At 47.3% G+C, this 115343-nt stretch carries 96 protein-coding genes (1 of these 96 running past the window's edge); 59 read left to right on the top strand and 37 right to left on the bottom strand.

Annotated features, from left to right (window positions below; all coding sequences use genetic code 11):
• Positions 1–10: 10 nt before the first annotated feature.
• On the bottom strand, positions 11–448 hold the full coding sequence (locus ACOCLE_RS18455) for a hypothetical protein (protein WP_419533698.1): 438 nt from the start codon (positions 446–448) through the stop codon (positions 11–13).
• Between the two features lie 332 nt (positions 449–780).
• Between ACOCLE_RS18455 and ACOCLE_RS18450 the strand changes: the two genes are divergently transcribed.
• Together ACOCLE_RS18450 and ACOCLE_RS18445 are read left to right on the top strand one after the other, a co-directional pair.
• On the top strand, positions 781–1758 hold the full coding sequence (locus ACOCLE_RS18450) for a helix-turn-helix transcriptional regulator (protein WP_419533697.1): 978 nt from the start codon (positions 781–783) through the stop codon (positions 1756–1758).
• Between the two features lie 114 nt (positions 1759–1872).
• Positions 1873–2217 carry a hypothetical protein gene (locus ACOCLE_RS18445; protein WP_419533696.1) on the top strand — a complete coding sequence of 115 codons (345 nt, stop codon included), beginning with the start codon at positions 1873–1875 and terminating at the stop codon, positions 2215–2217.
• Between the two features lie 200 nt (positions 2218–2417).
• Here the strand turns inward: ACOCLE_RS18445 and ACOCLE_RS18440 are convergent, their stop codons facing one another.
• A complete protein-coding gene (locus tag ACOCLE_RS18440) occupies positions 2418–2774 on the bottom strand; it encodes a cupin domain-containing protein (RefSeq protein ID WP_419533695.1) in 357 nt (118 codons plus the stop codon).
• 320 nt (positions 2775–3094) lie between these two features.
• Between ACOCLE_RS18440 and ACOCLE_RS18435 the strand changes: the two genes are divergently transcribed.
• Genes ACOCLE_RS18435 through ACOCLE_RS18425 form a run of 3 tightly spaced genes read left to right on the top strand, consistent with a single transcriptional unit; the run spans position 3095 to position 7016 of the window.
• Positions 3095–5524, top strand: a complete 2430-nt coding sequence (locus ACOCLE_RS18435) for a DMSO/selenate family reductase complex A subunit (protein WP_419533694.1) — start codon at positions 3095–3097, stop codon at positions 5522–5524.
• Between the two features lie 20 nt (positions 5525–5544).
• Positions 5545–6165 carry a DMSO/selenate family reductase complex B subunit gene (locus ACOCLE_RS18430; protein ID WP_419533693.1) on the top strand — a complete coding sequence of 207 codons (621 nt, stop codon included), beginning with the start codon at positions 5545–5547 and terminating at the stop codon, positions 6163–6165.
• Positions 6166–6167: 2 nt separating this feature from the next.
• A complete protein-coding gene (locus ACOCLE_RS18425; RefSeq protein WP_419533692.1) occupies positions 6168–7016 on the top strand; it encodes a dimethyl sulfoxide reductase anchor subunit family protein in 849 nt (282 codons plus the stop codon).
• 28 nt (positions 7017–7044) lie between these two features.
• Here the strand turns inward: ACOCLE_RS18425 and ACOCLE_RS18420 are convergent, their stop codons facing one another.
• The 4 genes from ACOCLE_RS18420 to ACOCLE_RS18405 form a co-directional block, all read right to left on the bottom strand.
• Positions 7045–9252 (bottom strand): hypothetical protein, encoded by a 2208-nt coding sequence (locus ACOCLE_RS18420; RefSeq protein WP_419533691.1) that lies wholly within the window; start codon positions 9250–9252, stop codon positions 7045–7047.
• A gap of 126 nt (positions 9253–9378) precedes the next feature.
• Positions 9379–10884 carry an IS66 family transposase gene (tnpC, locus tag ACOCLE_RS18415; RefSeq protein WP_419532963.1) on the bottom strand — a complete coding sequence of 502 codons (1506 nt, stop codon included), beginning with the start codon at positions 10882–10884 and terminating at the stop codon, positions 9379–9381.
• 199 nt (positions 10885–11083) lie between these two features.
• Positions 11084–12442 carry an MBL fold metallo-hydrolase RNA specificity domain-containing protein gene (locus tag ACOCLE_RS18410; protein ID WP_419533690.1) on the bottom strand — a complete coding sequence of 453 codons (1359 nt, stop codon included), beginning with the start codon at positions 12440–12442 and terminating at the stop codon, positions 11084–11086.
• A gap of 142 nt (positions 12443–12584) precedes the next feature.
• Positions 12585–13169: a hypothetical protein gene (locus tag ACOCLE_RS18405; RefSeq protein ID WP_419533689.1), complete on the bottom strand. Its 585-nt coding sequence runs from the start codon at positions 13167–13169 to the stop codon at positions 12585–12587.
• Positions 13170–13618: 449 nt separating this feature from the next.
• Here ACOCLE_RS18405 and ACOCLE_RS18400 point away from each other — a divergent pair, with 449 nt between their 5' ends.
• Together ACOCLE_RS18400 and ACOCLE_RS18395 are read left to right on the top strand one after the other, a co-directional pair.
• Positions 13619–14308 (top strand): DedA family protein, encoded by a 690-nt coding sequence (locus ACOCLE_RS18400; protein WP_419533688.1) that lies wholly within the window; start codon positions 13619–13621, stop codon positions 14306–14308.
• A gap of 105 nt (positions 14309–14413) precedes the next feature.
• On the top strand, positions 14414–14953 hold the full coding sequence (locus ACOCLE_RS18395) for a ferredoxin-type protein NapF (RefSeq protein WP_419533687.1): 540 nt from the start codon (positions 14414–14416) through the stop codon (positions 14951–14953).
• A gap of 42 nt (positions 14954–14995) precedes the next feature.
• Here the strand turns inward: ACOCLE_RS18395 and ACOCLE_RS18390 are convergent, their stop codons facing one another.
• The 6 genes from ACOCLE_RS18390 to dksA all read right to left on the bottom strand — a co-directional run bounded on the left by ACOCLE_RS18390 (position 14996) and on the right by dksA (position 22810).
• A complete protein-coding gene (locus tag ACOCLE_RS18390) occupies positions 14996–16381 on the bottom strand; it encodes a sigma-54-dependent transcriptional regulator (RefSeq protein WP_419533686.1) in 1386 nt (461 codons plus the stop codon).
• Entirely contained in the window at positions 16378–19455 is a 3078-nt protein-coding gene (locus tag ACOCLE_RS18385) for an ATP-binding protein (RefSeq protein WP_419533685.1), read from the bottom strand. The genes ACOCLE_RS18390 and ACOCLE_RS18385 overlap by 4 nt, the downstream gene beginning before the upstream one ends.
• Positions 19456–19708: 253 nt before the next feature.
• The gene (locus ACOCLE_RS18380) at positions 19709–20197 is read right to left on the bottom strand and encodes an alpha-ketoglutarate-dependent dioxygenase AlkB family protein (RefSeq protein ID WP_419533684.1); all 489 of its coding nucleotides are present in this window, start codon (positions 20195–20197) and stop codon (positions 19709–19711) included.
• Positions 20198–20432: 235 nt separating this feature from the next.
• Positions 20433–21188, bottom strand: a complete 756-nt coding sequence (locus ACOCLE_RS18375; RefSeq protein ID WP_419533683.1) for a hypothetical protein — start codon at positions 21186–21188, stop codon at positions 20433–20435.
• Positions 21189–21299: 111 nt separating this feature from the next.
• Positions 21300–22196, bottom strand: a complete 897-nt coding sequence (gluQRS, locus tag ACOCLE_RS18370; protein ID WP_419533682.1) for a tRNA glutamyl-Q(34) synthetase GluQRS — start codon at positions 22194–22196, stop codon at positions 21300–21302.
• 170 nt (positions 22197–22366) lie between these two features.
• Entirely contained in the window at positions 22367–22810 is a 444-nt protein-coding gene (gene dksA / locus ACOCLE_RS18365) for an RNA polymerase-binding protein DksA (protein ID WP_419533681.1), read from the bottom strand.
• Between the two features lie 504 nt (positions 22811–23314).
• On the opposite strand from dksA, the gene sfsA reads away from it, so the two are divergent.
• A complete protein-coding gene (gene sfsA, locus ACOCLE_RS18360) occupies positions 23315–23986 on the top strand; it encodes a DNA/RNA nuclease SfsA (protein WP_419533680.1) in 672 nt (223 codons plus the stop codon).
• Between the two features lie 116 nt (positions 23987–24102).
• On the opposite strand, the gene preA is transcribed toward sfsA, so the two are convergent.
• From preA to ACOCLE_RS18345, 3 genes are read right to left on the bottom strand one after another with little or no spacing between them, the layout of a single operon-like run.
• Positions 24103–25377, bottom strand: a complete 1275-nt coding sequence (gene preA, locus ACOCLE_RS18355; RefSeq protein ID WP_419533679.1) for an NAD-dependent dihydropyrimidine dehydrogenase subunit PreA — start codon at positions 25375–25377, stop codon at positions 24103–24105.
• A complete protein-coding gene (locus ACOCLE_RS18350) occupies positions 25370–26728 on the bottom strand; it encodes an NAD(P)-dependent oxidoreductase (protein WP_419533678.1) in 1359 nt (452 codons plus the stop codon). Before ACOCLE_RS18350 ends, preA begins: the two co-directional genes overlap by 8 nt.
• A 57-nt stretch (positions 26729–26785) precedes the next feature.
• Positions 26786–27538 (bottom strand): 5'-methylthioadenosine/adenosylhomocysteine nucleosidase, encoded by a 753-nt coding sequence (locus tag ACOCLE_RS18345; RefSeq protein WP_419533677.1) that lies wholly within the window; start codon positions 27536–27538, stop codon positions 26786–26788.
• Between the two features lie 194 nt (positions 27539–27732).
• Between ACOCLE_RS18345 and ACOCLE_RS18340 the strand changes: the two genes are divergently transcribed.
• The 3 genes from ACOCLE_RS18340 to ACOCLE_RS18330 all read left to right on the top strand — a co-directional run bounded on the left by ACOCLE_RS18340 (position 27733) and on the right by ACOCLE_RS18330 (position 30022).
• Positions 27733–28341: a trimeric intracellular cation channel family protein gene (locus ACOCLE_RS18340; protein WP_419533676.1), complete on the top strand. Its 609-nt coding sequence runs from the start codon at positions 27733–27735 to the stop codon at positions 28339–28341.
• 398 nt (positions 28342–28739) lie between these two features.
• Positions 28740–28901, top strand: coding sequence for a hypothetical protein (locus ACOCLE_RS18335; protein WP_419533675.1), 162 nt, complete (start codon positions 28740–28742; stop codon positions 28899–28901).
• Between the two features lie 230 nt (positions 28902–29131).
• Positions 29132–30022 carry an IS982 family transposase gene (locus tag ACOCLE_RS18330; protein WP_419533099.1) on the top strand — a complete coding sequence of 297 codons (891 nt, stop codon included), beginning with the start codon at positions 29132–29134 and terminating at the stop codon, positions 30020–30022.
• A gap of 598 nt (positions 30023–30620) precedes the next feature.
• Here ACOCLE_RS18330 and tnpC (ACOCLE_RS18325) read toward each other — a convergent pair.
• Positions 30621–32126: an IS66 family transposase gene (gene tnpC, locus ACOCLE_RS18325; RefSeq protein ID WP_419533096.1), complete on the bottom strand. Its 1506-nt coding sequence runs from the start codon at positions 32124–32126 to the stop codon at positions 30621–30623.
• A 217-nt stretch (positions 32127–32343) separates the two neighbouring features.
• Here tnpC (ACOCLE_RS18325) and ACOCLE_RS18320 point away from each other — a divergent pair, with 217 nt between their 5' ends.
• From ACOCLE_RS18320 to ACOCLE_RS18305, 4 genes are read left to right on the top strand one after another with little or no spacing between them, the layout of a single operon-like run.
• A complete protein-coding gene (locus tag ACOCLE_RS18320) occupies positions 32344–35427 on the top strand; it encodes a hypothetical protein (RefSeq protein ID WP_419533674.1) in 3084 nt (1027 codons plus the stop codon).
• Positions 35424–36092 (top strand): hypothetical protein, encoded by a 669-nt coding sequence (locus tag ACOCLE_RS18315; protein ID WP_419533673.1) that lies wholly within the window; start codon positions 35424–35426, stop codon positions 36090–36092. Before ACOCLE_RS18320 ends, ACOCLE_RS18315 begins: the two co-directional genes overlap by 4 nt.
• Before the next feature lie 47 nt (positions 36093–36139).
• Positions 36140–37645 (top strand): IS66 family transposase, encoded by a 1506-nt coding sequence (gene tnpC / locus ACOCLE_RS18310; protein ID WP_419532963.1) that lies wholly within the window; start codon positions 36140–36142, stop codon positions 37643–37645.
• 24 nt (positions 37646–37669) lie between these two features.
• Positions 37670–38686: a hypothetical protein gene (locus ACOCLE_RS18305; protein WP_419533672.1), complete on the top strand. Its 1017-nt coding sequence runs from the start codon at positions 37670–37672 to the stop codon at positions 38684–38686.
• Here the strand turns inward: ACOCLE_RS18305 and tnpC (ACOCLE_RS18300) are convergent.
• Complete coding sequence (gene tnpC / locus ACOCLE_RS18300; protein WP_419532963.1) at positions 38637–40142, bottom strand: IS66 family transposase; 1506 nt, start codon at positions 40140–40142, stop codon at positions 38637–38639. The genes ACOCLE_RS18305 and tnpC (ACOCLE_RS18300) overlap by 50 nt on opposite strands.
• Before the next feature lie 271 nt (positions 40143–40413).
• Between tnpC (ACOCLE_RS18300) and ACOCLE_RS18295 the strand changes: the two genes are divergently transcribed.
• Positions 40414–40680 carry a hypothetical protein gene (locus ACOCLE_RS18295; RefSeq protein ID WP_419533671.1) on the top strand — a complete coding sequence of 89 codons (267 nt, stop codon included), beginning with the start codon at positions 40414–40416 and terminating at the stop codon, positions 40678–40680.
• Positions 40681–40829: 149 nt separating this feature from the next.
• Here the strand turns inward: ACOCLE_RS18295 and ACOCLE_RS18290 are convergent, their stop codons facing one another.
• The gene (locus ACOCLE_RS18290; protein ID WP_419533670.1) at positions 40830–41609 is read right to left on the bottom strand and encodes a gamma-glutamylcyclotransferase family protein; all 780 of its coding nucleotides are present in this window, start codon (positions 41607–41609) and stop codon (positions 40830–40832) included.
• A 100-nt stretch (positions 41610–41709) separates the two neighbouring features.
• The gene (gene queG, locus ACOCLE_RS18285; RefSeq protein WP_419533669.1) at positions 41710–42762 is read right to left on the bottom strand and encodes a tRNA epoxyqueuosine(34) reductase QueG; all 1053 of its coding nucleotides are present in this window, start codon (positions 42760–42762) and stop codon (positions 41710–41712) included.
• A 139-nt stretch (positions 42763–42901) separates the two neighbouring features.
• Between queG and ACOCLE_RS18280 the strand changes: the two genes are divergently transcribed.
• From ACOCLE_RS18280 to rnr, 14 genes are all read left to right on the top strand, one after another.
• The gene (locus ACOCLE_RS18280) at positions 42902–44446 is read left to right on the top strand and encodes an NAD(P)H-hydrate dehydratase (protein WP_419533668.1); all 1545 of its coding nucleotides are present in this window, start codon (positions 42902–42904) and stop codon (positions 44444–44446) included.
• Between the two features lie 30 nt (positions 44447–44476).
• Complete coding sequence (gene tsaE / locus ACOCLE_RS18275) at positions 44477–44956, top strand: tRNA (adenosine(37)-N6)-threonylcarbamoyltransferase complex ATPase subunit type 1 TsaE (RefSeq protein ID WP_066017109.1); 480 nt, start codon at positions 44477–44479, stop codon at positions 44954–44956.
• Positions 44953–46407, top strand: a complete 1455-nt coding sequence (locus ACOCLE_RS18270; protein ID WP_419533667.1) for an N-acetylmuramoyl-L-alanine amidase — start codon at positions 44953–44955, stop codon at positions 46405–46407. Before tsaE ends, ACOCLE_RS18270 begins: the two co-directional genes overlap by 4 nt.
• A gap of 56 nt (positions 46408–46463) precedes the next feature.
• The gene (mutL, locus tag ACOCLE_RS18265) at positions 46464–48425 is read left to right on the top strand and encodes a DNA mismatch repair endonuclease MutL (protein ID WP_419533666.1); all 1962 of its coding nucleotides are present in this window, start codon (positions 46464–46466) and stop codon (positions 48423–48425) included.
• 231 nt (positions 48426–48656) lie between these two features.
• Positions 48657–49607: a tRNA (adenosine(37)-N6)-dimethylallyltransferase MiaA gene (gene miaA, locus ACOCLE_RS18260; RefSeq protein ID WP_419533665.1), complete on the top strand. Its 951-nt coding sequence runs from the start codon at positions 48657–48659 to the stop codon at positions 49605–49607.
• Positions 49608–49946: 339 nt separating this feature from the next.
• Positions 49947–50192 carry an RNA chaperone Hfq gene (hfq, locus tag ACOCLE_RS18255; RefSeq protein WP_066018284.1) on the top strand — a complete coding sequence of 82 codons (246 nt, stop codon included), beginning with the start codon at positions 49947–49949 and terminating at the stop codon, positions 50190–50192.
• A gap of 153 nt (positions 50193–50345) precedes the next feature.
• Positions 50346–51638 carry a ribosome rescue GTPase HflX gene (hflX, locus tag ACOCLE_RS18250; RefSeq protein WP_419533664.1) on the top strand — a complete coding sequence of 431 codons (1293 nt, stop codon included), beginning with the start codon at positions 50346–50348 and terminating at the stop codon, positions 51636–51638.
• 206 nt (positions 51639–51844) lie between these two features.
• The gene (locus ACOCLE_RS18245) at positions 51845–52336 is read left to right on the top strand and encodes a bacteriohemerythrin (RefSeq protein ID WP_066018282.1); all 492 of its coding nucleotides are present in this window, start codon (positions 51845–51847) and stop codon (positions 52334–52336) included.
• A gap of 407 nt (positions 52337–52743) precedes the next feature.
• The gene (gene hflK / locus ACOCLE_RS18240) at positions 52744–53910 is read left to right on the top strand and encodes an FtsH protease activity modulator HflK (RefSeq protein ID WP_066017453.1); all 1167 of its coding nucleotides are present in this window, start codon (positions 52744–52746) and stop codon (positions 53908–53910) included.
• Positions 53907–54782, top strand: coding sequence for a protease modulator HflC (gene hflC, locus ACOCLE_RS18235; RefSeq protein ID WP_066017447.1), 876 nt, complete (start codon positions 53907–53909; stop codon positions 54780–54782). Before hflK ends, hflC begins: the two co-directional genes overlap by 4 nt.
• A gap of 260 nt (positions 54783–55042) precedes the next feature.
• Positions 55043–55237: a DUF2065 domain-containing protein gene (locus ACOCLE_RS18230; RefSeq protein WP_066017448.1), complete on the top strand. Its 195-nt coding sequence runs from the start codon at positions 55043–55045 to the stop codon at positions 55235–55237.
• Positions 55238–55331: 94 nt separating this feature from the next.
• Entirely contained in the window at positions 55332–56513 is a 1182-nt protein-coding gene (locus tag ACOCLE_RS18225) for an ATP phosphoribosyltransferase regulatory subunit (RefSeq protein ID WP_419533663.1), read from the top strand.
• 159 nt (positions 56514–56672) lie between these two features.
• The gene (locus ACOCLE_RS18220; protein WP_419533662.1) at positions 56673–57965 is read left to right on the top strand and encodes an adenylosuccinate synthase; all 1293 of its coding nucleotides are present in this window, start codon (positions 56673–56675) and stop codon (positions 57963–57965) included.
• 306 nt (positions 57966–58271) lie between these two features.
• Entirely contained in the window at positions 58272–60884 is a 2613-nt protein-coding gene (rnr, locus tag ACOCLE_RS18215; RefSeq protein ID WP_419533661.1) for a ribonuclease R, read from the top strand.
• Between the two features lie 108 nt (positions 60885–60992).
• Here the strand turns inward: rnr and ACOCLE_RS18210 are convergent, their stop codons facing one another.
• The 3 genes from ACOCLE_RS18210 to ACOCLE_RS18200 form a co-directional block, all read right to left on the bottom strand.
• Positions 60993–61415, bottom strand: a complete 423-nt coding sequence (locus tag ACOCLE_RS18210; protein ID WP_419533660.1) for a DUF6691 family protein — start codon at positions 61413–61415, stop codon at positions 60993–60995.
• A 25-nt stretch (positions 61416–61440) separates the two neighbouring features.
• A complete protein-coding gene (locus ACOCLE_RS18205) occupies positions 61441–61860 on the bottom strand; it encodes a YeeE/YedE family protein (RefSeq protein WP_419533659.1) in 420 nt (139 codons plus the stop codon).
• Positions 61861–61921: 61 nt separating this feature from the next.
• Entirely contained in the window at positions 61922–62218 is a 297-nt protein-coding gene (locus tag ACOCLE_RS18200) for an ArsR/SmtB family transcription factor (protein WP_066017408.1), read from the bottom strand.
• A gap of 170 nt (positions 62219–62388) precedes the next feature.
• Between ACOCLE_RS18200 and ACOCLE_RS18195 the strand changes: the two genes are divergently transcribed.
• The 4 genes from ACOCLE_RS18195 to rlmB all read left to right on the top strand — a co-directional run bounded on the left by ACOCLE_RS18195 (position 62389) and on the right by rlmB (position 65895).
• On the top strand, positions 62389–64062 hold the full coding sequence (locus tag ACOCLE_RS18195; RefSeq protein ID WP_419533658.1) for an FAD-dependent oxidoreductase: 1674 nt from the start codon (positions 62389–62391) through the stop codon (positions 64060–64062).
• Between the two features lie 165 nt (positions 64063–64227).
• On the top strand, positions 64228–64560 hold the full coding sequence (locus ACOCLE_RS18190) for a hypothetical protein (RefSeq protein WP_419533657.1): 333 nt from the start codon (positions 64228–64230) through the stop codon (positions 64558–64560).
• A 150-nt stretch (positions 64561–64710) separates the two neighbouring features.
• The gene (locus ACOCLE_RS18185) at positions 64711–65052 is read left to right on the top strand and encodes a hypothetical protein (RefSeq protein ID WP_419533656.1); all 342 of its coding nucleotides are present in this window, start codon (positions 64711–64713) and stop codon (positions 65050–65052) included.
• A gap of 108 nt (positions 65053–65160) precedes the next feature.
• Positions 65161–65895, top strand: a complete 735-nt coding sequence (rlmB, locus tag ACOCLE_RS18180) for a 23S rRNA (guanosine(2251)-2'-O)-methyltransferase RlmB (RefSeq protein ID WP_419533655.1) — start codon at positions 65161–65163, stop codon at positions 65893–65895.
• A gap of 120 nt (positions 65896–66015) precedes the next feature.
• Here rlmB and ACOCLE_RS18175 read toward each other — a convergent pair whose 3' ends face one another.
• A complete protein-coding gene (locus ACOCLE_RS18175) occupies positions 66016–67059 on the bottom strand; it encodes a transposase (RefSeq protein ID WP_419533005.1) in 1044 nt (347 codons plus the stop codon).
• A 265-nt stretch (positions 67060–67324) separates the two neighbouring features.
• Between ACOCLE_RS18175 and ACOCLE_RS18170 the strand changes: the two genes are divergently transcribed.
• A complete protein-coding gene (locus ACOCLE_RS18170) occupies positions 67325–67879 on the top strand; it encodes a hypothetical protein (RefSeq protein WP_419533654.1) in 555 nt (184 codons plus the stop codon).
• A 54-nt stretch (positions 67880–67933) separates the two neighbouring features.
• On the opposite strand, the gene ACOCLE_RS18165 is transcribed toward ACOCLE_RS18170, so the two are convergent.
• Entirely contained in the window at positions 67934–70879 is a 2946-nt protein-coding gene (locus tag ACOCLE_RS18165; RefSeq protein ID WP_419533653.1) for a ricin-type beta-trefoil lectin domain protein, read from the bottom strand.
• Between the two features lie 264 nt (positions 70880–71143).
• Entirely contained in the window at positions 71144–72640 is a 1497-nt protein-coding gene (locus ACOCLE_RS18160) for an MATE family efflux transporter (RefSeq protein ID WP_419533652.1), read from the bottom strand.
• Between the two features lie 767 nt (positions 72641–73407).
• Here ACOCLE_RS18160 and ACOCLE_RS18155 point away from each other — a divergent pair.
• Both ACOCLE_RS18155 and ACOCLE_RS18150 read left to right on the top strand, forming a co-directional pair.
• Positions 73408–73860 (top strand): hypothetical protein, encoded by a 453-nt coding sequence (locus tag ACOCLE_RS18155; RefSeq protein WP_419533651.1) that lies wholly within the window; start codon positions 73408–73410, stop codon positions 73858–73860.
• The gene (locus ACOCLE_RS18150) at positions 73853–74953 is read left to right on the top strand and encodes a WD40 repeat domain-containing protein (protein WP_419533650.1); all 1101 of its coding nucleotides are present in this window, start codon (positions 73853–73855) and stop codon (positions 74951–74953) included. The genes ACOCLE_RS18155 and ACOCLE_RS18150 overlap by 8 nt, the downstream gene beginning before the upstream one ends.
• A gap of 16 nt (positions 74954–74969) precedes the next feature.
• Here the strand turns inward: ACOCLE_RS18150 and ACOCLE_RS18145 are convergent, their stop codons facing one another.
• Both ACOCLE_RS18145 and ACOCLE_RS18140 read right to left on the bottom strand, forming a co-directional pair.
• Complete coding sequence (locus ACOCLE_RS18145; protein WP_419533649.1) at positions 74970–78605, bottom strand: translocation/assembly module TamB domain-containing protein; 3636 nt, start codon at positions 78603–78605, stop codon at positions 74970–74972.
• A 239-nt stretch (positions 78606–78844) separates the two neighbouring features.
• Entirely contained in the window at positions 78845–80617 is a 1773-nt protein-coding gene (locus ACOCLE_RS18140) for an autotransporter assembly complex protein TamA (protein WP_419533648.1), read from the bottom strand.
• Between the two features lie 603 nt (positions 80618–81220).
• Here ACOCLE_RS18140 and rpsF point away from each other — a divergent pair.
• From rpsF to ACOCLE_RS18100, 8 genes are all read left to right on the top strand, one after another.
• Positions 81221–81646, top strand: a complete 426-nt coding sequence (rpsF, locus tag ACOCLE_RS18135) for a 30S ribosomal protein S6 (RefSeq protein WP_419533647.1) — start codon at positions 81221–81223, stop codon at positions 81644–81646.
• Between the two features lie 89 nt (positions 81647–81735).
• Entirely contained in the window at positions 81736–81960 is a 225-nt protein-coding gene (rpsR, locus tag ACOCLE_RS18130) for a 30S ribosomal protein S18 (protein ID WP_020584246.1), read from the top strand.
• 21 nt (positions 81961–81981) lie between these two features.
• A complete protein-coding gene (locus ACOCLE_RS18125) occupies positions 81982–82854 on the top strand; it encodes a hypothetical protein (protein WP_419533646.1) in 873 nt (290 codons plus the stop codon).
• Between the two features lie 25 nt (positions 82855–82879).
• On the top strand, positions 82880–83326 hold the full coding sequence (rplI, locus tag ACOCLE_RS18120; protein ID WP_066017519.1) for a 50S ribosomal protein L9: 447 nt from the start codon (positions 82880–82882) through the stop codon (positions 83324–83326).
• A gap of 267 nt (positions 83327–83593) precedes the next feature.
• Complete coding sequence (gene dnaB, locus ACOCLE_RS18115; RefSeq protein WP_419533645.1) at positions 83594–84997, top strand: replicative DNA helicase; 1404 nt, start codon at positions 83594–83596, stop codon at positions 84995–84997.
• A gap of 321 nt (positions 84998–85318) precedes the next feature.
• Positions 85319–86599 carry an ISKra4 family transposase gene (locus tag ACOCLE_RS18110; protein ID WP_419532972.1) on the top strand — a complete coding sequence of 427 codons (1281 nt, stop codon included), beginning with the start codon at positions 85319–85321 and terminating at the stop codon, positions 86597–86599.
• Between the two features lie 348 nt (positions 86600–86947).
• Positions 86948–87790, top strand: a complete 843-nt coding sequence (locus ACOCLE_RS18105) for a hypothetical protein (protein ID WP_419533644.1) — start codon at positions 86948–86950, stop codon at positions 87788–87790.
• Positions 87791–87856: 66 nt separating this feature from the next.
• Positions 87857–88531 carry a hypothetical protein gene (locus tag ACOCLE_RS18100; RefSeq protein WP_419533643.1) on the top strand — a complete coding sequence of 225 codons (675 nt, stop codon included), beginning with the start codon at positions 87857–87859 and terminating at the stop codon, positions 88529–88531.
• A 60-nt stretch (positions 88532–88591) separates the two neighbouring features.
• Here ACOCLE_RS18100 and ACOCLE_RS18095 read toward each other — a convergent pair whose 3' ends face one another.
• Positions 88592–89590: a serine/threonine protein kinase gene (locus ACOCLE_RS18095; protein WP_419533642.1), complete on the bottom strand. Its 999-nt coding sequence runs from the start codon at positions 89588–89590 to the stop codon at positions 88592–88594.
• Positions 89591–89731: 141 nt separating this feature from the next.
• On the opposite strand from ACOCLE_RS18095, the gene ACOCLE_RS18090 reads away from it, so the two are divergent.
• From ACOCLE_RS18090 to ACOCLE_RS18080, 3 genes are read left to right on the top strand one after another with little or no spacing between them, the layout of a single operon-like run.
• On the top strand, positions 89732–91078 hold the full coding sequence (locus tag ACOCLE_RS18090) for a PqiA/YebS family transporter subunit (RefSeq protein ID WP_419533641.1): 1347 nt from the start codon (positions 89732–89734) through the stop codon (positions 91076–91078).
• Positions 91078–92736 carry an intermembrane transport protein PqiB gene (gene pqiB, locus ACOCLE_RS18085; RefSeq protein WP_419533640.1) on the top strand — a complete coding sequence of 553 codons (1659 nt, stop codon included), beginning with the start codon at positions 91078–91080 and terminating at the stop codon, positions 92734–92736. Before ACOCLE_RS18090 ends, pqiB begins: the two co-directional genes overlap by 1 nt.
• Positions 92733–93332, top strand: coding sequence for a PqiC family protein (locus ACOCLE_RS18080; RefSeq protein WP_419533639.1), 600 nt, complete (start codon positions 92733–92735; stop codon positions 93330–93332). The genes pqiB and ACOCLE_RS18080 overlap by 4 nt, the downstream gene beginning before the upstream one ends.
• Before the next feature lie 3 nt (positions 93333–93335).
• Here ACOCLE_RS18080 and ACOCLE_RS18075 read toward each other — a convergent pair whose 3' ends face one another.
• Positions 93336–93791 carry a ComF family protein gene (locus ACOCLE_RS18075; protein WP_419533638.1) on the bottom strand — a complete coding sequence of 152 codons (456 nt, stop codon included), beginning with the start codon at positions 93789–93791 and terminating at the stop codon, positions 93336–93338.
• Between the two features lie 460 nt (positions 93792–94251).
• Between ACOCLE_RS18075 and bioB the strand changes: the two genes are divergently transcribed.
• The 6 genes from bioB to ACOCLE_RS18045 all read left to right on the top strand — a co-directional run bounded on the left by bioB (position 94252) and on the right by ACOCLE_RS18045 (position 101097).
• Positions 94252–95367 carry a biotin synthase BioB gene (gene bioB / locus ACOCLE_RS18070; protein ID WP_419533637.1) on the top strand — a complete coding sequence of 372 codons (1116 nt, stop codon included), beginning with the start codon at positions 94252–94254 and terminating at the stop codon, positions 95365–95367.
• The gene (gene bioF / locus ACOCLE_RS18065; RefSeq protein WP_419533636.1) at positions 95367–96596 is read left to right on the top strand and encodes an 8-amino-7-oxononanoate synthase; all 1230 of its coding nucleotides are present in this window, start codon (positions 95367–95369) and stop codon (positions 96594–96596) included. Before bioB ends, bioF begins: the two co-directional genes overlap by 1 nt.
• Positions 96596–97372, top strand: coding sequence for an alpha/beta fold hydrolase (locus ACOCLE_RS18060; protein ID WP_419533635.1), 777 nt, complete (start codon positions 96596–96598; stop codon positions 97370–97372). The genes bioF and ACOCLE_RS18060 overlap by 1 nt, the downstream gene beginning before the upstream one ends.
• On the top strand, positions 97369–98274 hold the full coding sequence (bioC, locus tag ACOCLE_RS18055) for a malonyl-ACP O-methyltransferase BioC (RefSeq protein ID WP_419533634.1): 906 nt from the start codon (positions 97369–97371) through the stop codon (positions 98272–98274). Before ACOCLE_RS18060 ends, bioC begins: the two co-directional genes overlap by 4 nt.
• A gap of 12 nt (positions 98275–98286) precedes the next feature.
• A complete protein-coding gene (bioD, locus tag ACOCLE_RS18050) occupies positions 98287–98967 on the top strand; it encodes a dethiobiotin synthase (RefSeq protein WP_419533633.1) in 681 nt (226 codons plus the stop codon).
• A 339-nt stretch (positions 98968–99306) separates the two neighbouring features.
• On the top strand, positions 99307–101097 hold the full coding sequence (locus tag ACOCLE_RS18045) for an acyl-CoA dehydrogenase C-terminal domain-containing protein (RefSeq protein WP_419533632.1): 1791 nt from the start codon (positions 99307–99309) through the stop codon (positions 101095–101097).
• Between the two features lie 122 nt (positions 101098–101219).
• Here the strand turns inward: ACOCLE_RS18045 and ACOCLE_RS18040 are convergent, their stop codons facing one another.
• The gene (locus tag ACOCLE_RS18040; RefSeq protein WP_419533631.1) at positions 101220–101477 is read right to left on the bottom strand and encodes a hypothetical protein; all 258 of its coding nucleotides are present in this window, start codon (positions 101475–101477) and stop codon (positions 101220–101222) included.
• A 340-nt stretch (positions 101478–101817) separates the two neighbouring features.
• Here ACOCLE_RS18040 and ACOCLE_RS18035 point away from each other — a divergent pair, with 340 nt between their 5' ends.
• Together ACOCLE_RS18035 and ACOCLE_RS18030 are read left to right on the top strand one after the other, a co-directional pair.
• Positions 101818–102786 carry a DUF3943 domain-containing protein gene (locus ACOCLE_RS18035; RefSeq protein ID WP_419533630.1) on the top strand — a complete coding sequence of 323 codons (969 nt, stop codon included), beginning with the start codon at positions 101818–101820 and terminating at the stop codon, positions 102784–102786.
• Positions 102787–102883: 97 nt separating this feature from the next.
• A complete protein-coding gene (locus ACOCLE_RS18030; protein WP_419532972.1) occupies positions 102884–104164 on the top strand; it encodes an ISKra4 family transposase in 1281 nt (426 codons plus the stop codon).
• Between the two features lie 8 nt (positions 104165–104172).
• Here the strand turns inward: ACOCLE_RS18030 and ACOCLE_RS18025 are convergent, their stop codons facing one another.
• Complete coding sequence (locus ACOCLE_RS18025) at positions 104173–104400, bottom strand: hypothetical protein (protein ID WP_419533629.1); 228 nt, start codon at positions 104398–104400, stop codon at positions 104173–104175.
• Between the two features lie 126 nt (positions 104401–104526).
• Here ACOCLE_RS18025 and ACOCLE_RS18020 point away from each other — a divergent pair, with 126 nt between their 5' ends.
• The 3 genes from ACOCLE_RS18020 (at position 104527) to ACOCLE_RS18010 (ending at position 109112) form a co-directional block, all read left to right on the top strand.
• Entirely contained in the window at positions 104527–106305 is a 1779-nt protein-coding gene (locus ACOCLE_RS18020; RefSeq protein WP_419533628.1) for an acyl-CoA dehydrogenase C-terminal domain-containing protein, read from the top strand.
• Between the two features lie 180 nt (positions 106306–106485).
• On the top strand, positions 106486–107637 hold the full coding sequence (locus ACOCLE_RS18015) for a hypothetical protein (RefSeq protein ID WP_419533627.1): 1152 nt from the start codon (positions 106486–106488) through the stop codon (positions 107635–107637).
• A gap of 566 nt (positions 107638–108203) precedes the next feature.
• A complete protein-coding gene (locus tag ACOCLE_RS18010; protein WP_419533626.1) occupies positions 108204–109112 on the top strand; it encodes a phosphatase PAP2 family protein in 909 nt (302 codons plus the stop codon).
• A 62-nt stretch (positions 109113–109174) separates the two neighbouring features.
• On the opposite strand, the gene ACOCLE_RS18005 is transcribed toward ACOCLE_RS18010, so the two are convergent.
• The 6 genes from ACOCLE_RS18005 to ACOCLE_RS17980 all read right to left on the bottom strand — a co-directional run.
• Entirely contained in the window at positions 109175–110212 is a 1038-nt protein-coding gene (locus tag ACOCLE_RS18005; RefSeq protein ID WP_419533625.1) for an OmpA family protein, read from the bottom strand.
• 188 nt (positions 110213–110400) lie between these two features.
• Entirely contained in the window at positions 110401–110940 is a 540-nt protein-coding gene (locus tag ACOCLE_RS18000; protein WP_419533624.1) for a hypothetical protein, read from the bottom strand.
• A gap of 92 nt (positions 110941–111032) precedes the next feature.
• On the bottom strand, positions 111033–112772 hold the full coding sequence (locus tag ACOCLE_RS17995; RefSeq protein ID WP_419537228.1) for a GspE/PulE family protein: 1740 nt from the start codon (positions 112770–112772) through the stop codon (positions 111033–111035).
• A gap of 396 nt (positions 112773–113168) precedes the next feature.
• Positions 113169–113510 carry an alpha/beta fold hydrolase gene (locus ACOCLE_RS17990; protein WP_419533623.1) on the bottom strand — a complete coding sequence of 114 codons (342 nt, stop codon included), beginning with the start codon at positions 113508–113510 and terminating at the stop codon, positions 113169–113171.
• Between the two features lie 272 nt (positions 113511–113782).
• Entirely contained in the window at positions 113783–114397 is a 615-nt protein-coding gene (locus ACOCLE_RS17985) for an inorganic triphosphatase (RefSeq protein WP_419533622.1), read from the bottom strand.
• Between the two features lie 316 nt (positions 114398–114713).
• Positions 114714–115343: the 3' portion of an IS982 family transposase gene (locus tag ACOCLE_RS17980; protein WP_419533099.1), read on the bottom strand. It continues 261 nt past the right edge of the window; 630 of the gene's 891 nt are visible here — the last part of the coding sequence; its start codon lies beyond the right edge, outside the window — the gene reads right to left on this strand; the stop codon is at positions 114714–114716.

Genomic DNA, 115343 nt, shown 5'->3' with positions numbered 1-115343 from the left:
TCAGTAGTGATTAGTAGGTGTATCCATCGTATTCACAAAAGCTATCAAGATAAGCAGTAATACGGTGGTTTGACCAGTTCATGGCTTTGGCATAGACATAGTTTCTGGCGATATAACTGGCGAGATCATCATGAGACAAGGCCACCCATTCAGGCTCGTCTTCGTAGTCAATTTCATCAGTCTGCAAGGAGATTGCCACCAGTTCATATTGCTGTAGTTCTTCAAGGTAGCCCTCAATCAAGCTGCAGACTGTATGATCGTATGCACCCCAATAGTAGGACTCATCCCCCTGAACCTGGACACAAATTTCATCCCATGTGGTCTTGAGGGTCGATTGATCGCCAGACAGCAGGTCTTTTCTTTTTTGTAATAGCCTGATGACTTTTTGACTAATCTTTTCGCAGAGGTAATTAGCCAGTTCACTGGTAACCCGTTCACTAATATTCATGGTGTGGTACTAAAAGAAAGACCAGCATTGATTCGCAAAGACGCTACCGCCCGTGGATTTTACCGTTACCTGCGATTGAGGCCGGGGAGCATGGGTCCAGATAGCTCGAAAAGAAATTTTTGGAAGTCAATCATTGTACGCATCTAAGGTGAAAGGGGGTAGTCGTGTATTTGCGAAGTACTGATTAGAAAAAATTTCACTTTTTGGTTTGCATGCGACACAACTCGTCGCAGGGGTGTTTTATGATGGGTTTCTGAGCTGAGAAAGCGATGCGGGAGAGCATTGAGGTGTGCTTTCTATCGTACATCCATGTTATGGAGCCTGACAATAAGATGAATAAGCGGCAAACCTCGCTGGAGACCACCATTCTCATTATTGAGCTGCTGAAGCGAATCCCCAAAAGCTGGTGGATAACTGCCCTGGAGCTTAAGCAGCAGTTGGCTGAGATCGGGTTGGATCGGGATATCCACACTATTCAGCGGCATATGAAGTCTCTGGTAGAGAGCAATCACTTCCCTATTGATATGGATGATCGCAGTAAGCCTTATGGTTACCGGTGGAACCAGCAGGCGGTAGGCTTTACAGTGAACTCTTTGAGTATTCAGGAGTCGCTGATCCTGCAAATGGCGCACAAGACCTTGAAGAATCTGCTGCCCAGCAGCCTGATGGATTCCATGTCTGGCTTTTTTGAAGAGGCCAACCGAAATATCAGCCATACCCAGGATCCAACGAAAGAGGTTCAGTGGTTATCAAAAGTGGTTGTGGCACCAGAGACGCAACCATTATTGCCACCAGAGCTTAATTCAGGAGTGTTTAACCAGGTTAGCTGTGCTCTTTATAACAACTGCTGGTTGGAACTTACCTACAGGAATGCGGGTGGTGATGTAAAAGAGAAATCGATCATGCCACTTGGGTTGGCTCAACAAGGGCCACGGTTGTATTTGGTCTGTCGTTTCAAGGGGTATGAGGATGATCGAATTCTCGCTTTGCACAGGATGATCTCAGCCCGCTCTACATCGCTGTCGTTTGAGCGCCCCGTTGACTTCGATCTGAAGCAATACAGCGATGATGCCAGGTTCACCTTCGGGGAAGGTCGAAAAGTGAAGCTGTCTTTTCGCATCAAAAAAGACGCAGGGCTCCATATTCTGGAATCCCGCCTATCAGAGGATCAAACCTACAGGGAGCATGAGGACTGTTATGAGATCAGTGCCAGCGTTGTGGATTCACGGCAGCTCGAATGGTGGCTGAACGGCTTTGGTGAGGATGCCTGGGGTATCTCTTACCAGGCAGTTGATGAAGAAGCGGCTTAATTTCGGGCTTAAACACATAACAACACGGACGACGTTATGATGGTGGAAAATATCCAGAAGTACTTTCAACACTTTGGAGTAAACCCTGAGGTTCAGCAGGTAAACCTGGCCCCTATGCCCATCGCAATTCAGCGGTTGGATATTCCGGTAGATCGAGATAACAGCTACAAAACTTCTGCTGATTATCTTCTCAATCTTCATGAGCAGGATTTTGATGATTTGCACTATGTGCTTGGCATCGTGTCCAGCCACTGCTTCTTTGGCAAAGCGGTGATCCGTGTCGGCAGTAAATACTATGATCCAACCGATACCAATAGAAGCTTTACTCTCCCGAAAGCCCCATTCGTCAGTATTTACGAAATGCCAGTGAATGACCTGAAGGACTTTATGGTGGACAACAATAATGAGCTGCCAACGGTACTGAACTTGAAGGTAGTGGAGATGCTGAGCCAAAAGTAAGGCTATTATACAGTCAGGGTTTGGTTTTTGAGAGAGCATCTGAAGCAAGTTCAAACCCTGCTGTACTCTAGTTTTTAAAATATTTTCAATAGATCAATGGGTTATAAGTAATTTTATTGTTGCTTGTATCTTTGCCAGCGGGATGTAATTCAATATATTTCCCTCCGCTATTTCCTGGCGGAGGCCTGAGCCTCTGGAAGTTAACTTTGTTTGATCGCCAGGGGCTTACCTTTAAGTCCAGCATGAAATATCAAAATAACTGTTGGTCTGTGTCCCGGGTTAAACCCTTTATGCCATTGGTTTACCACATCGGCATATGCCTCTCCTTCCAGTAAGTGCACTTCTTTTCTTCCATCCTCACTTTGAAATACCAGCTCACCGCTCAATATAACCCCCGCATTGATAACAGGGTGGGTATGTAATGAGACCTGACCAGAAGGGGGAACCACAATTTTTACGACTTCAACTTCAGGCTGGCCTGAGCCATATTCCGGTAACAGGGAACCGTCCCAACTTGTACTGGTTAACAGCAATTCTTTCGCCTGAATGTCATTCATAACCAGCACCCTATTAAGTGATATCAGGCTTAATCATAGCTAGGGGTGTTTAGGTATGTTGGGTACTCAATAAAGAATCATTCTCAATTGTCGGTGCGCCGTGCTCTGTAGCGTGCTCGATAAGTTCCTACCCCTTTCAGTAATTGCCTCAAACCCGGCAAAAAATTGATCTGTGTCAATCGGTTATTGATTGACCTGCTCGTATTATCAGCGCCATTTCACCAGTTCATTATTTAAACAGAGATGCATTTTGTAAGGGTGCATTTCAACACTACTTGGTTATGTGCTGGTTCCCGGTTTTAGTGATAACGGTAAAATAAATGAAGAAACTTCTCGATAGTGCGCTGTCGTCTGTCATCAAACGAAGAACCTTTATGAAGTGGGGCACTGCTGCGGGCAGTGCCGCTGTTGTCGCTGGCAATGCTCTTCCTCTGAAAGCCATGGCATCTGATTCAGTGCAGGAAAAAACCGCTGAAGAAAAGGTGACCTGGTCTGCCTGTATGGTGAACTGTGGCAGCCGCTGTCCTGTTCAGGTTCATACCAAAGATGGCGTTATCACCCATGTTGAGTCTGATAACCGAGGCGATGACGTATACGGTGATCATCAGATCCGTGCCTGTCTTCGTGGCCGCTCCATCAAACAGCGGGTATACAATCCTGATCGTCTGAAATACCCAATGAAGCGAGTTGGCAAGCGTGGTGAAGGCCGCTTTGAGCGCATCAGTTGGGATGAGGCGCTGGATACCATAGCTAAACAGTTAAAGTACACCATCGACACTTACGGTAACGATGCGATCTATTACCAGTATGGTTCCGGTACTCAGGGCTATAAAACTGATGGTCCTTTTGCCTCCAAGCGCCTGCTGAATATGCTGGGTGGCTTTTTGCCTTACTACGGTAACTACAGCTGGGGACAGATTCAATTTGCTCTGCCATTTACTTACGGCGGTGGACGTCCAGCAGCATTCGGTAGTTTCACCAGCGAAATTGCTAACGCAGAACTGCTGGTCATGTTTGGTTACAACCCTGCAGAAACCCGCATGAGTGGTGGTGGTGAAATCTACGAGCACATTAACTCTGTGAACAGCAAGAATGTTCGCACCATCATCATTGACCCTCGTTATACCGACACCATGCTGGGCAAAGAATCCGAGTGGATTCCAATCCGCCCGGGAACTGATGCCGCCCTGGTAGAAGCGATGGCGTGGGTACTGATCAACGAGAAGATGGTGGATGAAGCGTTCCTCGAGAAATTCTGCGTTGGTTATGATGAAAAAACACTGCCAGCCAGTGCGCCGAAGAATGGCCACTACAAAGCGCATATTCTGGGTCAGGGTGCTGATGGCGTTGAGAAAACGCCAGAGTGGGCTGCAAAAATCACCGGCATCCCAGCGAAGAAAATCATTCAGCTGGCTCGTGAAATTGGTAATGCCAAGCCGGCTTACATCATTCAGGGTACCGGTATTCAGCGTCAGGCCAACGGTGAGCAGGCAAGCCGTGCCATCTGTATGCTGCCAATTCTGACCGGTAATATCGGCCTTGCTGGTACCAATACGGGCGAAATGCCTGGGAACTTCGGCTTCCCTGTGAAAACTCTGCCGGTTGGTACCAACCCGATCAAGACGACGATTCCATTCTTCAAATGGAGTGATGCGATTTGGCGGCACGCTGAGATGACTGATAAGACGGATGGCCTGCAGGGCGGAACTTCACTGAAGAACCCGATCAAGTTTATCTGGCAATATGCGGGCAATATCACGGTTAACCAGCACTCTGATATCAACCGGACAAAAGAGATCCTGTCCGATGAGAGTCTGTGCGAGTTCATTCTGGTGTTCGAAAACCATATGACGCCGACCGCACGGTTTGCTGACATTCTGCTGCCGGACATCACCACCATCGAAAATTATGAAGTGGCAAGCAACGGTTATGCATCAGGAAGTCTGGGTGCAGTGATTCCTCTGGTACCAGCGATTGCTCCGATGTATGAGTGCCGCAGTGCATATGACATCTGTGCAGGTATTGCCAAACGCTTTGGTCTGGAAGAGCAGTACACAGAAGGCAAAACCCATGAACAGTGGGTAGCAGAACTCTATGAGCAGATGCGTGAAGAGCAGCCTCAGGTTCCAATACTGGAAGATCTGCGTCGCGATGGCCCATACAAGCAGCTGGCACCAAAGAACATTCGCATTGCTCTGGAAGGTTTCCGCAAGGACCCAGTGAAGAACCCTCTGGGTACGCCATCCGGAAAAATCGAGATCTACTCCGAACAACTGGCGACCATCGCTGCAGAATGGGAACTGCCAGAAGGTGATGTAGTGACACCACTGCCTCAGTATGTCACGACCTGGGAGAGCCATCTGGATCCGCTGACTGAGAAGTACCCGCTGCAGCTGATTGGTTATCACACTAAGGGCCGTGTGCATTCCACATATCATAACGTAGCTTTCCTGCGCGAAGCAGTAACCGATGCCGTGTGGATGAACCCTGCCGATGCAGAAGCACGTGGAATCAAAGATGGTGACATGCTGAAAGTCTGGAATGACCGTGGTGAGACCCGAGTCCCGGCTAAAGTCAGCCCTCGTATTATGCCGGGCGTTGCCGCTCTGGCGGAAGGTGCCTGGTACACACCGGGTAAAGACGGGGTTGATCGCGGTGGCTCATTCAACGTACTGACGACTCAGCGTAATACGCCGCTGTCCAAAGGTAACCCGATGCACACCAATCTGGTTGAAATTGCCAAGGCATAACAGGATAGGAATAAAGTTCGATGACTCAACTTGGATTTTATGTCGACACGGCCAAGTGTACGGGCTGCAAAACCTGTCAGCTGTCGTGCAAAGATGAAAACGATCTTAAGGTCGGTGTGAACTGGCGCCGGGTCTATGAGTACGGTGGCGGTAGCTGGATTCAGAACGAAGACGGTACTTACGCTCAGGACGTGTTTGCTTATTACACGTCCATCAGCTGTAACCACTGCGCCAAGCCTGCCTGTACCAAGGCCTGCCCAACCGGTGCCATGCACAAGCGTGACAAGGATGGTCTGGTGGTTGTGGACGCCGATGTCTGTGTTGGCTGCCGTTACTGCGAAATGGCCTGCCCATACGGCGCACCTCAGTTTGATGCAGAGAAGAAAGTCATGACCAAGTGTGATGGCTGCTTCGATCGCGTTGAGCAGGGTAAGATGCCGATCTGTATCGAATCCTGCCCGCTGCGTGCCCTGGATTTTGGTCCCATCGAAGAACTGCGTGCCAAGTACGGAACGGAAGCGGACATCGCGCCACTGCCAGACTCTTCACTGACCGAGCCATCGCTGGTGATGAAGGCGAGCCGTCATGCCAAACCTTCCGGTGATAAGACCGGACGCATCATGAACACACGGGAGGTGTAACCATGCACGAGTTGCCACTGGTATTTTTTACGGTTCTGGCACAGGGAACCGTTGGCCTGTTCCTGGTACTGGCCTGCCTGTTGATGGCGAACAGCGATGCGAATCGTCAGCAGCTGTTGAATAAACTGCTGATGGTGGTTCTGGTGCTGCTGGGCATCTCCGGTGCTGCGGCCATGACCCACCTGGGTCAGCCACTGCGTGCCATAAATGTGATCTTTGGTCTGGAGCACCTCTCTGCACTGAGTGTTGAGATCATGACCACCTCCCTGTTCGGTGGTGCTGTTTTCACCTATGTGGCCATGGTGCACTTCGGTATCCTGCCAAAGCTTCAGAAGCTGGTACTGGTTGGCGCCATGGGTCTGGGCGTTCTGTTACTGCTGGCCATTGCCAATGTGTACACGCTGGCGACAGTGCCGGCCTGGAACAGCGGCTGGACCATCTTCCAGTTTGTGATGACCGCTTTCGTGGTGGGTATCCCTGCAGCAGCACTGATGCTGAGAAGTCAGTCGGCTACTCTGGGTGCGTTCCAGAAAAACACAGATCGTGCGCTGGCTACCCTGGGCTTCATCACCCTGGGTCTGGTACTGGTGGGTTACCCACTGTACCTGTTCTGGCTGGGTCAGGTTGACCTGCCTGCCAACCCGCTGGGTCTATTTGACTACCACGGTAGTCTGATGCTGGCCCGCCTTGGCCTGCTGTTTGCCGGCCTGGGGATCTGGGTGGTTGCTGCTACTCGTGGCAATAACTCAGCGGTTGGCCTGGCGGCCGTGAGCACAGTCCTGGTACTGACGGCTGAACTGTGTGGTCGTATTTTCTTCTACGACCTGCATATGTTTGCCAGCGGAATGTGAGAATTTATATTCCATGGCCTAACTACTTTTAGGGCCATGGAATAAAACCTTCCTTCCAATAATCACTACGCTTTCCTGCATTTTCTCGAGGTGTTGTTCGTTTTCTTGGGCTCGCTTCTGGATCTATGTCTTGCCTATCTTCTTCTGGTTGACTCATTGATTGTTCAAGTAAAAGCTTTTTTACCTGTGTCATAAACTCTGTGATATCGGAAGAAGCAGATTCATTGGATTCATTCTCAATAAATTTTGTATTAAGGATTTTCGTCAATCTTTCACACTGCACTTTCAGTTTTTCTTTTAGCTTATGCGATTTTTCTCTGTTTTTATCCAAGTGTGATTGATGATCCAAGTATTGATTCTTAGACTTTTTTCTTTTCTTCGTATCGAGAGTAGGTGAAGTGTATACAAGATCAGAAGTTTTTACTCCACTACATAATTGAGCTAAAACTGATAAGTACACTTCTTTGCTGTAAACTTTTGGAAATGATATACCAAAAGAATTCTGCAATGTAGCATCCAGGCTTTGCATCACTTCTGTTGATCGGGATAGAGCCATAAAGGCATCAGAAAGTGTTTTCTCTTTTTCTATGGACTCTACCTGTGATGTATCCTCAGACTCATCGATAGTAAATCGTGATTCTTCCGTTTGAGCTGGTTTAGCAGGTAAGCATCTTTTCTTCCTAGCTGGCTCTTCTGAATCTTCTACGCGGGAAGATATTGGGTGGCTGATTCCAGGATGCAACTCAGGTATTTCTTGAGGAGCAGTTGTTTGTACCTGGGTTGTATCTGTTTGAGTTTCTTGAGAAACAGTGGTTTGTGCTTGGGCTGTATCTGTTTGAGTTTCTTGAGAAACCGTTGTTTGTACTTGGGCTGTATCTGTTTGAGTTTCTTGAGAAGCAGTGGTTTGTGTCTGGGCTGTATCTGTTTGGTTTTTTTGATCAGTCATATCAGTAGGGTGATTACTTTTTATCAGATTATCCTTTAGTTCTGATAAAACCTTTTTAATTTCTTCTAAGTTAGTACTGTTTGACTGCTGTTTGTATTTGATGTCGGATATTTCAGAGATGATTCTATTTAATTCCTGCTGGGTAGGCGGGTATGGGGTTTCCGATCTTATTCCACCAATAGCTTCAGTATTTTGTTCTTCAAATGAAAAGGGATCCGGTGTGGATAAGCCTGGTTCAGGTTCATGAGATAATCCTTCCGTTCTACTTTTCATGGTTTCTAGAACGGTTGCGAATTGTTTTTCAATTTTATCGAAACGTTCCTCAATACTTCCTTTGGTACTTGGGTTTGCTGATGTAATTGCCGTTTGGCTGGTAATGTTGATTGCTGGAGATCTAACGGTTTCAGGTAATGTCGTTTGTAGCGAATGATGGTGGGATGAACTTGAAATGGGAAGACCATGTTGAAAGGTTGAAGTTCTGCTAGGCATACATGATGATGCTGTTTGCCAAGCTTGATTTTGATGAGTTTCAGTGCTGGTTGAACTTTCTGATGCTGATACTCTGGGTTGGTACATAACTTCCGGAAGTGCCTGGTCAATCGGCGGATGCGATGGAAAACCGAGATTTGACACGGTAGAAGGCTTGTCAGGTATTATTGGGGCAGACTGTAATGTTGCTGGTTTTAATCCAACCGGTAGCCCCCAAGATGATGCTGCATTGCTGGTGTATAAATCTGTAAGCTCCGAGGAAGTTGATTCCTGAGCAGGAGGGTAGTACTGCATAAGATTGGAAGGTGTACCGGTACTACTTTCATGACAACTACCGGAAGTGATTTTTCTGGATAGGGCGCTTTGCATTTGACAGGGCTGACCAGCCGTTCCTGCTGAGTGGGTAACAACCCTTAAATGACCTTGTGCATTATGCCAATAAGATTGGTTGTTAGTTTGAGGGGGCTGTAAGGCCAGTGAGGACTTTGAGAGGGGGGGGGGATTTTGATGTGCATCGTAAAGTTTTACAGCGCTATCTTGAGGGGTGGTTCTGAATTGCTGATTCATACTTTGAGGTGGAATTCTTTGAGGAATTAATGCACCAAAATGTTGTAAGCCTTGATTTGAAAAGCATGTTTGCGAGTCAAATTGGTTTTGAAGTTGAATGACTTCTTCTACTTGCTGACACCTGCGAGTAAAAACGACAGGATTTCCTTGACTTGGTTCAGTAGTAAATGTATTGGGTTGGGTGAGTTGGGGCTGTGAAGGTGGATTTGGATTATAAATCGATGAATTAAACATGCTTTATAAAACCTGCTTTTAATAAATCTGTCATTAGAAGACCATTTAAATAACCATAAGTTCAAAATCCTATTTGAATAGACTGTTCCTATTAGAAATAGTTTGATGTCTATGTATTTTTTGTAACTATTCAGCACCCAGCAAAGGCGTATTGTTGTAATTTCGAACCGCTTTAAGAAGCGCCTGAAATATGTTCAACCCCTGCTTTTTAGCAGATGATAAATAGCTTCGGATTCGGGTAAACATGGTACCTCCGTCTTCGCTTCTGAAGCAGCCTGAGATCTTCTGCTTAAGTTTGGCCATCCTGGCATCACGTTCACTGCCATTGTTATCGAAGGGAATTGAAAAGTCCGACATGAAGCGCAACGTTTCAACCTTAAACTCAATAAGCCTTTTGAACAGGTTGTAGGCCTTGGTATTCCTGACCTTCTTACGTCCAAGCACCTGTCGTTGTTTTTCCATATAAGCGGTTTCCTTCGTGAGAGCCCTTTGAAGGATTTGGTCGTATATCGTCTCAATGCGAAGCTGTATTGCACCAGGCATTTGAGTCAGACCGGCTGCTTTGTATTTCTTGCAGAAGTGCCAGGAGAGCGTAAGCAATTTCATCAGCCGCAGAGCCAGCTTATTCGCATCCCTATCGACAACTCCCTGAAGCTCTCTCAGATGATGGGCATTACAAAGCACATGCACTGCCGCATAGGCAAAGTAGGACTTCCAATGATCGTGAACCAGAATGCCTGCAAAAGTCAGCAGGATGCCCATTGCATCCATTGCTTCACAACCTCGCCTTTCTGAGAGGTAGTAAAGCGTCCATTGGTCATCTCGCATAATGTGTAACCACCACAGTGAACCGTCAACCCGCATGCCAGTTTCATCCGCTCCTGCAACCGGACTTTCTTGTAAAGCATCGCGGATACTCTGCTCAGTAGAGGCCAGGTTCTCATGGGTATAGGCAACAAAATTGGCAACAGAGCCTGCGCTGACACTCATGCAATAAATAGTATTGAAATACTCAGACACCCGGTGATATGGGATGAAGTGATACTGGTTTAAATGAACAGCCATTGCCTGAGTCACTTCTCCGTATTGAGCAGCGGCTTTCACTCCTTGGGGAAACTCAGCGGTGTTCCGTTTACCACAAGGACATACTTTAACGTCTGCCCAGTACGCGGTAACTTCAAATTCTCCGGGTCTACCTGGATCAAAAACCTGTCGCTCAATGTATTTGGTGGGTTTAATATCGATAAGCGAAGACTGGCAACAGCAACATTTTTCAACCTTCAGATGCCTGACATAATCGGGTAAGGCGACACGTCTCAAACAAGAGCCTTGATGACCTTTCTGGCCACCTGGTTTATTGCCTGAAGATGGTCTAAGGCTTTTGGGGTTCGGTGTTTCCTGTGAGGAGCAGGGGGCTTCTTTGGAAGATGTATCACCTTTATCACTCCCTTTTTTACTGGGCTTTTGATAACCATCTGACGATGGTGGCTTACTACTGTTTTGACTGTTTTTATTAACCCTTTCTTCCAGTTCGCTGCAACGTTCCCGTAAAAGCGCATTCTCGGTCCGAAGCTCTTCATTCTCTTTAAGGAGAGCTTCGGTAAACGGAGTAGCTGGGAAGTCTGGTTCCATACTGGAGATTTGTTAGAAAAATTGAGTATAAGATGATGGTCGAAAAATCAGAAAATTCCAGATTTATATGAAGGGTGCTGAATAGTTACTATTTTTTAACTCTTCTTAAACTACGAAAAGATAGTAACTCTGGTTGAGGCCAAACATTATTTTATTCTAATTTACTGTCTGGCCTTTTTTAAGAGTATCAATTAGAAGTTTACTGTAATTCTGCTTTATCAGTCAGTTTTGGTATACATGTTTTCCACCCTAATTCTATCTGTATTTTTTCAGCCATTGCCTGTGCTGCTTCTGTTTCACCATGAGTAACAAATACCTGTTTAGGTGGTGTTTTGATACTGCCTAACCACTGAATGATCTGACTACTGTCAGCATGGGCGGAAAAAGCATCAAAATGTTTGATCCGGGCTTTTACCGGAATATTCTGACCGTGGATTTTAATGCTGGTTGCACCACTCACCAGTTTTTCTCCGCGAGTTCCCATGGCCTGATAGCCCACAAACATAACCGTGTTGCGATGATTGGGCAGAATGTGTTTCAAATGATGCAGAACACGTCCTCCACTGGCCATTCCACTGGCTGACACAATAATTCCGGGGAAGGTTTGGTTAGCCAGAGCCATGGACTCTTCAACGGTACGAACGTAGTGCGTCATGCTGTCTATTTTACGACAATCGTCTTTAGTGAGGCGATGCTTCTCATGGAAGCGGTGAAAGACTTCAGTGGCTTTTATGGCCATCGGGCTGTTGAGATAGACCGGTAGTTTAGGAATCCTGTTCTCTGCTCTCAGGCGCTCCAGAAGGTGAAGAATCATCTGGGCGCGACCCACGGCAAATGCAGGGATCAGCACTGTCCCTCCCGCCGCTGCCGTTTCATTAATGGCTTTTGCCATCGCCTCGGCTGCATCCATCTCTTCATGGATCCGGTCACCATAAGTGGATTCGACCACCAGGTAGTCTGCCCGTTTTAAGGATTCCGGTGGATACATGATGAGATCGTCCGGCCTGCCTACATCGCCACTGAAGGCCAGCATATGACTGCCATCAAATACTTCAATAGAGGCAGCCCCCAGAATATGGCCTGCGGGTCGGAAGCGTATGCTCAGATCGGGCAGGATTTTATGTATCTGGCCAAATGAACAGGGTTTCAGCTGTTTGAGTGCCCTCAAGGCATCCTGCTCGGTATAAAGGGGGTGTGGAGGGTTATGTTTGGAGTATCCGTGTTTTGCAGCATGCCGGGCATCCTCTTCCTGCAGAAAGCCAGAATCAGGCAGGAGAATCTTGCATAGCTCACAGGTTCCGGGCGTGGCATAGACTGGCCCGGTGAATCCCTCTTTAACCAGCAGGGGCAGGTAACCACTGTGATCCAGGTGCGCATGGGTGAGTACAATGGCATCCAGCTCATCGTACGAGACAGGCAGGGGCTGGCGGTTCATCAGACGGTAATGCTTTACGCCCTGGTAGAGGCCGCAGTCGACCAGTATCTTCCGGTTATCCGTCTCTACCAGATATTTTGAGCCAGTGACCGTGCCGGCTGCACCCAGAAATTGAAGCTTCATGACTTCTCTCCCCTATCCACAGACTCATTACTATCGGAGCAGATTTTTATTATGTTGACGATGTCCTGTATCAATAAGTTATCGGAAAAGATCTTAATTTCTACGCTTTTTGTATGATGGATAAGCGTGCTTGATTCTGGGCTTAAAAATGGAAGTCCAATCCAAAGAATAAGGTTGTGCCTTGATATCTGTGGGGTAAATTGTCATAGCGTAAATCGACAGTGAATCCGAGAGAAGTGAAGGGGTGGATCTCTGTACCAATACCAATGTATGGGCGCAGGCCGGAGTAGTTATGAGCTTTTTGGTAGTGACGATCACCACTGGACTGAATTTCAGGTGAGTACTCTGTCAGTTTCGCATAACCCAGGCCTCCATGCAGGTATGTAGTCCATGATGGCAGCAGCTCATAGTCTGCTCTGGCTCCCAGGTAGTAGCTGTTGAAGTCTGCAATAGTGATCGAAGGGCTAGCATCGATTGGTGTTAAAATGGCTTCAGACAGAAGGGTCGCAAAGGGAAGGGAGCCTGTTGTAAGAATACCGCCTTCAAGGGAGTAATGAGATGAGAGTGTGTGGGTGTAGTCAAATTGTAATCCCACAAGAAAGTCGCTTCCGCTATCTGCATAACCACCTCTTATCGCCCCCATACCATAACGCATCCCGACAGTCTGAGGTTGTGCATCTGCAGGTAGTAAGGTCAACGCGAGCAGTAGGTAGAGTGTTACTCTCATGGTATTTCTTATTATCCTTTCTAATTAATTTTTTCTTAGTTAGAACCTCTTTTGACCAGAGAAAGAGGAAATAGTTTTATCGAGGAAGGCAGGCTATATATGAGTTGCTAAAGGTTCCTGTTAATCACACCCAATCGATTGCTTATCCATTGCCAGTACTTGATGGGTTGCTGGTTGCAAAGAGGGTGTAAATTGCTTGATGTTACTGTGTAAGAACCGTAATCTCGCATTTGGTTGGGTGCTGATATCCTTTTAAAGGTGTCAACTATGGTAAGGGTACTTTCGGTTTGCACCCATTCAGATTACCGCCAACAGACGCTAGCCTATACACTCTTTAATTCCTCAATTGCATGTGGCTCTGAGCGTTTCTACTCCAGTTACAGTTATCTCCCTTCATTATTGATGGAAACGGTGTGTGCAGAACTGCTTTTACTGCAAGGACAACATAGATGCTTGATGCTTTTGTATCTATTCTCGAGGCGCTTTGGCACCAGGATTTTGTGGCACTGCAGAATCTGGAAAGTGTATTCATGATCTACTTTTGTGTGACTTTCCTGATCTGGCTGGAGAGTGCATTCCTTCCTGCTGCACCATTGCCCTGTGACAGCATTGTTATTCTATCCGGTACTCTTGGTGCCATGGGTGTTATTGAATTTGAAGTTGTTGTCGTTCTGCTGATTCTTGCAGCTGCCATTGGTAGTTGGTTTGCTTATCTTCAAGGTCGTTGGCTTGAGCATTTGCCTAGGGTTAGAGTCTGGGTTGACAAGGTTCCTCCCAACAAGATTCAAGTGGTTGACAGGTTGCTGATTCAGCATGGTGTTGTTGCACTGTTTGTCGCTAGATTTATTCCGGTAGTGCGCTCATTGTTGCCACTGATGATGGGTTTCAGAATCAAAAATCACGCTCACTTTTTTCGCTTTGCAGGACTGAGTGCAGTGGCCTGGGTTGGCTTTTTAACGGGTATTGGTTATTTGTTGACGCTTCTACCAGAAAGTATTTCCAGAGTTGTTACCATAATTCTGATGGTCGCACCGTTTGTTACTCTGGGGGTGGCAATCATCAGTTTTGCTGTTAGTTGGTTTATTAAGCGTAATAAAAAAGTGCCCGTGATTGCAGTGACCAAATCACAAGGTGTTTAAGGTGACAGTCTCTACGGTAGTTCAGGTATAAATACCGCTTTCATCATTATATGAACAAGGTATTTTTGAGCTTATTTTTTAAGCAAATGGGCTTCTGGTTAAGTAGTGAAAGATACACAGAGAGCAGAAGACGATCAGCTGGTATCACCATCAAGGCAGGCTTTTTTCAGGCGTTTCGCTCCTGAGCCAGAGCAGGTTGTTCCGGATAGCCGTTATCCACGTCCTCCATGGGCTGTAGATAACAAGCTGTTTCTGGCGCTGTGTACACAGTGTGATCAGTGCATTGATCAATGCCCAATGCGAGTGCTGGGACGATCTGATGAGAGAGAAGAGATTCTTGCTGGCCGACCCGTACTGGATCTCTCTTATGGAAGCTGTGACTTTTGTGGACAGTGCGTTGAAGCTTGCCCATCGGGAGCTCTTAGCCGTGAGAAAGGGAAAAAGAGGCAGGTTGTTCCCCAGCTTTCTGGCAGTTGCCAGGTAGAACTGGGGCTGTACTGTAATCTTTGTGAGGAAACCTGCTCTGAACAGGCAATCCGCTTTGGGGCGGATAAAAAGCCGGTTATAGATCTCTGTCTCTGCAGTGGCTGTGGCGAATGCGCCATGGACTGCTACAGCCGAGTATTGGTCATGGCTAAAGCCTAGGCTCTGGTTTGAGCTGAGTCTGCAACCTGGTGTCAACAGATCCTAAGTTGCGGTTGTTTTTTTCCGTGGAATACCCAGACGCTGGCGCCGTTCCCAGAGCGTTTTTCTGCTGATACCCAGTTTTTGCGCAAGTTCGGTTTCTGTCATCTGGTCCTGATGCTCAAGAACAAAGCGCTGGAAGTAGTCTTCCAGTGTCAGGCCATCCTGAAGCTCTTCTGCATCCTGGCGGAACAGGGTCTGTTTCACACGAACTTCAATATCCAGGTTTTCCGGAGTGATGATGTTGTCCTCGGAAAGAATGACAGCCCGTTCGATGGCATGCTCCATTTCGCGGACATTCCCAGGCCACTGGTATTGTGAAATGGCAGCCATGGTTTCGGGGGCCAGTGAAAAGACCTCCAGGCCCATTTTTTCACAGGTTTTGGCCAGCAGTTTTTCTGCCAGCATCAGGATATCATTGCCTCTTTCTCTGAGCGGTGGAATGCGCAGTTCAACCACTTTCAGTCGATAGTACAGGTCTTCACGAAACTCATTCTGTGAAGAAAGCTGGCGGAGGTTCCGGTGAGTAGCTGCAATCAATCGAACATCAACGGATTGGGACTGCACTGAGCCTACACGACGAATCTCACCTTCCTGAAGCACCCGAAGTAGTCTTGCCTGGGCTTCCAGTGGAAGCTCACCTATTTCATCAAGAAACAGTGTGCCACCATTGGCCGCTTCGATCAGACCCGTTCTGGCTGCCGTTGCGCCGGTAAATGATCCTTTTTCATGCCCAAAAAGCTCTGACTCAATCAGAGTTTCAGGAATAGCAGCGCAGTTGACGGAAATCATCGGACCATTGATGCGCTTACTGTTTTCATGGATAGCTCTGGCAACCAGCTCTTTACCGGTTCCTGATTCACCTTGAATCAATACCGTTGCATCGGTTGGAGCCACCTTCTGTATTTGCCGGAACAATAGCTGCATGGCGTCACACTGCCCCAGAATGCCATTAAAGCCATCGCCAGTGAATGTCTCTTGAATCTGACTTTCCTTATCATCCTGGTCAGTATTGGTCTCGGTGCTCTGTGCTGTCTGCTTTTCAATAGCTTCAGCCACTCGCTGGATCATCTCCGCATGATCAAAGGGTTTGGCAATATAATCAACAGCACCCTGCTTCATGGTTGAGACCGCCGAGTTCAAACTGGCATAGCTGGTCATGATCAGTACTGGAATACCATTTGCAAGGTTAATCATTTCAGTACCGGGCTTGCCGGGAAGCCTTAGATCACTGATGATCAGTGAAAATGACTGTTGTTTGAGGAAGTCTTCGGCTTCATGAACAGAGCCGGCCTCGGTAATACTATATCCCTGTCGTTCAAGAAGACGACGCAGTGATGACCGGATAATTTCTTCATCTTCGACAATCAGTATCTGGTCCTGACTCATGCCATATCCCCCTGAAATTCCAACGGCTGCTCCACTGGCGCTGACTCGGACTCGTAGCGTGGAAGCGAAATGATGAAGCAGGATCCTCGCCCTGTTAATGGATCCAGCGGACTCACAACCTGAATACTGCCAAAATGTTCTTCGATAATGTTCCAGGTTAGAGCCAGACCCAGGCCAGTACCTTTACCAGCCTCTTTTGTGGTGAAAAATGGCTCAAACAGCCTTTCCTGAATGGTTTTGGGGATTCCGTGCCCCTGGTCTTCAAAACGAATGGTTACTGTGTGCTGGTTTGCTGTGGTGCTGACGGAAACAACACTCTCAGTGTCAATGCCTTCGTCTGATGCATCGGCAGCATTCTTCAGCAGATTGATAAACACTTGTTGTAATTTTTGGCTATTGCCGCTGACGCAGAGGCCATCGATACATAAATTGCGGAATACGATATTGCTGTTCTTATGGCTCAATTGCAACAGACTAATTGCCTCCTGAATAGTACTGAAAACTTCTACAGGCTCTGCTACGGATGGGGAGCCACTGTTGTGTCCGATTTGCTTTCCCCCTTTCTGGCCGGAGTGAGCATAAGACACCAGTGTTTGAACAATACGACTGACCCTTTTGGTTTGCTCCAGTATCTGCCGGGAACTCTGCTGGATATCTGGGTCGGATGAAAGCGCACCCATTTCCTGGGCAAGGCAGTCAATCCCGGTAATCGGGTTGCCAATCTCGTGGGCTACACCTGCTGCCAACTGCCCGATAGATGCCAGTCGCTCACTGTGAAAGAGCTGCTCTTCCAGCATTTGAGTTTCCGTCTGGTCTTCCAACAACATAACCTGATTGCCACCAGTACCGGAAACAGGTGCCTCTACAGCGGCTTTGTGGAGGCTGAAATAGCGGGTACCTTCATCCATTTCAACACTGTGTTTGTTCAGGTGATTGTCGGGAAGTTGAATGAAATCACTGAGAATCTGATTCCAGGGAGCAGGAATGGTTTTCAACGGCATCCCCAGAACATCTTCAGCAGGAATACCGGTTAGTTCTGCCATTGCCTGATTCCAGAGCATTACTTCACCAGTGTTGTTTGATAGCAGAGACTCCGGGTTGTCAGCAGAAGGGTTCTCAATGGAAGAATCAATAGAGCATACGGCCATGGGCAGGCTATTCAACGTATCCCGGTGATAACGTCTCAAGCTATCAAGCTCACCAGCCAGACCGGTCAGTTTTGAGTGATACGCCTCCAGCCGTGACTCCATAAAATGGATGTCTTTCGGGACGTAATCATTTTCGACATCCAGGGGTAAAAAGGAATCGACGATTTCATGGGCAATGGTGGGTCCCATGAGCCCGGATAGATTGTTCTCAATACGATCCCTGAGCCGCCTCAGGGAGTGTGGCCGGTTGTCATCTGGCCTCATATTCAGGTCGGTCAGAGCTTTATTAATTTCCGTCTGAGCGGCTACAGGGCCAAGAGGCGCGCTGAGCATCTCCTGAAATTCGTATGAAGAGCGGGCCTTGGGGATTTTGTATGGCTGCTGGCTTACCTCACGGACCAGACAGGCTGCAGCAGCACTGCTCTCTTCATCCGACATTCTGGTAAAGCTGGATACCAGGTAGAACACCAGCACATTCACGACCAGTGATGAGGCGGCGGCAATATACCAGCCATCGTTAGTGATGGTGCCGAAGTTGACACTGCGGATTGGGAAAATCTCAAGTCCCATGGTCAAAGGCAGCATCAGGGTAAAAAACCAGACAGTGGTTCCAGATAGAATCCCGAGAATCAGTCCCTTATGGTTTGCTTTGCCCCAATAGAGAGTAGACAGAGTACCGGGGAGCAGTTGCAGAGCCCCAACATAGGCAACGATACTCAGGCTGTACATGTCCACTTCGTTGTGCAATAGCCGGTAAAACCCGTAGCAGCCGAGGATTAGTGTAGCAATGATCAGACGTTTTACATTGGTCAGCCAGCGGTAGATATTCATCTGGACCTGGGCAGGCTCTTTCGTCTGATAGATAGGCAGGATGACGTGGTTGAGCAGCATGGAGGACAGTGACAGCGATGTCACAATAAACAGGCCACTGGCCGCAGAAAGTCCTCCTATATAGGCGATGATGGTTAGCCATCGACTATCCAGCGCATTGCCAATAGCCAGTGGAAAGTACTCGGGTGGATAAGAGCTCCCGATTTTGAGACCAGCCCAGAGAATCAGGGGGGTCGAAATACTCAACAGTAATAAAAAGAAAGGCAGGCCCCAGCTGGCTGTGAATAACATTTTTATGTCGCGGTTTTCAGCAAACGTCATATGAAACATATGAGGCATAACGACAGCTGAAGCAAAAAACATCAACAGAGTTGTCCGCCAGGGGCCATCCTCCAGGTGAGAGTTCATTCCGATAATGACTTCAGAGTTGGCTTCAAGCCAGCTGTTTAATCCGGAAAAACCACCAAAGACCTCGAAGATTACTACACCTCCAAGCAGTGCCATGATGAGCAGTTTCAGAAGAGACTCAAAGGCAATAGCAACCACAAGACCGTCATGCTGGTGGCGGCTGGCCAGGTGCCGGGTACCAAACATCATGGTCAGTAACGTGACCATAATACAAAAACCAAAGGCCAGTTTCTCAGGAGATGTCTCATCACTCAGCAGGTAAACACTGTCAGCCACGGCCTGTATCTGCAGGGCAAGCAGAGGAAAGGTGATAAACAGTAGCAGCAGTGTACTTAACGTACCAGCTACCGGGCTCCGGAAACGAAAGGCCAGTACATCGGCCAGAGAGCTGAGTTGATAGGTGGAGGTTATTCTTAATATTGGAACCAGCAGGACAGGTGCTAACAAGAATGCACCGCTCAATCCAAAGTAGAAGCCGAGAAAAACATACCCATCGTCGTGAGCAACCCCGATACTGCCATAATAGGCCCAGCTGCTGGCATATATGCCCAGAGACAGTACATAGGTTGCCGGGTGATGAACTATCTTACGCGGGATAATGCCGCGATCGGTCGCCCAGGCACAGAGAAAAAGAATGGCCAGATAGGCAACACTGAGAAGAACAATATATTCCAGTTCAAAGCTCATCGCTGTTACCCCTGACTTGAAGGGTAAAGCCCGCGACAATCAGAATGAACCAGAGTATCCAGGGTTGATACCACTGTTCACCAAACGTAATCCACCAGCCCATGATGGCAGGAGAAAAAAGGTAAATACCGATCACCAGAAGCAGAACTAGACGGTAGATATACATATTACGTCGGTGCAGTTTCGCAGTTGGACAGACATGGTAATGGTTATATGGATAAACCGCAAAAGGGTTGTGGTTTTTTCTTTCTCTTCAGGTGGTTGCCACCTTCCTGAAGGTCAGGTTGATCCTGGGCTCTACTGGCCTTGCTGTTTTTGTCAGACAGTGTTGCCAGTATTTCTGGGTAGCTCCGGACATTAATAGCAGGGAGCCAGATATCAGGTCAAAAGTGTACGGAAGGATATCTTTTCGGTATTTATGGCGCAGGCGAAATCGTCTTGTCGCTCCCAGGCTGAAGGATGCAATTACCGGGTTTTCACCCAGCTCTGGTTCATTGTCACTGTGCCAACCATTACTGTCCTGCCCACTGCGATAAAGGTTAATTAATACAGAGTTAAATTGATGGTCAGATATCTTTTCGATCTGTCGCTTAATGGTGGCGACGGTTTGGTTCCAGGGGTGCGGAGATAGTGCCAAACCTGAGTATTGATAGTGTGCGCCAGGATCTCCCATCCATACCTGAAGCCTTGGAACAGGAAGGGTCTTACCGTAAATGGTTATATGATCCTGTTGCCAGGGCAATGCGGAGTATAGCTCTGAGTATAACTGCTGGCATATGGATTCTGAGGCAATCTGAGACCAGAAAAAAAAGTGAGCATCGGGAGGTGTGTATGTTTCCGGAGGTACTGATACAGAGATAAATGTATTCAATATTATCGGGCTCCTGACAACTTGTTGAGCACCATAGGTAGTCTTAGGTCCGCCGACAGCCAGTAAGAAGGTTTGTACTAACAGAGCCTAAGACTATTTTGTAAAATTACAGCCCTGGAGAGTCGTAAGTTACCCAGTAGATCATTTCTCCGGGGCAATCGCTACCCAGAACATCTGCCATAATATTATCAAGCTTTAACTTTCCTATCTGTTCAAGCCATTCGTCATCGTCCAGTTTTTCTTCCAGCAACCAACTTGGTACCGATTGACTGTCGGCGTTATACCATGCGACGGGGAAACGCATATTTTTAGGAAGCCGACTGCGCTTTACACTGAGAGAGGCATCACACCTGACGACCAGGCTATCTGCCACTTGCTGGCGTTTCCGAAGGTATTTTGTGGACTCCTTAGTGTATTTTTCCTCATAGGGGCTCATCAACTCTTCATGTCGGCTTTCCAAACAATGGTCATAGGCTCGACTGACATCGCTATTTTCATAACCCATAATGCTACAAGCTTCGGTGACTCTATTTTTTATATCTCTACTGAGATCTTCGTACCAAGGAGCATTAGGGCCAAGCACTCTCTGTGCCTCAAGGGTTGCAACAAATATCAGGTTCTCATCTGGTGAAAAGCAGGATGATGCATTTTGAGTGTGTATTGGGGCTTTGCTATTAATAGAAGGCTCTTGACGGATAAGTTGCTCTCGAGTACGCCTGGCTGCATTACAGAAATCAGAGTTCTCTGCTGCGGGGCTATCTGGCGAAGCGCCGGGAGAGACAAAGGCCAGTGTTTTGGCAGTCAGGTTGAGAGATAAAAAAGAAAGAGCAGCAACAAACGCTGTTTTAAACACTATCGACATATTCACTCCTTGAACACATCTTTCCCATATTTATAACCAGAAATCATTAGATTCTGGGTATTATCGATCTAACCATATATAACATGTTCAGCGAAATAGCGGTAGGTTTGTTCAAAGAGAGTCTTGTATGATCTCTTTTTTTCCGCTCATATTTCTTATCGACCAGTTTTTAACTCCCCAGGACAAGATCTCTTCAACAGAGCTCATTAACAGGTCCGCTTCTGGTTGTAAGCCAAATGCAGTCAGTGCTTTGATAATGAGTGGCCGTGGGTTGTTCAGTGGTATGGCTGGAGCATGATTCTGCTTACTGAGTTTATTGCCATTGTTTTGTGTAATGACCGGAACATGGGCATAGACAGGATTTGGATAATTTAACTGGCTTTGCAGATAGAGCTGTCTTGGGGTTGAATCCAGGATGTCTACGCCCCTGACAATATGACTAATCCCTTGAAAGTTATCATCGATGCAAACGGCCAGTTGATAAGCGTACAGTCCATCCTTGCGCTTGAGAATAAAATCGCCAAGCGTGCTTAAGTCAAACGACTGATCACCCTGAATACGATCCTGAAATTGAATGATACTGCTACTGCATAACAGCCTGAGGCTGTGGGGCTGGTTTGGGATCTTACGCTGGTTTCGACAATAACCGGGATACACACCATCCAGACCGGCAAGTTTTTTACGGGTGCAGGTACATGGGTAAAGTTTCTCTTCACGGAGCAGGGTGTTCAGGGTTTCATCATAGGCTTCACTGCGATCACTCTGAAAAAGCACGCTGTCATCCCAATGCAGACCATAAACTTCCAAAGCCTTGAGAATACGTTCTGCAGCCTGGGGTTGCTCTCTTGGAGGGTCAATGTCTTCCATGCGAACGAGCCATTTTCCATGATGGGCTCGTGCATCCAGGTAACTGGCCAGAGCGGCAACCAGAGAGCCAAAGTGCAGTGGGCCGGAAGGGGAAGGCGCGAAACGTCCAATGTAGGGGGGAGTGCTTAGTGTGTCGCCCATATGGAGTGATTATAAATCAGGCAATGGTATTTAGTGAGAGTCGTAGCAGATTCAGTTTGCAGAAGTCTGTCAGTATCTACAGTGCTGTTAACTATAAAAAATGAACCAGACGAGAATGAATCAGTCTGTGAAACTCACTGAGCCACAGCCTGACCCATTATCCGGGTAAATCAGTTACCCAGTTGTCTTTCCTTGATCTCGGCCAGTGTCTTACAGTCGATACAAAGCGTTGCAGTGGGGCGAGCTTCCAAACGACGAATGCCTATTTCTACGCCACAGCTGTCACAGTATCCGTAATCGTCTTCCTCGATCCGAGTCAGCGTATCGTTGATTTTCTTAATCAGTTTACGCTCACGATCACGGGTTCTCAGCTCAAGGCTGAACTCTTCTTCCTGACTGGCGCGGTCAGCAGGGTCAGGAAAGTTCGCGGCCTCATCCTGCATATGATTCACTGTACGATCCACTTCTTCCATAAGTTCCTGCTTCCAGCTTTGCAGGATCTTAGTGAAGTGAGCGACTTGTTGCTCATTCATGTACTCTTCCCCATCCTTTTCCTGGTAGGGGGTATACGATTTGAGCAGATTGCCTGTATCCGCGTTTTTCTGTGCTGACATGATTACAGCCTCACCACCTTCTATTCATGAGCCAGGGGAACAACAATCCTGGATCTCTCCATTTAGAGGCGCTCGCGTTCTGCCTGTTGAAAGCAGCCTCTGCGATCCCTCTGTTTCTGCCGGTAAGCCGGCTCCCTGAAAGCCAAGGTCAACACCACGGGTGCCTGGCGAGAACAAAAGCTCCTGGCACTTGCCTCTTGCCTTCCTTAAAGAAGCGGAGAAACTACCAAAACACATGGCAAGACGCCATAAAAAAATGTCATCCGCTTTCTGACATTGACCAAAACCTGTCCTCAGGTCAACTGATATTATTCTCTGAATCTGTTATCCAACTGATTCAGAGAGCCTATCAGCTCTACAGACGCAGGAATGATCAACAGTCATCTTAAAATTCTAGTTTAGAATATCAATAAGTAAATTAATGAAATTAAGTAATGAGTATATGTAATGAAATACGATAGCCGTCTCTCTGAAGCCAGTCTGATAAAAAGATACAAACGTTTCATGGCAGATGTCGAGCTGGCCGATGGCTCACAGATAACCCTTCATTGCCCTAATACCGGCTCCATGAAAAACTGTCTCTACCCGGGTTACCGCGTATGGTATTCAGACTCAGGAAACCCCAAGCGCAAATATCCCTGTACCTGGGAGCAGGCTGAAATCCCAGTGGTGTTTAACGGCGAAGAACGAATAACGCTGGCAGGGCTGAATACCGGGCGAGCCAATACCCTTGTAGAGGAGCTTTTGTTATCCGGTCAGGTGTCAGAACTTTCTAACTATCAGACTATCCGTCGTGAGGTTCGTTATGGTGAAGAAAATAGCCGTATTGATCTACTGTTGCAGCAGGAAGGTCTGCCCGACTGTTATGTTGAAGTGAAAAGTGTCACCTTGGCGATGGGGGAGGGACTGGGTCTGTTCCCGGATGCAATAACCAGCCGGGGTACAAAGCACCTCAGGGAGCTGACCCAGATGGTTGCTGATGGTCACCGGTCTGTACTGTTTTTCTGTGTCCAGCATACTGGTATTGACCATGTAACCGCTGCAAAAGAGATTGATCCAGTTTATGCGGAAGAACTGCAAAAGGCGGTTGAGGCTGGAGTGGAGGTGATGGCCTGGGGGGCAGACATTTCTCCAGAAACAATAGAGCTGGTAAGACCGTTGCCGGTCACTTTATAAATCGATTACTCATTAAAAAGGCTGGAAAGGCTCACAATCGTCCATTCAGTTAATCATTCAGAAGCCCACGGCTCCATGGCAAGTCCGGCAGGCTTCTGGCTCATTTTATTTGATGCTTAGCTTTCCCTTATCGGATTGTTCGGGTGTTGTGTCCAGTTCAGGTAGGGCTTGCCGGTCTGCTGCCTGATCATGGATATACAGTTTTCGACGGGGCAGGTGATCTGGCAGAGGTTGCACCCTACGCAGGCCTCATCGATGACATCAAATTGGCGCTGAGCTGCGTTGTTATCCGGTGTCATGGTTATTGCCTGGTGCGCAGTGTCTTCACAGGCCGCGTAGCAGCGACCGCATTGAATGCAGCTGTTCTGATCAATGCTGGCAATGGTCTTGTAATTCAGGTCAAGGTATTTCCAGTCCGTCAGACTGGGAACTGCGGCGCCTTGAAAGCTATCCAGTGATGGGTAGCCTTTGCTGTCCATCCATCGTGACAGGCCATCAATCATGTCTTGTACAATTTTAAAGCCATTCAGCATGGCGGCAGTGCAAACCTGCACTGTTCCTGCGCCAAGGGCCATAAATTCCGCAGCATCCCGCCAGGTACTGATACCGCCAATAGCGGAGATGGGCAGGTCAGCAGTATCCGGGCTTCGGGCTATCTGCCCTACCATGTTCAGTGCGATAGGTTTTACTGCTGTTCCACAATAGCCGCCACTGGTGAACTGATCGTTAACAGCGTGGTATCCCACCATCTGATCCAGATTGATTCCGGTAATCGAGTTGATGGTATTGATCAGTGATACGGCATCTGCACCACCGGCCTGAGCCGCTTCGGCAGCAATCACTATATTGGTGATATTGGGTGTGAGTTTAACGACAACGGGCAGGTTACAGTGTTGTTTGCACCAGTGGGTAACCATTTCAATATATTCCGGCACCTGACCAACTGCAGAGCCCATACCCCGTTCAGGCATTCCGTGGGGGCAGCCAAAATTCAGTTCGACACCGTCACATCCTGTCTCTTCTACCTGCCTGAGGATCGTTTTCCAGCTCTCTTCTTTGCAGGGCACCATCAGCGAGACCAGCAGTGCCCGGTCTGGCCAGTCTTTTTTGGTCTGGCGTATTTCATCCAGGTTGATCTGGAGTGGGCGATCAGTGATCAGTTCGATATTGTTAATCCCGATCACGTCACCCCGGGTATTTTTATGGCAGGAGTAACGGGAACAGACATTGACCGGTGCCGGGTCTTCCCCCAGGGTTTTCCAGACGACACCACCCCAGCCTGCCTCAAATGCCCGATAGACATTGTGGGCTTTATCAGTCGGTGGAGCAGAAGCCAGCCAGAATGGGTTAGGGGAGTGAATACCCAGAAAATTACTGCTTAAATCAGCCATTATCGCTACCTCCCTGCAGGTAATGATGGATGGCATAAGCAGCCCGCTTGCCATGCTCAACAGCGTGAACAGTCAGGTCTTCACCTTTATCAATGCAGTCTCCACCGGCCCAAACGTTTACCAGTGAAGTGCGAAAGTTGTCATCCGTTACTATGCGATTGCCGTTTAACTCAGGGCTTTCATTGGTGTTGGCAAATGAATCCACCAGGAAATGCTGACCAATGGCTTTATAGAGCGTGTCTACCGGTAAAGACGTCAGCTCACCCGTTCCCTGTAACTTGCCATTCGCATCCAGCGCGGTTTTTTCCAGCTGCACGGCTGTGATGTAACCACTTTCAGTAACCAGAGATGAGGGCTGAAGCCAGGTAAGGATTCGAACGCCATTCTCGCGGGCGAAAGCCTGCTCATGATCCGTTGCTGACATCTGTTCACTACCACGACGGTAGACAATGGTGACGTCTTCTGCCCCCAGCCGTTTGCATTGACAGGCGACGTCAATAGCGGTGTTGCCACCGCCGATCACCACGATCCTTCTGCCAATGGGCAGTTGGCTCAGATCATTGCACTGTCGAAGTGAAGATATGGCCGGGAGGGCATCTTCAACACCTTTTGCTTCTTCGCCTTGAAATCCCAGCGAGCGGGAACCTCCAAGCCCAAGACCGAGAAAGACTGCATCAAACTGCTTCCGCAGTTGATCCAGGCTGAGATTATGCCCCAGTTGCAAACCATACTCTGGACAAATACCACCAATGTCCATGACGAAGTCCACTTCTTGCCGGGCATAGCTATCAACCAGTTTGTAGGAGGCGATACCGTATTCATTCAGGCCTCCGGGCTTTTCCCGTGCATCAAACAAGGTAATGTTGTGACCTTTTCGAGCCAGATGGTGGGCACAGGCCAGTCCAGCCGGGCCTGCACCTACAACCGCGATGGTTTTTCCTGTTTCAGGCAAACGGATGAATGGGTGCTCACCTGACTGGCGATTATCGACGGCATAACGCTGCAGGCGACCGATCTTGACTGGACTGAACTCGGGCTCATGATTTCTGACGCAGGCCTGCTCGCAAAGGATTTCAGTTGGACAGACCCGGGCACAGCTTCCTCCCAGGATATTGGCATCCAGAATAGCCTGTGCTGCACCGTCAATATTGTCAGTGGTGATCCGGTTGATAAAGGATGGAATATTGATGCCAGTGGGGCAGGCAGGGATGCAGGGTGCTGCTTCGCAGTAGAGGCATCGGCTGGCTTCAATATGAGCTTCGTAATCACTGAGTGCAGGCTTAATATCAGCAAAGTTGCGTTGGTACTCTTCCGCTGTCAGCCTGCCACTGTATATATCGGGTTTATTCATGGCTGTTAATCCTCATCAGGAGTAAGAAGACTAGCAGCCATTGAATGGGTAGAGCGCTTACATACCCTCCAGCATCAGTAGGGTGATGCCGGAAGAGTTATGGGCAGTAATTGCCTTCATGTGATTGTAATCAGAGTGGGCGGAACCATCGGCTTTATCGGAGATAGTACGAATAACCACTAGAGGTTTGTTGTAGAGCAACGCCACCTGAGCAACAGCAGCGCCTTCCATCTCGACGGCCATGGCGTTGAACTCATCGTAGATCTCTTTTACTTCGTCCTTATCAGCAATAAACTGGTCGCCCGTGGCAATAATCCCGCTGTGTACTCGATCCCTGCCGACCACGCTGTTGGCCGCTACTTTTGCCTGATCAATCAGTTTCAAGTCAGCATGGAACTGACGACTTTTAAAGCCACTCATATGACCTTCGTCCATACCAAAAGCGGTTAAATCCACATCGTGTTGAACCAGCGATGTAGAAATCACCACGTCTGAGGGCTCTAACTCTGGATGCACCGCGCCAGCAATACCGGTAAAGATCAGGCTATCCGCATCAAACTCGGTTATGAACTCTGATGTTGTGACCGCAGCATTAACTTTACCGATGCCAGAGCGTGTTACCACGACATTCTGTCCCCGCAGGATACCGGTGTAATACGCATGCCCCCGTAGCGTGATCTCTTTGCGATGCTCTATCTCAGGTAATAACTTCTCGATTTCTACCTCCATTGCTCCGATGATGGCAATGGTGGGCTTTGTTTGTGAAGCAGGAAGGCAGGTACTGAAAATGAGAAGTATCAGAGCTGTCAATAATTTGCTTTGTTTGATCATTGTTGACGTATTTCTACAGACTAATTTCGGGAAAGGTGGATACCGGGGATTGTAGGGCTGGCCTTTCCTGCATCCAATAATCACAAACCGAATACCCGCACATATGACTATATATTTTTTTACACGACAATTTGATAATAAAAAGCTTTCAACCCTGACCTGTAGATCTGTTAATGCTGCTTTATATTCTTGACCTTTTTGGTACTGCGGTGTTTGCCATCAGTGGTGTCTGGCTGGCCTGCCGGAAAGACATGGATTTGTTCGGTGCAATGGTGCTTGCCTTTGTGACTGCCGTTGGGGGCGGAACTATTAGAGATGTTCTACTCTCCTCTACCCCCGTATTCTGGATAAAAGATACGCTCTACCTGCTGGTTATTCTTGCTACGACTCTGTTTGCAATTGTTGTTCGTCAATGGCATGAGCGTAGCAAGTGGATTCTTCAGGTGTCTGATGCATTGGGGCTGGCTGTCTTTGTCGTCATTGGGGTTACCAAGTCATTGTCATTTGGTGTGGAACCCATGGTCGCTATTATGATGGGTGTGCTGACTGGCTGTGGTGGAGGTGCTATTCGGGATATGCTGGCCGGAGAAGTTCCCATGGTGCTGAGGAAGGAGATTTATGCATCGGCTGCCATGGTAGGAGGAGCCGTATTTGTATTTCTGGAACCAGTGATTCATAACAGTGATGTAGCCACCGTTATTGCAGTGCTTACTGTGCTTCTCTTGAGACTGCTGGCACTTTATAAAGACCTGTCACTGCCTCGTTTCAGTTTGCCTATATAATTTGAGGTTAGTTTCTGACCGGCTCTTTTTTGGCCGGTCATATTCTGCCCTTTTGGGTAAACCTACGCTGTACATGGCTGGCAATTACTTTTCATATTCATATTAGATTGAAAAAATCACAAAATATTATTGAACTATTATTAGCGGCAATTGTCCTTTAATGGAAAATTTTTTATGGTCATCCTTTAAAAGGATTGAATCGTGGAAAAAGTAACCGCTGGAATTACTTCATTATCTTTAGCATCAACTTTTACAACATTAGCCTCATCTACCGAAGCTGGTGTAGTGGGAGCAAAGAAAGTAATGGCTTCATCTGAGGCAAAGTCACTTATACCTCCTCCAGTCCCAGCACGGCCGCCTAACTGGGATGAACTAGTTGTAAAAGCCAGGTACGACAATTGGAAGCTAACAGAATCACTAGTTTAAAAGAAGCAAAAACTCTGGTAGAAGAACGGAAATCCGCTGCTAAAAACCCTTCGCTGGCGTTGATGCAGGTATCTGAAGATGAATCAAGTGATGAGGTTTGTAGTCGTGATTTCGGATCTGATTCAGATGATTAAATAATGAAGTTTTTAAAAATGTTTGAGAAAGGGAATGTCTAATAAAGTGTTATGCATTTTTTGCAGTCGATACTCTAATAAGTTTTCTGTTTATCTTGTTATTATAAAACCATTCTAAGTGGTCAATTAATAACTCTACGCCATGTGCGACTTTTAGGTTTGCATAAGGAGACATGACTGATCCTGCTTTCTGCTATTAAAAGCAGTAGAAAGCAAAGAAGGTTTCAGTCATGCCCGTTGAAGAGTTTATCACTACAGTCTACTGCTTGATCGACGATTTGGTAAAAGAGCTTTTTCCTGTACCACTGCGACTTCGAGGGTTTCCACCAAAGCTCACTGATAGTGAAGCGATCACCATGGAAGTTGTCGGTGAATGGCTTGGGCATCATAAGGACACTGAGATTTGGAAGTATTTTACCCGACACTGGCGACACCTGTTTCCTGACATTCCTTCACGCTCGGCATTTGTCAAACAGGCCGCCAACTTATGGCATGTGAAACAACGACTGCAAATTCGTATAGTCCAGATGATGCATGCAGATAATGCAGATATCCATTTAATCGATGGTTTTCCGATTGATGTTGTCGTCAGAACCCGTGCACCACAGAGCCGTATCTTTAAAGCTGAGGCTGGTTATGGTTACTGCGCTTCCAAGGACAAGAAGTTCTATGGCTTTCAGGGGCATTTGCTGGTTGAAGCACGAGGGATTCCTGTGGGTTTTACTCTGACCGCAGCGAACGTAGATGAGCGTGATGCAGCCTATGACATGCTCGAGACCATTTCTGGCCTCTTGCTTGGCGATAAGGGCTATATAAGGCCTGAGTTTAAAGCTGATTGTCAGGAATTAGGTATTGATCTTCAGACGCCACTGAGAAAAAACATGCAAGATGAACGTCCGAAGTCGTTTGTAAAGCTGGTATTACGGGTACGACGGAGAATAGAAACAGTGATAGGTCAATTGACAGAGCGCTTTGAAATAGAAAAGTGCCATTGTCGAGATAGATGGCATATGACATCACGTATCGCTCGGAAGTTACTGGCACATAATATTGGTTCTTATCTGAATATAATTGCTGGTCGTCCTGCAATACAGTTTGAGAACCTTATTTCCGAAGATTAAAAAACGGAAAGCAAATAATTGCGTGATTTTGAAGATACAACTTGGACTTACCATCATGCTAGCCCGGATATTTCATAAACGTGCTCCCGTTCTCGCTTGTCCTTTGCCGCCCTAAGGGAGTTTTGCTCGGTCGACCGTACTCCCCGGTACGGCACTCCCTCACAAAATCCCTTAGGGCGACAAAGTCCTGCCCGAGATTCGGGGCAGTTTATGAAATATCCGGGCTAGTAATTTGAGATAGTTTCAGACAAAGTCGCACATCGCGTTAACTCTTGGTTTATTAATGGTTATATTTAAGATGATTTTTATTTGTAAAATTCGATAGAGTGATTCTACTCATGACTACAGATTGGCGCTTAAATTCTTCTTAATTTGGTAAATCATTAGCAATGGTTCCATATGTCGCTCCTGTTGTGTTCTCGAATCAAGAAGAGCTATCTGATCCAGATTTCTTAATCAATCCGGTCAGTCTGTTTTTGATAATAATCGCGGGGTACAGCCTTTTTCAAACAGTTCAGAAGGAATAGATAGGGGGGGGGAGATTGTTTATTCAAATCTCTCTCGAGCTGTCAGGAATTATGCTAAAGAAAATCTGTAACTATTCAGCACCCAGCAAAGGCGTATTGTTGTAATTTCGAACCGCTTTAAGAAGCGCCTGAAATATGTTCAACCCCTGCTTTTTAGCAGATGATAAATAGCTTCGGATTCGGGTAAACATGGTACCTCCGTCTTCGCTTCTGAAGCAGCCTGAGATCTTCTGCTTAAGTTTGGCCATCCTGGCATCACGTTCACTGCCATTGTTATCGAAGGGAATTGAAAAGTCCGACATGAAGCGCAACGTTTCAACCTTAAACTCAATAAGCCTTTTGAACAGGTTGTAGGCCTTGGTATTCCTGACCTTCTTACGTCCAAGCACCTGTCGTTGTTTTTCCATATAAGCGGTTTCCTTCGTGAGAGCCCTTTGAAGGATTTGGTCGTATATCGTCTCAATGCGAAGCTGTATTGCACCAGGCATTTGAGTCAGACCGGCTGCTTTGTATTTCTTGCAGAAGTGCCAGGAGAGCGTAAGCAATTTCATCAGCCGCAGAGCCAGCTTATTCGCATCCCTATCGACAACTCCCTGAAGCTCTCTCAGATGATGGGCATTACAAAGCACATGCACTGCCGCATAGGCAAAGTAGGACTTCCAATGATCGTGAACCAGAATGCCTGCAAAAGTCAGCAGGATGCCCATTGCATCCATTGCTTCACAACCTCGCCTTTCTGAGAGGTAGTAAAGCGTCCATTGGTCATCTCGCATAATGTGTAACCACCACAGTGAACCGTCAACCCGCATGCCAGTTTCATCCGCTCCTGCAACCGGACTTTCTTGTAAAGCATCGCGGATACTCTGCTCAGTAGAGGCCAGGTTCTCATGGGTATAGGCAACAAAATTGGCAACAGAGCCTGCGCTGACACTCATGCAATAAATAGTATTGAAATACTCAGACACCCGGTGATATGGGATGAAGTGATACTGGTTTAAATGAACAGCCATTGCCTGAGTCACTTCTCCGTATTGAGCAGCGGCTTTCACTCCTTGGGGAAACTCAGCGGTGTTCCGTTTACCACAAGGACATACTTTAACGTCTGCCCAGTACGCGGTAACTTCAAATTCTCCGGGTCTACCTGGATCAAAAACCTGTCGCTCAATGTATTTGGTGGGTTTAATATCGATAAGCGAAGACTGGCAACAGCAACATTTTTCAACCTTCAGATGCCTGACATAATCGGGTAAGGCGACACGTCTCAAACAAGAGCCTTGATGACCTTTCTGGCCACCTGGTTTATTGCCTGAAGATGGTCTAGGGCTTTTGGGGTTCGGTGTTTCCTGTGAGGAGCAGGGGGCTTCTTTGGAAGATGTATCACCTTTATCACTCCCTTTTTTACTGGGCTTTTGATAACCATCTGACGATGGTGGCTTACTACTGTTTTGACTGTTTTTATTAACCCTTTCTTCCAGTTCGCTGCAACGTTCCCGTAAAAGCGCATTCTCGGTCCGAAGCTCTTCATTCTCTTTAAGGAGAGCTTCGGTAAACGGAGTAGCTGGGAAGTCTGGTTCCATACTGGAGATTTGTTAGAAAAATTGAGTATAAGATGATGGTCGAAAAATCAGAAAATTCCAGATTTATATGAAGGGTGCTGAATAGTTACGAAAATCTTATAAATTATCTTAGTGAAAATAACCTTAGGCTTCCATCAAAAATATATCGAATAAATGTATTTCGTGAAAAAGTAAGACAATATTTTCAATAATAGTGACTCGTTTATAATGGTTTTATATGATGTTAACCAATAAGCTTGTTAGTGATGCTTTTTTGTGTAAACAGGATATTGAAACGGTCATAAATAGGCAGGATGACTCGAGTTCTGGCTGTTTTAAATCAAGAAACCTGGAAGGAATACACTGTGATAATCAAGTTCAACGCTGTAACATAGATAATAATGTCAAAGTGCCTTTTGATAATTGTTTGTCCAGTCATTTGATCCAGTGCTGGGGGCCTCAGTATCTGGATGAAGATGATGAGATGGATAATGACCCGCTGATAGAAAATAAAGTAAGTAAGTTGCCAGTAGATGAAGCCTTAAATGCACAAATATGGCAGGAAATACTCGAAGCGGCCGAAGAAGAACCGTTTTTTTTGCCAGCTCATTTTGACATTATTGAGATGCCATCAGCGAATTCATCAAGCCCATTGGTCAGTTCAGAAAGCTTCCGTCATGCATGTTTAATGATGGGCTTGAATTTGATTTCTGGTGGTTTTCAGAAAGTGGCTGGATGGCAGGGTATTAGTAATGGCAGCATTAATCAATCTCATGCTCTATCGCCTGACTTTTCATATAATAGACCGCTACCTGCTCATTCGGGCTACTTGCCTTTTCCCTCTATGGCAGCGGGTATTTCCGAAAATCAATCCCATAGAACAGTTGGTAATAAAGATCTTTTGGGAAAAAGTTTTTCTGCTGAGCCAGAGGATGCTTTAGATAAAGGAATAGCTTCATTTCATGGGGCTCAAGCCGTTCAACGTTCCTGGTTGCAAACATCGTTAGGCCTATTAAATAAAGCTCTGACTGCAGTCCCCTTCGCATTTCTGGAAAGGCCATTGGCGATGTTCAGTGCACTGACGATCACAGTATTGGATTCTGCACCGGCTCTAGCAGGGGCTGAACCTATTGCAGTGTCTTTCCAAAATGACCAGTCTCAACATTCAAACAATGTCACAACATGTCAGAGTTCTCCAACCTGTACAGAGGTGTTGCACAGGTTGGGTTTCTCATCAGCTGAATTGCTCTGGCTTGCAGATGAAAAATTTTCCAGCGACGAAAAGCAGACAGTAGCTCACCAGTTAAAAAGGCTATTAACCGAATCTGAAAACCACAGGCACAAGCGCCATCATAAAGTTGACAGTCACACGAATGATGCGAACCTCAAAAAAATATTAAAGTACTTGAATCGCCATGGAATACCTAAAACCCCGGAACAACATGAAAAATACAGAGCTTTTATTGAAAAAATGCACTTAAACAAGCTGGAAAAAGCAACGGAAGCAGCACTGAGAACCACGGTGGGTAATACAGGTATGAGCGTGCACGAACTTAAAAGTCTTTTTAAAGACCATAAGCCATTACCTGACAGTGTTGATGAAATGCTTCAACGTCATTTCCCAAAAACTATTTTCTCTGAAACTAAAAAGCATGCTGATCTGGCGGATAAGTGTGGCATTTTGGAAGCTATCAGCCCAATTTTGCAATTGGATGGAGCAATTGAAAGCCTTGGGCATCATATTGAGCATTTGCTGCAGGCAGATCACATGAGTGATGCGGAGCAGAAAAGGTTCAGGCAGCACTTTCTAAGAACATTTAATGATCGTATTCGAGGGCTTTCCGAAAAACAGGTGGCAGCTCTGGCTTTCAAAGAAGGTTTCTCTGGCAGTTTTGCAGCGGCACATTTGTGGCGTAAAAATCTGTGGGATAGAAAAAATGGTGAACCTTATTCCACCATGTCAGTAAAAGAAATTGAAGGAGTGCAGATAGCGGTTGAACTTACTGAAATTTTTTCTGGCCTGGTTCCTGGCATGGCAGCGGTAACCGCTTTGGTGGATCTGGTAACTGCGATTCAGCTGGGTCAGGACGATATCTGTACCTGGTTAAGGGATGGATTATTTATTGGTTTGGGTGTCGCTGCCTTTGGTGAAGGCGGAGGGGTTGAGGAGCCTGGTGTTTTGCCGGAAGAAGCTGAAGAAGCCGGTGTAGATGGGATCGAAAAAGACGGTATTGATAAAAGTCAGAAGGAAGCTGGTGTGCCGTTGAAATCAGCATCGCTTGGTAATGGCTCTCCAGGGGCAGCAATACCTGATATGAACCAGGACCCAACAATGATCAATTTGCAGGCGAAACAGAGGCATTTATTAGAACGCCTGAAGGCTACTGGGGTCGGTTCACCAGACTCTATGCCTATTCTAGCGCAGCTGGATGCAACGGTAATTTCAATCGGCGAGCGTATGCAGGCACTATCAGGGGAGAAGCCTGCGGGGCATCCACGACATGTACCCCCAATGGTTCAGGAGTTTGTAAATAAGCATCTGGATAAAATCAGGGAGATCTTTTATCAGCAGGGCATGAATGAGGCACTCCATCGTGCACATAACCGGCTAAAAGGTGTGAAAGAAGAGCACAGACTGCCCATAGTGGATAGAGGGGGTGAACGTTTTGTCCACTTGGATGTGGGCCATCGGGATGGTCTTTATAAGCTGGTTCCCGACGAGCATGGCAACTACCGTCTTCAGCATAATGACCATGGATATTTCCACAAAGATCGTTTTAGCGAGGTTGATGCCGGGAAAGATGGAGTATCCGAAAAAGTATTGATTCGATGTCGCCGTGCTGGTGAAGGGTGTGTTCTTCTTTCCAATAAAAAAACAGTAGGTCATGAGGAGAAGAAAACAGCATTAGTTAACTCTTTTGAAGCAGAAAGAAGGTATGACATTCGTCGTACAGTTGACGCGATACAAGATTTAGCTCTTGGCTCCATGGGGCGTAAGGGGTTCGTTACCGGCAGCGGCCTTCTGGTTTCGGATAAGCCGACAGGATTAAGACGTGCATTAATAGCAGAGGGCTTTGACGTAGGGTCCGGATTGACAGTTAAGTTGCCAAGAGATGGTCATCATGGCTTATGGCCTCACACGGTTGCCACTGCATTTGTAGGCGGAAAAGAAATTGTTATTGATACTTCGGTAAAACAGATCTTTCCAACATCAGATTCAGGGCTTGTCATTATGGAGGCTGGAGGCTGGAGGCTGGAGACTGGTGGGACTGGATTCGCCAAGAGACAGGAATACAGGAACCACCGATTGCTCGTGAAATGATGGACTCCGAATCCCTAGAAGGCCACTTATCCTGGACAACCACCTTTGAGCCTATGTCAGAGGAGCGCTATCGTCAGTCGCTGTATGAAGAAAGAGCCGCAGCGACACCTCATTATAGCCAGCTTAGTCAGTTGATGGATTTTTTACTGGGTTTCTCTGAAAGAGAGTGGACCGCTGCAGAAGCTTTCTATACGGATCTTCAGGCTAAGGCTCAGAGGGCTTTTGATAAGATTCAACAGGGGGGGGCGGTTTCTGGAGAGCAGTTTGCTCGTGAGATGGAAAAGTTTCGAAGCCGTCTTGGGTTGGGAGAAGGATCCACTATACGCCTTATAAAAGATCAGGTTGAACATCATTTTACAGTATCTGAATTTACCTACAGAGGTCGGGAGTTTGTACTTGATGTCAATGGCAGAAATACGGTTGGCCGATCGTTTGATATTGTCGTGATGCCCAGAGATGAATGGCTTGTAGAAGCAATAAAATATTCAGACTCAGGCTCAATTGGAATTAGAAAAGGTATTCATGGTAGAGATTATTTTGAAAAAACAGGATATACCCAGTTTCAAATTGATGGGGAAGAATTAAAACAAGTAGGAAAAGCCAAGGGTAAAGCAAAAAATATTGTAACTATTCAGCACCCTTCATATAAATCTGGAATTTTCTGATTTTTCGACCATCATCTTATACTCAATTTTTCTAACAAATCTCCAGTATGGAACCAGACTTCCCAGCTACTCCGTTTACCGAAGCTCTCCTTAAAGAGAATGAAGAGCTTCGGACCGAGAATGCGCTTTTACGGGAACGTTGCAGCGAACTGGAAGAAAGGGTTAATAAAAACAGTCAAAACAGTAGTAAGCCACCATCGTCAGATGGTTATCAAAAGCCCAGTAAAAAAGGGAGTGATAAAGGTGATACATCTTCCAAAGAAGCCCCCTGCTCCTCACAGGAAACACCGAACCCCAAAAGCCTTAGACCATCTTCAGGCAATAAACCAGGTGGCCAGAAAGGTCATCAAGGCTCTTGTTTGAGACGTGTCGCCTTACCCGATTATGTCAGGCATCTGAAGGTTGAAAAATGTTGCTGTTGCCAGTCTTCGCTTATCGATATTAAACCCACCAAATACATTGAGCGACAGGTTTTTGATCCAGGTAGACCCGGAGAATTTGAAGTTACCGCGTACTGGGCAGACGTTAAAGTATGTCCTTGTGGTAAACGGAACACCGCTGAGTTTCCCCAAGGAGTGAAAGCCGCTGCTCAATACGGAGAAGTGACTCAGGCAATGGCTGTTCATTTAAACCAGTATCACTTCATCCCATATCACCGGGTGTCTGAGTATTTCAATACTATTTATTGCATGAGTGTCAGCGCAGGCTCTGTTGCCAATTTTGTTGCCTATACCCATGAGAACCTGGCCTCTACTGAGCAGAGTATCCGCGATGCTTTACAAGAAAGTCCGGTTGCAGGAGCGGATGAAACTGGCATGCGGGTTGACGGTTCACTGTGGTGGTTACACATTATGCGAGATGACCAATGGACGCTTTACTACCTCTCAGAAAGGCGAGGTTGTGAAGCAATGGATGCAATGGGCATCCTGCTGACTTTTGCAGGCATTCTGGTTCACGATCATTGGAAGTCCTACTTTGCCTATGCGGCAGTGCATGTGCTTTGTAATGCCCATCATCTGAGAGAGCTTCAGGGAGTTGTCGATAGGGATGCGAATAAGCTGGCTCTGCGGCTGATGAAATTGCTTACGCTCTCCTGGCACTTCTGCAAGAAATACAAAGCAGCCGGTCTGACTCAAATGCCTGGTGCAATACAGCTTCGCATTGAGACGATATACGACCAAATCCTTCAAAGGGCTCTCACGAAGGAAACCGCTTATATGGAAAAACAACGACAGGTGCTTGGACGTAAGAAGGTCAGGAATACCAAGGCCTACAACCTGTTCAAAAGGCTTATTGAGTTTAAGGTTGAAACGTTGCGCTTCATGTCGGACTTTTCAATTCCCTTCGATAACAATGGCAGTGAACGTGATGCCAGGATGGCCAAACTTAAGCAGAAGATCTCAGGCTGCTTCAGAAGCGAAGACGGAGGTACCATGTTTACCCGAATCCGAAGCTATTTATCATCTGCTAAAAAGCAGGGGTTGAACATATTTCAGGCGCTTCTTAAAGCGGTTCGAAATTACAACAATACGCCTTTGCTGGGTGCTGAATAGTTACAAAATATTAATAGAGCAAATGTGATCAATTTAAAACAACGTATTAATTTCAATCGAATGAAAATATGTATTATGGCGGTTCTTTCTTCAGTGGCAGAGGGTAAGGACGCCATAGAACAGGTGATTTCATTTATTGAAAGGTCAGAAGGAAAAAGAATCGGGCGCGGGAAAGCAAGAGAGGTCAGAGCTAGAGCATTTGAACTTTGGCGTTTGAGGAAGCCAACAATGATTCAAGAGCTTCGTTTAACGCCTGATAGAGTTAAGCTTGTTGATAATATGTATAAACGATGGTTTAGCAAGAGTCTAAAAGCTCAGCGAATGAATAATAATGCTTTGTCGATACGCCAGCAAATAGTTTTAAAAGCTGTGTTTTCTGCTTCAAAAGATGGTGTTAATTCATTAGATGTAATTCGTAGGAAAGTTTATGATAAGCAATATATCGCTCTGGATCGACATGCGGCAAATGACAGTCTTAATAGCCTTTTAGCGAGATGGAAAGCGAATCGTCAAAGGGTTGTCAGGGAAAATGAAATTACTCCTCCTCAGGAGAAAATATTAGATGAGCTGGTTCAGAGTAAAATGAAAAACGTGCCACGTTTTTATACGGTTGGTAGAATCATGGAATTATTTGATCACGTTGAAGAGAAACTGAAGTCCAGAGGGTTTTCGGTTAAGTTGTTTTTAAAAGACAGACTTTCAGTAATTTTTCCTGATATTAACGAAAACTTATTCAATGAGTTTGCGAGGAATCTTGAAAGGGTAGATAAGTCTAATGTGTTTGGTAGAAATAATGCGAGAATTAAAGCTCTGATAAGAGAGATGAATAATAAGAAGCTTCAGCTATCAAGATCATGGAATAGAATAACAAAGCTTGATGAGAAGATACAATCTACTGATTTAGTACAGGTTGATAGAATTGAGGAGCTTACAAAAAGAAAGCATCAAATGCTTGCAGGTACCTACCAGCAAAATTTGATTAAATTAGTAACTATTCAGCACCCAGCAAAGGCGTATTGTTGTAATTTCGAACCGCTTTAAGAAGCGCCTGAAATATGTTCAACCCCTGCTTTTTAGCAGATGATAAATAGCTTCGGATTCGGGTAAACATGGTACCTCCGTCTTCGCTTCTGAAGCAGCCTGAGATCTTCTGCTTAAGTTTGGCCATCCTGGCATCACGTTCACTGCCATTGTTATCGAAGGGAATTGAAAAGTCCGACATGAAGCGCAACGTTTCAACCTTAAACTCAATAAGCCTTTTGAACAGGTTGTAGGCCTTGGTATTCCTGACCTTCTTACGTCCAAGCACCTGTCGTTGTTTTTCCATATAAGCGGTTTCCTTCGTGAGAGCCCTTTGAAGGATTTGGTCGTATATCGTCTCAATGCGAAGCTGTATTGCACCAGGCATTTGAGTCAGACCGGCTGCTTTGTATTTCTTGCAGAAGTGCCAGGAGAGCGTAAGCAATTTCATCAGCCGCAGAGCCAGCTTATTCGCATCCCTATCGACAACTCCCTGAAGCTCTCTCAGATGATGGGCATTACAAAGCACATGCACTGCCGCATAGGCAAAGTAGGACTTCCAATGATCGTGAACCAGAATGCCTGCAAAAGTCAGCAGGATGCCCATTGCATCCATTGCTTCACAACCTCGCCTTTCTGAGAGGTAGTAAAGCGTCCATTGGTCATCTCGCATAATGTGTAACCACCACAGTGAACCGTCAACCCGCATGCCAGTTTCATCCGCTCCTGCAACCGGACTTTCTTGTAAAGCATCGCGGATACTCTGCTCAGTAGAGGCCAGGTTCTCATGGGTATAGGCAACAAAATTGGCAACAGAGCCTGCGCTGACACTCATGCAATAAATAGTATTGAAATACTCAGACACCCGGTGATATGGGATGAAGTGATACTGGTTTAAATGAACAGCCATTGCCTGAGTCACTTCTCCGTATTGAGCAGCGGCTTTCACTCCTTGGGGAAACTCAGCGGTGTTCCGTTTACCACAAGGACATACTTTAACGTCTGCCCAGTACGCGGTAACTTCAAATTCTCCGGGTCTACCTGGATCAAAAACCTGTCGCTCAATGTATTTGGTGGGTTTAATATCGATAAGCGAAGACTGGCAACAGCAACATTTTTCAACCTTCAGATGCCTGACATAATCGGGTAAGGCGACACGTCTCAAACAAGAGCCTTGATGACCTTTCTGGCCACCTGGTTTATTGCCTGAAGATGGTCTAAGGCTTTTGGGGTTCGGTGTTTCCTGTGAGGAGCAGGGGGCTTCTTTGGAAGATGTATCACCTTTATCACTCCCTTTTTTACTGGGCTTTTGATAACCATCTGACGATGGTGGCTTACTACTGTTTTGACTGTTTTTATTAACCCTTTCTTCCAGTTCGCTGCAACGTTCCCGTAAAAGCGCATTCTCGGTCCGAAGCTCTTCATTCTCTTTAAGGAGAGCTTCGGTAAACGGAGTAGCTGGGAAGTCTGGTTCCATACTGGAGATTTGTTAGAAAAATTGAGTATAAGATGATGGTCGAAAAATCAGAAAATTCCAGATTTATATGAAGGGTGCTGAATAGTTACTTAAATTATTTACATGTTATATTGAAATGTTGTTTCGAGAGGTGATGTCCGATGAGCAGGTCCGAGAGTCGGAGGGACTCGGGTCACCCCTCACGGAAACTGATGTTCAATCTCCCGCGGATGTTGATCAACCAATCATTGTTATTGATTCACCTCCTGCAGCTGATCCTGAGGAGGTTCCAATGGATTTGTCTGCTGGTGCTGGGCAGGGCGTTGATCTACAGGATATACCTATCCCCATGGACATCGATGTTCCTGAAGATGAAACTCCCGAAAAATCTCCTGAGGCTGGCCCTTCGAGGGATGGAGTACAAAGTCCCGCCAGTGTTGCTGGCTCTGATGTGAGTAGTCTTCTTGAGACCTTTATTACAGAAGATGACCCAGAGTGGCTAATGGCTGAATTGATCGGTATGGACTTCAGTGACCTACTTCCAGAGTTAGAACAGTAATCTGGTGTAGAGTTTACTATTTTCAATCACCTGAAACACGGTGCATTAGACAAGGGGCTTATTAAGCGGAGGGAGGCTGGGCCTATTCAATTCGCCTTACTTTACGCTTAAGCCCGTCATTATTGCAGACTCAGTACGTTCGATTGAAATTACTTTTCTTCCCACTTTTCAGAAATAGTGTTCAGGTAATTTTTCCACTCGACTTGAATAAATCTCTGAAGTTCCTCTGTCTTCTCTGTATTGCCTGACTCTATCGCTTTTTTTAGGAGTGTGGCTGGGTATCTCGGATATCGTGGTGCTCGTCTGTCATCATCAACAAGATACCCTTCAAGCCCCATTGTCTGAACGCAGTCATTGACAAAAAGCCCATTTAGCTGGTGCGTTTTATCTATTTCGACGCAACCTGCGCGAACAACGTTGAGATAGGACATGGCTATTTTCTTTTGATCATGACTTTTATCAAAGTAGAAGCTTGATTCTTTGCGGGGCGAATACACATAAATATCAGTGACCCGTTTACTCTGAGCGACGATCTCCTGGTGGTTATCCAGATAAAAGGTAACGTTCTCTATGGGGATTTGAACTCTCTGGTAGGCAGGTCCTTCGCGCTCGTCGAAAGCGGCCAGTTGATCTTTTTTTGCAGCAAAGATGAGTCCACTGACGAAAGCATCGGGCGCTTTATTTTGTTCAACACCAAGTGTCCGCTGTTGACCGTATTCTGACCATAAGTTCCATAGCCGCTCTATTCCTCGGATTTTGACGGGAATATAAACTGCGCCTTCTGGATCCGGTGAAGTAGCTGTTCTGGCAGGAGTCAGCATCAGGCTGCCATAACCAAAGATAAAGACGTAGTCGTCACTCGCTTTTGCTGCGTTGGTAAATAACATGATCAATACAAGTATTAGGGAAGTTTTGAAGGGCATAGCCATCAATCCATTAATTATTGTAAATAATGGGTGCTTCTTTGCCAGTGAGCAAACTTATGAGATCCAAAGTGGTTTGGGTTAGACAATTGACTCTAAACGAATGTTAATACGTGTCATTGGAGTGTTGTCTTAGTGCCCATTGGATATGTTCCTGAACCAGTTCTGATGGATAATCCAGACGGCCTTTCAGGGCTGTAATAATAGCTTCATTAGTCGTTGCATTGCCCAGTGCCACGGCAATATTGCGCAGCCAGCTCTCATAACCCGCTCGGCGGATGGGAGAACCGGTTGTTCGTTCCAGAAACTGCTCTTCACTCCAGTTGAAAAGATCCACCAGGTCACTGGCATCCAGGTGATGACGAGGCTGGAAGTCTTTCTCTTGGGTAGGTTTGGCAAAACGGTTCCAGGGGCAGGCCAGCTGACAGTCATCACAACCGTAGATTCGATTTCCCATCAGGGGGCGCAGTTCTTCAGGAATGGAACCTTTGTTTTCGATGGTCAGATAAGAGATACAACGGCGGGCATCCACCTGATAGGGGGCAACAATGGCCTGGGTTGGGCACTTATCCATACAGGAGGTGCAACGCCCGCAGTGACTGCTCTCGTAAGGCTTATCCACAGGCAGAGGGAGGTTGGTAAACAGTTCACCCAGGAAGAAAAAGGAACCTGCCTTTCGGTTCAGTATCAGGGAGTGCTTTCCCATCCAGCCCAGTCCTGCCTGCTTAGCTAACGGGCGCTCCATTACCGGCGCACTGTCCACAAAAGCACGATAGCCATGATCACCAGCGGCGGCTTCAATCTGCTTGCCCAGCTGGGTGAGCCGTTTACGGATTAATTTATGATAATCCCGGCCCAGTGCATAGCGGGAAACGTAGGCTTTTTCCGGTTCATTGAGCAGTTTGACGGTTTCCGTATCCGCAGGTAGGTAATCCATGCGTGCAGAAATCACTCTTAATGACCCGGGGTGCAGTTGATCCGGGTGTGCCCGCAGCTCCCTGTGCTGGCTCATATAGGCCATATCGCCGTGATATCCTTTATCCAGCCAGGCTTCAAGATGCTGAAGGTCGCTGTCAGGTATTTTGGCTTCGGTGATGCCGATCTCCTGAAAGCCAAGCTCTCTGGCCCAGGTGCGAATTTTTTCAACGAGTTTTTCCATATCCGGTGCTGGCGATGAGTCCGTCAATGTGGTTAAAGTGGATTGTAAAGATAACGGCTCAGACACTGAATTGGATTAACTCTTTTGGCATAGTTTGAATGCAGAATACAATCTGCATTGTAACATCGCGGGCACGCTTATGAATAAGAGCTTACCAGAGTCTCTCTACACTGCAGATCAGATTCGACAGCTGGATCATGTGGCTATCCACCAGGAAGGCATTCCGGGTTTTGAGTTAATGACAAGAGCGGCCCGAACCGTTCTGTCCACTATTGGCCGCTACTGGCCAGAGGCCGGCACGCTTTTGGTTTTGTGTGGGGCAGGAAACAACGGCGGTGATGGGTATCTGGTTGCCAAGCTGGCGAAAGAGAAGGGGCTGAGGGCTTCTGTACTTAGCTTTAAAAATCCTGCGGAGCTTAAAGGCGATGCCTTGGCTGCCTGGCAGGCATGCTCTGATGCGGGTGTTGTTATTCGACCTTACGACAGCAAACAGTCTCTGTGCGCGGATGTGATTGTGGATGCCATGCTCGGTACCGGGCTTTCTGGTGATGTGCGAGGTGACTATCTGGATGCCATAAAGCGCCTTAATCACCTTGAAAACCCGGTGTGTGCTGTGGATATTCCGTCCGGCCTTTGTGCTAACACAGGCGTTCCGCTGGGAGAAGCCGTCAAGGCAATGCTTACGGTCTCTTTTATAGGCCTGAAGCAGGGACTCATGACAGGGCAGGGGCCGGAGTATTGTGGCGATCTGGTATTTAATAGCCTGAGAATTCCAGAATCGGTTTATCAAGCCGCTCCCTCTTCCTGTCGACGAATTTCTCCCGGGCAGTTTCGTGGTTGGCTTTCACCCAGAAGCCGTGCAGCCCATAAAGGTGATTTTGGACATGTGTTGCTCATCGGTGGAAACAAAGGGATGCCAGGAGCCATCATCATGGCCGCTGAGTCTGCCATTCATTGCGGCGTTGGTCGTGTTACTGTCGTTACACGCAAGAGACACCTTTCCGCGCTGGCAGTTCGCTGTCCTGAGGTGATGGGTACCTCGGTCAAGAGTCGCTCAGGTCTTGGTCCTCTTACTGATGGAAAGAACGTCATTGTTGTTGGTCCTGGCCTGGGTAGGGATGACTGGGGGTTGAAGCTGCTTAAGGATGCCCTGGCTGCAGAGTGCCCGGTGGTACTGGATGCAGATGCCCTGAACCTTTTATCGGATCATCCACAATTGCTAAAGGGACGAAAGTCTCCGATGATTTTCACCCCTCATCCGGGTGAGCTGGCCCGTTTATCGGGTCTGGATGTTCCAACGATTCAGAAAAATCGATTTGCAGCGCTGGTCGACAGTCATAGACAATTAACCGCTCTTACTGGCGAGAGTGGAGCGGAGTGCCAGCAAGATATAGCCCTGCTGTTAAAAGGGGCGGGAACTCTGATTTTTGACGGCCAAAGTACAGCGCTGTGCTCTGATGGAAACCCGGGTATGGCAGTAGCAGGTATGGGGGATGTGCTCAGTGGCGTTATTGGCGCACTGCTTGCCCAGGGGCTGGAACCTTTCAAGGCGGCTCAAATGGCGGCCTGGCTGCACGCATCTGCAGCGGATGAGGTGGTTGCCGGTCAGGGCGAAACTGGCTTGAGGGCAACTGAGTTGATTCCGGTTATTCGACAACGAATGAATTTTATAATTGGTCATTAGGCTCTGGTAGCTGACTGTTTGGAAACGCTTATGCAAGGCAGATATGAACTGCTGATAGAAAATGAAGACGCCATGGTGGCACTGGGGGGGCATCTGGCAGAAGCTCTGGGTGACCAGGGAATTGTCTTTCTGCATGGTGATCTTGGCGCGGGCAAAACCACGTTCTGCCGAGGTGTCCTTCGGCATCTTGGTCATCAGGGCGCCGTAAAAAGCCCAACGTATACGCTGGTAGAACCTTACGAGGTAAATAACCATAAGGTTTACCACTTTGACCTATATCGCCTTGCTGACCCTGAGGAGTTGGAGTTTATTGGCGGTCGGGACTATTTCAGTGAAGCAGCGCTTTGCCTGGTCGAGTGGCCATCTCGCGGGCAGGGGGAGCTGCCAGAGGCAGATCTGGAAATTACTTTTGATTATGACCTGCCTGGCAGGAAAGCGACGATTGTCGCAGGTACTGATACAGGGAAGAGAGCGCTGGAAACCATAAGAGCGCTTCAGGGGGGCGGATGAGTCAGAGAACAGGGATTGTTCGCCGGGTTCTGGATCTATTATCAGCAGCATTTACCCGTAAAAAATCTTCCTCCTCCAATGAGGTTGATCCGGTATTTTCTGTTGGCAGAAGGCGCGTCGTAAAGCAGCTAAGTATCCTGGCAGTGGGTATAGCTTCCCTGAAGGCTCAGGTAGCTGAGGCAGTCTATAAGCTGATTAAAAACGTCAGGCTCTGGCGGTCGCCGGATAAAACACGTCTGGTGTTTGATGTTTCTGATGCGGTTGAACACAACAAATTCCACCTGAGTAACCCTAGCCGACTGGTGATTGATGTTGATGGTGCCCGTCTCAGTGGTTCATTCAACAGTCTGCAGCTGAAAGGCACGCCGATTCAGAAAATCCGGCATGGTGCCCGTAATCAGAATGACCTCCGTATTGTGCTGGACCTCAGTGAAAAAGTATCCAGCGAAAGCTTTCTGCTGAAACCCAATGCGACATACGGTCACCGTCTGGTGGTGGACCTGTTTGATGATGAGGACAGAAAACCAAAGCCAGTGGTAAAACAGAAGCCTGTTGGCTATCGGGATATTGTGGTCGCGATTGATGCCGGTCATGGTGGAGAAGACCCGGGTGCTATTGGCTACGGTGGAGGCTATGAGAAGCATGTAACTCTGGCGATTGCGAAAGAGCTGGCCGCGCTGTTGGGCAGGGAAAAGGGGTTCCGGCCCGTTCTGGTCCGCACTGGCGATTACTATATTGATCTTCGCCGAAGAACCCAGATTGCCCGTGATAATAAAGCCGATCTGTTTATCTCAATACATGCGGATGGCTTTAAGGATCGTCGAGCGAAGGGGGCTTCTGTTTTCGCTCTTTCACGCAGTGGTGCTACCTCGGAAACTGCTCGCTGGTTAGCTCAGAAAGAGAACGCGTCGGACCAGATTGGTGGTGAAGGCGGTATTTCCCTTGTAGATAAGGACGATGTTCTGGCGGGCGTTCTGCTGGATCTGTCCATGACCTCAACGCTATCGTCCAGCCTCGAAGTGGGTAATAAAGTTCTGGCCAATATGGGTGGCATTAACCAGCTTCATAAAAAACAGGTCGAGCAGGCGGGCTTTGTGGTGCTCAAATCTCCGGATATTCCATCCATTCTGGTAGAAACCGGGTTTATCACCAACCCTGAAGAGGCCAGAAAACTGAAGAGCCGCAGCCACCAGAAAGCGATGGCGAAAGCGATTTTCAATGGTACAAAAAGCTGGTTCTACAAGAAGCCGCCACCGGACACACTGGTTGCCAAGTGGAAACAGGATGGTACCCTTAAAACCCGGCCATCACGGTATGTGATCAAGCCTGGGGATACGTTGTCAGAAATTGCTGATCAGTTTGACATCAGTATGAATGACCTGAAGCGTGCTAACCGGCTATCCAGCGCCAATAATATTCGTGTTGGTCAGGTGCTGGTGATTCCAAACTGAACTTGGTTCTTTAACGCCCAACTTAAAGAACCCTTGCTGCAGAGTAACAAGACGTTATGAAACCCATCCGCCTCCTTGATAATCGACTGGCTAACCAGATTGCTGCCGGTGAGGTGGTGGAACGTCCTGCGTCCGTGGTGAAAGAACTGCTGGAAAACAGCATTGATGCCGGGGCAAAGCGCCTGACGGTTGAAGTTGAAAGCGGTGGCGTCAAGTTGATTCGTATCCGAGATGATGGTCACGGCATACCTCAGGCCGAGTTAGCCCTGGCGCTTTCCCGCCACGCTACCAGCAAGATCTCTGAGCTGGAAGATTTGGAAGGTGTTGCTACCCTCGGGTTTCGTGGAGAAGCGCTTGCGTCCATCAGCTCCGTTTCCAGGCTTACCCTGACGTCTAATATTGAAGAGCAGGAGTCAGGGTGGCAGGCCAGGGTCGAAGGTCGGGATATGGAAGCGCAGGTTATGCCTGCACCGCACCCGGTGGGAACAACCATAGAAGTTAAAGACCTGTTCTTTAATACGCCGGCTCGCCGCAAGTTTCTCCGTACCGAAAAGACCGAGTTTTCACACCTTGAAGAGGTGGTTAAGCGCCTGGCGTTGTCCCGCTTTGATGTGGGTTTTACCCTTCGCCACAACCAGCGCAGTGTTCATCAGTTACGGCCAGCAGCGACTCAGGCGGAAAAGGATCGTCGAGTCGCCGCGCTTTGCGGTCCTAAATTTATTGAAAACGCGGTCATTATTGATGTTGAAGCCTCTGGTCTGAAACTGTATGGCTGGGTCGGGCTGCCAACTTTCTCCAGGGCCAGTGCAGACCTTCAGTATTTCTTTGTAAATGGTCGTGTTATTCGGGATAAGCTGGTGGCTCACGCGGTTCGTCAGGCCTACCGTGATGTGCTGTACAGTGGGCGTCATCCGACATTTGTCCTTTATCTGGAGCTGGATCCGGCCATGGTGGATGTCAATGTTCATCCTACCAAGCATGAAGTCCGTTTTCGTGATGGCAGAACCGTCCATAACTTTCTGTTCAGTACCCTGAATCGTGCCCTGGGAGAAGTTCGCCCGGAAGATCAGTTGCCTCCCACGGTATTGAGCAATCCACCCCAGCCCCAGGCATCTGGTATTGATGCTGGTGAGTTTCAGGGGCAGGAAACCATTCGACTCTCAGCTGTTCCTGCATCTTCCAGTACCGGTCACTATGCTAATGAAAACTCAGGCGGAGGGGGTAGCTATGATCGCCGCCCTGCGTTATCAGAAGCGCCATCTCCTGGTCAGGTTAAGCGACAGATAGAAGCCTATAGCCAGCTATATGCCAGCTCTGCGGAGCCGGTTAGTTCAAGCCAGGCTAAGGCGGTGGGTGATGATGCTGTACAGGAATCTGCCGTAACATTTTCAGCTCAGGTACCTGTTCAGCCTCTGCCGGAAAACGATTCTCTGACACCGCCGCTGGGGTATGCCGTTGCTCAGCTGAAAGGGGTTTATATTCTTTCTGAAAATGACCAGGGAATGATTCTGGTGGATATGCACGCCGCTCATGAACGGATTACTTATGAGCGGATGAAACAGTCCTATCAGGAGCAGGGGATTCGTGCTCAGCCGCTGCTGGTACCTAAATCCGTTTCGGTCAGTGAACGTGATGCAGACTGTGCAGAAGAAAACAGTGAGTACTTTTCCCGTCTGGGGCTGACTCTGGAGCGGATGGGGCCGGAAACGCTGCTGGTGCGCCAGATACCCGTGATGCTACAGAATGCCGATGTTGAGAAGCTGCTGAGAGACGTACTCTCAGACTTGATGCAGCACGGTACCAGCGACCGCATTGAGGCTCATATCAATGAAATTCTGGCCACCATGGCCTGTCATGGGTCAGTGCGGGCGAACAGGAAGCTGTCCATTGAAGAGATGAATGCCCTGCTTCGGGATATGGAGCAGACAGAGCGCAGTGGGCAATGTAACCATGGTCGTCCAACCTGGACCATGCTCACTATGGATCAATTGGACAAGTTGTTTCTGAGGGGACGTTAGGTGTGGTAGTAGATCCAACTTGTAATCTGACAAGCCATCCAGGGGTTTGTCTCAGCGTCTTTTAAAAGGATTTCAGCAAGTACTTTGTTTGTGGCAGTTCTTTTTTGCCCATTCATCCATTAAATATGGAAACTTTTTGATATTACCATGATCAATACATTGGACTATCGAAAGGTCAGTGCATAATCCGCTAGAATCGCGTTTCTATTATTTTCAGGTACTCATTCTTTTATGTCCGCGCATGAGGAAAAGCGGCTCCCTCCCGCTGTATTTTTGATGGGGCCTACAGCATCAGGAAAAACTGATCTTGCTGTAGCACTCAGCAACGATCTGCCTTTCGAGATCATCAGTGTGGACTCGGCACTCATCTACAAAGGGATGGATATTGGCACTGCCAAGCCTGAGCCTGAAGTCCTGAAAGAGGCACCTCATCACCTGATTGATATTCTTGATCCAGCAGAATCGTATTCTGCTGCTGACTTTCGCCAGGATGCTCTGGCGTTGATGGCAGATATCACTGCCCGCGGGAGAATACCTCTGCTGGTTGGAGGGACGATGATGTACTTTAAGGTGCTCAGGGATGGTATGGCGACCATGCCCTCTGCAGATGCCGAGGTTCGTCAACGGTTGCTGGAAAGTGCACAGGTGCACGGTTGGGCATTTCTTCATCAGCAACTCTCGGAAGTGGACCCAGAAGCTGCGCTGAGAATCAAACCATCGGATACCCAGCGATTGCAGAGGGCTCTGGAAGTTTATGAGCTGACAGGGAAACCGCTTTCCCAATGGCACAGGGAGCAGGAAGAGCAATGTTTGCCTTATGGTGTTATCAGCCTGGCGCTGGCTCCGAAAGATCGTTCCGTGCTCCATGACCGTATCGCGATGCGTTTCAGAATGATGCTTGAGAATGGCTTTCTGGAAGAAGCGAGAAGCCTTTATCAGCGTGGAGATCTTGATGTTTCCATGCCATCTGTTCGATCTGTTGGTTATCGTCAGGCCTGGTCCTACTTGGATGGGGAACTAAGCTACGATGAGATGGTCGAAAGAGGTATTATTGCAACCCGGCAACTGGCGAAAAGGCAGCTAACCTGGCTGAGAAGCTGGCCTGATATTCATTGGCTTGACACGTTTTCCAATAACCTGCTGGGTGATGCCTTGAAAGTCTTGGGGAATGCCCTTAAATAGAACGGACGTATTTAAAGCCATGGGGCAGAGTGCTGAACCTTGAGGCACTTGATAGCAATGATGTCACTTTCTCCTAAGTGACGGTAATTAACAGATGACTGTTCATGCCTATTGCTATACAAAGTAGTACTTTAGAACCTGTAATTGTTCCTGCAGGACTGGCGGGAGTAGCTAGTATTACTTATTGAGTGCGGTGTGGGGTTAGCTTAATGTGAGCCGGCATTTCGTAGGCTGTACATATATTGAACAACGAGTACTGGCACAGCCGGTCTAGCGGATAGTCCTCCCCAAAGTGAAACATGGCTATTCAAAAACCCGAGAATTAAAAGGAGTACAGAAATGTCAAAAGGGCATTCTCTACAAGACCCTTACCTGAATGTGCTGCGTAAAGAACGCGTGCCAGTTTCTATCTACCTGGTTAATGGTATTAAGCTTCAGGGGCAGATTGAGTCTTTCGATCAGTTCGTTATTCTTCTTAAGAACACAGTGAGTCAGATGGTCTACAAGCACGCTGTTTCTACTGTTGTCCCAAGCCGTCCAGTTCGTCTGCCAATGCAGGGTACTGATCAGCCTGAGCATGAGTAATCTTGCATGATGCATCTTGAGGGCGCATAGGCGCCTTTAGGTGTTTCCTGTTTATTTTAATAATGAGCCATGTGGCGCTGTCTTATTTTCAGGTTTCTCTGAGCTGGTTCCCAGCTGTTATGCGCGCGGTTCGTGGCTTTTTAGGAGATCTATTTGTTTTTTGACCGCCATGAGGGTGGTGAAGCCGCAGTTCTCGTTCATCTGGAATTGAACGATGATCGTGAGCGGGAAGACCCCCAGGAATTCATGGAGCTGGTGCGCTCCGCTGGCGTTGAGTCTGCCGCATTTATTACCGCAGGCTGCAAACATCCCAATCCCCGTTTCTTTGTCGGTCCCGGCAAAGTTGAAGAAATCCGTCAGCTGGTTGTACTGCACGATGTCGATGTTGTGCTGTTTAATCATGCCCTCTCACCAAGCCAGGAACGTAACCTTGAAAAAGAGTTGCAGTGCAGGGTTATTGATCGTACTGGACTGATTCTGGATATATTTGCCCAGCGTGCCAGAACCTTTGAAGGTAAGCTGCAGGTTGAGCTGGCTCAGTTGCAACACATGAGTACACGACTGGTTCGTGGCTGGACCCACCTTGAGCGGCAGAAGGGTGGTATTGGCCTCAGAGGACCGGGTGAAACCCAGCTGGAAACTGACCGTCGTCTTCTCAGAGCGCGTATCAAAAGCATAAGCCGTCGTCTGGAAAAGGTACGTAAGCAGCGTGAGCAGGGGCGACGTTCCAGGCAGAGAGCAGAAGTTCCTCAGGTTTCACTGGTTGGATATACAAATGCCGGTAAGTCGACACTTTTTAACCGCGTGACGGAATCTGTGGTTTACGCAGCTGACCAATTGTTTGCCACCCTTGACCCAACACTGCGCAGAATTGATTTACCGGATATTGGACCAGTAGTACTTGCAGATACTGTAGGCTTCATCCGTCATCTTCCTCATAAACTGGTTGAGGCATTTCGAGCAACACTTGAAGAAACCCGCCAGGCTGATCTTCTACTGCATGTGATTGACAGTCATGATCCAGAACGTCTGGAAAACATGGATCAGGTTCATTCGGTATTAAAAGAGATCAATGCCGATGAAGTGCCGCAACTGGAGGTCTATAACAAGATTGACCTTTTGCAGGGTGTAGAACCGAAAATTCAGCGAAATGATGAAGGGCGGCCTGTTCGGGTCTGGGTATCGGCGGTTACCGGTGATGGTGTTGACCTTCTTCAGGAAGCCATCAAAGAGTTGCTTTCGGATGATATGCTGCAGGGACAGTTAACCCTGAAGCCAGCCCAGGGGCGTATTCGAGCCCGTCTCTACAAGCTGGGGGCTATTCAGTCAGAAGCCTACTCTGAGAGTGGTGATATCGTTCTGGATATTCGTTTGCCAAAACCCGATTTTGAACGCATTTCCAAGCAGGAAGGCCTTGGCGACAGTTGTTTTCATTCCACGCTCTAATAACGATGCGGTTTGTACGTATTGATCCAGATCAATACGTGCAGATCCCTTTCTCTTCAATATTACCTTTCTGTTGTTTCTGCTGACTGTTTACCAGTAAAAAATATTGGGTTCCTCATTTGTTGGGCCCAGGTAAACAGCAATAACTGGATATTGGTAAGTTTTCTGACAGCAGGGAAAACTCACTTACAAAATGGATTGCAGTGATGCTGAATGCTGAAAGTGCGGTATTGGATAATAATTCAGAAGAGTTATTCCCCTGGTCGGATAAACTCTGTGTGGGTATAGAAGAGATTGATGCCCAGCATCGGGTTCTGGTGGATCTGCTCAATGAGCTGCACCGTGCTATTCATGAAAGGCATGGATCAGAAGTTGCTCATGAAATTCTGGGGCGTTTGGTAGAATACACCCGGATTCATTTTACGGTAGAAGAGTCATTGATGCGGGTACTCGGATACCCGGATTATGAAGAGCATAAAAAACATCACACTCAACTGATTGATCAGGTGAATGGCCTGCATGAGAAGGTGGGGCAGGGGCAGCAGGTCAGCTTTGAACTGCTTCATTTTTTAAGAGTCTGGCTGACCAAGCACATTATGGAAGAGGATCGGGAATATGTTCCCTTTATGCTTTCAAAAGGTGTAGCTGCAAATTATAAAAAGCGTTCCTGGCTGGACCGAATATTTCATCACGAATGATGGATGAAATTTGGGCGAAACAGCTCTAATTCGGTGTTTGTAAAGAAAATCCGTTGCGGTCTTTACCAATTCGGCTTGCGCTATTCGCTATCCAAACTCTACAATCTGGCTCAGGAACTATCTTTACGGTGCACGTCATATCGAGTGCCCGTAAAGGTGTGACAGGATCCCGGACAGCAAGGATACGTTGCATTTTTTACTCCCCTGTGGTGGAGTGAAAGTTGATGGCTGCTCTGGAAATTTATCCTGCGACGTCATGTCATACCTGGCAGGCTCTCAAGGTCTGAAGGTGACTATGGTATGCACATCCTCTGATGGACCGGCAATTGATTTAATAGCATGTCGTCCCCAGTAACAGGGATGCTCAAACCAAAATTCAATTTGATGCTGACTCTACGGAGACATATATGGCCTGGAACGAGCCGGGTGGAAATAACCAGGATCCATGGGGCGGTGGTAACAAAGGCGATAAGCAAGGACCACCGGACCTGGATGATGCTTTTCGCAAATTTCAGGAAAAACTGAATTCCATGTTTGGGGGAGGTCGTAAAGGCGGTTCCGGGGGTGGTGCCCAGGCAGGCTCTTCTTCCGGAATGTTTATTGGCATCCTTATTCTGGCTGTTGCTGCTTATATCTGGAATGCGGTCTATACCGTTGATGAAAAGGAGCAGGCCGTCATTCTTCGGTTTGGTGAGTATGCAGAGACTGTTGGCCCTGGTCTGCATATGTACTTTCCTCCTATTGAAACCAAGTTTCAGGAGCGGGTTACTGAACTTCGGACGTACAACCTTCTGCAGCAAATGCTGACTGAAGACGAGAATATCGTCGAAGTGGCCATGTCGGTTCAGTACAACATTGAAGACATCAAAGACTATGTGCTCAACGTTGCCAAGCCTCTGGTGAGTCTGGAAGAAGCGACACAAAGTGCTCTGCGCCATGTTGTTGGTGGTTCCGAGATGTATCAGGTGTTGACTGAAGGCCGTGAAGTGATGGGTATTGAAGTGCGCGATCGCCTTCAGGCCTATCTGGACAGCTACGGTACCGGCCTGAATGTTGCCAAGGTCAACATTGAGAGTGCTCATCCTCCAAAAGAAGTGCAGGCAGCGTTTGATGACGTTATCCGCGCCCGTGAGGACGAAGAAAGAGCTAAGAACAAGGCTCAGGTGTATGCCAACAAGATCGTTCCTGAAGCCCGTGGTCAGGCTCAACGTATCATCGAGAATGCCAACGGTTACCGTGATGAGGTTGTCGCTAAGGCAGAGGGTGAAGCGGATCGTTTCGTGAAGCTGATGGGCGAATATAAGCGGGCTCCGGACGTCACCCGTGAGCGTCTGTACATTGAAACCATTGAAGAAGTGTTCAGTAAGTCCAACAAGGTCCTGGTGGATGTTGAAGGTGGCAATAACATGATGTATCTGCCGCTGGATAAACTGACACAGTCTCATGGCAGCAGCAATATGCCTTCCAGACAGCTGTCAGCACAGGAATTAAACGAGATTACCACCCGGGTGACAGAAGAATTGAATAAGCGCGTCAATAGCTCGCGAGTCAGTGGAGGGAGGGTAAGTCGATGAGTCAGAAAGCCTTCACTGGACTGATTATTTCCCTGGTTGTTGTGATACTGGCATGGGGGAGTTTGTTTGTTATCTCCGAGCGGGAGAGAGCGGTTCAACTTCGTTTTGGTCAGGTGGTTCGCGACAGCATTCCTCCGGGCCTGCATGTGAAAATCCCGCTGATTGACAAGGTAAAGGTGTTCGATGGTCGTCTGCAGACGCTTGATGTTCCATCCGAGCGTTTCCTGACGCTTGAGCAGAAAGCGGTTATTGTGGATTCCTACATCAAGTGGCGAATTCATAATGTCTACGACTTCTACCGTGCAACGGCGGGGGATGTATTCCGTGCCAGCAACCTGCTTGCCCAGCGTGCTGAGTCCAGTATGCGGAACCAGTTTGGTAGCCTCACTCTGAACGAAGTGGTCTCTGGCCAGCGTGACGAGATGATGGATGAACTGACTAAAACGCTGAATGAAGTTGCCCAGAAGGAGCTTGGTGTCAGCGTTATGGATGTTCGTATCAAGCGGATTGACCTGCCTCCACAGGTCAGTGACTCCGTATTCGAGCGGATGTCATCCGAGCGTGAGAAAGAGGCTCAGGACTATCGTTCCCGTGGTCAGGAGATGGCAGAAGGTATCATGGCGAATGCCGACCGTGAAAAGCGGGTGGTTCTGGCCGATGCCTATCGTCAGTCTGAAATGGTTCGTGGTGATGGGGATGCCAAATCCGCTGAGATTTATGCCAAAGCTTATCAGCAGGATCCGGAGTTCTATGCTTTCTATCGTAGCCTTCAGGCCTACAAAGAGAGCTTTGGAGAGTCTGGTGACATCATGCTGATTGAGCCGAAAGGTGATTTCTTCCGCTACTTTAACCACGATAAGCAAGGCAAATAATGAACTCTTGCTAATAGAGTGGTAATATTATCAAAACCGGGCCTCGCCCGGTTTTTTCGTGTGTGGGTTCATTGAACGTGTGGCTATGAACTCATGGCCATGCTGGGATCTAATACCGGTTGTGCTTCCTGACTCTCGTTATGAGCATGAAAGCTTGAGCTTTAGTTATGGCGATGATTGCCAACGCAGGATAAAGCTCAAATCTTCAGCACAACAGGGAGTTAGAAAGTTCGATTGGTATCATCAGCGGAGAATGGACAATGGACTTTGGGCAGCAATTGTTGATTGCTTTCAGCTTGATGCTGGTGCTTGAGGGGGTTGTGCCATTTCTTTACCCACAACGCTGGCGACAATTAGTAAGCCGGCTGGCTGAAATTGATGATCGGCAACTCAGAATTGCCGGTTTGATCAGCATGCTGGTGGGTGTGGCTTTACTGTATCTGATCAATGGTTAGCCACTTCGCTCTGGAAACTTTCCAATAACCAGGCATGGCTCGGTGGGAAAGGAGCGAAGAAAAAAATTCCACAGTAACAATAAGAGAGGCTGTTATGACCGTCGCTGATCGCTGGCTGCTGCCTGATGGAATTGAGGAAATTCTTCCCGGCAGGGCCCGTTGTGCCGAAAAGTTAAGGCGCGACATGCTCGACCTGTTTGACCGCTGGGGTTACCAGCTGGTGATTCCTCCCCATCTGGAGTTTATGGAATCGCTGACGGCAGGTGTCGGTCATGACCTTGATCTGCAAACCTTCAAGGTAACCGATCAATTGACCGGTAGAACCATGGGGTTAAGGGCAGATACAACACCTGCGGTGGCAAGGATTGATGCGCACACCCTGAAAGTGGATGGACCAGTAAGACTCTGTTATGCAGGCAGTGTCTTTCACGCCCGCCCGGCTTCTCTAGGGGCTTCAAGATCGCCGATCCAGATCGGTGCAGAGCTGTATGGTCACTCTGGTGTTGAAAGTGACCTGGAAGTGATTTCCCTGATGCTGGAAACCCTGGCTCAGGTGGATGCCGATTCCGTCAGCCTGGATCTCGGGCATGTGCAGATATATCGGCTACTGGCATCTCAGGCCGGACTGTCGGGTGATCAGGAGCTGGAGCTCTTTGATGCCCTACAGCGAAAAGCGATCTCTGAGGTTGAACAGCTGGTAAGCCGTTGGGATATCAGTGAGGTGTCCGCGAGGATGTTGAAAAGCCTGCCCAATCTGGCAGGTGGCCCGGAAATACTTGAACGGGCCAGAGGGGAGCTGGCTGATGCCCCTGAGGGCGTTACCACGGCTCTGGATGAGCTTGGGTTGATTGCAAAAGAGATTACCAGCCTTTACCCAGGTGCTGGTTTTTATTTCGACCTGGGAGAGCTCAGGGGTTACAACTATCATACGGGTGTCGTTTTTGCGGCCTATCTGCCCGGTCAGGGCCAGGCTGTCGCTAAAGGCGGACGCTATGATGGGATCGGTGAAGCCTTTGGCCGATCACGTCCAGCGACAGGTTTCAGTACTGACCTCAAGGCGTTGCTGGAACTGAAAGCAGAAAGTACAGATGACTGTACAGAAGGCACAACCATTTTTGCACCTGTTGATGCGGATGCTGCCATTGTGCAGTCCCTGCGTCGGCAGGGGGAACGGGTAGTTCGCCAATTGCCCGGGCAAGGGACAGAAGCAGCGGGCATGGGTTGCAACCATCAGCTGATCTGCCGTGACGGCGAATGGTTGGTTGAACCTTTATAAAATGGCATCAAGGTCTGCTCCGCCAGGAAGTATCGGTGGAACAGTATGCCGTTCGGGGTGGCAACCGATTGCCGTGTTTTTCCGCAGGTGTTCTGCGGATTTGTAAAGTTACTGATGCAGCGTCAGGCTGCATTGCATTGAAACTAAGAGACCGATTCCATGGGTAAGACTGTTGTCGTACTTGGCACCCAGTGGGGTGATGAAGGTAAAGGCAAGATTGTCGACCTGCTGACGGAGCAGGCTGAAGCCGTTGTTCGCTTCCAGGGCGGCCATAATGCCGGACACACCCTTGTTATTAATGGTGAGAAAACCGTTCTGCACCTGATTCCTTCCGGAATCCTGCGGGAAGATGTGGTTTGCTACATCGGTAACGGTGTTGTGCTGTCTCCTGAAGCGCTGCTGAAAGAGATGAAGCAGCTGGAAGAAACCGGTGTTCCTGTTCGTGAGCGCCTGAAACTCAGCCCGGCCTGTCCTCTGATTCTGCCTTATCATGTGGCACTGGATCAGGCGCGTGAGCTGGCCCGTGGTGAAGCAAAAATCGGTACTACAGGTCGTGGTATCGGTCCTGCTTATGAAGATAAGGTGGCCCGCAGAGGTCTGCGCGTTGCTGATCTGCTGCACCCTGAGCGTTTTGCCAGAAAGCTGAAAGAAGTGATGGATTATCACAACTTTGCCCTGCAACACTACTACAAGGCAGAAGCCGTAGATTACCAGACCGTTCTGGACGACACGCTGGCCATGGCCAAGGAACTGATTCCGATGATTGATCGTGTATCAGACCGTCTGCATGAGCATCATGGGCGTGGCGACCATATTCTGTTTGAAGGTGCCCAGGGTTCTCTGTTGGACATCGACCACGGTACTTACCCGTTTGTAACCTCATCCAACACCACCGCTGGTGGTACCTCTACTGGTACTGGTTTTGGCCCGCTGTACCTGGATTACGTACTGGGTATTACCAAGGCTTACACTACCCGTGTTGGTTCAGGCCCCTTCCCAACAGAGCTGGATGATGAAAATGGACGCCATCTTGCCAAAGTAGGTAATGAGTTTGGCGCTACTACCGGCCGTCCACGTCGTTGTGGCTGGTTTGATGCCGTCGCCCTGAGACAGGCTATTCAGATCAACTCTGTCAGTGGTCTTTGCCTGACCAAGTTAGACGTGCTTGATGGTCTTGAAACGATCCGCATCTGCGTGGATTACAAGAATGCTGATGGTGAGTCCATTACTACGCCTGTTGATGTTGAAGAGTACGAGTCTGTTCAGCCTGTTTATGAAGAGATGCCAGGCTGGAGCGAGTCTACGTTTGGTGTGAAGAGTCTTGATGAGCTGCCTGCCAATGCACTGGCTTACATCAAGCGTCTTGAAGAAGTAACCGGTGCGCCGATTGATATTATTTCTACCGGACCTGATCGTGTAGAAACTATTGTCCTGCGTCAGCCGTTTGCCTGATTGCTCCGATCAGGGACTTGAGACTAAACGTCAATAGCCCCTGATTTCTCTTAAAAAGAAATAGCCGGTTTATCATGGGATGGATCGGCTATTCTTTTATTGGCATTTTATTTTAGCCACCCTCTTTGCATTGACTCGCCGATACATGTACTAATACAGAATGGATTCAATGTTTTCCTTCCACCACGACCCGAGCTGAAGGCAGCCATGAGCTAGCGAAAGCCCTGAGCTAAAAGAAAACGGTATGACAATGCATTTTTATTTCCCTAAAGCAGCCATGAGCTGGTAAAGAGGTGCAATAACCACATGTCAAAAGGGTGGAAAAGCCAGGATAGTCAGGCATCTCTCGAAGCAGAGCGCTATGAAAACCCCATCCCCAGTCGTCTGTTCATCATGGAATACCTTGAGCAAATGGGTGCGCCAGTCAGTCATCGGGCGTTATGCCGTGAACTGGGTATAAACGACGAAGAGCAAAAAGAAGCGCTGATGTTTCGCCTGAAGGCGATGATCCGTGATGGTCAGCTGCTGCAAAATCGAAAGAATGCTTTTGCCCTGATCAGTAAGCTGAATCTTATCAAAGGTGTTGTTCAGGGAAATAAAGAAGGATTTGGCTTTTTAATTCCGGATGGTGGTGGCGATGACCTCTACCTGTCCCCCCGTGAGATGAGGCAATTGTTTGATGGCGATCGTGCGGTAGTACGTGGATCAGGCGTTGATCATCGGGGGCGCAGGGAAGGTCAGCTGGTTGAGGTGCTTGAGAGAAATACGACACAAGTTGTTGGTCGCTACTATACCGAGTCCGGTGCAGCCTTTATGGTGCCTGAGAACCCCCGCATCAGCCGGGAAATTATTGTTCAACCGGGCCCGCTGATGCCAACGGAGGGACAATATATTCTGTTGGAAATTACCCAGCAGCCCGGGCGTCGCAACATGCCTATGGGGATCGTTAAGGAAATTCTGGGTGGCAGAGCCGATGCCGGAATGGAGGTTGAGGTTGCTGTTCGCACCCATAATATCCCTCATGACTGGCCGGAAGAGGTAGAAAAACAGTGCAAGAGTTTTACTACCGAGGTTGCAGAATCCGATAAAGAATTCAGGGTCGATTTGCGGGAAACGCCGTTTGTCACTATTGACGGTGAAGATGCCCGTGATTTTGATGATGCGGTTTATTGTGAGCCGAAAAAAGGTGGAGGCTGGCGACTTTTTGTTGCAATTGCGGACGTCTCTAATTATGTGAAACCAGGCTCGGCTCTGGATAAGGAAGCGGTTAACCGGGGGACATCGGTTTACTTCCCGGGGCATGTTATTCCCATGTTGCCTGAAGTCCTGTCCAATGGCTTGTGTTCTCTGAATCCCGAAGTAGATCGACTTGCAATGGTCTGTGAAATGACCATCAGTGGCAAAGGCAAGATTTCCGGTTATAAATTCTATGAAAGTGTTATCCGCTCCCATGCCCGTCTGACGTATACCAAGGTCTGGGATATGTTGTCCCTCAGTGATGAGGGCCGGGAGCTACGGAAAGAGTACAAGCCGCTAGTGCCTCACCTTGAGCACCTGTACTCACTGTATAAAACATTGGTATCCGTGCGGGCAGAGCGGGGTACGATTGATTTTGATACGGTAGAAACACAGATTATTTTTGGTCGCCACCGTAAGATTGAGCAGATTGTGCCAAGGGAGCGTAATGACGCTCACAAGCTCATTGAAGAATGTATGCTGTGTGCCAATGTGTGCGCGGCAAAGTTTCTTGAGAAGCATAATCTCCCGGGGCTCTACCGGGTGCACGAAGGGCCGACGCTGGAGAAGAAGCTGAACCTGAACAGCTTTCTTGGCAGCCTGGGTTTGGCACTTCCCTCAGGGAAAATTACCCCTCGTGATATTCAGGCATTGTTGCTTAAGGTAAAAGATCGCCCTGATTACCATGTGATTCAGACCGTGGTACTGCGCTCGATGAGTCAGGCGGTCTACAGTGGTGATAATCAGGGGCACTTTGGTCTGGCCTTTAAGGCTTATGCGCACTTTACCTCGCCTATCCGGCGTTACCCTGATCTACTGGTGCACAGGGCGATTCGTCACATTATTCGCTCAGAGATTCCTTCCCGGCATGTGGTTCGTGTGGGGGCCAGCCCAATACCGGAAAAGCGCATCTACCCTTATAAAACGGGTGATATTCAATCACTGGGAGAGCACTGCTCTGCGACAGAACGACGGGCTGATCTGGCAACCCGTGATGCGATGGACTGGTTGAAGTGTGACTATATGCAGCAACATATTGGTCAAACCTTCAGCGGTATCGTCTCTTCAGTCACCGGCTTTGGGTTGTTTGTTGAGCTGAAAGATGTATTTGTCGAGGGCTTGGTTCACGTGACCAGTCTGCCAGATGATTATTACATTTACGACAATGTGCATCACTGTATGCGCGGTGAGCGGACCGGACGTCGGTTTGGTCTGGGTGATGAACTGGAAGTGATGGTCAGTAAGGTTGATCTGGATGATAAGAAGATTGACTTTGAACTGCTGTCAGCGCTTAGTAAGCCTGGAAGAAGAAAGTCATCCAGTAAGTCCGGTTCTGCTAAAAAATCCCGCTCATCAGGAAGTGCTGCGTTAGGCAGTCGATTTAAGTCTGCAGCGGCCAAGGCGAAACTGCTCAGAGAAGCTAAGGCAGCTGAAGAAGCGGCTAAAAAAGGGAAGGGCTCTTCATCATCTGCTAAAGGTGCTTCCGAGGATGGTCAACCGTCGGGTCGTAAGCCGAAAGGCAGAAAACCTTCCAAAACGACGGGTAAAAAGGGCAAGCCAGCCGCTTCCAGCAAAAAGAAGGTTGCGGGTAAGAAGAAAAAGAGCAGTGCCAAGAAGCCTGATTCAGCCAAGGCCTCAAAGCCAGCAGGCAGACAGCCTCGTAAACGGAAGGTCAGCGAGTAAGCTTTTTTTTAACCACAAAGAGCACGAAGTTCACCAAGGAGGAGATAATTTTCTTCCTTTGTGTACCTCGTGATCTTCGTGGTTATATAAACATCTTTCAGAAGTGACTCATCTCAATATTTTGGTTTTTAGTTGATGGCTGATGAACAACCCCGCCATCATGGCCGCAATGAACATCCACACGGCGCTGTTGCCAGAAAATGCTGACGTTACAGCCGGGCCCGGACAAACACCCAGTAAACCCCATCCGATTCCAAAAAGGCTGGCACCCACCACAAGTGGCGCATCAATGACCTTGCTTTTGTTCAGGCTCCAATCATTACCGAGCACTGGCTTGGCTCTTGCTTTGATCAGTAATTGATACCCGGGAATAAACACTGCCAGGGCTCCCCCCATTACAAACATCAGGGTTGGGTTCCACTGACCGCTGACGTCAAGAAATGCAGTCACCAGCTCGGGGTTTATCATGCCCGACAGTGCCATTCCAATACCGAACAGCACGCCGGTCAGCAATGTAATCGCATAATTCATAACGCTCTCCTTTAAACACGGACCCTTAAACCATATGCAGCCGGATGAACACGGTAATGCCTGCTATTGCCATGAAGACACAGGTAGCAACAATAGAGCGGATAGAAAGACGCCCGATACCGCATATTCCATGACCGCTGGTACAGCCGTTACCAACCCCGGCACCGATACCAACAAGCAGTCCCGCCAACAGGATAATGAGGGTTGATGCGTTATAAGTTTCTGGAAAGGTGATTCCCAGGATCTGCATGGATAACCAGCCGCCACCGATCATCCCGATGATGAACAAAAGTCTCCACAGGAAGTCATTCCGCCCTGGAGAGATCAACCCTCCCAGGATACCGCTGATGCCAGCAATTTTTCCATTAAAGAGCAGCAGCAGTAGGCCAGCGCTGCCCATTAGCATGCCGCCCAGTAAAGACGACCATGGAATTGTGAACTCCATAAAGCTTCCTTTGTGTTGTTGTGGTTATGGAGATTGCTCTGGGTAAATAGAGTCCGGTGAATCAGGGATCACAGAATACGCTGTAAAGCGCTTTGAGAATCTCTTCAACCCGTGGATCTGCCAGCGAATAAAATACCTGCTGTGATTCCTTGCGGGACTTCACCAGCTCATGTTTTCTCAATACCGTGAGGTGTTGAGAAAATGCTGATTGGCTCAGTGCTGAGCATTCCTGCAGCTGACCTGCACCCATCTCTCCCTGAACCAATTGGCAAAGCACCATAAGGCGCTCGGGGTGGGACATGATTTTCAGAATACCGGCAGCTTCTGAGGCTCTGGTTTGCATCTCTTCAAGCATCATGGGAAGTAGGCCTCATTATTAGCCGTCGTCAAAATAATCCCAATCCTACCAACTGACTTAGTTCAGTCAATACTATATTAGATTTTTTTTTTCTAATTAAGTGTAGACTATATTAGTTTATTCTAATAAATTGTCCGACACTTGTTGCTGAAGAGAAGGGAGAAAAGCCGGTGTCTACCGAAAAGATTGTTATCGTTGGCGGTGTGGCGGGCGGGGCTTCTGCTGCGGCACGGGCTCGTCGTTTGAGCGAAAGTGCTGAAATCGTTCTGTTCGAGCGTGGGCCTTATGTCTCATTTGCTAACTGTGGTCTGCCTTATCATATTGGCGGAGAGATTGAAGAAAGGGATGCTTTGTTGCTCCAGACCCCAGACAGCTTTCTCAATCGCTTTAATGTAGATGTGCGGGTTCATTCAGAAGTTGTTCGTATTAATCGACAGGATAAGACAGTCACGGTCAGAAACTGTTTGAATCTTTCAGAGTCCGTAGAGTCCTATGACAGGCTGCTATTGAGCCCGGGAGCGGCCCCTGTGATTCCCCCCATTGATGGGATTGAGAATCCGCTGACGTTTTCTCTTCGCAATGTTCCTGATATGGACAACATTCTCAATGCTATTGCTGAAAATAAGCCTGAACATGCAACTGTGATTGGTGGGGGGTTTATAGGTCTGGAAATGATGGAGGCATTCCATCACCGTGGGACTAAGACATCACTGATCGAGTTATCGAATCAGGTCATGGCGCCTGTAGATCCGGAAATGGCTGCTTTTCTGCATCAGGAAATAGCGGGCAAAGGCATTGATTTGAAGTTGGGTGTAGCTTTGGAAAGTATCCAGTTTCACCCTTCAACAGCGGAAGGTAAAACCGGTCATTTGTCGTTAATGCTGAGTAATGGTGACATCATTAAAACTGAACTGCTGGTCATGGCGGTAGGTGTGAGGCCTGAGACCAGGCTTGCTCATGAGGCAGGATTAGCCTTAGGCCCGCTGGGAGGCATAGCGACCAATGCTTACATGCAGACCAGTGACCCGGATATTTATGCCGTGGGAGATGCCATAGAAGACAGTGACTTTATGACCGGAAAACCTGCACTGGTACCTCTGGCCGGCCCGGCCAATCGTCAGGGACGTATCGCAGCCGACAATATGCTGGGACGACATGAGACGTACCAGGGAACTCAGGGAACTGCTATTTGTAAAGTCTTTGACCTTGCCGTAGCGGCCACCGGTAAAAATGAAAAAGCGCTTAAACGGGAAGAGATCGATTATGAAAAGGTCTATGTGCATGGAGCCAGTCACGCCAGCTATTACCCTGGATCAGAGACGGTCTCACTGAAACTGATCTTTGATCGTGCTACTGGCAAGGTGCTAGGAGCGCAGGCACTGGGTAAAGAGGGTATTGATAAACGTATTGATGTCATTGCTGTTGCTATCAGGGCAGGCATGACCGTTGAACAGTTGCAGCACCTGGAACTTACCTACGCACCACCTTTTGGCAGTGCCAAGGATGTTATTAATCAGGCTGCGTTTGTGGCAACTAATATCCTGAAAGATGATTTAACCATTATTCATTACGATGCGATTGATAGCCTGCCTGAATACTGTCTTTTGCTGGATGTCCGAAATCCTGGGGAATTAGCTGAACTAGGCGCCATTCCCGGGGCAGTCAATATTCCATTGGATCAGCTACGCGGACGTCACAAAGAGCTTCCCAGAGACAAAAGGATTATTGTTTATTGCCAGGTTGGCTTGCGGGGCTACGTAGCCTTCAGGCAGCTGGTTAATAATGGATTTAAAGCAGCAAATTTAGCCGGTGGCTATAAGACCTGGCTAATGGCGGATAAGTAGAGACCAATCATTAAGTAATACCTTTGTCTAATCGACTCCAGCGCATAGTACTGATGGTCAATGATTCTGCTTTTTATGCCGATTTTTCTAACCGCATTGTTAGTGCAGGTTGTGGTTTCTTGATGCACCTTGATAGCTAAATAGTCATATGAAAAGGATTTCAATATGCTTAGCATGAGAGCAGGTCAAGCAGCTAATGGGGGAAACCATTCTTTAAGCCCGAAGTCTGGAAATAGTCGCTCATCAGGCATCTTTTCCGGCTTTCGGAAGGTTTGCCGAAGTGTTGGTAAAACAGTTAAAGGTCTTCGTGACTGGGTAACTAAGGCTCGGAATAAAAAATTAAAAGCATTTCGGATTGCAGTTCTTGTAGGTATGGTTGCGGGTGGTGTTTGTCTCGGGGTTGCTGCTGCAAAAGTAACACCTTGGGTTATTGCTGGTGGAGTGTTATTGGGAGGTGGTTGTCTTATCTATCGCTGTACTCGTCAAAAACAGTCCTGACAGAGTCATTATTGAATACATAAGAAATTAGCCCTTATTGATAAATTAAAAAATGAGGGCTTTTCAGAAGGAGCTGATGACAACTGAATCAATTTTTTTATTGCTGCATTCTGAATAAGAATAACTTCTAATAAACAACGGACTGTGACTATGCCATTCATCAATGTGAACAACCATGCTTCTTTGAACCGCGCTAAAGTTAAAGCGCCTTCTTATAAAAGTACGGCTTCGAGCTGGGGAAGGTCCGTAAAAAAATGGGTTTCAAAAAAAGCTATAGCTATTGATGGTTGGCTTAAGCCTGATGGTAGGTCTATTAGCAAGAGAAGAGTGATTGCGCTTACGGCTATGTGTCTGGGTGGAGGCCTTATCCTAGGTGCTGGAATTACAGCGTTGGCTACTTTCTCTGGAGGAACACCACTTGTCGTACCTGTCGTGATAGCTGTTGGTGGAGGGCTTATTTTGGGCGGTTATGGTGTTGGTCGTCGTTCTTAGCACCTCCGATATGTGGATAAGGTTATCAACAATAGCCCGTTCCTTGCTGATTTTGCTAAAATCCCGTTTTAACTCCCTGGCCTGTTAGGGCTTTCAGATGAGAAATCAATGAGCAATGACGTAGTATTTGGCCTGCATGCGGTGCAGAGCCTGTTTGAACGGTCGCCCGAAAGAGTGTTGGAACTTCAGGTTCAGAAAGGGCGAACGGATAAGCGAATCAATGCACTGGTTGATCAGGCCAGAGATCAGGGAGTTTCCGTCCGGTTTGTTGAGCGCGGCCGTCTTGATGCCAAAGCGGATGGTGTTCATCAGGGTATTATGGCCAGAGTATCTGCTGCCCGGGTGTACCGGGAAGAAGACCTGGAGGATATCCTGGATGGGTTGGATCAACCACCATTTCTTCTGATTCTGGACGGCGTTACTGACCCGCACAATCTGGGAGCCTGCCTGCGGACAGCGGATGCGGCAGGAGTGCATGCAGTTATTGTACCCAGAGATAAGTCTGCCAGCCTGAACGCTACTGCAACCAAAGTGGCCTGCGGAGCTGCAGACAATGTACCTCTGATTCAGGTGACCAACCTTGCACGAAGTATGGAATGGCTCAAAGAGCGGGGGATCTGGATGATCGGTACGGCAGGGGAGAGTTCCGGCAATATCTATCAGTCAGATTTAAAAGGTTCTCTTGCTTTGGTAATGGGCGCAGAAGGTAAAGGTATGCGCCGTTTGACACGCGACCTGTGTGACTCGTTAGTTTTTATACCAATGGCAGGTTCTGTCAGTAGTTTGAACGTTTCAGTGGCTACAGGCGTATGTTTGTTTGAAGCGGTTCGTCAGAGACAGTAACAATAAACTGAAACATTCTTCGTTTTTTCCTGCATGCTGACTATCTCAAATTGTTCTCACAAAAATAGTCAGTCATTTCTATTCTTAGTGTTCTCACTTTCATAACCACTCTAGTAGAACTTACGCATTGACAGCTCTGATAAAAGATGGTCTCAGCCAGTCTTTACCATCAGAGAAGCTCTTAATGAAGTCCCAAATAGCATCCTTGAGCGCATCATTCTTAACGCGATAGATGCTACTGAGAGATTCAGATACTTTCTTGGCCTGAAGGCAGGCATACCCAAAGATAGAGGCAAAAATATGGTTCCTGACCTGCTGCTTTCCTCTCACCTGAAAGCGCTCAATACTGCAGAGTTGTTTCAGCGCCCGGTGATACTCTTCGATCGCCCAATGGTGCAGGTGAAGTTCATTAAAGCCTACCTGTGGTGATACCTCTGATCCAGCATGGGGTGTGTAGACGACGTAATGGCGCAGCTCGTTTTTTAGCCGCGTCCGGTACAAACGCACAGAACCAAAATTACGTAGCCAAACGGTTATTCCCTCTTCAGGAATCTCCAGGCTCTGCACTTGTTGGTAGTCACCCTTTTGGATAGAAACAGTACGGTTGCTTTTAACGGCAAACATAAAACCCAGACCGTTGTTTTTCACAGTCTTCAGGTTTGCGGCACTGCTATACCAGGAATCCCCCGTAACAAATGCAGGTCGTAAGCCCCATACAAGTACTTCTTTCAGCATCTCGAGAAAATAATCATTTTTGGACTTTCCGTCCGCAGAGTCATAGATACGGAAATTGACAGGAAGGCTATAGCCTTTGATATCGGTGTAATAGAGCGTTATGAGATTAATGCCCTTGACGGCTTTATGATGCTTGCCCGAGTAATGATAGCCGATGAATGCCGTGTAGTTACTGTACGGCTTATCCAGCACCGTATCATCAACCGATAGCGTGCCCCCATCAAGAATCAGCCTTGCGGCTACTTCCATGAAAAGGTCATTGGGAGCAAAGTCTTCACGTTGTAGAAAACGGTTAACGCTGTGGTGTGACATATCTCCGATCTCACTAAGGCGAGTACAGGTTGCTGATTTCGGCTCACACAATAGAAACCCTGTATATTTCGGCAAATCACACCCAGCTGTTGTAGGTCTTGTTATCTTTCTACGCACGACGACATCCGCTATTTTTTGCTGATCTAGCAATTTTTACAGCTGCCTGTCAATGCGAAAGTCCTATCTAGTTAAGAGTGGTTGTCTTCGTTGTCTGTCAAAAACAGGCTTCACAATGATTGCTACCTTGCGAGGGCTCCAACCTATGAAGTCTCGGGTACTTTTTTTTCTTCTGTTATCCAGCTTATGCACGTTAGTTCACTCAGGTGTTGAGAGGCCTGCTGTCGGACCGTTGATAATGGAAATGGAGGGGAGAGGGATATATATGATCTCACCTGCTGTCACTCTGACGGGTGATGACATGCTCACACTGACAGCCCCGGAGGTTGATTGGTTGGATGGCATGAAACAGGAACATCTAGATCAGCTGGCAGGAATTGATCTGTCTAAGCTTGATGAGCTGTCTGGCTATCTGGATAAAGGAATCAAGAATACGCAGGTGATTTCTTCTATGGAATTGAAGTATAAGACCGAAGATGGCTGGAGAATTGTACAAATCCATGATCGGGTTGAATCCATAAGCACCTCAGGTGGAAATTTAAACATTAAGTTTAAGGAACCTTTGCAGTTGCAGTTGGAACAGAAGATGGAACAGGTGTCTCTGGTATTGCAAACCTGGCCTTCCCCTACAGACAGATGGTTAATGGAGTCGGGGCGTTTTCCAATGCACTCAGTTTGTTGTGATTGCAGTGGCTGGTGTGCCTTTCTCTGGATCTTGTTTGCCTACTGCAATAATTGTCTTCAGCCACAGGGAGGTGAGTATTGCTGCATAAATTGTGACCCTCCAGTTCCGGCTGCACCCGGGGGGGGCTGCGATTAGTCAATAAAAAAGCCAGCTCAGGTGAGCTGGCTTTTATCCGGATTTAAGGGGGGACTAATTCAAGCCAGCCCTCCACTTCTGGTTATCGCCACCGTTGTGCTCCCACAAGACGATAGGGTCACCACTGTTGGTGCCTGCAGCATCAATCAACATATTACCGTTCAGGCGGGTGCTGAACTTTCCACCATCTTTATTGAACTGCTGGTTGATACTGTTTTCATCACAGTCGGCAATTTCCAACTGCAGACCATTACTGATATTGCCTGCTGGTACAGCCATGCACTTATTGCCCGGTAGCTGGCTTTTGATGGTGCCTTTAACTGGGTCAAAGTACCACTGCTGCTCAGGAGATGCATTACAGCTCTTCAGCTGGATCTTGGTGCCGCTGGCTGTGTTGCCACCGGTTACATCCCAGCACTTGCCCTTACGCTTATCACGGAAGTCTACCCAGCGGTGAATGGCGGATTCGGGTCGAAGCTCCCACTCCTGCCATCTGCGGCCGTGATACTCCCATTGGCCAACATTATCACCATTATCGTAGCCGTAAGCATCAGCAACAATGTTTGGGTTATGCTTGCTGGCCAGTGTGTTCATATTGTAAGTCCAGCGAAGGTTGTCGCTGTCAACACAATCCCAGATCACGACTTCACCATTATTGTAAGCCTGTCCCCGGTTATCCAGACACTTGCTACGGTCAGCACGGTTTTCAAACATCTCGGTTGCTTTATTGAAAATCCAGTGCTGATCAAAGGACTCATCATCACAATCCCACAGCTGGACATTGGCGCCATTGACCAGATTGTTGTCATGGCCATTGATATCCATACAGCGATTGGCTTTGCGATTGAAGATCTTCACAAATGGCTCGAGAGGATCAATATAAGCGACACTGGTATTGCCTTCAGCGCGTTCCCACATCTGCAGATAGGCTTCAGCTGAGTTCATGACGGCTTCATAGATACGGCTGGAAGCCTGCTCACGTATATCCTGAATCTCGTCTGCCAGCATACCATAGTGCGCCATGCCTTCCTGGTTGTAGTCAAATACCCGGTTGCCCGACTTCTGCTTATTAAAGACCAGACCAAATTCAGAGGTGAATGGATACTCCAGGGGATCGGTATCAGCATTGCTGCGAGGTCCATGCTGTCCACCCAGGCCACTCATATCGGTGCCAAGGCCAATACCCTGGAGGTAAGGTGTCTGCTCGACGTGGTCCAGATAACGGGAAACCCGATGTTCCACCCCATTGGCATCAGCGTTGTAGGGAGCGGCAAAGCCACCGGCTTCAATTAATCGCTTGGCATTCTTGTGGATATTACCGTCACTACCTGAGTTCATCCAGCTATGGGATGTGACAACACCGCTGTATTGACGGGCTTCCACAATATCCATTACCGCATCAGCGGTATCCGGACTCATGTGATCCATCTCAATCAGCATGTTCTTATCGATCATGCGGTTGATCAGATAAACCCCTAGTTGAGATAGACCGTACTTATTACAGTGTTCAATCGTCTCATCGTATTCCGGGTTCAAGTTGGCGGTATCAAGAATGTCTTTAATAAACGGCACATCACCAATTAATGGGAAGCCAGAAGTGAAAGCAGCTCCTTTGGTGTCAACGTCACACTCTTTGGTTTCAAAGAAGCGGTTGCCAGCCAGCCATTGGCCAATATTAATAAAGCCATTTTCTACCCTGGAACCCGCTATTTGATTGTCAAATTTGTGGGTCGGGTAAATACTGCGAACGCCAAGGTCATACAGTTCGTTAAGTGCGTTCTCAACGGTATTACGGTTGCATTTGTCCTTTTGTCCACAGTTGAACGTTTCAGATGCTTCTACTCCCATCAGAACCGCCATCTGACCATTGGCCATTACCTGACGTGCTTCCTGCGGGGATGTCACTATCTGGAAAAACCCTTTTCCGGGGCCTCCAGCCTGAGCATCAATGTAATCCTGCATATCATTCAGGCTCTGGATCTGCAGGCGAATGCTGTCCATAGTGTCACAGCTGTTTGGGTTCACCCAGCTGCCGGGGTTGACTGTGGACTGAACTTTACAGAGTACTTCATTTTCCACAAGGTGGGTGACCATGAGTTTCAGACCGGACAGGTAAGCTCGTTCGATCCACTTGTAGTAATACCCCATATGGCTTAACGACTTATGGTTTGGCCAGAAGGGGAATTCTGGCCAGCCACGGGTGTCGTAGCGGAAATTGACATCATTAAACGCATAGAGGTTACCTATGATGTCCAGGGAACCGTCCGGGCCATGGATGTCCTTACTGTCTTTCAGAGCCTCTTCGACCCCCCAGCGATGGAAAGGCTCACCATGCATCATCTTACCGCCCATAAATTCATAGGAAGTAATATGGGTGTGTGGATCCACATAACCACGAACGGGAGCTGCCGGATCCCCTTTTAGCCCATCGATACTGCCAGCAACGTTGACTTCTATTTCCGGGAAAGGAGTACAGTCACTTTGTGCAACCAGCTTAAATTGCGCTTCGCTGGTGTAGTCGTGTGGGTTCAGCAGGTCAAAAAAGTAGAGGCCTCCATCCGTCCAGTTATGCCGGAGTTGCCTGTCCAGACCATTGCCGTGGAAGCTGTACAGATAGTCGCCATTTGAGGAAGGCTCTGCACTGATACGCCATTCAGCGTATTCACCGGCATAGCGCCCGGCACTGACTTCTGCTGGCAGGTGAGAGGCCAGATACCGACCGTCTACATCGGTCAGCATGTAGTTGAAAAACGACGTTGGTTTCATAAAGAAGCGGGCTGCATCGTCTGCGCTGATGCTTTCGAAACGGTAGCTGAGCCCGTTATCGATGGCACCACCTTTATGAAATTTTTTCAGATAATTACCGTTTTCCGGCGATTGGATGGAGTAACACCCCTGGGCAAGGCCATGAACGGCCTCTTCTGCCGTGTTTGCCTGAATGTCTGCCGATAGAAAGGCAGCACAGGCTAACAGGCCGTGACTTATACGCTTTGTTATCATGGAGATCTCTTGAATGTTATTTTTATTATTAGCCAGGTTCTGGAGACAACCTCAACTCAACAGATCCTTGGTCAACAATTCATCAGTGCTCTAATGAATTCATTTCCCAAAAATTACTATACAAACGTTCGTTTAATAGCGCAAAAAAACATGAAAAAAATTCACAAAAAATAGCGATCATCGATTGTGTGTATTTGTATTGCTGAATATTTCTACGACGGGTTGCTACCCGGTAACGCCCCCTAGGTCGCTCATGAAAGCCGCTCAGTTTGTATCCTTCGCTGATTCTTCCTCCGCAATTTCCTGACATTCTGCTTCCTGGGCGAGTTGTCCCAAATGTGCAGAATCGGATGCCAGAGGGCTTAGAGGGCAGGGGATGGATATTTCTTCTTCAACATGGATGTGCTCTAGTGGTTGGTCTGCCTGTTCACTGGCAACCTTTTGCCCAATCTGATTGACCAACCTGAATGAGAAAAAGACAGCCAATACGGAAAACACAATGCCACCAATGGCCTGTCCTGATAACACACCAAAGGCACCATCCATTTTTCCTCCCACCATGATAAAAGGCACGGTACCAATAGTGGCTTTACCCCAGTTAAATAATGTCGACCAGCCAGGCTTATCCAGATTATTAAACGAGGCATTTGCAACGAATAATGCACCGTTAAAGACAAAGCTGATGGCGATCCAGGTACAGAAAAAGTGAATAATCTGATTAGCTTCCCCCTTCGTGCGGAAAAGCAGCACAAGATAGTCCTGTATGAGGAAAACAATGATCGAAACAACGGTTATATAGACTGTTGAAAACAGATAGGCATTTTTAAGGCTCTGTTTGACACGGTCAATCAACCGGGCTCCATGGTTCTGTCCGATAATTGGGCCAATAGCCCCAGATAATGCAAATACGACGCCGAAAGCAACAGGGGTGATACGGCCAATAATGGCATAGCCAGCCACAACCCCATTGCCAAAATCAGCAAGCTCCCGCATGACCAGTACAGAGCTGATGGGCATGGCCAAATTAGTGAGAATGGCGGGTATCGCAATACGGAGGATATCGCCTATATCACGGTAAAACTGTTGCAGGTTTACCTTGCACAGCAACTTATGGACTTTAATGGCTCCGTATGCCGATGTGCAGAAAATGGTGGTTCGGGCAAAGACGGAAGCGATAGCGGCCCCTTCTATGTCCATATTCAGCATAAAAATAAACACGGGGTCTAATACCGCATTAACCGCACCTCCAGACAGTGTGGATCCCATTGACCGCTTTGCATCCCCAACAGAACGCAGTGCAGCACCAAAGCACATGGCAATCGCCAGTACTGGCATGGAGGGAATCATAATCTTAAGGTACTGGGTTGCCAGTGAATGAACTTCACCGCGGGCACCAACCAAGTCTAAAAGCTCTGGAATATACATCCAGACCACCAAAGCAATCACGCTGGTGGACAGCCCACCAAGGATCACCGTGTTCGCCAGAAACTGACAGGCTCGATCCCGCTCCCTTGCACCGATCGCTTTTGATAATAATGCCCCCGTAGCAATGGAGAGCCCGATGCCAATGGATGTGGTGACAAATAAGACGGTGCTCGCATACCCTACGGCTGCAGCAAGAAACTTTTCCCCCAGAAGGCTGAGGAAAAACAAATCCAGCATATCAACCACAAAAAGCGCGGTAATACCCACCGCATTACTCAGGCTCATTACGGTGATATGACGCATCGTTGAGCCATGGATAAAACGGGCGTGTGGCATAACTGGCCTTACGATTGTATGGGGTTGAATGAGTTGGTAACGACTAAAAACCTCAGTCAGCAGAGCGCTCTATTTGTCGCTTTGAAGTTACTGTTTTATTGAATGCGTTCGCTCACTGGAGTATCAGCCGAGCCTTGCCAATAAGTGTATCCAAGCTTCAGCATTTTATTCTCTTTCTGTCGTGTAGAAACCCTAAATATTTTGGGTATATTACAAATGAACAGTCTATCAGAAAGTTACCACTATAATCGTCGAAAGGCGATGCATTAATGCACTCAGTCAGCTCGTCATGACTTATTGCATTCATCATGTCTGAATCTTGATAGGTGTATTTTTCCTGCCTCGATTTTAAACTGTTAAGAAGGCCTTAAACGTTATTAGAGCACTACTGAGTTGCTATCATGGAATAGTCACTTTATTTCATTTAGCGAAGATTATAAGGATTGCTGACTTCAATAAAAATATGGAGAGTGTCCAGTATTAATTTAAAGTTCATACCGATGAACTCATTGGAGGATAAGGAGCCGAAAAGACCGTTATTAGGTGAAGTATGAATTTTTTTTATGAATAGATCATTTTTTTGCTGCAATTTATCTTTCTTTTCAAGTTGCTCCGAAAATATCAATGTAAGTTCAGATGAAACTTCAGCAAGTAATGTCACTGGAATTAAAGTTCTTGATGATGATTCGTTAATGCTGATTTTTTCAAAAGTAGAGTCAACTCGCGACTTATTAGAGTGTCGGAGGCTGAATAAACGGTTTTGCTGTGTGGCTGAAGACTACTTAGACACTGAGACAGTTAAGTATCAAGCCTCTATTGATGTAGATAGGTTTTTTGAAGGGTTACCTCAACAGTTGAGGTTAAATGCCTTTACTGCCACCAGGTTTCAGCAGGCTTTACGTCCATGGTTGTATTCTTCTTTCATGACTCTCAATGATCCAAGATCCAGAGTTTTGGCGCGTTTTGATCAATCACATAACCATAATGAGTCAGGTGGAGCTAATAGAATTTCCAGAGATATTTTTTATCTGGTTTCTGAAACTTTGAATAGAGCGCCGTCCTTAACCTTGCATAAGATCGGGCGACTCCAGCATCAACACCCCCCTTTCAGACTGCAGGAGTTTCCACCCCAGTGGTCGAATGTTGGTCACAGTCCCAGGCTATCTCAGCCCGAAAAGAGATCCCGAGGATTTTACAACAGCAAAGCTCTGGTTGATTGATCACGGAGATAAGCTGCGTCCTATTGGGGAAGTTTGCCACGGAGATGAACTAACATTTGTGTCATTCAGCCAAGATGGACGTATGCTGCTTACTGCCTCAGAAGATGGAAAAGCCATGGTTTCAATTTTGGATGAAGGTCTCAGTGTTGTGCAGTCCATACCCGTTTCCCACGAGGGAAAGGTGAACAGTGCCTGTTTTTTTGATGATGGGATGCTTCTCACCGCATCAAACGATAAGACTGTGCGTATTGCCAGTATCAGTAGACAGGGAAGTCGGTACAATCTTGTCGAGGCACAAATCATACCTCATGCTAAGGCTGTCAAAGTTGCCAAGCCCAGCCCTGATGGTCAGTGGATTATAACGGTGACAGCAGATTGCAAAGTGTTTCTTACGAATCTCAGGCGGGGGAACACTACATCAGGTGATGGATTAATCAATGAGGAGTTATCAGAATGTCGAACTTATACTCATGGTGGGTTTAGAGCTATTGAGTTTAGTTCAGACAGCTCAATGGCTCTGATTCGTTATCATAACAAAGGTTTTTTGGTTACTTTCGCTCAAGGTAGCCTCCCGACAAGACATAAATTAATTGCTGATATCGGTGAAATGTCTGATAGGCAGATTCACTGTCTACGTTTCAGTCCAGATAATAAAAGTATTATTATCAGCCACGGATTTGAAACTCTTGCTATAGATATGAACTGGGCTCATGAACTCCAGGAACCCATTACATTTTTGAGTCAATATAGACGTACTAATGAACTGACAAGGAATATTAACTGGTCTTTAGGTCATGCGATTCAAGGGTGTTCCTTAAGTGCAGATGGTCGAGTTTTTTTAATGGGCATCAAAAATTTCATTAAAATTGTCCGCTTAAAAAATGAAGGCATCACAACAGATGAAATGTGCCTGGATAATCAAAATGACTTCTGGCCAGCTCCTCAAATAAGCCCCGATATGCGATTGGTGACTACCTCCGATTTTCGTGGAGTGAGTCTTTATAAAATGGTAGCTGATGATCAGAGTGGATTTCCCCATTCCAGAAATCCATCGCTACCAAGAAATAGAGATATACAACGTAGAGCAGGCTAATGTCTGCTCTTGTAGATTACTTTTTTTTAGTCTCAATTTTAAACTGATAGAAAAGGTCTATCGCCTGGGCAACACCGCTTATGGCCTGAAGATAAAGTCGAGGCATTAATTCATAGCGCACTTTTACTTCGGCGATAGAGTTGAACACACCGGCACCGTATTGAACTCTAAGTCCTGGTGCAATCGTACCGCCAATGGTGACCTGAGTATTGTCACCGCTACCCTGAGTATCCAGAGTGACGTCCGAGAGGCCAATTTTTTCACCAATGGAGGTCACTACGCCGCCAAACTGGCTGACCCCGAAGCCAATCAGCATGGATTGCACTGCAGAGCTGTCACCGTCATCAAGGCCTCGTCCTCTAAGCAGATAAGACCACTGCTCCTGCTGTGACATGGATGGGTCAGAATAGATGGAAAACTCTGGCCGGGTTGGTGGGCCACTGACCTGGATTCCTACAGTTACATCGTCTTCTATACTTTCGGGGTTGCGAATGGCATTCACTGCAAGATACGGGCTGGAGAGTGGGCCAGAGAAAATAATATTGCCTTCTTTAATCAGCAGGTCCTGGCCAAACTGATGATAGCGGCCGTTGATCAGTTGAATGGAACCATCAGCAATCATCGGTTTTCCGGGCTGGAGGTCAAGCAATAGGTGACCGCCAAGGTCTGATTTCAGACCGTAGGCATCGATCTTGATGTCTTTCCCCAGAACAACATTCACATCCATGGAGAATGGAGGGCCAGCATGCATCAGTGTCTCTTTTGTTCCCGGAGTGATAATGACCACGTCATCAGAAGGCGTAATGGCCTGCTTGGGTAATTGCTTGATTCTTACTCTTGCCCAGGGAATGGTAATGTTACCGGTAAGTGTTTGAGTTTCCCCAATAGTGAGTTTCAGGTCAGGGGAGGCTCTTAATTGCAATATGCCGGGAACTTTTGCACCAAGGTTTTTACCTTTCATAACGATGATGCCAGTTGGTGGCATCTGCTGCCAGTCAAGGTGGCCAGAAAGCTTCATGTCTCCATCGCCTACTTTCATGCTGCCGCTGATCTTGCCTTTATTACCATCGACATTCAGCTCAGTCGTCAAGCTGCTGATGGTTACCATTTCCTGCCTGGCGATCATCTTCCCTTCACTGAGTTTTACATTACCGAAAAGCAGAGGCTCTTTCAGGGTTCCGCCCATGCGGGTGTCAGCCGATAAAATTCCATCAATGTTACTAATGTCCGGTATCAGTGGTTGCAGAAAGTACAGACGTATATCCTGAAGTTTGGCCTGTCCACTCAGCTGCTGGTCACTTTGCATATTATCGATGGCCAGATTAATGTGAGCGACACCCAGATGTTTTGATTTAAAGTCAAATTCTGCTTTCAGATCATCTTTGTTGAGGTTAATGGTCGTGGAAAGTTGCTGATATTTTACAGAAACCGGATTGTCTGAGTTGCTGGTGACTTCACCAGGGGTGGTTTGAATCTGGATGTGTGCTGTGGGATGACCGCCATCCCACTGAATGTCGCCACTGCCTGAAAGTATGGCCTGCCAGGTTAGGTTTCCGGGTAGGAATGGGTTAAGGTTTGACAGATTGAAGTCTGATAGCTGAAAGCGTGTTGTTCCACGATTAGCTGAAAATTGTGATGCATCCACGCAGAGCTTTGCGGGCTTTGCGAGCCAGCATTGCTCAGTGAGCCTCACATCGCCTAAAGCATTGAGCAGGACTGCAACGGGTTTCTCCAGAGACCAGTTATCGACCGGTGTGACTATCTTGGCACTGGCTAATTGGCCCTGCCATTTTTCATTGCTTTTACCATAAGTACCTTGCCAAACTCCGTTAATCAGTAACTCACCAGATACCGGTTCACCCTGGGTTGCCAACGATATTTGATGATTCCGTTCACTGCCACTGGCATGCAGCTGTAACTGTTTCAGTTGAATATCGCCCTGTTGAAGAGAACCCACGTCAACATGGGCTTTACCCTCTAACAGTGCTGTTTTGATTAACTCTCCATGGACTTGCAGTTGATTAATACTGGTCTGTTGATAATTAATGGAAGGGCTATCAAAACTGAACGATATTTTTGGATGTTCATCACTTCCTGTAAGACCCAGCCTACCTTGTAATGATCCTTTCAGGTCGGGGGTTAGCTCATTCAGAGCTTTTCCATCAAGTCTGGCTTTAAGAGACAGTTCTTCAGCGATTTGTCCACTGATGCTAAAGAGGTTCTCTCCAAGCGCTGCATAGAGGCTATGAATGTTGACCTTGAATGGTAGTGCAGCCATTGGTCTGATTCGGCTGTCGGCTTCCACTCTACCGGTTACTTTAAGGGCGCTATTCCGTAGTGAGCCACTTATATTCAGTTCTGGGATACTCAGTTGCCAGGAACCATCCCTCAGGGTGAATTGTGTCTTGATTTTGCCGTTCAGCATTCCTGGGACATTGGGTAGCCACAAGTCTGTTTTTAGTTGGGACAGTTGAATTTGTCCTTGCCAGTTGACCCCCTCTTTCCAGCCAACGTTTCCAGATAGTGTCAGTGGTTTTTCTGAAAGTCCATTTGTGTCAGCAGGGGTAAGTGACAGTTCATCAATATTCAGATGGCTCAAACTTCCGGAGGCGTTCAAGTTCAGTTGGGTTTCTGGCTGTTCTGCCACTTTAATGGCTGTGTCCAGTGAGAGCTGATATTGATTAAGATCGCCAGTAATCTTGGCTATGCCGCTGGAGGCTGACAGTTCAGGTGACTTACCGGATAGTGGCCATTGGAGCTCAGGCCATTTCAATGCGATGTTTAGAGGGAAGTTGCGAGCAAAAGGACCAATACTTCCTTCAAGTGTCGTATTGATTGAGCCTTCAGTAGATAGCTGTAACTGTAATTGGCTCAGATCACCTGAGGCTTCCAGTAATAGCTTTTCCCCTTTAATGGCTGTCAACTCTGGAATATTAAAGTCATCCAGGATAGTTGCATTCAGGTTCAGCGCTAATGGATAATTTTCTGATAGCTGAATCTCACCATGTAACAAGATGCTTGCCCTTGTTTGGTCAGCTCTGAGCTTCAGGCTGGTGATGTGTGCAGCTTGCCAGTTGAAACTCATTTCAAGCGCTTTCAGTGCTTCATCAATATCACCCTGCTGGTAGCGGGCATTGGTGAGTGTGAAATTCTCAAGATTGATGGGGATTGGAAGTTTTATTTCCGGAAGCGTGATCGTGGAGAGGTCAAATCCTTCTGAAGTCTGTTCTTTGGGGGGAGAAGTCTTTGCGCCGGTTGTTGCACTTTTCGAACCTGCTAATACAACCTGCAGGTTGTCTGCCAGAACTTCCGGGATAGACAACTGGTTATTCTGCAAATGGGCGCTTGCCTTGAAGGTTCCCAGGGAAACCCTGGTTCCTGAAACGAGAACGTTAAAATTCTGGATATTGATCTGATTGATCAGGATATCCAGAGGGATGTTGATGGCTGTATCAGCAGTCGATGGCTCTGACGGCTTTGTTTCTTCAGCCTTTGGCTGAATTTCAAGGATTCCGCCTTTGACTTCCAGCAATTGAACCGGTAACTGCCTTGTGAATAGTTTTCCAAGTTGCCAATTAAGCGTTATGTCATCTGCCTGAAATGTGATCAGACGGTCTTGCCAGCGTAAGTTCTTGATGCTCCAGCCGGTCATCAACTGACCCTCTGTTAGCTCCCCATCAAGACCCGGAATAGAGTGGCTCAGTTGGCGCCAAATCAGAGTGTTGCCGGTGTGTGTAAACAGCAACAATGAGGCCAGTGTAAACAAAACAATAAAAGTGGCTGTGATGATGAGTGCACACTTTTTTACCAGAGATCGTTTTGGGGATGGATTTGGACTGGATGCATTTGTCACATCCTCAGTCGTAACGGGTCCACTTTGATGAGAGCTGTTCATAGGTCAGGCCCCATGGAAAAGTGGATTCGCCAGGGGGAGCCGGGCTCACTGACCGCAAAAGCAAAATCCAGTTTCAATGGACCGAGGGGAGTCACCCACCGTATGCCTGGACCAATCCCGGTTTTCCATTCAACCTCATCTTTTTTATAGGAGTTGGTCGCAGTGCCACTGTCCACAAAGAAGGCAATCCGCCAGTTATTCACAATTTCATAGTCATACTCAATACTGGCAACAGAGATATACTGGCCCCCGATCAACTGGCCGCTGCTGTCTTTTGGCGAAATGCTGTCATAGCTGTAGCCACGAATGGTCTGGTCACCACCGGTAAAGAAGCGGATGGATGGCGGGATATTTTTGATCTCGTCCACCCAGATGGCTCCCTGCTCAACTCTGCTGATGAACCGGTGATGCTTGAAAAAGGTGGTTAGCCATTTGGCCCGGCCCCACACTTTGATAAAGTCAGCATCGGACTGCCAGGCTTTGGCAGATGTTTCGATTTTGATGTTGTAGAGGTGCCCGGAGCGGGGATCCATTGGATTGCCAACGGCTTTTCGGCGGTCAAACGACATGCCGGGAATCAGGAGAAGGTTGCTGCTGTTCTGTAAACCCTGTGTGTAGTCTTCATAGTCAACCCGAATAAAAAAGTCCTGGTCCCAGTTGCCTGGTCGCTTTTTCCATTTATTAATCGAAGCCGAAACCAGTTTACTGTCGGTATCCTGAACCATTGTTCTCTTGTAGCCACTGTCCAGACTGTAGTATTCAAGCAGCGGGTTACCATAAGGGATTTTATAGCGGCCGCTCAGCTCATGAACCTTCTGGGATACTTTTATATCACTGGTGAAGCTGTGGCCTTTTTCGTTCATCCAGGGTTTATCGATGCTCAGGGAAACCCTCGGGCCTTCATCGGTTGAGAAGCCAATACCGGTTTCCAGCTCCCAGGCGGTTTTGGGTATCACACTGGCGAAAATCGGAATCTCGCCATCGACCGCTTTGTCCTTTAAAGGGCGGACTTCAATGGATTTAAAGTATCCGGTTGCTGAAAAGTCCATGTTCAACTGGCTGAGCTTTTCAGAGCGATACTTCTGACCCCGTTCAAAATTGATAATGGGGTTGAGTAGCTCGCGGGTAGCCTCAGTGACGGTATCTTGATAAATCACTGGACCGAACAGATATCGCCGTCCTGACTTCATGGTGAGGATGATGTCGGCTGTGTGTTTGTCCGGGTAGACTTTGATCTGATGTTCAACCAGCTCTGCATCAAAATACCCACGGGTAACGGCTAGGTCGTTGAGACCCGCTTTGAGTGATTCATAGTCACCATCATTCAAGACATCACCGACCCTTAAAGCACTTTTCTTGATCAGTCTTTTGAAGGCTCGGTCTTTGTTGGCGTCTCCTTCCAACTCAACCTGAACGGATCTAATGATAACGGGCTGGCCTGGGTTTATATTGATGGTTAACTGACTGGGTCTTTTTTTACTGCGATGAAACTCGATCGATGGCTGATAATAACCAAGAGCCATTAAGGATTTTTGCAGGGCTTCTCTGATGTCGAGGCGGTGATCTTCAAACTGTCTGGGCTTGATCGCTGGCAGAGAGTCGAGGTACAGCATGGCATTTTGCTGAAGGTCTTTATTTAACCCATTGATTTTATAGGTAAGAGGTTTTACAGCCAGGGCTGCTGAGGAGAAAAACAGGACAATAAGAAGCAGTAGGCCGTTTTGCCATTTTGGAGTATTGGTGATTGAAGCGTTATTGGGGTCGGCCATAATTCAATAATAGTGTTTGCACATTCTCGACAAAAGAAACCGTAAAAGATGAATAGTTACGAGCTTGCATTCATATATCGGCTTTCAGCTCTTAACTCTCATATAAAGCTGGATTCGAAATATTGCCACGAGAATCGCTATCCTTTACATAACTTATTGTTTCGTATGGTCTTTCAAGGTATTTGGGGCATCGTTGGTCAAATGGAATGCGTATGTTATCAGTTTTTACTGATGTGATAGGACTGCGTGTTTATTTCAGAACTCACTCAAATCCCTATCTCTGTGATGGTTTGATTGTATACCTCAAAAGGTAAATCACCACGTTGGTACCGGATATTACCAATAAAGCTGATTCTGTAGCCCCTTGCAACCAGCGTAACAAATCTCTAGAATTCCCGCTCTTTATATGATCCGGTCAATCTGTCCGGCGTATATTTCGCTCTTAATGACGTTTCTTAATTAAGAATGTCTGTTCATTATGAGTGTAGTAATCGGTGAACGCCTGCGTTCACATTCTCCTTGCCTTACTGCCTTATAGAATCTTTCTGATGCATGTCAGAGGTAAAAAATGCAGAAGGCTATTTAACCCGTAAGGAGCAAATAATGCGTCATTACGAAATCGTTTTCCTGGTCCACCCTGACCAGAGCGAACAGGTACCAGCCATGGTTGAGCGCTACACTCGCGCTATCACCGAAAATGGTGGCAAGGTACACCGTCTTGAAGACTGGGGCCGTCGTCAGCTGGCTTACCCAATCAACAAGATCCACAAGGCTCACTACGTTCTGATGAACATTGAGTGCGGTAACGAAACTCTGGATGAGCTGACGGAAAACTTCCGCTACAACGACGCGGTTATCCGTAACATGGTCATTCGTCGTGATGAAGCCATCACTGAAGCTTCTATCATGCTGCAGTCTGAAGAAAAGCGTGATCGTCGTGACGATCGTCGTGAAGACCGCCGTGAAGAACGTGCCTCTGACGAAGCTGAAGAAGCCGTTGAAGACGAAGTAGAAGAGTCTGAAGAGTAAAACCTGATGATCAGTCATTCATGACTGCTCAGGTTAGTTACTTTAACCAGCTCTTTACCATACAAGCATAAATCCAAGGAGGCGTTGCCATGGCACGTTTTTTCCGTCGCAGAAAGTTCTGCCGTTTTACCGCTGAAGGCGTGAAAGAGATCGATTACAAAGATCTGAACACTCTGAAAGCTTATGTTTCTGAAACCGGCAAGATCGTTCCTAGCCGTATCACCGGTACCAAGGCTCGTTACCAGCGTCAGCTGGCAACAGCGATCAAACGCGCTCGTTACGTGGCTCTGCTGCCGTACACCGATCGTCACTGATTAATTCATAGGGTATAGCTGATGCGTGGACTGGCGGAACTGGCAATGCGTGGCCCGAAACAGGCAATGATTCTGGCCACCGTGTTTGCCTGTATTCCCATGCTCTTCTGGGTGAGTGCAGCCATTATTTCACTGGTCGTGCTGCGTCGTGGTACCAGTGAAGGGCTGAAAATACTTGCCTGGGCGGTGCTGCCGAGTATTGCCTGGGCAGCAATGGGACAGTTCTCCACGATCATCGGTTTGATAACTACCGTGGCTTTGGCCCTGGTATTACGCCAAACGGTTTCCTGGCAAAAAACACTACTGGCGCTGCTGCCTGCCGGAGCTTTAATTGCTCTGATACTGGCACAGCTGGCTCCACAGCAAATCTCCCTGATCAGCGACTTGGTCATGACATTTATTCGTGACTACGTTAAGCAGGCAGGGGAGAGTACGGACGACTTAGTAGCAGGCATCAGGCCGTTGGTGGAATACGGGGTTATTGGTGTGGTCACCTGGTTTAACCTGGTGAGTTGCATTCTCGGGTTGGTGCTGGCCAGATCCTGGCAGGCACAGCTTTATAACCCAGGTGGATTTCGTGAAGAGTTTCATCAGATCCGCTTGCCATTAACGGTAGCCATGGGGCTTCTGGCATTCACTCTGGTGGGTGCAACCTTTGTTCCTTTCCTGCTGGTGCTGGTTCCTGCAGCTACGCTGCCGTTGCTGGTGGCCGGGCTTGCCATGATCCATGGGCTGGTTGGAATGAGACAACTTGGAAGCTTCTGGTTGGTAGGGTTTTACATCCTGTTGATTTTTGTCACGCAACTGGCGTACCCGGTCATTGTTTTAACTGCATGTCTGGACAGTCTTTTTGATTTTCGCGCTCGCGCGAATAACCGACTGCATCAGGGATGACAGGTACTAGATAGAGGCTAGCGAAATGGAAGTAATCCTGCTCGAAAAAATTGCCAAGCTTGGTAAGCTGGGCGACAAGGTCACCGTAAAGAACGGTTATGGCCGTAACTTTCTGATTCCTTTTGGTAAGGCTCTGCCTGCTACTGAAGCGAATCTGGCGACTTTCGAAGCTCGTCGTGCTGAGCTTGAGAAGGCGGCTAACGATCAACTCAGCGGCGCTCAGAAGCGTGCTGAAGAAATGGCTGAAATCGAACTGACCCTGATCGCCAAAGCGGGTGACGAAGGCAAGCTGTTCGGTTCTATTGGTCCTCGTGACCTGGCTGAAGCCATCACTTCTGCTGGTGTTGCTGTTGCTAAGAGCGAAATCCGTCTGCCAGAAGGCCCAATTCGTGCTGTTGGTGAGTACGACGTTGGTATCCAGCTGCATTCTGACGTTGCTGCAACTATCAAGGTGTTCATCGAAGCTGAATAATCGGCTCGATTAACGGATAGTGAAAAACCCGGGACTCAATGAGCTCCGGGTTTTTTTATGTACATGGCTGTACTGTATACTGGCAATGCAGGAGCAATTGCCAGTATATGTTAGGGATGTGCAGTTTGCCGAAAACACATGACTACAGGAGATCAAGTAGCCGCAGGAGCAGTTAATAAAGCCAATTGTAGCTGCTGTATTTTTACCTCAGAGCCGCAATCAGGTATTCTGAATCATCATTCAACTAAATTTTCTCAGATCGTCACTATGCTGGATGCAAGTCCTCGTGACCTGGAGCTTCCCATCGATGAAGCTACGGTTGCCATTAAAACACCACCTCACTCTATAGAAGCGGAGCAGTCTGTTCTGGGTGGCCTGATGTTGGATAATCAGGCCTGGGACCGGGTGGTTGATAAGCTGACATCAGAAGATTTCTACAACCCAGGGCACCGACGTATTTATGCTTCAATTAGTGCACTGAGTAATGAGAGCAAGCCTTTTGACCCGCTGACTGTGGCTGAAATTCTGGAAAACCGCGGTGAGCTGGATGACGTAGGTGGATTGGTTTACCTGGCTGAGCTGGCGGGCAGCGTTCCCAGTGTGGCAAATATCCGAGCCTATGCCGAAATCATTTATGAGCGCTCCGTTCTGCGCAAGCTGATCAATACCGGACAGAAGATTGCAGACAGCGCTTATAACCCTGAAGGGAAAGACAGTCAGGCGATTTTGGATGAAGCGGAGCGGCTGGTTTTTAATATTGCTGAAGAACGTCCGAACACCGGTGGCCCGATGGGTGTGCGGGAGATTCTTGAGAACACCGTCAAGAAAATTGATGAGATGTTTAATGCCGGTAATGCCATTACCGGTACCACCACTGGGTTTAAAGACCTGGACGAAATGACCTCCGGTCTCCAGCCCTCCGATATGGTTATCGTCGCTGCCCGCCCTTCCATGGGTAAGACAACGTTTGCCATGAACTTGGTGGAAAATGCTCTGCTGAACAGTGAAAAGGGCGTAATGGTATTCAGCCTTGAGATGCCAAGTGAGCAGCTCATGATGCGTATGCTGTCATCTCTGGGAAGGATCAACCAGTCCAAGGTAAGAAGTGGTCAGCTGGAAGAAGAAGACTGGCCAAAGCTGTTATCGGCGGTTGAGCGGATCAAAGACAAGAAGCTGTTTATTGATGATACGGCGGGTATCAGCCCTTCAGAAATGCGCTCACGGGTTCGCCGGGTAGTCAGGGAGCATGGTGACCTTGGCCTGATCATGATTGATTACCTTCAGCTCATGCAGATTCCTGGTTTTGGAGAGGGGCGAACCAACGAGATCTCGGAAATCTCCCGATCCCTTAAAGCCATTGCCAAGGAATTCAGTGTTCCTGTTATCGCCCTGTCTCAGTTGAACCGATCTCTCGAGCAGCGGCCCAACAAACGCCCGGTAAACTCCGACCTTCGTGAATCCGGAGCCATCGAGCAGGATGCCGACGTTATCATGTTTATCTACCGGGATGAGGTATATAACCCGGATACAGAGTACAAGGGGGTTGCTGAAATCATTATTGGTAAGCAGCGTAATGGCCCCATCGGTACCTGCCGGCTGGCATTTATTGGTCAGTTCACCCGCTTTGAAAACCTTGCTCCAGATGCCTATGGTCGCTTTGATGATGAGTAATTGTTTGTAGAAAAAAGGAATCGACATTACTCATTAGTTATTGAAGTCGTCAGTCACTGCTTGAGGCATTGTTGCAGCAGTTTTAGTTGAACCGGGGAGGGGTGGCCTCCCGCAGTATACGCTCATGACGATACTGCTAGTACTGACCATATTTTTGATATTATGGGGTGATTATATTTTAGTTTTGTAGTACTAGGTGAATCTTCTTCCAGGATCGGTAAATCTGGATATTCCAATTGGGTGCTCTCTCTGAATGATTGAAACAATAGTGCTCTATTTTCACAGCTACTATGGGAACACCACTCATAATAGTTAACTGTCATGCCCGCTTCTGTTATTTCCAGCTCTACCAAAAGCATCGTTTTGCAAATTGAAGTTTCTATAGATTCAGGCAACATGCTGAATCTTGAAGATAGTTTACAGCGTGCACTCAATGAAGCCGGGCAGCTTGGAACAAAAGAGTTATTGGGGCTATTTGAATCACCCAATAAAGAACCTATCGTCGTTAATCAGCAGAAGTGGAACTACAAAGGAAAGGTTCTTAAGCACTATGAAACCTTATACGGTCGTATACCTTTGGAGCGCTCCGTATATCAGGGTGTCAGAGGTGGCAGTACTCTGGCAGCACTTGATCTTCGTGCCGGTATTATTGGTTCAGCTACCCCCAAATTTGCCAAGTCTATCGCCTGGAAATACAGCCAGATGCCAGCGCCTGCGGTAAAAGAAGATTTTGAGACCAACCATCAAAGGACGCTTTCAAATTCTTATATCAAGCATTTATCGGACAGAGTAGGTGCATTAATTGAAGACCAGCAAGACACTCACTACCACCTTCCTCCACTAAAAGAGCCTGTTGAAACAATAGCCATTGGTCTGGATGGAACCTGCATGCTGCTTTGTGAAGAAGGCTGGAGGGAAGCCATGTGTGGGACATTGAGCCTATATTCTGCAGATGGAGACAGGCTCCACACGATATATACAGCCAGTTCGCCAGAGTATGGTAAACAAAGCTTTATGAGCAAGCTCGACGAGGAGATTGCAGATCTAAAACGACTCTACCCAAATGCCACATACATCGGGGTAGCTGACGGGGCTAGAGAAAACTGGAGTTATTTGAAACAACATACCTCTGGGCAGATACTCGATTTTTATCATGCATCTGAATATTTAGCTGGAGCAGCGGAAGCACTGTTTCCAACCAGTAAGGCGAAGCGACACCAGTGGCTTGAAGACAGGCTACATAGTTTGAAAAACAAGCGTGGAGCAGCCAAAAAAATCCTTCAGGAAATTGAATCAGCCGAGCTCCCGAAAAAGACAATCGCACTGACAGAGAAGCGCTACAAAGCTGTGAGCTATTTTACAAACAATCACCAGTTAATGAATTATCATCAGGCGCTTAAACGCCATTGGCCAATAGGTTCAGGAGTTACTGAAGCGGCTTGTAAGACTCTGGTAAAGCAACGATTATGTGGTTCTGGAATGAGGTGGAAAGCAACAGGAGCGGAAGTGCTTTTGACAACAAGAGCACTGATCCAGAGTAAGGGGCGCTGGGAACAACTTTGGTCTGAGTTCATGACTGGAAAGGTTGAAGCTAACCTATGAGTCAGTTATCAAATTGAGAGAGCACCCTTCCAATTCTTAATTTTTTCTTTCTATAAGAAGTCGACTCATTATCTGTTAAAAAACAAGGGTGCAATATTTGATTCATCCAACAAATCAGATATTTGTTAAATTTTGTTGTCTGAATGAATGTTTGGATGATTCCATTGCCCAATACAAATTTGGGTTTCTGAAAAAGAAAAGGTAACTGATTTTCAGTGGGTTTATCTAATGCTTATAAATGAAACAAGGGGGGGCTAGTTAAATACTCTGTATTTCTGAGCTACTCTTTTATTGCTTTCCTAGTTTAGACGCAGTGAATAAGCAAAGTTCATTTGTCAGGTGTTTCCAATGATGTTTCGAAAATTGATGGTTTATATGGCCATAGGGGTGCCGACTGTATTACATGCCACCAAATCAGATGAGATAGTAGTCAGTGCTGAACCACAACATGAGTATAACATTCAAGCCAGTACTTCTAATGGTAGCCAAAAGAAATCATCCTATCAGAAATACCTAATGCTTCGACGATCCTCATCTCTCGTTTCTCTGTTTGATACTTTTGGCCCTGGGGTTGTGCACTATATGTTGCTTGGACGGGCCCAGCTTTTTTTGCTGGGGAAGGTAAATAGATACTTTGGTGCGAAGATTCCAGTTAAAACCCTTAGAAGGATGTCTTTTTTCGGAGTAGATGCATTGACTGGTCCGGTATCCGCCAATTTAGGGCTTTGTGGTCAGTTAACCATAGAGGCGAAGGATGGGTGGCAGATAGATCGGTTTCAGGTGATACAGGGCACTGTTAATAACTCGTTCTTATTCTCCAGCCGGAACAAAGTAAATTACAAGCCCTTATGTGAAGGCTCAAGGCTATTGGAAATCGCTGACTCGACAGGTGGTTTGCCATACTATCGAATGCATTTTGGCTACCCTGTTGACCTTGAATTAGTTGTTAAAAACGTAGTGCTAGGCAAGCAGGCAAGCTTGTCTGTCAAAAAAGGCCTTTGTTCAAAAACAAGCATTGGCCAAGTGGTTGTCAAAAAACTGGACAATACGGCTGTCAATCTTTGTACCCAAAATCCGATTCTATTGAGTAATAATTCAGCTGTTGTCAACTATGCTAAAAAACTAACCACAAGCTTTTATTCGTCAGCCTACCTAACAATTCAGGATGAAGACTGTCCGTTACTGCATTGAGTAGTACCATGTCTGATTACCATTTAATTTGTAAATAAGACTATTGACGTATTTATAGTAAACATAATGAAATTAAAGATTTTTCTTAGAAGCTTTGTATTTATATCATTATTCTTGTGTCATTCATTGAGTGAAGGTGCAAGCAGTCAGGAAAAAGAATCTGAAGGTTTGTTTTTAGGTTTTCAACGTTATATTTTGAATTCGCTGAAAGAGATTTCTGATTTATACCTCTTTCCGAAGGCTTTTCCAATGGGTGCGAGATTTTGGCTTTATTATCCTTTTGCAAATTATTATCCATGTGGTTCGTTAACGATTTACCTTGAAGGTGATTGGTTTATTCATAGTCTGTTTATGAAAAACGGTGTCGTGCTAAATCCAATGGATTTTTCAAGTGAGGATAAGGCTCAATTCACGGCAAGGGATCAGAGCGGGCAGCAAAAGCTTTTGAAAGTTCAACAGGAGACGGGATTCAATCCTCTTACGAATGTTTATGTATATAATCATCCTATTGACCTATATTTAACGGTGATGAAAAAATATACTGGTGAGAGTCAGCAACTGCGCATCACAAAGAATACCTGCAACCCATTCAAAGTAGGCTCAGCAAAAGTACAGCTCTCAGGCTCTCAAAGGGTTCATTATCAACTGGTTCAATCCAGACTGTCAGAGGGTATGTGGACACTCCCTGACTGGTTTTGGTCTCCATTATTTGATCCGGCTTATCTAATTATTCGCGATTGATTCATAACCTTGCTAGTTGGTGGGTATCTAAAGTTTTATGGTTGAATGACAGGCCGGTTTTTAGAGCTGGCCAAAAACCGAAAGTGGTGGCTCGTCCAGGGCTGCCAGTTGCTCCCTTAATTCCAGAATATGCTCCGCCCAGTACCGCTCAGTATTAAACCAGGTAAATGCCATTGGAAAAGCGGGGTCATCCCAGCGTTTTGCCAGCCAGCCGCTGTAATTGATCAGTCGCAAAGTACGGAAATATTCCACCAGATTCAGCTCTGAAGGGCTGAAATCCATGAATTCTGTATAACCTTCCAGGATCTCAGCCATTTGCATTGTCTGTTCCCTCCGGTCTCCAGATAACAGCATCCAGAGATCCTGAATAGCCGGAGCCATACAGGTGTCGTCAAAGTCAACAAATTGAGGGGCATCATTCCGCCAGAGGATATTTCCCCCATGACAGTCACCATGGACACGAATGGATTGCCACGTATGCTGTTGACTCATGCGCTCCAGACGATGGAGCAGATCCCGGGTCAGGGTCTGGTAGGCTTCAAGAAGAGAAGAAGGAATAAAGTTGTTTTCCAGCAGATACTCAACATTATCGATCCCATATCGCTGCAAGTTGATCGCTGGTCGGTGTTGGAAGTCACTGGCTGATCCCAGTTTGTGCATTCGTCCCAGAGTGCGACCAAGTGTTAGAAGGTTGTCGAGATTATCGAGTTCAGGCGCATGACCACCCTGACGCGGAAACAGAGCAAAGTGAAAGCCTTCAAACTCATGCATCGTATTGCCCTCTTCATCAGCAATCGGTGCAACCACCGGTAACTCCATCGCATTGAGATCCAGGGTGAACTGATGCTCCTCCTGAATCTGGTCTTTTGACCAGCGTTCAGGTCGGTAGAATTTTGCAATCAGGGGTTCACTTTCCTCAATGCCGACCTGGTAAACCCGGTTCTCATAGCTGTTCAAGGCCATAATCCGGGCATCACTCAGAAATCCAATGCTTTCAACGGCGTCCAGTACCCGGTCTGGAGTCAGCTGGTCATACGGGTGTTGAGCTGGGATATTCATGCTGACCTCCAAAGGAGTCTGTACTCTGTGGCGAAGATTCTATAACCAATAGTGCAATCTGGCCACTTGCGCTGGATGGAAAGCATGCAGAAAGTGAGACGGAGCCTATAATTTTCGGAGTCTTTCCAGCAATCACCGAGTATGCTTTCCGACTCCTCATTGCTTGCAGCCTGTCAGGAATGTGGCATGGTTTCTCGAGTACCCAATTTACTTGAAGATCAGGTCGCATCCTGCCCGCGCTGTGGTAACTCGCTCGTTACTCGAATCAAAGGCTGCCACAGCAAAGTATTTGCCTATGGCCTGGCAGCATTGATACTGCAGGGAGTCAGCTGTTTCTTTCCCTTTATGGCGATAGATGTTGAGGGAATATCACAGCAGGTCGCACTGATTGATGTATTGATCGTATTCTTCTACTTCAATAAGGCTGCATTGGCCTCTTTGTTGCTGCTGACTATCATTTTTCTGCCTGCATTCTACTTGATGGGGTTGATGATTCTGTTTGCCATGGCCTGGTACTCAGCAACATCGCAACAGTACCTTGGCGATTCCACGTGGGTTAAACGGCTTTTTCGTTTTGTGTTTTGTGTGGAACCCTGGTTGCTGGTGGATATTTTCTTTATAGGCGCTCTGGTCAGCATTATTAAAATGGCGTCCCTGTCCGATATCAGCATTGGTATTGCCTTCTGGACTTACTTTGTTTTTGCCCTGCTGGTGGTTAAATGCTCCCGCATGGCAGACAGGCACTGGCTTTGCACTTATCTTTTTTCACCGGTCAGTACGGCAGATGTTCAACCCGGAGACAGTCACCTGACCGGTAATCATCTGGTTTGCAATTTGTGCGGCCAGATTAATCCCGCCACAGATGGCAACGTTGATAAAGTGACGCACTGTCAGCGCTGCCATTTTCGACTGTACCCATACAACCCCGGTCAAAGTATCAGATTGACCACAGCGGTGCTGATGACGTCATTGATCTTTTACTTTCCGGCAAATCTGTACCCTATGATGTACACCACCAGTTTTGGTGACTCGGACGGCTCCACCATCATGGATGGCGTGATATTACTCTGGAAGCTGGGTTCTTATCCGGTTGCGCTGGTGATTCTGACCGCCAGTATTATTCTGCCACTGACCAAGATGCTGATTCTGATCCACCTGCTCTGGTCTCAGCGCAGGCGGGAAGAAGAGGCCTCACAGGTAGTTCTTGAGAGACTAAAACTCTATCGGTTTATTGAGGTTATTGGGCGCTGGTCGATGATTGATGTCTTCGTTGTCGCGATCCTTACAGCGCTGGTTCAATTTGGTGAGCTTATGCGTGTTACGCCTGGCAGAGCGGTCTTTTATTTTGCCCTGGTGGTGATCTTTACTCTACTCTCCACACGATTTTTCGATCCACGAATTCTCTGGAAAAACATTCCCTGTACTAACGACGATGGACATATGACCTCCAAGGGCTGCCTGAGGTTTGACCAAAAGGCAGCGCTTTGATGGACGAACAAAAACCAACAGCAACGGTATCTCCGGACCGGCATTTTTCTCCGGTCTGGATCATCCCGATTGTGTCGTTGATTGTGGCCGGCTGGATGGTCTATCAGTACATGAGTCAGCAGGGACCTGAGATCCATTTAACCGTACAAACTGCCGAGGGTGTGGTGCCAGACAAAACACTGGTTAAGGTGCGCAGTGTCAAAGTGGGTATGGTGACTGCCGTCAAATTAAGTAAAGACTACAGTCAGATTGATCTGACGGTTCGAATGGACAGTGGTACCGATCGCATGCTGCGTAAAGACAGCGAGTTCTGGCTGGTGAAGCCACGCATTGGCACTGAAGGTGTGACCGGTTTGGAAACCCTGCTTTCAGGTCCTTATATAGAGCTGGAACCCGGTGATTCAAAAGAGAAACGATCTGATTTTGTCATGCTCAGTGCCCCTCCCATTGCGGGGCCTGATATTAAGGGAACCCGGGTGATACTGGTTGCCAGTGAGGCGGGAAAACTGGCCATCGGTGATCCGGTCATGTTTGAAGGCTATGTGGTGGGGCGGGTTGAGAAAACCGGGTTTGATGTGGATAAACACCGGGCTACCTATCAGCTGTTTATTTTCCAGCCTTATAGTGGTCTGCTTCGTACCCGCAGTCGATTCTGGCTCAACTCGGGTATGGACATTAATCTGAACGCCCAGGGATTCAGTATCGACTTTGCTTCGCTGGAAACGTTGATTTCCGGTGGGGTCACTTTTGCGGTACCTGAGGGCTCCCCGGAAGGGGAGCGGTTAAATGGAGAAATGCCTGAGTTTGAACTCTATGACAATCTCCAGGATGTTCGGGCGAATATGTATGAGAAGCTGATCCCCTATGCCATGTTGTTTGCTGATTCTGTGCGTGGCCTCTCAACGGGAGCCCCGGTTGAGTACCGTGGTATTCGTATCGGCACGGTAAAGCAGGTTCCTTTTGTGCTGAGCGGAAAGGCCTCAGTGGCTACCATGAAAATTCCTGTTCTGGTCAATATCGAGCTGGAACGTATTGACCACCTGGCATCTTCCCGGGAAACCATTGATCAGCTGGAACAGAGCTTTGCTGATGCCTTCAAAAATGGCCTTCGTGCATCCCTCAAAACAGCAAACTTTCTCTCAGGCTCTTTGTATATTGATATCGACTTTTATCCCGATGAAGTACACACCTCCAAACCCGATGCTGTCAGAACGTATTATGGTTACAACGTATTCCCGACCATAGAGGGTGAGTTTGTACTGCTGCAGCATCAAATTGAACATATTCTTACCAAGCTGGAAAAACTGCCCGTTGATAAGACGGTTGATTATTTGAACCAGAGTCTTGTGCGTCTTGATGGGGCGGGTCAACAGCTTCAGAAAACACTGAAGGACGTCGACAGCCTGCTGGCGCAGAAAGAGACGCAGCAACTTCCACAGACTGCCCATGGAACCCTGGCTGATCTGAGGTCTATTTTGAAAGGGTTTAGTCCCGACTCGACTAACTACGCAGAAATTGCCCAAGTACTGTTGCGCATCAATCAGGCGTTGGGGCAGCTGGATCCCTTACTGAAAACCTTAAATGAACAGCCAGACGCCCTTATTTTTGGCACAAAAGGAGTGGCTGACCCTATCCCTGTCAAAGGAAGCAACCCATGAAAGTATTGCTCGCTGTTACGGTTATCCTATCCTTGCTGGCAGGGTGCGGTGCGAAAGCACCTCAGACAAAAAGCTATCTTCTTGAACCTGTACCCATCAAAGCGAATGCTGATTATAAGGCGTCGAAACCCATCATTGTTCTTGCACCGGTTGGCATGGATAACCTTCTCGGCAGTAAAGGTATTGTCTACCAAACGTCACCGACTGAGGCGGTGGTTGCTCAACAACATCTTTGGGCAGAGAATATTTCGACGCAGTTATCAAACCGCCTTCTGGTTGGGCTCCGGCAGGGTCAAAATCGCTACTGGTTAGTACAAAGCACGCCTCAGATGAATACGCCTGAAGTGGCAACCTTGCTGGTTAACGTTCAAAAATTTAATGGCAGCTACCAGGGCTATGCCGAGGTAGCCGGGGAGTGGTCTTTGCTGGATGGTCAGGGAGAGCTGTTGAAATCTCAGCCGTTCAGCTTCAAGGAACCCCTGAACTCTGACGGTTACACGGCACTGGTGAATGCGCTGTCAAAAGCAACTGACCGGTTGATTGCAGGTCTTAGCCACGAGCTGTCAGGATTGGCCATCATGAATAACGGTCAGTGATGATCAGGCTTCTGGTGTCCGGGCAATACTCCAGATATCCACGCGTTCGACACCGCTTTTTTTCAACAGTCTGGTTATCTCACTGACAGTGGCACCTGTGGTTACCACATCGTCGACTAAGGCAACGTGTTTCCAGTCTGGTTTACGGTTCAAAATAAAGGCATTGCGAATATTTTTCTGCCGGGCGGTAGCGTCCAGGCTTTGCTGAGGCGCTGAGTGAATGATTCTTTTGATTAGCTTCTGGTCAATATTCAGGTCTTGGGTGTTGAGCTGTTTTTTCAGTGCTTTGGTCAGTAGTAACGTCTGGTCATAGCCTCTTTCCCGCAACCTTTTGCGGTGCAGTGGTACCGGCAGCACCATTTCTGGCCACTGATCATCGAGGTAATAGTCCATCAACAATTCAGCAAGTGATGAAGCCATTGGTTTTACCAGTTCCAGTCTGGACTGGTATTTCACCATGTGTAATATCCGGTTGACAGGAAACTGGTATAGAAATGGTGAAAGACAGTGGTCAAATAATGGCGGTTGCTTCAGGCACTGGCCACAAATGCCCGTTTCACTGTCTTGAATGGGCAAGCCACAGCACGAACAGAAGCACTGCGGGGCAGGGCATGTTGCCAGGCATAAATGGCAGAGCGGTTGGGCAAGCGTTGTAAAGCCCCGGCAAAGAATGCATTTGACCTGTATTTTTTGTTTAAAATTAGACCAGTTGTAAACCTTTAAGAATTTCATAGATTGACGGTGACTGTAATTCCGTTATCATCTTTCGCATCTTTATTATGAAAATGTCGTTGTACTTATTGGTAATGTCATTTTCATGGTTGTTAACTCAAAGAATTAATAAAACTCAGGTCTCCGTTAACAAGGGTTTTGCTCCCAGTGACCGGTGTTTCAGTGAAGTGCTCCCCCAGAGGATGTCATGACCAGTACCAGCCCAGCTTTCGTAGAAAATTTCTCCAGCCCACTTCGCCATGACTGGACTCTGTCAGAAGTAGAAGTGCTTTTCCAAAAGCCGTTCAATGATCTTATCTTTCAGGCCCAACTGGCTCACAGAGAACATTTTGATCCAAACCAGGTGCAAGTTAGCACATTGCTGTCGATCAAGACGGGCGCCTGTCCAGAGGACTGTAAATATTGCCCCCAGAGTGGCCACTACAATACCGGTCTGGAAAAAGAGAAATTGATGGAAGTAAAAAAGGTGCTTGAGGAAGCTCAAAGGGCCAAGGCATCCGGAGCTACGCGTTTCTGTATGGGGGCCGCCTGGAAAAATCCTCCCGCCAAAGACATGCCCTACATCCTTGAGATGATCAAAGGTGTAAAAGAACTGGGTCTTGAGTCCTGTATGACTTTGGGCATGCTGAGCGAGGATCAGGCATCGGAGCTGGCCCAGGCAGGACTGGATTACTACAACCACAACCTTGATACCTCGCCAGAGTTCTATGGCAACATCATTACCACCCGTACTTATTCTGACCGTTTGAACACCCTGTCTTTTGTCCGGGAAGCGGGTATGAATGTCTGCAGTGGTGGTATTGTGGGTCTGGGTGAAACCGAGCGCGATCGTGCCGGGATGCTGGTTCAGCTGGCCAACATGCCCAAGCATCCGGAGAGTGTACCCATCAATATGCTGGTGAAAGTCGCCGGTACGCCATTGGAAGACGTTGATGCGGTGGAAGGTATTGATTTTGTCCGCACCATTGCAGTGGCCAAAATTATGATGCCGGCTTCCAATGTTCGCTTGTCTGCCGGACGGGAGCAGATGAGTGATGAGCTTCAGGCGCTGGCATTTCTTGCGGGTGCCAACTCAATCTTCCTTGGGGACAAGCTGCTGACAACCGCCAACCCTGAAGCGAATAAGGATCGACAGCTGTTTGAAAAGCTTGGCATCAATGAAGGACATGACTGGGGTGAGCTATTGGCGCCACAAACATGCCCGATCAAAGCGATGTACGATGCTGAAAAAAGTAATGATCATTATTACGATGCGATGGCCGAAGCGAGCCAGTCTGATCGAAATATGGCTGGTCATGGCTGATGAGCTTCAATCTGGAACAGGATCTTGAGGCTCGTTATGCTGCAGGCCTCTATCGCCGTCGTAAAACGCTGGACTCTCCCCAGGGGCCTGAGGTCATTATCAATGGCCAGCACTATCTAGCGTTCTGCAGCAATGACTACCTTGGACTGGCAAACCATCCGGATGTCATAGCGAGCTTTCGACAGGCAACGGATAACTACGGATTGGGTGGTGGAGCCTCACATCTGGTGGTGGGGCACAGCAGAGCACATCACCAGCTGGAAGAAGAACTCGCTGAATTTACCGGCAGAGAGCGTGCCCTGCTCTTTTCCAACGGCTATATGGCCAATCTGGGTGTTATCAGTGCTTTGCTGGGTAAGCAGGATGCGGTATTTCAGGATCGCCTGAATCACGCCTCACTGCTGGATGCCGGGCAGCTATCTGGTGCACGTTTTCAGCGTTATCTGCATAATGATGTCGATAACCTCAACAACCGACTGCAGAAAACCAGTGCCCGACGCAAGCTGATCGTCACCGATGGTGTGTTCAGCATGGATGGCGATGTGGCGCCGGTAAAGGCACTGTCGGATCTTGCTGAGCAGTATCAGGCCTGGCTGATGGTGGATGATGCCCATGGCTTTGGTTTCCTGGGAGAAACCGGCGGTGGAGTTGCTGAAGCTTACGGGTTAAGCCAGAAAGAGCTGCCCGTGCTGGTGGGCACATTGGGTAAAGCGTTTGGAACTTCCGGTGCGTTTGTTGCTGGGAGTGACGCGCTGATCGAGACACTGATTCAGTTTGCCCGGACTTATATCTATACCACGTCCATGCCTCCGGCGGTGGCTTCGGCGACCCGAACCAGCCTGCTGCTTTTACAGGAACAACACTGGCGCAGGGAACATTTGCAGTCACTGATTCAGTATTTCAGGTCTGGCTGTGAGCAGCAGGGTTTGCCCCTGATGCCGTCACAAACACCGATACAGCCGTTACTGATTGGCTGTGAAAGGCGGGCGATGGAAATGAGCCAGAAGTTGTCTGAGCAGGGAATCCTGGTCACGGCTATCCGCCCCCCGACGGTACCGAAAGGATCTTCCCGACTACGCATTACCTTCAGCGCATCACATGAGTTGCATCATATCGACCGACTTCTGGATGCCCTTAAAATGGCTGCACAGTCGGTAGGTGCTGCAGATTTTTCTGATGAACCTGCCGTGTTGACCGATTCTTTGCCGATGACAGGAGTGTTGTCCTGATGAGCCAGTACCCGATTGTTTTAATCAGTGGATGGGCGATGCCAGCCGGTGCGATGGAGTCACTGGCCGAAGCTCTGGATGCCGACCATCGAAGGGTTTCCATTGTGGAGTTGCCTGGATTGGTTCGTGAGTCGGAAGCCTGTAAAACAAGCCATGACTGGAACTCATTGCTGGCTTATCTGGATCACCAGTTGTTTGAAAAGCGAGCGGTACTGGTGGGGTGGTCGCTTGGCGGTATGCTGGCATCACTGTATGCCAGCCGGTATCCAAATAATGTGGCAGCTGTCGTTAACCTGGGGGCTAATGCCTGTTTTGTGCAGAATGACGACTGGAAACAGGCAATGGATCCGGTGCTGTTTACCAGCTTTTATCAAGGAATGTCCCAGTCCCGTGAAAAGACACTGCAGCAGTTTGTTCTGCTCTGCAGTGCTGGCAGCCCAAGACGAAAAGCGCTGTCAAAAGTTCTGCAGTCATTAATGGCTGATGCTGACCTTGATCATCAGGCTGAAGACAGCACTCTGTTGAGTCTTCTGGAAATATTGGGAAAGAGTGACATTCGTTCAGTATTTGGTGATATTCGCTGCCCGGTGACACATCTGTTTGGTAAAGAGGATGCTCTTGTCCCTGCGGGGGCAGCTAACGCCATAGAACAAAATTTTCCGAAGCATCGAGTGCAGGTTCTGGATGGCGGGCATTGTTTCTTTATGGATGATCCTGAGCCTGTTGTCAGTGAGGTACGGAGACTCTCCAGTGGGACAGGGAGTGTCACAACATGAACTCGATCCGTATCCATAATGAGATTGCAGAGGTTACCGAAGACCTTCAACCCGTCTCTTCTTTCAGAGACCTTTCCAAAGGCCAGGTAAACACTCGCGTAAAGCAGCGCATTGCTGAAAATTTCGGCCGTGCTGCGGACAGTTATGATCAGGCGGCCATATTGCAAAAGCGTGTTGCTGCCCGGACGATGCTGGGATTACCGGCACAACTTAGATCAAAACACCTTAACTCAAAAGGTTTGCAGCCTTCCCAATGCATTCTTGATCTGGGTACCGGAACCGGCTTGCACTCACTGACGTTGGCGGGACGATATGACGATGCCGTGGTTGTCGGTATGGATCTGGCCATGGGGATGCTTCAATTTGCCCGGGAAAATACCAGTCACCCCCGTGTTCGCTGGTGTTCTGGTGACATTGAGTCTATCCCATTTCAGTCCAATGCAGTTGACCTAATTTATTCCAGTCTGGCTATTCAATGGTGCAGCTTTGAGAAAGTGCTTTGCGAGGTCAGCAGAGTGCTTAAGCCTGGTGGGACTTTTGTATTTTCTACCCTGGCTGAAGGCAGTCTGAAAGAACTGGATAAAGCATGGTCCCTGGCAGGAGAAAAAGATCGGGTTAACCGCTTTGACTCTTTTGAAGTTCAGAAACGGTGTTTGAATGGCAGTGATCTGGTTAGACAGGCTTTCTCTCTGAAGACTGAAACACTCTTCTATCCAGACGTGATCACGATGCTACGCAGTTTGAAATCTCTGGGGGTCAACACCGTATTAGCGGATAAAGGTGGACTGTTGACTCGACGGAAGCTTGAAGTATTGAAGCAGGCTTATGAACAAGTGCGGGAGCCGGAAGGGTTGCCTTTGACCTATCAGGTAATCTACGGCGTTTTGCAGAAACCACATTGAGAGCAGTAGTTAATGGGGAAAACTTATTTTGTCACCGGCACAGATACCGATGCCGGGAAAACGGTCGTTACCTGCGGGCTGCTTGAGGCGGCTCGATTAAAAGGGTTAACGACTCTGGCCTCAAAGCCGGTTTCTGCGGGATGTCAACAAACGGAAAGCGGCTTGAGAAATGAAGATGCCTTGGCATTGATGGAGGCCATGACGCTTTCTCTACCTTACGAACAGGTAAACCCTCTGGCTCTGGAGCCTCCTATTGCACCTCACATTGCTGCAGAGGAAGCCGGTGTTCGTATGACACTGGATCGACTGGTGGGTTACTGTCGCGGTGCCCTGATGCGTAAAAATGATTTGGCTCTTATCGAAGGTGCTGGTGGCTGGCGGGTACCCCTGAACTCACGGGAGATGCTCACCGGGCTGGCAAAAGAGCTGAATACCCCTGCCATTCTGGTGGTTGGCATGAAGCTGGGCTGTATCAGCCATGCGTTGCTGACCGTTGAAGCCATTCTTCGCGATGGTGTTAGGTTGGCAGGCTGGGTAGCGAATCAGATGGATCCCGATATGAGTCGTTATGATGAAAACTTTGCTACTCTGAAAAACATGATTCCAGCGCCATGTCTTGGAGTGGTGCCATTTCTTTCAGATACCAGTTCCGGCCGAGTTGCAGAGTATCTGGATATTTCTCCACTGGTTTGACTGAACAGCCGGTAGAATAACCTGTCTTAAGAAGAGGATGGCGACAGGCTTTCCTCTGTCTTGTTGCTGTCTATCCCCCTCCGACAAAGACTTCCACTATCCCTTCAGCCAATAATTTTCATAGCGTTTACAAACTACAATCGTTGCTCTTCTTATGGGCCCACATCATTAACCGGTTGATTTAATAACCTTTCCGCTCGTCTATCAAATATTCACCTGCAATAACTTTTGCCGACATGTATTGACATTAATCCTGTCTAAACGTAAGTTTCAAACAACTGTTTGAACTAGTGCTATACTTATCTACATCCATAAGTAAAAGAATATCGAGGATGCGTCATGCCAGAATATAAAGCCCCCCTGCGAGATATCCGGTTCGTCCGTAATGAAGTTCTGGGCTATGAAGAACATTACGCGAACCTCCCTGAAGGCCAGGATGCCACACCGGATATGGTGGACGCGATTCTGGAGGAAGGCGCCAAATTCTGTGAGCAGGTACTCTCACCGCTGAACCGTGTTGGTGATGAGGAAGGTTGTACCTGGACAGAAGAAGGCGTTAAAACCCCAACCGGATTTAAGGAAGCCTATCAGCAGTTTGTCGAAGGCGGCTGGCCTTCACTGGCCAGTGATGCTGAACATGGTGGTCAGGGACTCCCTGCTTCGCTGGGTCTGGTTCTCAGTGAAATGATGGGGGAATCCAACTGGTCCTGGGGGATGTATCCCGGGCTGAGCCATGGTGCAATGAATACCCTGGAAGCTCATGGTACAGATGAGCAGAAAGAAACGTACCTTACCCGTCTGATTTCCGGTGAGTGGACTGGTACGATGTGCCTGACCGAATCTCACTGCGGTACTGATCTGGGTATGCTGAAAACCAAGGCGGTACCACAGGAAGACGGCACTTATCGTATTACTGGCACCAAAATCTTTATCTCTGCCGGGGAGCACGATATGGCGGAGAATATTGTTCATATCGTTCTTGCCCGCCTGCCGGATGCTCCTGAAGGTACCAAAGGTATCTCCCTGTTTATTGTTCCCCGTCATCGCCCGGATGCTCTGGGGGAAAGTAACGGTGTCAGCTGTGGTTCCATCGAGCACAAGATGGGGATTCATGGGAACGCCACCTGTGTGATGAACTTTGACGATGCAACCGGTTATTTGATTGGTGAGCCAAATAAAGGTTTGAACTGCATGTTCACCTTTATGAACTCTGCGCGTCTGGGCACAGGTATTCAGGGGCTCGCTCATGCAGAAGTGGCTTATCAAGGCGCTGTCCGATATGCCCGTGACCGACTGCAGATGCGCTCTCTCTCTGGTCCTAAGAACCCTGATGGTCCTGCCGACCCGATCATTGTTCACCCGGATGTTCGACGCATGCTGTTGACCATTAAGGCGCTGACTGAAGGTAACCGTGCGCTGGTTTACTACACGGCACAAATTGCGGACTTAATGAACAGCCCTGATGAAGACGTCCGGAAACAAGCGGATCTGGAACTGAGTTTCCTGACCCCTATTGTTAAGGCGTTCATGACTGAGACAGGTTTTGAAGCAGCTAACCATGGTCTGCAATGCTACGGTGGCCACGGCTTTATCAGTGAGTGGGGTATGGAGCAGAATGTTCGTGACTGCCGTATCTCCATGCTTTATGAGGGAACAACAGGTATTCAGGCTCTGGACCTGTTGGGTCGTAAAGTCCTGATGACTCAGGGCGCCACCATGAAGCCTTTCACCAAGGTAGTTCATAAGTTCTGTCAGGCTCAGGCGGACAATGAAGGTCTTCAGGAGTTTATTAAGCCGTTGACTGCCTTGAATAAGGAATGGGGTGATCTGACCATGCAGATCGGCATGAAGGCCATGCAGAACAAGGAAGAAGTTGGAGCTGCTTCGGTTGATTACCTGATGTACTCCGGCTATGCCTGTCTTGCTTATTTCTGGGCCCGAATGGCACTGACTGCAAAAGAAGCTCTGGCCAATGGTACCACTGAAGAAGGGTTCTATAAGGCTAAGATCCAGACTGCGCAGTTCTACTTCCAACGCCTGCTGCCAAGGGCTCAGATGCACAAAGCCTGCATCGAGTCGGGTGCTGACAACCTGCTGGCCATGAAAGAAGAAGATTTTGGCGACGTTTAATTAGCTTGTCTGGCAGACTGAAAGCTAATTTTTAGGCTACCTGTTGGTAGCCTTTTTTATTGGTGAGTTATTAATTTATGCTCCATCTTGTCAGTCTCAGTCCAACAGGATCTGGGGAAGGCTTACTGCATTTCATCAAGAATCATAAAACTGAGGAAGATCGTAGGTAACGCAATAATCATGATAACGGGAAGTGCTGGATTAAATAGCATGAGGGTACCTGCCACTAACCAGATAGCTCTGACCCAGCTGCGCTTTACACGCTCTTTTCTTGATAAGGTTCTGGCATGGGATCTGACCAGCAAACCTGTCAGCTGATTAATCAGGGTTGAAAAAAAAATCTGCAGAATTGCTGTTAACAGTGCAAGAAGATATCGCATAAACCGCCTGACTATCTGGTCAATAATATCGGAACAGCAGGACAGCTTATCTTCCGGAGTATAGCAATTGAATCAACACTATTTGACCTGGTTAATGATCAAATAAAGGCATTAAATTTACGTTAGCTTACTTCATCGGCAATTGGCACTTATTTATGATGATGGTTGCGGGGAAAACGTATTTTTCTCTATTTTCACTCTTTTGGTGCATTTTAATACATTTAATAGATGCATGAGCAGCTTTGCCAGATATAAAAATATGGTCTATAAAAATGGGTTTGTTTTCTTAAGACCTTGGAGCTGAATTCAGCAAATAACGCTGTGTTGATGTCGCATCATTATGAAGAAGAATACCCAAACTACAAAAAACCTGTTGATTCTTCTTACCCTCTTTTTTTTGCTATCAAGGTCCATAGAGCCTGTTTTTTCTGATGATTTTAAAAGGAAACCAAACCAGTTGGCTTTATTGCCTGCTATGGACTACCAAATGCCAGCCCTTAAGGATGACGTATTGAATCATTATCAGCCCCAGAATGAGCTTGCTGGATACCCTCAATCCTTTGAACAGCATGATCCATTGCCATCTGATAACTGGCGCTGGTCTTTGAAGGATAAAGACAAAGATTGGGATATCACTCTGTTTGATAAGTATCCGGAAGAGAATCAGGCCAAACTTTGGTATCAAACAAAAGTGACGTTTGGATTGGCGCTGGGTGTTCTGGGGGTGATTGCTCTATTACCAGAGAGTGTTTCCAAATGGGATAAGTCAGAAATCAGACCCATCAAAAAGTGGTGGAACAATGTAAAGTCAGGGCCTGTCTGGGACACCGATGAGTGGTACATCAATTATATCGGGCACCCTTATTTTGGTGGTGTGTACTATGTAATGGCTCGTTCATCAGGGTATAACCAGTGGAACTCGTTTGTTTATTCTTTCTTGATGTCCACTTTTCTGTATGAATATGGCATTGAGGCGATGTGTGAGCCGCCCTCCATTCAAGACATTATTATCACTCCTATTGGAGGCTGGCTCTATGGCGAATGGGCTTATCAGAAAAAACTGAAAATTCTGGACAATGACAGTGAAGTGATGGGATCTAAGGCGCTGGGTTCTACCGCTCTGTTTCTGCTCGACCCGGTTGGAAAAATCAGTCAATGGATTGGTGGTGATAGTGATGAGGGAGCCATACAGAATTTGTCGATTCGCTTAAGTGTTATGCCTCCGGCTTCCAGCTTTTCATCCTACCGGAAAAAGTCACTCGACCTTGATGACCGCTACTTTGGCGTTGAAGTTTTCTTTAATTTCTAAATACGACAATTAAAGGGTGCTCTCTCTGAATGATTGAAACAATAGTGCTCTATTTTCACAGCTACTATGGGAACACCACTCATAATAGTTAACTGTCATGCCCGCTTCTGTTATTTCCAGCTCTACCAAAAGCATCGTTTTGCAAATTGAAGTTTCTATAGATTCAGGCAACATGCTGAATCTTGAAGATAGTTTACAGCGTGCACTCAATGAAGCCGGGCAGCTTGGAACAAAAGAGTTATTGGGGCTATTTGAATCACCCAATAAAGAACCTATCGTCGTTAATCAGCAGAAGTGGAACTACAAAGGAAAGGTTCTTAAGCACTATGAAACCTTATACGGTCGTATACCTTTGGAGCGCTCCGTATATCAGGGTGTCAGAGGTGGCAGTACTCTGGCAGCACTTGATCTTCGTGCCGGTATTATTGGTTCAGCTACCCCCAAATTTGCCAAGTCTATCGCCTGGAAATACAGCCAGATGCCAGCGCCTGCGGTAAAAGAAGATTTTGAGACCAACCATCAAAGGACGCTTTCAAATTCTTATATCAAGCATTTATCGGACAGAGTAGGTGCATTAATTGAAGACCAGCAAGACACTCACTACCACCTTCCTCCACTAAAAGAGCCTGTTGAAACAATAGCCATTGGTCTGGATGGAACCTGCATGCTGCTTTGTGAAGAAGGCTGGAGGGAAGCCATGTGTGGGACATTGAGCCTATATTCTGCAGATGGAGACAGGCTCCACACGATATATACAGCCAGTTCGCCAGAGTATGGTAAACAAAGCTTTATGAGCAAGCTCGACGAGGAGATTGCAGATCTAAAACGACTCTACCCAAATGCCACATACATCGGGGTAGCTGACGGGGCTAGAGAAAACTGGAGTTATTTGAAACAACATACCTCTGGGCAGATACTCGATTTTTATCATGCATCTGAATATTTAGCTGGAGCAGCGGAAGCACTGTTTCCAACCAGTAAGGCGAAGCGACACCAGTGGCTTGAAGACAGGCTACATAGTTTGAAAAACAAGCGTGGAGCAGCCAAAAAAATCCTTCAGGAAATTGAATCAGCCGAGCTCCCGAAAAAGACAATCGCACTGACAGAGAAGCGCTACAAAGCTGTGAGCTATTTTACAAACAATCACCAGTTAATGAATTATCATCAGGCGCTTAAACGCCATTGGCCAATAGGTTCAGGAGTTACTGAAGCGGCTTGTAAGACTCTGGTAAAGCAACGATTATGTGGTTCTGGAATGAGGTGGAAAGCAACAGGAGCGGAAGTGCTTTTGACAACAAGAGCACTGATCCAGAGTAAGGGGCGCTGGGAACAACTTTGGTCTGAGTTCATGACTGGAAAGGTTGAAGCTAACCTATGAGTCAGTTATCAAATTGAGAGAGCACCCCAATTAAACACAAAGAACCACAGTCTTTTGCTGAAAAACAGGTGCTTTTCGGGTAGTATAGCGCAACGGAACTCAACAGCCTGTTTGATTAAAAGCTGTTCTGGTGTGGTTGCGATAAATGAGTCTAAATCTCCCGCTTCTTTGTGAAGTAGCCCCGCTATCCCCTCCAGAAGCAGATATTTTGTATCACTATTTCTCAACACCATCATGGACGCTCAGATCCTACAGGTTGCCAGTAAACAGCTATGAGCCACTTTGGGTCTTCCTGCGTACAACTTAGTAGGATAATGGCTGTATTCCTATAGTAAGAAGAATAATTCCAGGAGTGGAGAGTAATGGCCGAGTACAAAGCCCCCCTTCGTGATATGCGCTTCGTAATGTATGACGTGTTCAACGTGGCAGAACAGTGGTCTCAGTGGCCTGCTGTCAGTGAAACGGTGGATCAGGAAACTGCAGATGCTATTCTGGAAGAAGCAGCCAAACTGGCATCTCGTACCATTGCACCGCTGAATCGCTCAGGAGACGAGGAAGGGTGTAAGTGGGATAGTGGTCAGGTTACTACTCCAGAAGGTTATAAAGAGGCCTATAAGCTGTTTGCTGAAGGTGGATGGAACGGACTTGGTGGTAACCCCGTCTATGGCGGTATGGGTATGCCCAAGGTGCTGGCTGCCCAGTTTGATGAAATGGTCTGCAGTGCCAGTCTGGCATTCACTCTCTATCCAAGTCTGGGGGCCGGGGCTAGTCTGGCTATTGATGCCCACGCTTCCGATGCACTTAAAGAAGCGTACCTGCCCCAAATGTATTCCGGCGAGTGGGCTGGCACCATGTGCCTGACCGAACCTCATGCTGGCAGTGATCTTGGAATCATTCGTACCAAAGCGGAAGACAATGGAGATGGGAGTTACGCGGTCACCGGTACCAAAATCTTTATTACCGGTGGTGATCACGATCTTACCGAGAATATTATCCACCTTGTGTTGGCCAAGCTTCCCGATGCACCTCCTGGGCCCAAAGGTATCTCTCTATTCCTTGTGCCTAAGTTTCTGGTGAATGAGGATGGGTCTCTGGGGGAAAGAAACAGCCTTGCCTGTGGTTCAATTGAACACAAGATGGGTATCAACGCATCCGCAACCTGTGTCATGAACTTTGATGGAGCCAAGGGCTATCTAGTTGGAGAGTTGAATAAAGGCTTGAACGCCATGTTCACTATGATGAACTATGAACGTCTGTTTGTGGGGATTCAGGGGCTTGGCAGTAGTGAGATGTCGTACCAGAATGCTCTCGAATATGCTCAGGATCGCATCCAGGGACGTTCAGCCAGTGGTTCTGTTCAAAAAGATAAAGCAGCAGATCCACTCTTGGTTCATGGGGATATCCGGCGGATGCTGCTGAATATGAAAGCTTTGAACGAAGGTGGTCGAGCTTTCTCCACTTATGTGGCCAAGCAGCTGGATATTGCCAAGTTCAGTCAGGATGAGCATGAAAAAGAAAAGGCTTCCGCTCTGGTGGCGTTACTGACACCGGTAGTAAAAGCCTTTTTGACCGATGCCGGTCTGGAAAGCTGTGTTGCAGGTCAGCAGGTGTTTGGTGGTCACGGCTTTATCCGAGAGTGGGGGCAGGAGCAGCTGGTTAGGGACGTTCGTATCACTCAGATTTACGAAGGTACGAATGGTATTCAGGCACTGGATTTGCTTGGACGTAAGATTGCCTTGAGCGGTGGTACCTACCTTGAAACATTCCTGAGTGAAGTTCGGACATCTGTCGATTCTAATGATGAATTTACTGAAGAACTGCTGGCTGCTGTTGATAAGCTTGAGGAACTTACTCGCAAGCTTCTGGCGCAGTCCAAAAATGACCCTAATGTCATAAATTCAGCCTGTGTTGATTACCTGAATGCTTTTGCTTATGTTGCGTACGGCTGGATGTGGTCATTAATGTCTAAAACGGCAGCGAACAAGCTTGCGCAAGGTGATGAAGGTCAATCCTGGCTGGAAGCCAAACAGGTGACCGCTCGCTATTATTTCAAGCGTTTATTGCCTCGCTTTGAAAGTTCAGCAGCAGCTGCTCTTTCGGGAACTGAGGAACTATTTACCTTATCTCCTGATCAATTCTAATTGAAAGCAGCAACTGTTTAGCTGAAAACCATGGATAAACCCCGCTTTGCGGGGTTTTTTGTTTTTAGGTCTTAATTTTTCGGGATTACGGCCAATAAAAATAGAGAAATCCTGGTTCTTCGTTGAATGAGTGTTTACTGGTTCGCGGAATCTTTACTGAAATAAATTTCGGGTATACACATGATTTTCAATTCAGCCTATCGATCTTTATATCAGGTGTGTTTCTATCTATTGATCATGATCTCTGGAAATCACGCCTATGGGGTTGATGATGTTAAACCTCGGGTACATGCCAATAACTTTCTTTTAAAACAAAAGGATACAGGTCAATGTCTCGTAGTAATGGAAGAGCTGGAAGGCTGCAGCTCTGAAGAAAATAGACTGATAGATGGTTGTGTTAATAGCAATAGGGTTGTGCTTGAGGAATGTAACGAACAAAATTCTGAGCAAAGGTGGGTGTTTGACTTTCAAAATAAACGAATTCACTCATCGCAAAGAAGGGCTGATTTATGTTTGACCCGGTTGTCGAAAAGTTTATCTATGGATATTTGCCAGCCAACAAGCTTGAAGCAGTTGTGGTTTTTTAATCAACAGGATCATCTTTTCAGTCGAGTAGATTTTCTTGACTCTCTTGCATTTGTAAAACTATTGCAAAGTAATACGGATACTCCTTCACCCGTCACTTTTAACTTTATTGACTCTGAAACTGGGGATGATCAATGCTATTTGAGCCCTTTTACAGGTAGGGTAGAGTGTTCAGGATTTGAAGTTGATGAAGAGGCTCTGCAACAACAGGAGGTTGAGTTCTGGAGCTGGTCAGGGTATTGGCCATGGCAACCAAAGCAAATAAAACTGACAGAAGATCTGAAGCTTGGTGATTTCAGAAACAATCATTGTCTTGCGGTAACGCAATGTCATGTAGATAGTGTTGGTCAGTACGACTGTTTTGGTGGAGTAAAAGTTCAGGTAAGTGCCTGTCAGTCCGTAAGTCATCAGACCTGGCGTTATGACCTTGTTTCTAAAAGACTGTTTAATAAACAAGCAGGGGAGCAGTTTTGCTTAAGCTGGTTATCGGGAAAATTCACATTAGAGCACTGTTTACCGGGTAGTGCTGTGTCTCAGAGATGGTATTTTGCCCAGGGAAAAGGAAACAAGTATGCAGAGAGAGGTCAGCTGCGTTGGTTTTCGAATTCAAGGGAGCATTATAATTATATTAAAGCCCTTGACTTTGACCCTATAGTTAAATTTGAAATATTAAATAAAGATAGTCAGGGAAAAGATTGCGGTTATGATCCCATTGATGGCCTTTGGAAAGGTCTATGTACTAATTAAACTATTTGATAAGTTGAGTAATTCATAATTCCTATTTACGATTTAGTTATCGGTTTTTTTCGTTTCTATAAGTAGATATCCCTCTTGTATTATTTAAATGACTCGAGCATTGATTCTTTTTTGTGACTCAAAAGAAATTCACTGCTACTTTTGCATACGTCAGAGGGTTTATATAAAAATAATTTTCACACATATATTAATGGTAGATTCAATGGTTTTTAAATTAGAATGACTAAGTGGTAATCTTTTCTTTTTTATCACACTTCTTGTCAAATATTTGTAGTATAAAAATAGTAAGTAATTTTTGGATGATCGATGATTTCTCAGAAATTATCTATTCGGCCTGCTTGGTTGGATATGAAATAAATGGCGGTAGAAAAGCGATGTTTTTTCTGCATATTTTTAGGGTGCACGTCATATCAATGATGTGGAAAATGAAATTATTCTTTTAAACATAATGCCATTCATTGAGTGCTTGCGATCTGATTTCTTAGGCCGTTTTTGTCATTGACTGGTATGAGTGCCCTGTTTTTAAGCTGCTAACCAAAATAAGAAAGGAGCTGTTTGTGACTGATTTACTCCAGTGGGGGTTGGATTTTGTTGCCTGGATACAGCAATACCGTAATCCAGTAAGCGATGAATTAATGCAGCATATTACCGACCTGGGAGGGAAGTATTATATTTATTTTTTGCCACTTCTTATCTGGTGCCTGAATTTCCGTTTTGTGATTCGTATTTGTACGATGTTTTTACTGTCATTTTTTATCAATGTCTGTTTCAAGGATGTACTGACTCTACCAAGACCATTTGATGTAGATCCAGACATTACCCCGAATCGGGAGTGGGGGTACGGTATGCCAAGTGGTCACTCTCAAAACTCAGCATTGTTATGGATTATGTTGGCGATAGGCGTTGCAAAACGGTGGTTCTGGTTTATTGCGCTATCTATTGGGCTTTTGATCGGTTTTTCCAGAGTGTATTTTGGTCTTCATTTTCCTGGGGATATTCTGGGAGGGTGGTTGTTAGCAGGTATCTTATTGTGGGCATACTATGCATGGGAGGATCGGGTTTCATCAGGTTTGAATAAACTGTCTACTTCTCAGTTGTTAGCCGGTTTTACATTCATAATGGTAGGACTCGGCTTTCTCTATATGTCCGTACTTGAAATGCCAATAATGACTGGTTTGGTCGCTATTAGCTTTGGGTTTGGGTCTGGTGCCATATTTACCATAAGGATTTTGCGTTACAACGGTTTTGGCAGCTTATGGAAGCGAATACTTCGTGGTGTATTAGGATTAAGTGTTCTTATTTTCTATCTTAAGTTCACAGGAAGTTTATTTCCCGAGACAAAAGACCTTGAGTATTACAGGGTACTTATAATAGTTAACACTATTGCTGGACTGTGGCTATCACTGGGAGCTCCCTTGATATTTTCTCTGTTGTTACTTGGCGGGAGATATCCAGTAAAGAACTAGCCTATTGTATAGCAGCCTGCCCGGGACAGGCTGCCAGATAAGATCAATGAAGTCTGGCCAAATTACTGGATGACTTCTGCAACTACCCGGCGGTTTTGTTGCCTTCCTGCTGCTGTCATGTTACTTGCAACTGGATCGATCTCACCAAAACCAATGGCTTCAATCCGGCGTTCATCAATACCATGTAGCTCAATTAATGAATGGCGAACAGCATCAGCTCTTTTTGTTGATAGATTCTGATTGTAATCTTCATGACCTCTATTGTCAGTGTGTCCTTCTATACGAATTTTCACATCTGGATAACGGCTCATGAAACTGCCCATCTTGCTGATCATTGACATGGCTGCAGAGCTAATATGGTCTGAGTCAAAATCGAAGGTGACCAGCAGATTAATCTCTTCCGTCGGTATACAGCCTGTCTGGTCAACACCTGCTCCGGATACCGTTCCCGGACAGAGATCGAGAGTATCCAGAATTCCATCCTGATCGCTATCTACCCTGGCTACTGGCTCTTTCGCTACTAGAGCCTCACGAGTCACCTCGGCAGATTGTCGTGCTGTTGGTGAAGTACTGCCGAATGTCCAGTTGAACGCCACAGTAAACATACTTTCAGTCTGGCTGTAGTCTAGGCTTCTTACTGCACGAACATCACTTTGTAGTGACAGGTTGGGCGTTAGTACGTTTCTGATACCTACTCCTGCATTCATACGGGTATCGTCCCGCTTTTCACCGGCATCCGGCTTTTCCTGAAGTTCGTCAAAACCAGCAACCAAGTAGGGCTTCAGACCGTTGTTCCAAGGACTTAATTCATAAAAGGCATCCAATCGATAGCTTTTTAAATCAACCTTACCACTATTGTTGTGGTCAGTTGTGTACTGGGAGTAAATACCAGCGATGCTAAAGCGGTCGTTAAATCGATAACCTGCGCCTATTTCCTGAGCGAAGGAGTTATCCAGTTCCCGGTAGCTGTCCAGCGCGTTGTAACTCGCACCAACCGATAGGGTAACTCCTTTATTAGCTTCCTGTGCAAAAACTGAGTGACTGAAAATACCAGCTACTGCCATGGCAATAGCTGATTGTGCGAAGCTGCGCACGTTCATGGATTGCTCCCTGATCTCTGAATTATATTGAAAGTATCTGCACCGGAAATGCAAAATGCTGACGCCCTGTTAGGATAAGGGATTATTGAAAAAGACTGAATGTCTGAATAGAGTCAACGTACACTAAAAAATACTGGTGGGCTTGTAATAACGCGAAAGAGCAGAATGCATTTGCTATCAAGAGAGTCTTATTTTTGAAGGTTTCGTATCAATAAGCTAACCCCTTCCTTTAATTCTGCAATAGCATGTGGGGCGTAGGATATTTCCAGCCACCGTTCTTTTTGGTGGTTAGAAGATGGATAAAACACCCAGCATAGCTGCTCCTGCCATGAGCAGTCGGACTGAAGGTCGTAGTTAATGCCGTATACCGGCAAGCTCCGGTTACCTATTTGTACGCCATATTTCCCTTGCTCACTCCGAGTGGCAATAATGGTTCCTTCGTTGTTGGCATGGATCTGGTAAATTAATCTTGGATTTTCTTTGCCCTCCTTATGGTTGTATATGGCATTGGCTTTCAGCAGGCTGTTTATATAGTTTTCTAGAGTATGCCTTCGATCCTGATTAGGTGTATTTTCTGTTATTTGTCTGGCAAAAGAACTGGGCTCTTCGGTAGCAACAAGCTGTAGGTTTCCTCTATCCAAATAGGTAACAGTCGTCATCTGCTTGTTGTCAGCGAAAACAAGAACTGGGATGGCTGCTATCGGCAAAAGTAAGGACAGTTTCTTCATGTATTTAAACGCCCCGAATTAATTTTTCTTATTTTTCGTTCAATAACCATTCCTTGAGGTTAACCAAGAGAGCCTTTTCCATCAAGTTATCGTCATTCGGGAGTTACCCGCATCACTTCTTCTACTGTCGTGAGGCCATGGGCGACTTTCTGTGCTCCTGAGAGCCTCAGGCTATACATCCCTTCTTTGATGCACTGGCGGGCCAGCTGTGCAATATCAGGGCTGTCGTTAATCAGGGCTTTGATCTGATCGCTCATGGTTAAAATTTCGTACAGTCCAGCACGCCCGCGGTAACCTGTTTCACGGCAGTCTAGACAACCCACCGGCTGGAATATTTCTGTGGGTGCTGATGCTGACCATGGTCTGGTTAATGCTTTCCAGCCGTTGGGGTCAAGAGGTGCTTTTTCTTTGCAACCGGGGCAGAGTGTTCTGACCAGACGCTGGGCCATGACACCCAATACCGTGTTCTTGATCAGATAGGGGGGAACCCCAAGCTCAAGCAGTCGTGTTAAGGCGGAGGGGGCGTCATTGGTATGCAGTGTCGAGATTACCAGATGTCCGGTGAGTGCCGCCTGAATAGCCATCTCAGCCGTTTCCAGGTCGCGAATCTCTCCAACCATAATTATGTCAGGGTCTTGCCTTAGCAGGGCTCTGAGACCTGAAGCAAAAGTAAGGTCGATGTTGTGCTGAACCTGCATCTGATTAAAAGCGGGCTCAACCATCTCAATGGGATCTTCGATAGTACAAACATTTACCTGGTCAGTGGCCAGCTGCTTGAGTGTTGAATAGAGCGTAGTGGTTTTACCGGAACCCGTTGGTCCTGTAACCAGAATAATACCGTTGGGTTGTGCAGACATTGCTTTCCAGCGTTTTTCATCTTCTCTGGAAAAGCCAAGGTCACTGAATGATTTGACAAGTACTTCTGGGTCAAAAATACGCATGACCAGCTTTTCACCAAAAGCTGTGGGTAACGTTGATAAACGCAGCTCCACTTCATAGCCATCCGCATTGCGTGTTTTCAGTCGCCCGTCTTGAGGTTTGCGCTTTTCAGCTACATTCATTCTTCCAAGAATCTTGAGTCGGCTGGTCACTGCGGCGGCAACCTTGGCTGGCATTTGATAAATTGAGTGAAGTACACCGTCAATACGAAAACGCAGGTTGCACTGCTCACGTCGGGGCTCAATGTGAATATCACTGGCGCGTTGTTCGAAGGCATATTGCAAAAGCCAGTCAACAATATTCACAATATGCTGGTCATTGGCATCAGGAGCCTTCATGTTGCCAAGTTCCAGCATTTGCTCAAAATTATTGAGTGATGCTGAATTGACACCATCATCGGAGTTGGCTCCCATCACCGATTGGGCAAGCCGATAAAATTCGACGGTATAACGTCGAATATCGGTTGGGTTGGCAACCACCCGCTTGATTTCCTTACGACTGACGTGACGCAGATTGTCTTCCCAGCTTCGATGCCAGGGCTGGGCTGAAGCCACTAGAATCTCTGTACTATTGACTTCAACAGCAAGAATTTGATGTCGAATGGCAAAGGCGTGGGACATGATGGGCGTAATGGCTACAACATCAATTTTCAGAGGATCGATGTGAAAGTAATCCTGGTCTGCCAGTTCTGCCAACCACTGGCACAGGTACTCAATATCGAGTTTTTTACCTCGTGGCCCGGAGTCATCCAACTCGAGACTTGCTATGTATTCCAGTGGGTGTAGACGAATCTGTTCTGGTGTTCGTGCACGGCTGAGAATATCATCGGCCACTACCTGATCGATATGCATGCTCCTGACCAGATCAGACACAACCATTGCCAGATCCAGCATTTGCTCCCTGTGTTGCAGGCCATTTGCTTTCACATTGCTCACTTGAAATACCGTTTGAAGCTGCAGGGGTGTAAATTCTTTATATTCTCTCTTTTTTTTCGGCGTGGGGACAAATGGATTTATGTCCACATGTAAAGAGTGCTGTTATCAAGTAATGATTGATGGCGAATTCGAAGGCTGATCAATAATCTATTAATGCTGTTTTTTTTCCAGCAGGGCTGTAACCAACTCGGGAAAGTCGTCAATATCCGTCTGTAGGAAGTGCCCGCGATCCGTGAACTCAAAGTATTCTGTATTGAGTTTAGAGTGGATGTATTGAGCTTCCTCTATAGGGATCCATGGGTCATCAACAGAAGAAAATTGAATGATCCAGCGCTGGTTTTTTGAGATTTTTTGTCAGTTCCATGGGCGATCAAACCAGCCGCCAGCTTTTTCATCCTCCAGGTTCAGGTGAGTATGGTATGGGCTGACCAGAACGCTGCCTGTAATTGGATACTGCTCAGCATACCGTAAAGCGGCAATGGCTCCGGATGAGTGTCCAATCAATACGCTATTTTGGTCAGCACCAAGGGTATCCCGAATGTAAGGGATCCATATATGTTCATGGGCGATGTCATTGTCGGGCAGAGTTTCTCTTATGGTATTGAAGCCTTTTTCCTGAAGCCGTTTTTCTGCTGAAACATACCAGTTCATATCGGCAGTACAGCCGCCGTTGCCGTGAATAAAGATCACTTTCACAATTATCACCCACTGATTGGGAAAACTTATCTCAAGTCATTAAAGCAACATAGCCCATTGGCAGGAATATGGCTGGAGTATCAAATATACTCATTCAAGCATTCTATGTCAGGAATGAGTAAATAGGATGCGTGGAGGTGATGGGTTTTGGGGCAGGCTATTTAAATACTACCTGAGTAAATCTGCAGGGTAACTGTCTGACCAAGTGTTCTTCGCCCTAGCGGGTAATATTCCATATTACCCAGTAATTCGTACTGCTCAGTGCTGGGAGGTTACTTGGTAGCTATCAGTTTGAAACCTTTTTCAGCCTTGCTCTGGTCAGATGGGGTGAGCTCAAAGAAGTGCTGCAGTGCAGATGCGATTTCCATCAATGCAGACTCACCTCCTTCAATCAGCTCAAGCTCCAGTTCGCAAATAGGGCTTGAACCATTTCCTGATTTTACTGCCCCTTGATCAAGTGCTGCCTCAACCCTGGCAAAAGGGCTTTGCCAGATCAGTAGCCAGCGAGTGCGGTAGAAGTCGGTAGTAAATAGAGGTTTGAGCTTCTCTATAGATATATCAGTGAGTTCAGTAGGCCAGACAGTAGTCAGAACCTGTCCGTTCAGTTCATTGGTGTTCAGCGGCCACTCCCATTCGCCACGGCGGGTCAGGCCATTTATGCTTTCCCCACGGGTTTTTAGAGTCTGGATATATTGTCCATTTACTTCACGAATCCGCAGGGCAACTTTGGCTTGATTGAGCCTCAGGTCTGGCGTATCAAAGTAAGTATTTCCCAGATGAAGCGTTTCTGATGGCTGCGCAGCATGTTCCTGCCAGAACGGGTGACTTTTCAGCTGCTCAATCTGATCTGCAGGCACAGAGAGCTTTAACTCGGTTTCCTGGCTCATTGTCTTATCCACAATACTAATGGGTAAATTCTGTATATTTGAGAAAGTATACGCGATGTGCGACTTTGTCTGAAACTATCTCAAATTACTAGCCCGGATATTTCATAAACTGCCCCGAATCTCGGGCAGGACTTTGTCGCCCTAAGGGATTTTGTGAGGGAGTGCCGTACCGGGGAGTACGGTCGACCGAGCAAAACTCCCTTAGGGCGGCAAAGGACAAGCGAGAACGGGAGCACGTTTATGAAATATCCGGGCTAGCATGATGGTAAGTCCAAGTTGTATCTTCAAAATCACGCAATTATTTGCTTTCCGTTTTTTAATCTTCGGAAATAAGGTTCTCAAACTGTATTGCAGGACGACCAGCAATTATATTCAGATAAGAACCAATATTATGTGCCAGTAACTTCCGAGCGATACGTGATGTCATATGCCATCTATCTCGACAATGGCACTTTTCTATTTCAAAGCGCTCTGTCAATTGACCTATCACTGTTTCTATTCTCCGTCGTACCCGTAATACCAGCTTTACAAACGACTTCGGACGTTCATCTTGCATGTTTTTTCTCAGTGGCGTCTGAAGATCAATACCTAATTCCTGACAATCAGCTTTAAACTCAGGCCTTATATAGCCCTTATCGCCAAGCAAGAGGCCAGAAATGGTCTCGAGCATGTCATAGGCTGCATCACGCTCATCTACGTTCGCTGCGGTCAGAGTAAAACCCACAGGAATCCCTCGTGCTTCAACCAGCAAATGCCCCTGAAAGCCATAGAACTTCTTGTCCTTGGAAGCGCAGTAACCATAACCAGCCTCAGCTTTAAAGATACGGCTCTGTGGTGCACGGGTTCTGACGACAACATCAATCGGAAAACCATCGATTAAATGGATATCTGCATTATCTGCATGCATCATCTGGACTATACGAATTTGCAGTCGTTGTTTCACATG

It is taken from the genome of Endozoicomonas sp., assembly GCF_965196975.1.
GTDB lineage: Bacteria > Pseudomonadota > Gammaproteobacteria > Pseudomonadales > Endozoicomonadaceae > Endozoicomonas.
This window is presented reverse-complemented; position numbering and strand designations above follow the sequence as displayed.

Bases quoted from the DNA above. Each gene is read 5' to 3' on its own strand.
- ACOCLE_RS18125 (WP_419533646.1), top strand. From the start codon at position 81,982: ATGCGTGGACTGGCGGAACTGGCAATGCGTGGCCCGAAACAGGCAATG.
- ACOCLE_RS18160 (WP_419533652.1), bottom strand. From the start codon at position 72,640: ATGCCACACGCCCGTTTTATCCATGGCTCAACGATGCGTCATATCACC.
- rplI (WP_066017519.1), top strand. From the start codon at position 82,880: ATGGAAGTAATCCTGCTCGAAAAAATTGCCAAGCTTGGTAAGCTGGGC.
- rlmB (WP_419533655.1), top strand. From the start codon at position 65,161: ATGAGCAATGACGTAGTATTTGGCCTGCATGCGGTGCAGAGCCTGTTT.
- rnr (WP_419533661.1), top strand. From the start codon at position 58,272: ATGTCAAAAGGGTGGAAAAGCCAGGATAGTCAGGCATCTCTCGAAGCA.
- ACOCLE_RS18330 (WP_419533099.1), top strand. From the start codon at position 29,132: ATGCCCGTTGAAGAGTTTATCACTACAGTCTACTGCTTGATCGACGAT.
- ACOCLE_RS18170 (WP_419533654.1), top strand. From the start codon at position 67,325: ATGATCTCACCTGCTGTCACTCTGACGGGTGATGACATGCTCACACTG.
- ACOCLE_RS18315 (WP_419533673.1), top strand. From the start codon at position 35,424: ATGATGGACTCCGAATCCCTAGAAGGCCACTTATCCTGGACAACCACC.
- ACOCLE_RS18145 (WP_419533649.1), bottom strand. From the start codon at position 78,605: ATGACCGGCTGGAGCATCAAGAACTTACGCTGGCAAGACCGTCTGATC.
- ACOCLE_RS18440 (WP_419533695.1), bottom strand. From the start codon at position 2,774: ATGAATGACATTCAGGCGAAAGAATTGCTGTTAACCAGTACAAGTTGG.
- ACOCLE_RS18105 (WP_419533644.1), top strand. From the start codon at position 86,948: ATGATGTTTCGAAAATTGATGGTTTATATGGCCATAGGGGTGCCGACT.
- tnpC (WP_419532963.1), bottom strand. From the start codon at position 40,142: ATGGAACCAGACTTCCCAGCTACTCCGTTTACCGAAGCTCTCCTTAAA.
- ACOCLE_RS18200 (WP_066017408.1), bottom strand. From the start codon at position 62,218: ATGATGCTTGAAGAGATGCAAACCAGAGCCTCAGAAGCTGCCGGTATT.
- ACOCLE_RS18000 (WP_419533624.1), bottom strand. From the start codon at position 110,940: ATGAAGAAACTGTCCTTACTTTTGCCGATAGCAGCCATCCCAGTTCTT.
- ACOCLE_RS18095 (WP_419533642.1), bottom strand. From the start codon at position 89,590: ATGAATATCCCAGCTCAACACCCGTATGACCAGCTGACTCCAGACCGG.
- tnpC (WP_419533096.1), bottom strand. From the start codon at position 32,126: ATGGAACCAGACTTCCCAGCTACTCCGTTTACCGAAGCTCTCCTTAAA.
- miaA (WP_419533665.1), top strand. From the start codon at position 48,657: ATGTCCGCGCATGAGGAAAAGCGGCTCCCTCCCGCTGTATTTTTGATG.
- ACOCLE_RS18270 (WP_419533667.1), top strand. From the start codon at position 44,953: ATGAGTCAGAGAACAGGGATTGTTCGCCGGGTTCTGGATCTATTATCA.
- mutL (WP_419533666.1), top strand. From the start codon at position 46,464: ATGAAACCCATCCGCCTCCTTGATAATCGACTGGCTAACCAGATTGCT.
- ACOCLE_RS18245 (WP_066018282.1), top strand. From the start codon at position 51,845: ATGCTGAATGCTGAAAGTGCGGTATTGGATAATAATTCAGAAGAGTTA.
- queG (WP_419533669.1), bottom strand. From the start codon at position 42,762: ATGGAAAAACTCGTTGAAAAAATTCGCACCTGGGCCAGAGAGCTTGGC.
- ACOCLE_RS18035 (WP_419533630.1), top strand. From the start codon at position 101,818: ATGAAGAAGAATACCCAAACTACAAAAAACCTGTTGATTCTTCTTACC.
- ACOCLE_RS18220 (WP_419533662.1), top strand. From the start codon at position 56,673: ATGGGTAAGACTGTTGTCGTACTTGGCACCCAGTGGGGTGATGAAGGT.
- ACOCLE_RS18435 (WP_419533694.1), top strand. From the start codon at position 3,095: ATGAAGAAACTTCTCGATAGTGCGCTGTCGTCTGTCATCAAACGAAGA.
- tsaE (WP_066017109.1), top strand. From the start codon at position 44,477: ATGCAAGGCAGATATGAACTGCTGATAGAAAATGAAGACGCCATGGTG.
- hfq (WP_066018284.1), top strand. From the start codon at position 49,947: ATGTCAAAAGGGCATTCTCTACAAGACCCTTACCTGAATGTGCTGCGT.
- gluQRS (WP_419533682.1), bottom strand. From the start codon at position 22,196: ATGGGCGACACACTAAGCACTCCCCCCTACATTGGACGTTTCGCGCCT.
- ACOCLE_RS18040 (WP_419533631.1), bottom strand. From the start codon at position 101,477: ATGCGATATCTTCTTGCACTGTTAACAGCAATTCTGCAGATTTTTTTT.
- ACOCLE_RS18295 (WP_419533671.1), top strand. From the start codon at position 40,414: ATGGATTTGTCTGCTGGTGCTGGGCAGGGCGTTGATCTACAGGATATA.
- ACOCLE_RS18225 (WP_419533663.1), top strand. From the start codon at position 55,332: ATGACCGTCGCTGATCGCTGGCTGCTGCCTGATGGAATTGAGGAAATT.
- ACOCLE_RS18020 (WP_419533628.1), top strand. From the start codon at position 104,527: ATGGCCGAGTACAAAGCCCCCCTTCGTGATATGCGCTTCGTAATGTAT.
- rpsR (WP_020584246.1), top strand. From the start codon at position 81,736: ATGGCACGTTTTTTCCGTCGCAGAAAGTTCTGCCGTTTTACCGCTGAA.
- ACOCLE_RS17985 (WP_419533622.1), bottom strand. From the start codon at position 114,397: ATGAGCCAGGAAACCGAGTTAAAGCTCTCTGTGCCTGCAGATCAGATT.
- ACOCLE_RS18385 (WP_419533685.1), bottom strand. From the start codon at position 19,455: ATGAGCTTTGAACTGGAATATATTGTTCTTCTCAGTGTTGCCTATCTG.
- ACOCLE_RS18100 (WP_419533643.1), top strand. From the start codon at position 87,857: ATGAAATTAAAGATTTTTCTTAGAAGCTTTGTATTTATATCATTATTC.
- ACOCLE_RS18450 (WP_419533697.1), top strand. From the start codon at position 781: ATGAATAAGCGGCAAACCTCGCTGGAGACCACCATTCTCATTATTGAG.
- bioC (WP_419533634.1), top strand. From the start codon at position 97,369: ATGAACTCGATCCGTATCCATAATGAGATTGCAGAGGTTACCGAAGAC.
- ACOCLE_RS18230 (WP_066017448.1), top strand. From the start codon at position 55,043: ATGGACTTTGGGCAGCAATTGTTGATTGCTTTCAGCTTGATGCTGGTG.
- ACOCLE_RS18350 (WP_419533678.1), bottom strand. From the start codon at position 26,728: ATGAATAAACCCGATATATACAGTGGCAGGCTGACAGCGGAAGAGTAC.
- sfsA (WP_419533680.1), top strand. From the start codon at position 23,315: ATGGCAGATGTCGAGCTGGCCGATGGCTCACAGATAACCCTTCATTGC.
- ACOCLE_RS18045 (WP_419533632.1), top strand. From the start codon at position 99,307: ATGCCAGAATATAAAGCCCCCCTGCGAGATATCCGGTTCGTCCGTAAT.
- pqiB (WP_419533640.1), top strand. From the start codon at position 91,078: ATGGACGAACAAAAACCAACAGCAACGGTATCTCCGGACCGGCATTTT.
- ACOCLE_RS18005 (WP_419533625.1), bottom strand. From the start codon at position 110,212: ATGAACGTGCGCAGCTTCGCACAATCAGCTATTGCCATGGCAGTAGCT.
- dnaB (WP_419533645.1), top strand. From the start codon at position 83,594: ATGCTGGATGCAAGTCCTCGTGACCTGGAGCTTCCCATCGATGAAGCT.
- ACOCLE_RS18280 (WP_419533668.1), top strand. From the start codon at position 42,902: ATGAATAAGAGCTTACCAGAGTCTCTCTACACTGCAGATCAGATTCGA.
- ACOCLE_RS18320 (WP_419533674.1), top strand. From the start codon at position 32,344: ATGATGTTAACCAATAAGCTTGTTAGTGATGCTTTTTTGTGTAAACAG.
- ACOCLE_RS18410 (WP_419533690.1), bottom strand. From the start codon at position 12,442: ATGAAGCTTCAATTTCTGGGTGCAGCCGGCACGGTCACTGGCTCAAAA.
- ACOCLE_RS18430 (WP_419533693.1), top strand. From the start codon at position 5,545: ATGACTCAACTTGGATTTTATGTCGACACGGCCAAGTGTACGGGCTGC.
- ACOCLE_RS18290 (WP_419533670.1), bottom strand. From the start codon at position 41,609: ATGGCTATGCCCTTCAAAACTTCCCTAATACTTGTATTGATCATGTTA.
- ACOCLE_RS18190 (WP_419533657.1), top strand. From the start codon at position 64,228: ATGCTTAGCATGAGAGCAGGTCAAGCAGCTAATGGGGGAAACCATTCT.
- ACOCLE_RS18140 (WP_419533648.1), bottom strand. From the start codon at position 80,617: ATGGCCGACCCCAATAACGCTTCAATCACCAATACTCCAAAATGGCAA.
- preA (WP_419533679.1), bottom strand. From the start codon at position 25,377: ATGGCTGATTTAAGCAGTAATTTTCTGGGTATTCACTCCCCTAACCCA.
- ACOCLE_RS18025 (WP_419533629.1), bottom strand. From the start codon at position 104,400: ATGATGGTGTTGAGAAATAGTGATACAAAATATCTGCTTCTGGAGGGG.
- ACOCLE_RS18455 (WP_419533698.1), bottom strand. From the start codon at position 448: ATGAATATTAGTGAACGGGTTACCAGTGAACTGGCTAATTACCTCTGC.
- ACOCLE_RS18375 (WP_419533683.1), bottom strand. From the start codon at position 21,188: ATGTCGATAGTGTTTAAAACAGCGTTTGTTGCTGCTCTTTCTTTTTTA.
- ACOCLE_RS18210 (WP_419533660.1), bottom strand. From the start codon at position 61,415: ATGAATTATGCGATTACATTGCTGACCGGCGTGCTGTTCGGTATTGGA.
- tnpC (WP_419532963.1), bottom strand. From the start codon at position 10,884: ATGGAACCAGACTTCCCAGCTACTCCGTTTACCGAAGCTCTCCTTAAA.
- bioB (WP_419533637.1), top strand. From the start codon at position 94,252: ATGACCAGTACCAGCCCAGCTTTCGTAGAAAATTTCTCCAGCCCACTT.
- ACOCLE_RS18030 (WP_419532972.1), top strand. From the start codon at position 102,884: ATGCCCGCTTCTGTTATTTCCAGCTCTACCAAAAGCATCGTTTTGCAA.
- ACOCLE_RS18015 (WP_419533627.1), top strand. From the start codon at position 106,486: ATGATTTTCAATTCAGCCTATCGATCTTTATATCAGGTGTGTTTCTAT.
- dksA (WP_419533681.1), bottom strand. From the start codon at position 22,810: ATGTCAGCACAGAAAAACGCGGATACAGGCAATCTGCTCAAATCGTAT.
- bioD (WP_419533633.1), top strand. From the start codon at position 98,287: ATGGGGAAAACTTATTTTGTCACCGGCACAGATACCGATGCCGGGAAA.
- ACOCLE_RS18080 (WP_419533639.1), top strand. From the start codon at position 92,733: ATGAAAGTATTGCTCGCTGTTACGGTTATCCTATCCTTGCTGGCAGGG.
- ACOCLE_RS18445 (WP_419533696.1), top strand. From the start codon at position 1,873: ATGCCCATCGCAATTCAGCGGTTGGATATTCCGGTAGATCGAGATAAC.
- ACOCLE_RS18090 (WP_419533641.1), top strand. From the start codon at position 89,732: ATGCTTTCCGACTCCTCATTGCTTGCAGCCTGTCAGGAATGTGGCATG.
- hflC (WP_066017447.1), top strand. From the start codon at position 53,907: ATGAGTCAGAAAGCCTTCACTGGACTGATTATTTCCCTGGTTGTTGTG.
- rpsF (WP_419533647.1), top strand. From the start codon at position 81,221: ATGCGTCATTACGAAATCGTTTTCCTGGTCCACCCTGACCAGAGCGAA.
- ACOCLE_RS18165 (WP_419533653.1), bottom strand. From the start codon at position 70,879: ATGATAACAAAGCGTATAAGTCACGGCCTGTTAGCCTGTGCTGCCTTT.
- ACOCLE_RS18110 (WP_419532972.1), top strand. From the start codon at position 85,319: ATGCCCGCTTCTGTTATTTCCAGCTCTACCAAAAGCATCGTTTTGCAA.
- ACOCLE_RS18205 (WP_419533659.1), bottom strand. From the start codon at position 61,860: ATGGAGTTCACAATTCCATGGTCGTCTTTACTGGGCGGCATGCTAATG.
- ACOCLE_RS18060 (WP_419533635.1), top strand. From the start codon at position 96,596: ATGAGCCAGTACCCGATTGTTTTAATCAGTGGATGGGCGATGCCAGCC.
- ACOCLE_RS18185 (WP_419533656.1), top strand. From the start codon at position 64,711: ATGCCATTCATCAATGTGAACAACCATGCTTCTTTGAACCGCGCTAAA.
- tnpC (WP_419532963.1), top strand. From the start codon at position 36,140: ATGGAACCAGACTTCCCAGCTACTCCGTTTACCGAAGCTCTCCTTAAA.
- ACOCLE_RS18390 (WP_419533686.1), bottom strand. From the start codon at position 16,381: ATGAGTCAGGACCAGATACTGATTGTCGAAGATGAAGAAATTATCCGG.
- ACOCLE_RS18425 (WP_419533692.1), top strand. From the start codon at position 6,168: ATGCACGAGTTGCCACTGGTATTTTTTACGGTTCTGGCACAGGGAACC.
- ACOCLE_RS18400 (WP_419533688.1), top strand. From the start codon at position 13,619: ATGCTTGATGCTTTTGTATCTATTCTCGAGGCGCTTTGGCACCAGGAT.
- ACOCLE_RS18075 (WP_419533638.1), bottom strand. From the start codon at position 93,791: ATGGTGAAATACCAGTCCAGACTGGAACTGGTAAAACCAATGGCTTCA.
- ACOCLE_RS18340 (WP_419533676.1), top strand. From the start codon at position 27,733: ATGCTGCTTTATATTCTTGACCTTTTTGGTACTGCGGTGTTTGCCATC.
- hflK (WP_066017453.1), top strand. From the start codon at position 52,744: ATGGCCTGGAACGAGCCGGGTGGAAATAACCAGGATCCATGGGGCGGT.
- ACOCLE_RS18405 (WP_419533689.1), bottom strand. From the start codon at position 13,169: ATGAGAGTAACACTCTACCTACTGCTCGCGTTGACCTTACTACCTGCA.
- ACOCLE_RS17995 (WP_419537228.1), bottom strand. From the start codon at position 112,772: ATGCTGGATCTGGCAATGGTTGTGTCTGATCTGGTCAGGAGCATGCAT.
- ACOCLE_RS18420 (WP_419533691.1), bottom strand. From the start codon at position 9,252: ATGTTTAATTCATCGATTTATAATCCAAATCCACCTTCACAGCCCCAA.
- bioF (WP_419533636.1), top strand. From the start codon at position 95,367: ATGAGCTTCAATCTGGAACAGGATCTTGAGGCTCGTTATGCTGCAGGC.